Annotated in this window: 85 protein-coding genes, 1 tRNA gene, 3 pseudogenes and 2 riboswitches; of the genes and pseudogenes, 39 read left to right on the plus strand and 50 right to left on the minus strand. The window is 74.6% G+C overall.

The window, feature by feature from the left end; genetic code table 11:
- A pseudogene (locus ACGFIZ_RS11605) lies at positions 1–93 on the plus strand (phytochelatin synthase); the annotation flags it as partial.
- Positions 94–189: 96 nt separating this feature from the next.
- The gene (locus tag ACGFIZ_RS11610; RefSeq protein WP_393418277.1) at positions 190–606 is read left to right on the plus strand and encodes a YchJ family protein; all 417 of its coding nucleotides are present in this window, start codon (positions 190–192) and stop codon (positions 604–606) included.
- Positions 607–639: 33 nt separating this feature from the next.
- Here ACGFIZ_RS11610 and ACGFIZ_RS11615 read toward each other — a convergent pair whose 3' ends face one another.
- Both ACGFIZ_RS11615 and ACGFIZ_RS11620 read right to left on the minus strand, forming a co-directional pair.
- A complete protein-coding gene (locus ACGFIZ_RS11615; RefSeq protein WP_393418280.1) occupies positions 640–1,857 on the minus strand; it encodes an MFS transporter in 1,218 nt (405 codons plus the stop codon).
- 281 nt (positions 1,858–2,138) lie between these two features.
- The gene (locus ACGFIZ_RS11620) at positions 2,139–3,041 is read right to left on the minus strand and encodes an SPFH domain-containing protein (protein WP_393418282.1); all 903 of its coding nucleotides are present in this window, start codon (positions 3,039–3,041) and stop codon (positions 2,139–2,141) included.
- Positions 3,042–3,278: 237 nt separating this feature from the next.
- On the opposite strand from ACGFIZ_RS11620, the gene ACGFIZ_RS11625 reads away from it, so the two are divergent.
- The 4 genes from ACGFIZ_RS11625 (at position 3,279) to ACGFIZ_RS11640 (ending at position 7,729) form a co-directional block, all read left to right on the plus strand.
- Complete coding sequence (locus tag ACGFIZ_RS11625; protein ID WP_393418284.1) at positions 3,279–4,412, plus strand: peptidoglycan-binding protein; 1,134 nt, start codon at positions 3,279–3,281, stop codon at positions 4,410–4,412.
- Between the two features lie 450 nt (positions 4,413–4,862).
- Positions 4,863–4,974: riboswitch (SAM riboswitch) on the plus strand.
- A 247-nt stretch (positions 4,975–5,221) separates the two neighbouring features.
- Complete coding sequence (locus ACGFIZ_RS11630; protein WP_393418286.1) at positions 5,222–6,118, plus strand: ABC transporter substrate-binding protein; 897 nt, start codon at positions 5,222–5,224, stop codon at positions 6,116–6,118.
- A gap of 34 nt (positions 6,119–6,152) precedes the next feature.
- The gene (locus ACGFIZ_RS11635) at positions 6,153–6,989 is read left to right on the plus strand and encodes an amino acid ABC transporter permease (protein ID WP_393418288.1); all 837 of its coding nucleotides are present in this window, start codon (positions 6,153–6,155) and stop codon (positions 6,987–6,989) included.
- A complete protein-coding gene (locus tag ACGFIZ_RS11640) occupies positions 6,986–7,729 on the plus strand; it encodes an amino acid ABC transporter ATP-binding protein (protein WP_393418290.1) in 744 nt (247 codons plus the stop codon). The genes ACGFIZ_RS11635 and ACGFIZ_RS11640 overlap by 4 nt, the downstream gene beginning before the upstream one ends.
- Before the next feature lie 73 nt (positions 7,730–7,802).
- On the opposite strand, the gene ACGFIZ_RS11645 is transcribed toward ACGFIZ_RS11640, so the two are convergent.
- The 5 genes from ACGFIZ_RS11645 to ACGFIZ_RS11665 all read right to left on the minus strand — a co-directional run bounded on the left by ACGFIZ_RS11645 (position 7,803) and on the right by ACGFIZ_RS11665 (position 11,782).
- Positions 7,803–8,903 (minus strand): ABC transporter ATP-binding protein, encoded by a 1,101-nt coding sequence (locus ACGFIZ_RS11645; RefSeq protein ID WP_393418292.1) that lies wholly within the window; start codon positions 8,901–8,903, stop codon positions 7,803–7,805.
- Positions 8,885–9,736 carry an ABC transporter permease gene (locus tag ACGFIZ_RS11650; RefSeq protein ID WP_393418534.1) on the minus strand — a complete coding sequence of 284 codons (852 nt, stop codon included), beginning with the start codon at positions 9,734–9,736 and terminating at the stop codon, positions 8,885–8,887. Before ACGFIZ_RS11650 ends, ACGFIZ_RS11645 begins: the two co-directional genes overlap by 19 nt.
- A complete protein-coding gene (gene modA, locus ACGFIZ_RS11655; protein WP_393418294.1) occupies positions 9,733–10,509 on the minus strand; it encodes a molybdate ABC transporter substrate-binding protein in 777 nt (258 codons plus the stop codon). Before modA ends, ACGFIZ_RS11650 begins: the two co-directional genes overlap by 4 nt.
- Positions 10,506–10,925, minus strand: coding sequence for a molybdopterin-binding protein (locus tag ACGFIZ_RS11660; RefSeq protein ID WP_393418296.1), 420 nt, complete (start codon positions 10,923–10,925; stop codon positions 10,506–10,508). Before ACGFIZ_RS11660 ends, modA begins: the two co-directional genes overlap by 4 nt.
- A 95-nt stretch (positions 10,926–11,020) precedes the next feature.
- On the minus strand, positions 11,021–11,782 hold the full coding sequence (locus ACGFIZ_RS11665) for a serine/threonine protein kinase (protein ID WP_393418298.1): 762 nt from the start codon (positions 11,780–11,782) through the stop codon (positions 11,021–11,023).
- 166 nt (positions 11,783–11,948) lie between these two features.
- Here ACGFIZ_RS11665 and ACGFIZ_RS11670 point away from each other — a divergent pair, with 166 nt between their 5' ends.
- The gene (locus ACGFIZ_RS11670; protein WP_393418300.1) at positions 11,949–12,473 is read left to right on the plus strand and encodes a GNAT family N-acetyltransferase; all 525 of its coding nucleotides are present in this window, start codon (positions 11,949–11,951) and stop codon (positions 12,471–12,473) included.
- 4 nt (positions 12,474–12,477) lie between these two features.
- On the opposite strand, the gene ACGFIZ_RS11675 is transcribed toward ACGFIZ_RS11670, so the two are convergent.
- Positions 12,478–14,010: an MDR family MFS transporter gene (locus ACGFIZ_RS11675; protein ID WP_393418302.1), complete on the minus strand. Its 1,533-nt coding sequence runs from the start codon at positions 14,008–14,010 to the stop codon at positions 12,478–12,480.
- A gap of 210 nt (positions 14,011–14,220) precedes the next feature.
- Between ACGFIZ_RS11675 and ACGFIZ_RS11680 the strand changes: the two genes are divergently transcribed.
- The 9 genes from ACGFIZ_RS11680 to ACGFIZ_RS11720 all read left to right on the plus strand — a co-directional run bounded on the left by ACGFIZ_RS11680 (position 14,221) and on the right by ACGFIZ_RS11720 (position 24,983).
- Positions 14,221–15,711, plus strand: a complete 1,491-nt coding sequence (locus ACGFIZ_RS11680) for a glycerophosphodiester phosphodiesterase family protein (protein ID WP_393418304.1) — start codon at positions 14,221–14,223, stop codon at positions 15,709–15,711.
- 189 nt (positions 15,712–15,900) lie between these two features.
- Positions 15,901–17,304 carry a hypothetical protein gene (locus ACGFIZ_RS11685; protein ID WP_393418306.1) on the plus strand — a complete coding sequence of 468 codons (1,404 nt, stop codon included), beginning with the start codon at positions 15,901–15,903 and terminating at the stop codon, positions 17,302–17,304.
- A 213-nt stretch (positions 17,305–17,517) separates the two neighbouring features.
- On the plus strand, positions 17,518–18,450 hold the full coding sequence (locus ACGFIZ_RS11690; protein ID WP_393418308.1) for an STM4015 family protein: 933 nt from the start codon (positions 17,518–17,520) through the stop codon (positions 18,448–18,450).
- A 6-nt stretch (positions 18,451–18,456) separates the two neighbouring features.
- Positions 18,457–19,404 (plus strand): STM4015 family protein, encoded by a 948-nt coding sequence (locus tag ACGFIZ_RS11695; protein ID WP_393418310.1) that lies wholly within the window; start codon positions 18,457–18,459, stop codon positions 19,402–19,404.
- Between the two features lies 1 nt (position 19,405).
- Entirely contained in the window at positions 19,406–20,566 is a 1,161-nt protein-coding gene (locus ACGFIZ_RS11700; RefSeq protein ID WP_393418312.1) for an STM4014 family protein, read from the plus strand.
- Positions 20,554–21,357 (plus strand): STM4013/SEN3800 family hydrolase, encoded by an 804-nt coding sequence (locus ACGFIZ_RS11705; RefSeq protein ID WP_393418314.1) that lies wholly within the window; start codon positions 20,554–20,556, stop codon positions 21,355–21,357. The genes ACGFIZ_RS11700 and ACGFIZ_RS11705 overlap by 13 nt, the downstream gene beginning before the upstream one ends.
- Positions 21,354–22,679 carry an STM4012 family radical SAM protein gene (locus tag ACGFIZ_RS11710; RefSeq protein ID WP_393418316.1) on the plus strand — a complete coding sequence of 442 codons (1,326 nt, stop codon included), beginning with the start codon at positions 21,354–21,356 and terminating at the stop codon, positions 22,677–22,679. The genes ACGFIZ_RS11705 and ACGFIZ_RS11710 overlap by 4 nt, the downstream gene beginning before the upstream one ends.
- Positions 22,676–23,530: an STM4011 family radical SAM protein gene (locus ACGFIZ_RS11715; protein ID WP_393418318.1), complete on the plus strand. Its 855-nt coding sequence runs from the start codon at positions 22,676–22,678 to the stop codon at positions 23,528–23,530. The genes ACGFIZ_RS11710 and ACGFIZ_RS11715 overlap by 4 nt, the downstream gene beginning before the upstream one ends.
- Positions 23,531–23,720: 190 nt before the next feature.
- Positions 23,721–24,983 (plus strand): aminotransferase class I/II-fold pyridoxal phosphate-dependent enzyme, encoded by a 1,263-nt coding sequence (locus tag ACGFIZ_RS11720; RefSeq protein WP_393418320.1) that lies wholly within the window; start codon positions 23,721–23,723, stop codon positions 24,981–24,983.
- A 66-nt stretch (positions 24,984–25,049) separates the two neighbouring features.
- On the opposite strand, the gene ACGFIZ_RS11725 is transcribed toward ACGFIZ_RS11720, so the two are convergent.
- Positions 25,050–26,060 carry a histidinol-phosphate transaminase gene (locus tag ACGFIZ_RS11725; RefSeq protein ID WP_393418322.1) on the minus strand — a complete coding sequence of 337 codons (1,011 nt, stop codon included), beginning with the start codon at positions 26,058–26,060 and terminating at the stop codon, positions 25,050–25,052.
- Positions 26,061–26,265: 205 nt separating this feature from the next.
- Between ACGFIZ_RS11725 and ACGFIZ_RS11730 the strand changes: the two genes are divergently transcribed.
- Positions 26,266–27,843, plus strand: a complete 1,578-nt coding sequence (locus ACGFIZ_RS11730; protein WP_393418324.1) for an MFS transporter — start codon at positions 26,266–26,268, stop codon at positions 27,841–27,843.
- 60 nt (positions 27,844–27,903) lie between these two features.
- Here the strand turns inward: ACGFIZ_RS11730 and ACGFIZ_RS11735 are convergent, their stop codons facing one another.
- The 9 genes from ACGFIZ_RS11735 to ACGFIZ_RS11775 all read right to left on the minus strand — a co-directional run bounded on the left by ACGFIZ_RS11735 (position 27,904) and on the right by ACGFIZ_RS11775 (position 48,126).
- The gene (locus ACGFIZ_RS11735; RefSeq protein ID WP_393418326.1) at positions 27,904–29,091 is read right to left on the minus strand and encodes an FAD-dependent oxidoreductase; all 1,188 of its coding nucleotides are present in this window, start codon (positions 29,089–29,091) and stop codon (positions 27,904–27,906) included.
- Positions 29,092–29,110: 19 nt separating this feature from the next.
- Positions 29,111–29,710, minus strand: a complete 600-nt coding sequence (locus tag ACGFIZ_RS11740; protein WP_393418328.1) for a class I SAM-dependent methyltransferase — start codon at positions 29,708–29,710, stop codon at positions 29,111–29,113.
- Positions 29,710–30,444 (minus strand): thioesterase II family protein, encoded by a 735-nt coding sequence (locus ACGFIZ_RS11745; protein ID WP_393418330.1) that lies wholly within the window; start codon positions 30,442–30,444, stop codon positions 29,710–29,712. The genes ACGFIZ_RS11740 and ACGFIZ_RS11745 overlap by 1 nt, the downstream gene beginning before the upstream one ends.
- A gap of 3 nt (positions 30,445–30,447) precedes the next feature.
- Positions 30,448–31,635, minus strand: a complete 1,188-nt coding sequence (locus tag ACGFIZ_RS11750) for an acyl-CoA dehydrogenase family protein (RefSeq protein WP_393418332.1) — start codon at positions 31,633–31,635, stop codon at positions 30,448–30,450.
- Complete coding sequence (locus tag ACGFIZ_RS11755; protein ID WP_393418334.1) at positions 31,632–39,284, minus strand: amino acid adenylation domain-containing protein; 7,653 nt, start codon at positions 39,282–39,284, stop codon at positions 31,632–31,634. Before ACGFIZ_RS11755 ends, ACGFIZ_RS11750 begins: the two co-directional genes overlap by 4 nt.
- Positions 39,285–39,519: 235 nt before the next feature.
- Positions 39,520–45,690, minus strand: a complete 6,171-nt coding sequence (locus tag ACGFIZ_RS11760) for an amino acid adenylation domain-containing protein (protein ID WP_393418336.1) — start codon at positions 45,688–45,690, stop codon at positions 39,520–39,522.
- A gap of 262 nt (positions 45,691–45,952) precedes the next feature.
- Positions 45,953–46,306, minus strand: a complete 354-nt coding sequence (locus ACGFIZ_RS11765; RefSeq protein ID WP_393418338.1) for an S-adenosylmethionine decarboxylase family protein — start codon at positions 46,304–46,306, stop codon at positions 45,953–45,955.
- A gap of 474 nt (positions 46,307–46,780) precedes the next feature.
- On the minus strand, positions 46,781–47,335 hold the full coding sequence (locus tag ACGFIZ_RS11770; protein WP_393418340.1) for a GCN5 family acetyltransferase: 555 nt from the start codon (positions 47,333–47,335) through the stop codon (positions 46,781–46,783).
- On the minus strand, positions 47,332–48,126 hold the full coding sequence (locus ACGFIZ_RS11775; protein WP_393418342.1) for a GntR family transcriptional regulator: 795 nt from the start codon (positions 48,124–48,126) through the stop codon (positions 47,332–47,334). Before ACGFIZ_RS11775 ends, ACGFIZ_RS11770 begins: the two co-directional genes overlap by 4 nt.
- A 124-nt stretch (positions 48,127–48,250) precedes the next feature.
- Here ACGFIZ_RS11775 and ACGFIZ_RS11780 point away from each other — a divergent pair, with 124 nt between their 5' ends.
- The 3 genes from ACGFIZ_RS11780 to ACGFIZ_RS11790 all read left to right on the plus strand — a co-directional run bounded on the left by ACGFIZ_RS11780 (position 48,251) and on the right by ACGFIZ_RS11790 (position 49,094).
- Positions 48,251–48,460 (plus strand): hypothetical protein, encoded by a 210-nt coding sequence (locus ACGFIZ_RS11780; protein ID WP_393418344.1) that lies wholly within the window; start codon positions 48,251–48,253, stop codon positions 48,458–48,460.
- Between the two features lie 119 nt (positions 48,461–48,579).
- Positions 48,580–48,825, plus strand: a complete 246-nt coding sequence (locus tag ACGFIZ_RS11785; protein WP_393418346.1) for a hypothetical protein — start codon at positions 48,580–48,582, stop codon at positions 48,823–48,825.
- Entirely contained in the window at positions 48,822–49,094 is a 273-nt protein-coding gene (locus ACGFIZ_RS11790; protein ID WP_393418348.1) for a hypothetical protein, read from the plus strand. The genes ACGFIZ_RS11785 and ACGFIZ_RS11790 overlap by 4 nt, the downstream gene beginning before the upstream one ends.
- Here ACGFIZ_RS11790 and ACGFIZ_RS11795 read toward each other — a convergent pair.
- Positions 49,070–49,318 (minus strand): hypothetical protein, encoded by a 249-nt coding sequence (locus tag ACGFIZ_RS11795; RefSeq protein ID WP_393418350.1) that lies wholly within the window; start codon positions 49,316–49,318, stop codon positions 49,070–49,072. The two genes, ACGFIZ_RS11790 and ACGFIZ_RS11795, sit on opposite strands and share 25 nt — an antisense overlap.
- 92 nt (positions 49,319–49,410) lie before the next feature.
- On the opposite strand from ACGFIZ_RS11795, the gene ACGFIZ_RS11800 reads away from it, so the two are divergent.
- Together ACGFIZ_RS11800 and ACGFIZ_RS11805 are read left to right on the plus strand one after the other, a co-directional pair.
- The gene (locus ACGFIZ_RS11800) at positions 49,411–50,067 is read left to right on the plus strand and encodes a GNAT family N-acetyltransferase (RefSeq protein WP_393418352.1); all 657 of its coding nucleotides are present in this window, start codon (positions 49,411–49,413) and stop codon (positions 50,065–50,067) included.
- The gene (locus tag ACGFIZ_RS11805; protein ID WP_393418354.1) at positions 50,064–50,684 is read left to right on the plus strand and encodes a hypothetical protein; all 621 of its coding nucleotides are present in this window, start codon (positions 50,064–50,066) and stop codon (positions 50,682–50,684) included. The genes ACGFIZ_RS11800 and ACGFIZ_RS11805 overlap by 4 nt, the downstream gene beginning before the upstream one ends.
- 332 nt (positions 50,685–51,016) lie before the next feature.
- Here the strand turns inward: ACGFIZ_RS11805 and ACGFIZ_RS11810 are convergent.
- A pseudogene (locus ACGFIZ_RS11810) lies at positions 51,017–51,298 on the minus strand (GCN5 family acetyltransferase); the annotation flags it as partial.
- Complete coding sequence (locus ACGFIZ_RS11815) at positions 51,295–52,089, minus strand: GntR family transcriptional regulator (protein WP_393418356.1); 795 nt, start codon at positions 52,087–52,089, stop codon at positions 51,295–51,297. The pseudogene ACGFIZ_RS11810 and the gene ACGFIZ_RS11815, both read right to left, overlap by 4 nt.
- Positions 52,090–52,213: 124 nt before the next feature.
- On the opposite strand from ACGFIZ_RS11815, the gene ACGFIZ_RS11820 reads away from it, so the two are divergent.
- The 3 genes from ACGFIZ_RS11820 to ACGFIZ_RS11830 all read left to right on the plus strand — a co-directional run bounded on the left by ACGFIZ_RS11820 (position 52,214) and on the right by ACGFIZ_RS11830 (position 53,057).
- Positions 52,214–52,423: a hypothetical protein gene (locus tag ACGFIZ_RS11820; protein WP_393418344.1), complete on the plus strand. Its 210-nt coding sequence runs from the start codon at positions 52,214–52,216 to the stop codon at positions 52,421–52,423.
- A 119-nt stretch (positions 52,424–52,542) separates the two neighbouring features.
- The gene (locus ACGFIZ_RS11825; RefSeq protein ID WP_393418346.1) at positions 52,543–52,788 is read left to right on the plus strand and encodes a hypothetical protein; all 246 of its coding nucleotides are present in this window, start codon (positions 52,543–52,545) and stop codon (positions 52,786–52,788) included.
- Positions 52,785–53,057 carry a hypothetical protein gene (locus ACGFIZ_RS11830; protein WP_393418348.1) on the plus strand — a complete coding sequence of 91 codons (273 nt, stop codon included), beginning with the start codon at positions 52,785–52,787 and terminating at the stop codon, positions 53,055–53,057. The genes ACGFIZ_RS11825 and ACGFIZ_RS11830 overlap by 4 nt, the downstream gene beginning before the upstream one ends.
- On the opposite strand, the gene ACGFIZ_RS11835 is transcribed toward ACGFIZ_RS11830, so the two are convergent.
- On the minus strand, positions 53,033–53,281 hold the full coding sequence (locus ACGFIZ_RS11835; protein ID WP_393418350.1) for a hypothetical protein: 249 nt from the start codon (positions 53,279–53,281) through the stop codon (positions 53,033–53,035). The genes ACGFIZ_RS11830 and ACGFIZ_RS11835 overlap by 25 nt on opposite strands.
- Before the next feature lie 92 nt (positions 53,282–53,373).
- Here ACGFIZ_RS11835 and ACGFIZ_RS11840 point away from each other — a divergent pair, with 92 nt between their 5' ends.
- Together ACGFIZ_RS11840 and ACGFIZ_RS11845 are read left to right on the plus strand one after the other, a co-directional pair.
- Complete coding sequence (locus ACGFIZ_RS11840) at positions 53,374–54,030, plus strand: GNAT family N-acetyltransferase (RefSeq protein ID WP_393418352.1); 657 nt, start codon at positions 53,374–53,376, stop codon at positions 54,028–54,030.
- Complete coding sequence (locus tag ACGFIZ_RS11845) at positions 54,027–54,647, plus strand: hypothetical protein (RefSeq protein WP_393418354.1); 621 nt, start codon at positions 54,027–54,029, stop codon at positions 54,645–54,647. The genes ACGFIZ_RS11840 and ACGFIZ_RS11845 overlap by 4 nt, the downstream gene beginning before the upstream one ends.
- Before the next feature lie 234 nt (positions 54,648–54,881).
- Here the strand turns inward: ACGFIZ_RS11845 and ACGFIZ_RS11850 are convergent, their stop codons facing one another.
- From ACGFIZ_RS11850 to ACGFIZ_RS11865, 4 genes are all read right to left on the minus strand, one after another.
- Positions 54,882–56,096, minus strand: coding sequence for an FAD-dependent oxidoreductase (locus ACGFIZ_RS11850; protein WP_393418358.1), 1,215 nt, complete (start codon positions 56,094–56,096; stop codon positions 54,882–54,884).
- Positions 56,083–70,086, minus strand: a complete 14,004-nt coding sequence (locus tag ACGFIZ_RS11855; protein ID WP_393418360.1) for an amino acid adenylation domain-containing protein — start codon at positions 70,084–70,086, stop codon at positions 56,083–56,085. The genes ACGFIZ_RS11850 and ACGFIZ_RS11855 overlap by 14 nt, the downstream gene beginning before the upstream one ends.
- Before the next feature lie 92 nt (positions 70,087–70,178).
- Complete coding sequence (locus ACGFIZ_RS11860; protein ID WP_393418362.1) at positions 70,179–73,403, minus strand: amino acid adenylation domain-containing protein; 3,225 nt, start codon at positions 73,401–73,403, stop codon at positions 70,179–70,181.
- Positions 73,403–74,485, minus strand: coding sequence for an acyltransferase domain-containing protein (locus ACGFIZ_RS11865; protein WP_393418364.1), 1,083 nt, complete (start codon positions 74,483–74,485; stop codon positions 73,403–73,405). The genes ACGFIZ_RS11860 and ACGFIZ_RS11865 overlap by 1 nt, the downstream gene beginning before the upstream one ends.
- A 279-nt stretch (positions 74,486–74,764) precedes the next feature.
- On the opposite strand from ACGFIZ_RS11865, the gene ACGFIZ_RS11870 reads away from it, so the two are divergent.
- Positions 74,765–75,985 (plus strand): RNA-guided endonuclease InsQ/TnpB family protein, encoded by a 1,221-nt coding sequence (locus tag ACGFIZ_RS11870; RefSeq protein ID WP_393418366.1) that lies wholly within the window; start codon positions 74,765–74,767, stop codon positions 75,983–75,985.
- Between the two features lie 13 nt (positions 75,986–75,998).
- Here the strand turns inward: ACGFIZ_RS11870 and ACGFIZ_RS11875 are convergent, their stop codons facing one another.
- A complete protein-coding gene (locus tag ACGFIZ_RS11875; RefSeq protein WP_393418368.1) occupies positions 75,999–76,766 on the minus strand; it encodes a tryptophan 2,3-dioxygenase family protein in 768 nt (255 codons plus the stop codon).
- A gap of 211 nt (positions 76,767–76,977) precedes the next feature.
- Entirely contained in the window at positions 76,978–78,081 is a 1,104-nt protein-coding gene (gene alr, locus ACGFIZ_RS11880; RefSeq protein ID WP_393418370.1) for an alanine racemase, read from the minus strand.
- Between the two features lie 306 nt (positions 78,082–78,387).
- On the opposite strand from alr, the gene ACGFIZ_RS11885 reads away from it, so the two are divergent.
- The 3 genes from ACGFIZ_RS11885 (at position 78,388) to ACGFIZ_RS11895 (ending at position 80,871) form a co-directional block, all read left to right on the plus strand.
- Positions 78,388–78,636: an acyl carrier protein gene (locus tag ACGFIZ_RS11885; RefSeq protein ID WP_347670804.1), complete on the plus strand. Its 249-nt coding sequence runs from the start codon at positions 78,388–78,390 to the stop codon at positions 78,634–78,636.
- Positions 78,633–79,187: a ferritin-like domain-containing protein gene (locus ACGFIZ_RS11890; RefSeq protein WP_393418373.1), complete on the plus strand. Its 555-nt coding sequence runs from the start codon at positions 78,633–78,635 to the stop codon at positions 79,185–79,187. Before ACGFIZ_RS11885 ends, ACGFIZ_RS11890 begins: the two co-directional genes overlap by 4 nt.
- Positions 79,188–79,251: 64 nt before the next feature.
- Complete coding sequence (locus tag ACGFIZ_RS11895) at positions 79,252–80,871, plus strand: AMP-binding protein (protein WP_393418375.1); 1,620 nt, start codon at positions 79,252–79,254, stop codon at positions 80,869–80,871.
- A 229-nt stretch (positions 80,872–81,100) separates the two neighbouring features.
- Here ACGFIZ_RS11895 and ACGFIZ_RS11900 read toward each other — a convergent pair whose 3' ends face one another.
- From ACGFIZ_RS11900 to ACGFIZ_RS11910, 3 genes are read right to left on the minus strand one after another with little or no spacing between them, the layout of a single operon-like run.
- Complete coding sequence (locus ACGFIZ_RS11900) at positions 81,101–82,285, minus strand: acyl-CoA dehydrogenase family protein (RefSeq protein ID WP_393418377.1); 1,185 nt, start codon at positions 82,283–82,285, stop codon at positions 81,101–81,103.
- Entirely contained in the window at positions 82,282–83,184 is a 903-nt protein-coding gene (locus ACGFIZ_RS11905) for a branched-chain amino acid transaminase (RefSeq protein ID WP_393418379.1), read from the minus strand. The genes ACGFIZ_RS11900 and ACGFIZ_RS11905 overlap by 4 nt, the downstream gene beginning before the upstream one ends.
- The gene (locus tag ACGFIZ_RS11910; RefSeq protein WP_393418381.1) at positions 83,184–83,960 is read right to left on the minus strand and encodes a LuxR C-terminal-related transcriptional regulator; all 777 of its coding nucleotides are present in this window, start codon (positions 83,958–83,960) and stop codon (positions 83,184–83,186) included. Before ACGFIZ_RS11910 ends, ACGFIZ_RS11905 begins: the two co-directional genes overlap by 1 nt.
- A 406-nt stretch (positions 83,961–84,366) precedes the next feature.
- On the opposite strand from ACGFIZ_RS11910, the gene ACGFIZ_RS11915 reads away from it, so the two are divergent.
- Positions 84,367–85,608, plus strand: coding sequence for an alpha/beta hydrolase (locus tag ACGFIZ_RS11915; protein ID WP_393418383.1), 1,242 nt, complete (start codon positions 84,367–84,369; stop codon positions 85,606–85,608).
- A gap of 342 nt (positions 85,609–85,950) precedes the next feature.
- Here ACGFIZ_RS11915 and ACGFIZ_RS11920 read toward each other — a convergent pair whose 3' ends face one another.
- On the minus strand, positions 85,951–86,949 hold the full coding sequence (locus tag ACGFIZ_RS11920; protein ID WP_393418385.1) for a beta-ketoacyl-ACP synthase 3: 999 nt from the start codon (positions 86,947–86,949) through the stop codon (positions 85,951–85,953).
- Between the two features lie 259 nt (positions 86,950–87,208).
- On the opposite strand from ACGFIZ_RS11920, the gene kynU reads away from it, so the two are divergent.
- Both kynU and rfbB read left to right on the plus strand, forming a co-directional pair.
- Entirely contained in the window at positions 87,209–88,471 is a 1,263-nt protein-coding gene (gene kynU, locus ACGFIZ_RS11925; protein ID WP_393418387.1) for a kynureninase, read from the plus strand.
- A gap of 549 nt (positions 88,472–89,020) precedes the next feature.
- Positions 89,021–90,004 carry a dTDP-glucose 4,6-dehydratase gene (rfbB, locus tag ACGFIZ_RS11930; RefSeq protein WP_393418389.1) on the plus strand — a complete coding sequence of 328 codons (984 nt, stop codon included), beginning with the start codon at positions 89,021–89,023 and terminating at the stop codon, positions 90,002–90,004.
- A gap of 270 nt (positions 90,005–90,274) precedes the next feature.
- Here the strand turns inward: rfbB and ACGFIZ_RS11935 are convergent, their stop codons facing one another.
- Positions 90,275–91,822: an alkaline phosphatase D family protein gene (locus ACGFIZ_RS11935; RefSeq protein ID WP_393418391.1), complete on the minus strand. Its 1,548-nt coding sequence runs from the start codon at positions 91,820–91,822 to the stop codon at positions 90,275–90,277.
- Between the two features lie 421 nt (positions 91,823–92,243).
- On the opposite strand from ACGFIZ_RS11935, the gene ACGFIZ_RS11940 reads away from it, so the two are divergent.
- Both ACGFIZ_RS11940 and ACGFIZ_RS11945 read left to right on the plus strand, forming a co-directional pair.
- The gene (locus ACGFIZ_RS11940) at positions 92,244–92,939 is read left to right on the plus strand and encodes an RNA-guided endonuclease TnpB family protein (RefSeq protein WP_393418393.1); all 696 of its coding nucleotides are present in this window, start codon (positions 92,244–92,246) and stop codon (positions 92,937–92,939) included.
- Between the two features lie 47 nt (positions 92,940–92,986).
- Positions 92,987–93,142, plus strand: coding sequence for a hypothetical protein (locus ACGFIZ_RS11945; protein ID WP_393418395.1), 156 nt, complete (start codon positions 92,987–92,989; stop codon positions 93,140–93,142).
- A 7-nt stretch (positions 93,143–93,149) separates the two neighbouring features.
- On the opposite strand, the gene ACGFIZ_RS11950 is transcribed toward ACGFIZ_RS11945, so the two are convergent.
- Genes ACGFIZ_RS11950 through ACGFIZ_RS11960 form a run of 3 tightly spaced genes read right to left on the minus strand, consistent with a single transcriptional unit; the run spans position 93,150 to position 96,777 of the window.
- Positions 93,150–94,178 (minus strand): ABC transporter ATP-binding protein, encoded by a 1,029-nt coding sequence (locus ACGFIZ_RS11950; protein ID WP_393418397.1) that lies wholly within the window; start codon positions 94,176–94,178, stop codon positions 93,150–93,152.
- The gene (locus tag ACGFIZ_RS11955; RefSeq protein WP_393418536.1) at positions 94,175–95,695 is read right to left on the minus strand and encodes an ABC transporter permease; all 1,521 of its coding nucleotides are present in this window, start codon (positions 95,693–95,695) and stop codon (positions 94,175–94,177) included. Before ACGFIZ_RS11955 ends, ACGFIZ_RS11950 begins: the two co-directional genes overlap by 4 nt.
- A 59-nt stretch (positions 95,696–95,754) precedes the next feature.
- On the minus strand, positions 95,755–96,777 hold the full coding sequence (locus ACGFIZ_RS11960) for an iron ABC transporter substrate-binding protein (RefSeq protein ID WP_393418538.1): 1,023 nt from the start codon (positions 96,775–96,777) through the stop codon (positions 95,755–95,757).
- A gap of 138 nt (positions 96,778–96,915) precedes the next feature.
- On the opposite strand from ACGFIZ_RS11960, the gene ACGFIZ_RS11965 reads away from it, so the two are divergent.
- On the plus strand, positions 96,916–99,435 hold the full coding sequence (locus ACGFIZ_RS11965; protein WP_393418399.1) for an AMP-binding protein: 2,520 nt from the start codon (positions 96,916–96,918) through the stop codon (positions 99,433–99,435).
- A 15-nt stretch (positions 99,436–99,450) separates the two neighbouring features.
- On the opposite strand, the gene ACGFIZ_RS11970 is transcribed toward ACGFIZ_RS11965, so the two are convergent.
- The 7 genes and pseudogenes from ACGFIZ_RS11970 to ACGFIZ_RS12000 form a co-directional block, all read right to left on the minus strand.
- Positions 99,451–100,377 (minus strand): diacylglycerol/lipid kinase family protein, encoded by a 927-nt coding sequence (locus ACGFIZ_RS11970; RefSeq protein ID WP_393418401.1) that lies wholly within the window; start codon positions 100,375–100,377, stop codon positions 99,451–99,453.
- A 138-nt stretch (positions 100,378–100,515) separates the two neighbouring features.
- On the minus strand, positions 100,516–101,154 hold the full coding sequence (locus ACGFIZ_RS11975) for a transglycosylase family protein (protein ID WP_393418403.1): 639 nt from the start codon (positions 101,152–101,154) through the stop codon (positions 100,516–100,518).
- A 2-nt stretch (positions 101,155–101,156) separates the two neighbouring features.
- Positions 101,157–101,324, minus strand: a riboswitch (cyclic di-AMP (ydaO/yuaA leader).
- A 241-nt stretch (positions 101,325–101,565) separates the two neighbouring features.
- Positions 101,566–101,916, minus strand: a complete 351-nt coding sequence (locus ACGFIZ_RS11980) for a hypothetical protein (protein WP_393418405.1) — start codon at positions 101,914–101,916, stop codon at positions 101,566–101,568.
- 134 nt (positions 101,917–102,050) lie between these two features.
- A complete protein-coding gene (gene htpG, locus ACGFIZ_RS11985) occupies positions 102,051–103,964 on the minus strand; it encodes a molecular chaperone HtpG (protein ID WP_393418407.1) in 1,914 nt (637 codons plus the stop codon).
- A gap of 68 nt (positions 103,965–104,032) precedes the next feature.
- Positions 104,033–104,467, minus strand: a pseudogene (locus tag ACGFIZ_RS11990) (hypothetical protein); the annotation flags it as partial.
- A gap of 100 nt (positions 104,468–104,567) precedes the next feature.
- On the minus strand, positions 104,568–104,981 hold the full coding sequence (locus tag ACGFIZ_RS11995; protein WP_393418409.1) for a type II toxin-antitoxin system Phd/YefM family antitoxin: 414 nt from the start codon (positions 104,979–104,981) through the stop codon (positions 104,568–104,570).
- A 104-nt stretch (positions 104,982–105,085) separates the two neighbouring features.
- A complete protein-coding gene (locus ACGFIZ_RS12000; RefSeq protein ID WP_393418411.1) occupies positions 105,086–105,631 on the minus strand; it encodes an RNA 2'-phosphotransferase in 546 nt (181 codons plus the stop codon).
- Between the two features lie 97 nt (positions 105,632–105,728).
- Here ACGFIZ_RS12000 and smpB point away from each other — a divergent pair, with 97 nt between their 5' ends.
- Positions 105,729–106,217: an SsrA-binding protein SmpB gene (gene smpB / locus ACGFIZ_RS12005; RefSeq protein WP_393418413.1), complete on the plus strand. Its 489-nt coding sequence runs from the start codon at positions 105,729–105,731 to the stop codon at positions 106,215–106,217.
- 75 nt (positions 106,218–106,292) lie between these two features.
- Here smpB and ACGFIZ_RS12010 read toward each other — a convergent pair whose 3' ends face one another.
- The 3 genes from ACGFIZ_RS12010 to ACGFIZ_RS12020 all read right to left on the minus strand — a co-directional run bounded on the left by ACGFIZ_RS12010 (position 106,293) and on the right by ACGFIZ_RS12020 (position 108,402).
- A complete protein-coding gene (locus ACGFIZ_RS12010; RefSeq protein ID WP_393418415.1) occupies positions 106,293–107,492 on the minus strand; it encodes an RtcB family protein in 1,200 nt (399 codons plus the stop codon).
- A 31-nt stretch (positions 107,493–107,523) separates the two neighbouring features.
- Positions 107,524–107,598: transfer RNA gene (locus tag ACGFIZ_RS12015), tRNA-Gly, on the minus strand.
- A gap of 411 nt (positions 107,599–108,009) precedes the next feature.
- Entirely contained in the window at positions 108,010–108,402 is a 393-nt protein-coding gene (locus tag ACGFIZ_RS12020) for a hypothetical protein (protein ID WP_393418417.1), read from the minus strand.
- A 152-nt stretch (positions 108,403–108,554) separates the two neighbouring features.
- Between ACGFIZ_RS12020 and ACGFIZ_RS12025 the strand changes: the two genes are divergently transcribed.
- Positions 108,555–109,355: an alpha/beta hydrolase gene (locus tag ACGFIZ_RS12025; RefSeq protein ID WP_393418419.1), complete on the plus strand. Its 801-nt coding sequence runs from the start codon at positions 108,555–108,557 to the stop codon at positions 109,353–109,355.
- A 45-nt stretch (positions 109,356–109,400) separates the two neighbouring features.
- Here the strand turns inward: ACGFIZ_RS12025 and ACGFIZ_RS12030 are convergent, their stop codons facing one another.
- The 4 genes from ACGFIZ_RS12030 to ACGFIZ_RS12045 all read right to left on the minus strand — a co-directional run bounded on the left by ACGFIZ_RS12030 (position 109,401) and on the right by ACGFIZ_RS12045 (position 114,536).
- Complete coding sequence (locus tag ACGFIZ_RS12030; RefSeq protein ID WP_393418421.1) at positions 109,401–109,907, minus strand: DinB family protein; 507 nt, start codon at positions 109,905–109,907, stop codon at positions 109,401–109,403.
- 54 nt (positions 109,908–109,961) lie between these two features.
- Entirely contained in the window at positions 109,962–110,789 is an 828-nt protein-coding gene (locus tag ACGFIZ_RS12035) for a M15 family metallopeptidase (RefSeq protein WP_393418423.1), read from the minus strand.
- A gap of 77 nt (positions 110,790–110,866) precedes the next feature.
- Entirely contained in the window at positions 110,867–112,861 is a 1,995-nt protein-coding gene (locus ACGFIZ_RS12040; protein ID WP_393418425.1) for an FG-GAP-like repeat-containing protein, read from the minus strand.
- 376 nt (positions 112,862–113,237) lie between these two features.
- A complete protein-coding gene (locus ACGFIZ_RS12045; protein ID WP_393418427.1) occupies positions 113,238–114,536 on the minus strand; it encodes a D-alanyl-D-alanine carboxypeptidase family protein in 1,299 nt (432 codons plus the stop codon).
- Positions 114,537–115,343: the final 807 nt, after the last annotated feature.

Consider the following 115,343-nt stretch of genomic DNA (forward strand, 5'->3'; position numbering starts at 1 on the left):
GACTCCGCCAACCCCGACCAGGCCTCCTACCAGATGAGCGTCGACAACCTCGCCGACTGGATCGCCACCCGCGGCTACAGCGCCACCGCCTGACCCTCGGGAAAAACGCACCACGAAGGGCCCGACCCCACCACCACGGGGCCGGGCCCTTCGGCGTACCCGGGACCGGCCACCCGGCAGGATGCAGGGATGGCGAAACGACAGCGCCGCGCCGACGCGGACCCGGCCACCCGCCCCTGCCCGTGCGGGGCCAGCCAGCCGTACCCGCAGTGCTGCGGCCGGCTGCACCGCGGCGAGGCCGACGCCGCCACGGCGGAGGCGCTCATGCGGTCGCGGTTCAGCGCGTTCGCCGCCGGCGACGCCGCGTACCTGCTGCGCAGCTGGCACTCCGGCACCCGCCCGGCACGGCTGCGCCTCGACCCCGACCAGCGCTGGACCCGGCTGGAGATCCTCGGCACCGACCGCGGTGGGCTGTTCGACACCGCCGGCTCCGTCGCGTTCCGGGCCCACTACCGGCAGGGCGGCCGGCCCGGGACGCTCACCGAACACAGCCGCTTCGTCCGGGAGGACGGGCGGTGGGTCTACCTGGACGCGCAGCCGGAGTGAGCCCCGACGGCGGCGAGCCACACCGACGGCACGTCAACCCCGGGCCCGCCGGCCGACGGCGACCAGCGCCGCCACCACCAGGTACGGCACGGCGGCCCAGACGAACGCGGTCCGGTTGCCGACCGCCGTGGCCACCAGCCCGTACGCGCCGTACACCCCCACGATCGTCAGGTCGGTGCCCATCCCCGCCAGCGAGGTGACCGTGGCCCGACCCGGCCCGGTGATGCTCGCCTGCAACCGGGCGCCGGTCAGCACGGTCGCCAGTTGGAACGCCGCGAACGCCACGGCGATCAGCACGAACCCCGCCGGCCGGCCGACGCCCGCGCCGACGGCCAGCGCCGACGCGGCCAGCGCCAGCAGCCCGGCGAGGCCACGCCGGCCCCACCGCTCCCCCACCGGGGCGAGCAGCCCGCCGACGGTCACCCCGGACCAGACCAGCAGCACCAGCAGCGGCACCGTGGACTCCGCCACCCCGGACTCCCTGGCCAGCAACGGCACGTACTCGTCGACCGCGCCCCACACCGCGGTCACGACCGCCACCAGCAGCACCGCCCCGCGTACGCGGGCATCAGCCCGGACCTCGGCCAGGGCGGACCGCAGGCAGCCCCACCACCCCTGCCCCCCGGGCACGGCACACGCCCCGGGCCCGACGGGCACGTCGGCCGCGCGGTGCTCGCGGAAGCCGGTGGCCACGGCGGCGGCGAGAAGGCACGCCAGCACGCTGGCCGCCCCCACGGCCGGGTACCCACCCCAGCCGAACACCGGCCCCGCCAGCGCGATCGACGCCATGACCGCCAGCACCTCGGCGGTGCGGGCGCGGCCGATGATCCGGGCGTACCGGCCGGCCGCGCCCCCGCGCTCCAGCTCGGTGAACACGAGCGCCTCCAGGGCCCCGGTGCGCAGCGCCCCGCCCGCACCCCAGAGCACGAAGCCGGCCGCGAACGCCGGATACGACGGCAGCAGCACCCACAGCGCGAACCCCGCGCCGGCGCACAGCGGCGCGATGCACAGCAGCAGCCGGCGCGAGACGGCGTCCGCCCACGCCCCCGACGGGACCTCCAGCAGAAGACCGGCCACCGACCAGACGGCGAACAGGGAGGAGATCTGCCACACCGACAGCCCGGTGTCGCTGAACAGCAGTGCGTAGAGCGGATAGAGCAGGACGAGGTCGGACAGGAACGCGTAGCCGTACAGGGTGGCCGTCAGCCGGCGGACCGCGGTGTCGGGCGCGCGGGCGGAGATGAGAACCATCGGACCTTCCACGGGGACGTGGACCGACACCGGGGTACGCGTACCCGGCGGCCCACGGCAGCGGTCGTCAACGTCGGATCAACCTCGCCGGGTCCGTGACCGTTTCGGCCGGCGGCGCGGCACGTAACGCCACGCCGGTGTCACTTCCCCGCCGGACGGCCTCTCGTGGAGGTCGGGGCCGGTGCACGACCGTGCGGTTGGTGCGGCCCGACACGATCCGTAGCGCATCCTAGGACACTAGGTGCCAGGACTGGGCGGGCTGATGCGCCCGCCCAGTCCTCTCATCGGGCCGGTGGGCCGCCACGGTGGCCGTCGGCGCGTTCGGCCCCCGGCGCCGCGGCGGGCTCCCGCTCCGGCGTACCGGACGGGCCGGCCTCCGGTGCGGAGGCCGGCTCGTGCCCCACCGCCGCCGCACCGGACCGGCGGGCGACCACGTCGAAGAAGCGCAGCAGCTCGACCGGGAAGGGCATGACCAGGGTGCTGTTCTTCTCCGCCGCCACGTCCACCACCGTCTGCAGCAGCCGCAGCTGGTACGCCCCCGGCGTGCCCGCCATCGCCCGGGACGCGTCGGCCAACCGGCGGGACGCCTGGAACTCGCCGTCGGCGGCGATCACCCGGGCGCGGCGCTCCCGCTCGGCCTCGGCCTGCCGGGACATGGACCGCTTCATCCCCTCCGGCAGCGACACGTCCTTGACCTCGACGCGCTCGATCAGCAGACCCCACGGCTTCTCGGTCGGGGCGTCGATGACCGCCTTCAGCTCCGCGTTGATCCGGTCCCGGTCGCGCAGCAGGGTGTCCAGGTCGGCCTTGCCGATCACCGAGCGCAGCGCCGTCTGCGCCACCTGGAGCACCGCGGCCGGGTAGTCGCGCACGTTGACCAGCGCCTTCACCGGGTCGACCACCCGGTAGTAGACGACCGCGTCGACGGTCAGCGTGACGTTGTCCCGGGTGATGACGCCCTGCGCGGGCACGCCGATGACCGTCGTCTGCATGCTCACCCGCACCATCCGGTCGGCGACCGGCACGATCAGTTGCAGGCCGGGTCCGCGGACGCGGTCCAGCACCCGCCCGAAGCGGAAGACGATGCCACGCTGGTACTGCTGCACCATGCGCACGCTCAGCGACAGCAGGAGCAGCGCGAGCACGACGACGATGACCAGGCCGACGACGGCGCCCACTGCCATGTCCCCCTCGATCCCGGAGGCCCCCACCTCCCGGCGCCGCGCATACCCGCGATGCCGCCCGGCATTCGTCCCGGTCGGCGCCGGCCGGAGGCCGTCGGGCCCCACGCGGAGCACCGGCCACGAACCCAGCGACCCACCCCTGGCGTTCCGCCGGCTGTGGCAATATTCTCCACCTCAGCCTTTCCCTCTGTAGCTCCTTTTCACCCCCGGTCGTCCATCGGCCACGAAGGAGATGCCATGCACCTCGACCATTCCGAACTGGACCGCCGCACGGTGCTGCGGGCCGGGCTCGGCGCGGCCGCGGTCGCCGTCGTCGGATCGGAACTCGCGTTCCCCACCGCCGCGCGGGCCGCTTCTGATTCGGACCTCGACTGGATCATCAGCTGCGACCAGTGGGGCGCCCGCCCGCCGAAGGACCCGCTGTCGGTCAGCGCCATCCCCACCAACAAGATCATCGTGCACCACATGGCGTTCCCGAACGTCACCGACTACTCCCGCGAGCAGGCGATCAAGCTGGCCCGGGACTGCCAGAACCTGCACATGGACGGCAACGGCTGGTCGGACACCGGCCAGCACTTCACGGTCAGCCGCGGCGGGTACGTGACGGAGGGCCGCCGCGGCAGCCTGGAACGGCTGACCGCCGGCGACCGGCAGATGATCTCGGCGCACTGCCCCGGCGAGAACGGCCGGGCCATCGGTATCGAGAACGAGGGCACGTACGTCACCGAGACGCCCCCGCAGGCGCTGCTGGACTCGCTGGTGCGGCTCTGCACGACGATCTGCCGCCAGTACGGGCTGCACGCCCACGACATCTTCGGCCACTGGGACTTCCGCAACACCCTCTGCCCCGGCGCGGCGTTCTACGCGCAGTTCCCGACGCTGCGCCGGCGCGTGTTCCGCGAGCTGGGCACCGACCTCGCGGACGTGCCGGCGCGCCGCTGGCCGGACCTGTGGCGTTTCGTCAGCTCCCCCTCCGTGCGGGTGGTGCAGTACCTGCTCACCCACCGCGGCTACCCCCTGTCGGTCAGCAGCGCCTTCGACGCGGCGACCGTGGCGGCGGTGCAGGACTGGCAGGCCCGCAACGGCATCCCGGTCGACGTCGACGCCACCCTGACCACGCCGACGTGGGAAACGCTGGCGCCGGAGCTGGAGAAGGACGCCACCGGCGCCCCGGTCAGCGCCGCCCAGTTCATGCTGAACATGAAGGGCTGGGCCGACGTCGCCGTGAGCGGCCAGTTCGACTACGCCACCAAGAAGGCCGTCCAGGACCTGCAGCGGCTGCACGGCCTGGAGCCGAACGGCAAGGTCGACACGAACACCTGGTGCGCGCTCGTCGGCGGCGTCGTCCGCCCGTCGTTCCAGGCGGACTGACGCCGCGGGCGGCGGCGTGGGGGGTCACCCGCGCCGCCGCCCGCGCCGCCGCCCGCTCCGGCGGGCGACGGGCCGGGCAGGACCGGGCCCCCGGGCGGCGTCGGGCGGTCGCGCGCCGCGGGCACGCCGCCACCTGCGGGTACGCGGGGCGGTGCGGGCGATCAGCGTCCACGCGCCCCCAGCTCCAGCGGCTCGGTTACCGCGACCGTCGGCGCGGCGCTGAAGGCGCGGACGACCAGGCGCGGCGGGACCTGCTCGCGGCGGGGCGGCAGGCCGGGCTCGGCGATCCGCTGTAGCAGCAGCTCGGCGGCGCGCCGACCGCGCTCGGCGAAGCCGACGGCGAGAACGGCGCTACCGGCGGTGGACGCCGACCACCCGTCCGGTCACAGCGCGTGAGCGTGGTCATATCGGCTGGACGGGCGGCCCGGGTGCCCTGTTACTGTCGGTGCAGGTCATGAGCGCCAGCGCCAAGCCCCGGCTCGCTGGCCGGCAACCCTCCTCCGCGGTGGGGTGCCCCGGGTGAAGACCAGGCACCGGAGTGTCACCGGTGCAAGCGTGGCCTGGTCCCCAGGTCATCACCGACCCTGGAGAGCCATGTCTGCCTACCACCTCTGCCCGCCGGCCGGAGCCCCGCTCCCCCGCGTCGCGATGGTCAGGCGCCGGCACGTGGACCTGATGCGAATGTGCAGCGCCGGCTGTCGCCGCACCTCGCGCTGAGCGCCCCCTTCCGGCAACCCCTCCCGGTACGCCCACCCGGCGCCGTCCTCGGCGGCCGGCGGCGTGCCGTTTTCCCGATCCAGGAGACACCTGTGCGATTCCTTCCTGCCCTGACCAAGGTCGCCGCCCTCGGCGCCGCCGCCGTCCTCGCCGCCGGGGCGCTGACCGCCTGCGGCGACGACGCCCCGAACGCGGCGGACAACCCGTACGGCCTACTCCAGGCCGGCGTGCTGCGCACCGGCACGCTCACCGACGCCCCGCCGAACGTCTACCTGAAGGACGGCACGTTCACCGGCTTCGACAACGACCTGCTCACCGCGGTCGCGGCGAAGATCGGCCTGAGGGTGGAGTTCGTCGGCACCGACTTCTCCGCACTGCTGTCGCAGGTCAACAACCACAAGTTCGACGTCGGCAGCTCGTCGATCACCATCACCGAGGCGCGGAAGAAGACCGTCGACTTCGGCAACGGCTACGACTTCGGCTACTTCGGCCTCGACGTCCCGGCCGGCTCCTCGATCACCGGCTTCGACCAGCTCGCGGGCAAGCGGGTCGTGGTCGTGCAGGGCACCGTGCAGGACGACTACGCCACCGGGCAGAACCTGAACCCGGTGCGGGTGCCCGACTACAACGGCGCGCTCAACCAGCTCAAAGCCGGCACCGCCGACGCGTGGATCGCCCCGGCCGAGATCGGCGAGAAGACCGCCGCCGACAGCGGGGGCAAGATCAAGGTGGCGGCGAAGCAGCTCAGCCCCGCCCCGACCGCGTACGCGGTGGCCAAGGGCAACGACAAGCTGCGCGAGGTGCTCAACAAGGGCCTCGACGAGGTCATCGCCGACGGCACCTGGAGCCGGCTGCAGGCCCAGTACTACCCGGGCCGCCCGATCCCGGCCGACTTCAAGCCGGGCAGCGGCACCGTGCCGGTCCCGTCGGCGGCGACCGAGCCGTCCGGGACGGCCGCGCCGTCGGCGTCCGCCTCGGCGGCTTCCTGACGGTACGTGACGAGCGAGCGGGACGGACGGGACGATGGATCCACTGAGCACCCTGTGGGAGACGTTCTTCGACTGGGACTCGATGCGCGTGGCGCTGCCCGAGATGCTGACGGTCGGGCTGCCCAACACGCTGATCCTGGCGATCTCGGCCGCCCTGCTCGGCTCGCTGCTGGGCATGCTGCTGGCCGTGGCCGGCATCTCCCGTACCCGGTGGCTGCGCTGGCCGGCCCGGGTCTACACCGACGTCTTCCGGGGGCTGCCCGCCGCGGCGACGATCCTGCTCATCGGCGTCGGGCTGGCGCCGCTGGGCATGCAGGTGTGGGGTCCCAACCCGTACCCGCTGGGCATCCTGGCGCTGTCGCTGATCGCCGCGGCGTACATCGGGGAGATCTTCCGGTCCGGCATCCAGAGCGTGGAGGCCGCGCAGCTGGAGGGCGCCCGGGCGCTGGGCTTCTCCTGGGGCGAGGCGATGCGGCTGGTGATCATCCCGCAGGGCGTGCGCCGCGTGCTGCCGGCGTGGGTCAACCAGCTCATCGCGCTGATCAAGGACTCCAGCCTGGTCTACTTCCTGGGCCTCGTCGCCAGCCAGCGGGAGCTGTTCCGGATCGGGCAGGACCACGCGGCGAACACCGGCAACGAGTCCGCGCTGCTGCTGGCGGGCCTGTTCTACCTGGCGCTGACCGTGCCGTTGACCCACGCGGTCAACTGGATCGACCGGCGGCTGCGGCAGGGGCGCCCGGCCGAACTGTTGGGTGGGGGTGTCCCAGACGACGTCGCGGCCGACGACGACGGCGGGCTGGCGCTGGCCGGCGAGACCGCGCTGCCCGGGGAGGCCGCGGTCGGCGGCCCGGCAGGAAGGGAGCACCGATGAGCACCGTCACGAGCGCGCCGGTCAGCCTGAGCGTCCGGGACGTGCACCTCGCCTTCGGCGCCAACCGGGTGCTGCGCGGCGCGAGCCTGGACGTCGCCCGGGGCGGCACGGCCTGCGTCATCGGGCCGTCCGGCTCCGGCAAGTCCACGCTGCTGCGCACCATCAACCGGCTGCTCGAGCCCGACCGGGGCGACGTGCTGCTGGACGGGCGCAGTGTGCTGGGCGACGACCCGGACGCGCTGCGCCAGCGGGTCGGAATGGTCTTCCAGCAGTTCAACCTGTTCCCGCACATGACCGTGCTGCGCAACATCACCCTGGCGCTGCGCCGGATCAGGCGCCTCGGCGACGACGAGGCCGTGCAGGTGGCCCGCGCCCAACTGGAGCGGGTCGGGCTGGCCGGCAAGGCCGACGCCCGGCCGGCGCACCTGTCCGGCGGGCAGCAGCAGCGGGTGGCGATCGCCCGGGCGCTGGCGTTGCAGCCGCAGGTGATGCTCTTCGACGAGGCGACGTCGGCGCTCGACCCGGAGCTGGTCAAGGGCGTGCTGGGCATCATGGCCGAACTGTCGGCGGGCGGGATGACCATGGTGGTGGTGACCCACGAGATGGGCTTCGCCCGCGAGGTCGCCGACACGGTGGCGTTCATGGACGGCGGCGTGGTGCTGGAGGCCGGCGAACCCGCCGCGATCTTCGAGCGCCCCGAGCACCCGCGGCTGCGCCGCTTCCTCTCCCAGGTGCTCTGACCGTCCCTCCCGCCCGGATTCCACACGCCCGGCCGTCCCCGCGTACCGGGGGCGTCCGTGACCGCCCGGCCGGTCAGGCACGCGGCGGCGGGCCGGCCGGGTAGGCGCGGGTCTCGGCGGCCTCGACCGCCGCCCACACCGGCTGGCCCGGGACGAGGCGCAGCCGGGCGGCGGCGGTCGGGCTGACGTCGGCGGCCACCGGGAGCGGCCCGTCGAGCTGGACGCGCAGGTTGTCGCCGTGGCGCTGCACCCCGCTGACGGTGGCGGGCCAGGTGTTGCGGGCACCGCCGTCGGGCCGGGCGGGATGCAGGGCGACGGCGGCGGGCGGAAACGCGACGAAGGCGTCCCCACGCACCCGGTCGGCGGCGGTGAGGGCCAGCCCGCCGACCCGGACGGCGTGGCCGTCGGCGTGGCCGCGGTGCAGGTTCAGCCCGACGAGCCGGGCCACGTACTCGGTGCGGGGCCGCGCGGTGACGGTGGCCGCGTCGCCCTCCTGCACGACCCGGCCCTCCTCGACGATCACGAGACGGTCGGCGAGCACCAGCGCGTCGAGCGGGTCGTGGGTGACCAGCACCGCCGCGCCCGGGTGGGCGGCGAGGTGGCGGTGCAGCTCGGCGCGGGTGTCCAGCCGGGTGCGGGCGTCGAGGGCGGCGAGGGGCTCGTCGAGCAGCAGCAGGGTCGGGTCGACGGCGAGGGCGCGGGCGAGCGCGACCCGCTGGGCCTGCCCGCCGGAGAGCTGCCGGGGCCGGCGGCGGGCCTGCTCGGCGAGGCCGACCCGGCCGAGCCAGGTCAGGGCGTGGGCCCGGGCGGCCCGCCGGTCGAGACCGCGCCGGCGGGGCCCGAAGGCGACGTTGTCGAGCGCGCTCAGGTGGGGGAAGAGCAGGTAGTCCTGGAAGACGACCCCGACGGGGCGGCGCTCCGGCGGGGTCCACACCCGCCGGTCGGGCCGGTCGAGGTCGGCCCCGCCGAGGGTCAGGTGACCGGCGCTCAGCGGGTGCAGGCCTGCCAGGGCGCGCAGGGCGGTCGTCTTGCCCGCGCCGTTGGGGCCGAGCAGCGCGACCACCTCGCCGGCGTCGACGCGCAGCGGCACGTCGAGGCGGAAGGCGCCCCGGTCGGCGACCAGGTGGGCGTCCAGCAGCGGTGGGTCGGCGGCGGTCACGGGCCGGTGATCCACCGGTCGCGCAGCCCGGCGAGGATGGCCACCGAGACGGTGAGCAGGACCAGGCTGAGCACGATCGCGGCCTCCACGTCGGTCTCCAGGGCGAGGTAGACGGCCAGGGGCATGGTCTGGGTGCGGCCGGGATAGTTGCCGGCGAACGTGATGGTGGCCCCGAACTCGCCGAGGGCGCGCGCCCAGCACAGCACCGCCCCGGCCGCGACGCCGGGGGCGACGAGCGGCAGGGTGACGTGGGTGAACGTGGTCCACCGGCTGGCGCCGAGGGTGGCGGCGGCCTCCTCGTAGCGGGCGTCGGCGCCGCGCAGCGCGCCCTCGACGGCGATGACGAGGAACGGCATGGCCACGAACGCCTCGGCCAGCACCACGCCGGCGGTGGTGAACGGCAGCGTGACGCCGAGGGTGGCGTCGAGCCAGCCGCCGAGCAGCCCGCGACGGCCGAAGACCAGCAGCAGGGCCACCCCGCCGACCACGGGCGGCAGGACCAGGGGCACCGTGACCAGCGCCCGGACCAGCCGGCGGCCGGGGAACGGCACCCGGGCCAGCAGCCAGGCCAGCGGTACGCCGAGAGCGAGGCAGAGCAGCGTGGCGAAAGTGGCCGTGAGCAGGGACAGCCGCAGCGCCGCGAGCACCCCGGGGGCGGCGAGGCGCTGCGGCAGTTCCGCCCAGGGGGTGTGGGCGAGCAGTCCCAGCAGCGGCAGGACGAGGAAGGCCAGGCCGAGGCCGGCGGGGACGAACAACGCCAGCGGCACCCGCGCGCCGCGGGTGCGGCGGCCGACGCCGGCGCGCCCTTCGGGCGGCGGCGGCGCGGTCGGGCGTGCCACCGGGGTCAGGACCCGGGGGCCTGGAAGCCCGCGGCGGTGAGCGCCGCCCGCCCCCGGTCGGACAGGACGTACGCGACGAACGCCCGCGCCGCGGCGGGGTTGCCGGCGCGCCGGAGCATCACGACGGGATAGTCGTTGACGCCGCGGGCGGACTCGGGAAACTCCACGGCGTCCACCTCGGACGCGGCGGCGGTGGCGTCGGTGCGGTAGACCAGCGCGGCGTCGACCTCGCCGAGGCGCACCTTCGCCAGGGCGCCCCGGACGTCCTGTTCGAGGGTGACCGGGGTGAGCGACACCCCGGCGGCGTCGAGGGCCGTGCGGGCCGCCGCGCCGCAGGGCACCTGCTCGGCGCAGAGCGCGACCTTCACGCCGGGGCGGGCCAGGTCGGCCAGCCCGCCGACGCGCCCCGGATTGCCCTTCGGCACGGCGACGACGAGCTGGTTGCGGGCGAAGGTGGCCGGGGCGCCGTCGGCGTTCCCGGCGTCGGCGACGGTGGCCATGGTCGCCGGCGAGGCGGCGGCGAACACGTCGGCCGGGGCGCCCTGGTTGATCTGCGTGGCCAGGGCGGAGCTGCCGGCGAAGCTGAACGTGACGGTGGCGCCGGGGTGGTCGGCCTCGAACTCCTTGCCGAGCCGGGTGAACGTCTCGGTCAGCGACGCCGCCGCGAACACGGTGACCGGGCCGCGCACCCCGTCGCCGGACGCGGCCGGGCGGGGCGTATCGGCGCACCCGGCGAGGACGAGCACCAGGGCGGCAGCCAGCGAACCCCATCTCGCGGTCACGAGCCGCTCCTTCCCCGGGGGGCGGACGCGGGCCGCTCCACCACCACCGTCGTCGACTTGATCACCGCCACGGCCACCGAGCCGACCCGCAGGTCGAGGTCGTCGACCGCCTCGCGGCTCATCAGCGACACGACGCGGAACGGCCCGGCCTGGATGTCGACCTGGGCCATGACGGCGTCCTTGACCACGGCGGTGACGATGCCGCGCAGCCGGTTGCGGGCCGAGGAGAACTCGGCGTGCCCGTCGGGGGCGGCGGCCGCGGCGCGGACGAACCCGGCCAGGTCGACGCCGTCGACGACGCGGTGCCCGTGCTCGTCGCGGGCCGCGGCCAGCCGGCCGGCGTCGATCCAGCGCCGGACGGTGTCGGTGCTGACGCCGAGCAGCTCCGCCGCCTCGCCGATCCGGAACACGGTCACGCGAGCACCCTACCGGGCCGCAGGCGCGGCCCGCATCCCCCGAACCGACCAGCATCCACCCGGCCTCGGCGGGCGCGGGGCTCGCGGATGCGGCCTCAGGGCAGCAGTTCGGCCGCCGCGTGTTCCTGTTCCGCCCACGCCCGGGCCAGGGCGGCCGGGTCCGGGTACCGGTCGTCCGGGTCCGGCCGGGTCGCCTGGTCCACCACCGCCCGCTCGCCGGCGGCGCCCCGCCACCCGCCCGGCGAGTCGAGCAGGTGGTGCAGCACGCGGCCGAGCGCGAACACCGTCGTCCGGTGGTCGATCCGCGCGCCGCGCGCGAACTCCTCCGGCGCCATGTACCGGCGGGAGCCGGGCAGCCGGTCGGAGGCGAGCAGGAACGGCTGCGGCCGGTACTCGTCGAGGTCGACCAGGCGCATGCGGTGCGCGTCGAAGTCGTACAGCAGGCAGCCGTCGTAGAGGTCCACCGCGACGTACCCGGCGGCGGCGACGGCGACGTGCGCGTCGAGGACCGTCGCCAGCGCCGCCCGCGCCTCGGGCAGGGGCAGGGTCTGGAACCGGGCCAGCCCCATCCGGTCCGACCCGTGGACGGTGGCGCGGTTGAGCACGGTCCCCGCCCGCCACGGGTACACCAGGACGGGCCCGTCGGTGCCGTCGAGGACGACCTCGGGACGCACGATCGCGGCGTGCCGTACGGCGGCGTGCAGCCCGAGCGCGCGGGCCAGGGACGCGGCGGCGGCGGGCGTACGGGGCCGTTTCACGAACCACCGCCGGCCGTCCACCTGCACACCGTACGAGAGGCAGCCGGAGTCCTGGTCGCCGAAGACGACGAACGCCTCCTCGGGCTCGGGAACCCGCACCGGGCCACCCTACCCGCAAGGCCCACCCGCCCCCGCCCGGCCGCCCTCCCCCTGTTGATCAAGAGATTTGTGCCGTCCCGCCGCGCGGATCCCGACGCAGATCTCTTGATCGACGAGGGCCGTCCGGGGTGGTGGGGGCGCCCGTGGGAGCGGCTATGGTGGCGCGGTGTTGATCAGGCGGGAGACAGGCCAGGACGTCGAGGCGGTCCGGGCGGTGCACGGCGCGGCGTTCGCCGAGGCGGACGCCCCGGACGACGTACCGGTGGAGGTGGGGTTGGTCGACGCGTTGCGCGCCAGCGAGGCGTGGCTGCCCGCGCTGTCGCTGGTCGCCACCGACCCGGACGGGCAGGTCGTCGGGCACGTGGTGTGCACGCGGGGGTGGGTGGCCGGCGAGCCGGTCGCACTCGGGTTGGGGCCGCTGGGCGTACTGCCCGCGTGGCAGGGGCGCGGGGTCGGCAGCGCACTCACGCACGCCGTGCTCGGCGCGGCCGACGCGCTGGACGAGCCGCTGGTGGTGCTGCTGGGCCACCCCGACTACTACCCGCGGTTCGGGTTCCGCCCGGCGGTCGACCTCGGCGTCACCCCGCCGCAGCCCTGGGGGCCGCGATACTTCCAGGCCCGCCCGCTCACCGCCTGGCGCCCGTCGATCCGCGGCGAGTTCGCGTACGCGCAGCCGTTCAACGACCTCTGACGGGCTACTCCGTCCGGTCGAACGTCAGCGGTTCGCTGCGCCGCGGCATCAGCAGCAGGACGCCCACGCCGAGCACGGCGACCACGACCAGCGCGAGGAAGACGTGGTGCGTCGCGTCGTACAGCGAGTCGCGGACGTACTCGGCCACCGCCGGTGCCATGGTCTGCGCGCCGACCACCAGGCTGCTGGCGTCCGCGTCGGCGGGGATCCGCCCGGCGACGTCGGCGGGCGGCTCGGCGAACCGGGCGGCCAGGGTGGCGTTGGCGATCGCGCCGAACACCGCGGCGCCGACCGCGCTGCCCAGCGAGCGGCTGAACATGTTGGTGCCGGTGACCACGCCCCGGCGTTCCCACCCGACCACGGACTGCACGGCGACCAGCGTCGGACTGGCGGCGAGGCCGAGCCCGACGCCGACGACGAAGGCCCCCGCCGCGGTCATCCACAGCGGCGAGTCCGCCGCCAGCAGCGAGATCAGCGCCGTGCCGCCGATGACGAACACGCTGCCGATGAGCGCGGTGTCCCGGAAGCCGATCCGGAGGTAGACGCGCCCGGAGAGGGTGGCCGCAATCGGCCAGCCGATCGTGAGCGCCGCCAACGCGAACCCCGCCACCAGCGCGCTGGTACCGAGCACGCCCTCCGCGTAGGTCGGCAGGTACGAGCTCAACCCGATCGTCACGGCCCCGACGACCAGCGAGGCGAGGTTCCCGCCGACGAGCGTGCGGCGACGGAACACCCACAGCGGCAGCACGGGCTCGGCGGCACGACGCTCCACGAGGACGAACGCGACGAGCAGGACCGCGCCGACCGCGAAGATCGCCAGGCTCTGGACGGAGGCCCAGGGCCAGGCCACTCCCCCTTCGAGGAGCCCCAGGATGAGCAACGACAACCCGCCCGTGAGCAGGGCGGCCCCGGCGTAGTCGACCTTGTGCGTGCTGCGGGTCACCCGCTCGGAGAACTGGCGGGCCAGCACCACCGCCGCGACCGCCCCGAGCGGCACGTTGACGAAGAAGATCCACCGCCACGACAGGTAGTCGGAGAAGACCCCGCCCAGGGTGGGGCCGAGCACGGAGGCGACCGCCCAGACACTGGCCAGGTATCCCTGCACCCGGGCGCGTTCCTCGACGGTGTAGAGGTCGCCGACCATCGTCATGCTGATGGGCTGGACGGCGCCTGCGCCGACACCCTGCATGGCGCGCGCGACGATCAGTACGGGCATGCTCCAGGCGAAGCCGCACAGGACCGAGCCGAGCAGGAACATGGCGATGCCGAAGAACATCACCGGTTTGCGGCCCAGCGAGTCGGCGAACTTGCCGTACAGCGGCACGGTGACCGCCTGGGTGAGCAGATAGATCGAGAACAGCCACGGGAACTGGGAGAAGCCGCCCAGGTCACGGACGATGGAGGGCACCGCGGTGGCGATGATCGTGGCGTCGATGGCGACCAGGCCGGTACAGAGCATGATCGCGCCGAGCACGGGACCGCGCTCGGACCGCAGGCCGACCCCTGCCCGCGTGCCGGCTGCCGGTGTCGTCGCCATGCAGGCCTCACCTCCGCTGGACGGTCGAACCGGAATCGGCTCGTTCGCACCGCATCACCATTCCCCACGACGCGTCCGGCCGCGATGAGAGCCGCGTCACGAGTCCGGATGGCTCCCGCACGCCGCGGCAGCCGACCTTCACCGGATCGTCAAGAGGTGTCAACGTCCGGTACGCCCGGCGCAACCGGTCCGGCCCTAGGTTCGGCGATCATGAACCGAGCCCCTCTCAACCAGGCCGTACGCGTCGCCACCGCGCTCTCCCTTGCCGCTGCCGGTGTCGTCGCCGGAGCGGTGCTCACGAACGGCCGGCAGGCACCGGCCGCCCTTGCCGTCGCGGCCAGCGGTGTGGGTGCTCCTCCCCCGGCGCTCCTCTACGGTGGGCCGGGCAAGGGCGGCGACACGCCGGCCGAGCGCGCCTACCGTGACATCCTCGACCACGGCCCGAACGCCAAGATCCTCACCGCCGCGCACCGCGGCCAGTGGCGCGAGGCCCCGGAGAACTCCCTGCCCGCGATCGCGGCCGCCTTCGAGGACGGCGCCGAGATCGCCGAGATCGACGTACGGCTGACCAGGGACGGCGTCCCCGTACTCATGCACGACACCACCATCGACCGCACGACGAACGGAACCGGCGCGGTGGCCGACCTCACCCTCGCCCAGGTCAAGGCGCTGCGCCTGAAGCAGGGCCTCGGCGGCGCCCAGGCGACGGTCACCGACGAGCAGGTCCCGACCCTCGCCGAGGCCATGCAGGTCGCGAAGACGCGTGGTCTGGTCAATCTCGACAAGGGCTGGCCGTTCCGCGAGGAGATCTGGAAGGTGCTCGTCGAGACCGGGACGGTCCGTAACGGGCTCTACAAGAGCGCCGCGCCGGTGGCGGAGGTCCAGCAGTTCCTGGCCGGCCACGAGGGCGCGGTCTACATGCACATGGTCAGCGACGGCAATCTGACCGACGTCGCGGCGTTCGGCGGCGACCAGCCGGTCGGTTACGAGGTCACCTTCGACAGCCAGTACGACGTCGTGGCACGCAAGCCGTTCCTCGACCGGCTGGCGGCGAACAGCAGGGTCTGGCTCAACTCGATGTGGAACGGCCTGGCGGACCGCTTCACCGACGAGGCCTCGCTCGCCGATCCGCGTCGGGGCTGGGAGGGGCTGGTCGCCAGCTTCGGCGCCACCGTCATCCAGACCGACGACGTCGAGAAGCTCGAGCGGTGGCTGCAGAGCGGCGAGGGCGACCCGGTGCCGGAGGGCAGCGTGCGGGTCCAGGCCGAGGACTTCCTTCCGGGCGAGGGCGTGGGCTACCACGACGCCGACGCCGGTAACCGCGGCGGGCTGCCGATGCGTCCCGGCGAGGACGTGGACATCAGCGACGCCGACGGCAACGTGCGGGTCTCGTGGATGCGCGGCGGCGAGTGGCTGACCTACGACGTCGAGGTGCCGCGCAGCGGCCGGTACGCCGTCTCGGCACGGGTGTCCTCGCCGTACTCCCCGGCGGGCACCTACACGCTGTCGTTCGACGGGGGCCCCGAGAGCGAGCGGGTGGCGGTCCTGAACACCACGAGCCACAACAAGGAGGTGCTCCAGCCCAGTGGCGTCGTCCAGGAGCTCACGGCCGGTCACCACACCGTGCGGGTGAGTCTGCCGGCCGACGCCTACCAGAACTGGAACCTCGATTACCTCCAGCTCGCCCCGGTCCGGCCCTGAGGCGGCGGGTGACGTCCACCGCGCGAGGCCCGCAGGGGCGGGGTGCGTGCGCAGCGTGACCGGATGGATCATGCCGGGCGCGGGGGCCGGGGTGGGGTGTTCAGCGTCGACGGGCGGCGGTAGCGTTGCGCGACACCACGCCCCGCGGGGCGGTGACGCGCCGGGTCTGAGTTCTACGGAGGGTTGCGCATGTCCAACGGCGGGGAGCCGTTTCCGGTACGCACGGAGGCGAACAGGCGGCCGAGCTTCGAGCAGGCGTTGCGCGGCTACGACAAGCGGCAGGTCGACCGGTACGTCGAGCAGGCCGACGCCACCGCCGCGGCGCTGATGGCCGAGCGGGACCGGGCCCAGCACCAGTTGCGCGGCCTGACCGTCCAGTACCAGCAGTTGCAGGCGGAGGTGACCGAGCTTCGCCAGCGCCCGGCGCAGGTGGACCGGGCCTCGTTCCGCGACCTGGGGCCGATGGTCGACCAGATCCTCGCGCTGGCGGAGAAGCAGGCCGGAGTGATCACCGAGAGCGCCGCGCAGCATGCCGGTGAGCTGCAGGCGGAGGCGGAGCGGCTGCTGCTCGAGACGCGGGAGCACGCCGCGCGGGCGGTGCAGGAGCTGGATGCGGAGCTGTCGGCGCGCCGGGCGGAGCACGAGAAGGAGTACGAGGAGCGCCGGGCGGCGGCGGAGGCGCAGCTCGCGGACATCCAGGAGCTGGTGGAGCAGCTGCGGGTCGACGGCGAGGCCGCGCACGAGCACGCCCAGCAGGAGGCGAAGCGGATCAACGAGCTGACCGCGCAGCAGGTGGAGCAGGCGCAGGCCGCCGCCGAGGCGCTGACCAAGGCAGCCCGTACCCAGATCCAGCAGGAGGTGCAGGCCGCGCGCGCGCAGAGCCAGCAGGAGCTGGCCCAGTGGCGGGTCAACGTGGAGCGGGAGATCAGCGAGCGGCGAACGGCGGCCGAGCAGGAGCTCGCCGAGCACCGCGCGGCGGCCGAGCGGGACGTGGCAGGCCAGCTGACCGCCGCCGAGCAGAAGATCGCCAATCTGATCGCCGAGGCGCAGCAGTACTCGACGGAGGTGCGCAAGCGGGCCGACGAGCAGGCGAGCGCCCACCAGGAGCAGCTGACGGCCCTGCAACAGGAGATCGGCGGTCAGCGGCAGGCGCTGACGCAGCTGCACGCCGAGCTGGACGCGGCGCAGCAGCAGCTGGCGCAGGCCCGCGAGGAGGGCGCCGCGTTCGAGCACGAGGTCGGCCGCCTGCAGCAGCGCCTCGCGGAGGTCCGGCAGGAGCTGACGGTGGAGGCGAGCCGCCTGGACGCGGCGCGCACGGCGGCAGAGGAGGCCGAGCGGCACGCGAAGGACGTCCGGGCCCGGGTGCAGCGGGAGGCGAAGCGGGTGGCCGATCTCGCGGCGGCGGCGGTGATGGCCGCCGCGACGGGCGGCGGGGCGACGGCCGAGTACCCGACGGTGCAGTCGAGCCGGGAGGTGCAGCCGCCGGCGGCGGAGCCGGTGCGGGCGGAGCCGGCCGGCGAGGTGATCGTGCCGAGCGCGCCGGGCGCGGCGGACGTGCTGGGCTACCGGGTCGCCGCGGCCGAGGAGCGGTAGGGGTACGTCGTCGTGGTGCCGGGCCGCCACCGGGAGGAGTCGGTGCCGGCCTTGCGCAATTCCTACCAGACATTGATGACTGTGACTAGATATCCGGTCCCCTGGCCTTGCCGGCCACCCCGGACGTCACCCCGGACGCCCGCTGCTGATCATGTTGTCGGTGCGACCTGTTACGGTCGCGCCGCCGCTGCACCAGTCGAGCCGGAGGTTGGCGTGGTCCACTCCCATCTGTCGTCGTTCGCCGGGCTGCCCGTGCTGCCCTTCACCCCGGGGATGCCCCTGCCCGACGACCCGTCGGCGGTCGCCTGGCGGCTGGAGGTGGAGGACTTCGACGCGGAGCCCGAGGAGTTCGCGGCCCTGGTCGCGGCGCTGCGCGACGAGGTGCCGGCCGACGCCGTCCGGGCGCTGGTGATCGGCGAGTGGGGCACCGCGTACGAGAGCCCGCTGCCCGTCGACCTGCTCGTCGAGGCGGCCGGGAAGTGGACCGGGCTGCGGGCGCTGTTCCTGGCCGACCTGGTCGGCGAGCAGTGCGAGATCTCCTGGCTGACGCACGGCGACATCACGCCGTTGCTGGCCGCGTACCCGGGCCTGGAGGTGCTGTGGGTACGCGGGGCCGCCGGGCTGCGCCTCGACCCGGTCCGGCACGACCGGCTGCGGGAGCTCGGTTTCCAGTGCGGCGGCCTGCCGGGCGGGGTGGTGCGCGGGGTGTCCGGCTGCGACCTGCCGGCGCTGGAGCGCCTGGACCTGTGGTTCGGCAGGAAGGACTACGGCGGCGACGCGACCGTGGCCGACCTGGGCCGGCTGCTGGCCGGGACGGGGCTGCCCGCGCTGCGGCGGCTGGCGCTGTGCAACGCCGAGATCGCCGACGACATCGCGGCGGCGGTGGCCAGCGCACCGGTCGTCCGCCGGCTGGACGTCCTCGACCTGTCGATGGGGGTGCTCACCGACTCCGGCGCCGAGGCGCTGCTGGCCGGGCAGCCGCTGACCCACCTGCGCCGCCTCGATTTGCGCCACCACTACCTCTCCGACCAGTGGCGGGAGCGGGTGGTGGCCGCCCTGCCCGGCGTCGAGGTCGACGTGTCGGACCCGCGGACGCCGGACGAGTACAACGGCAGGCTGTACCGCTACACCCTGGTCGGGGAGTGAGCGACGATGACGTTCGGATCGCACGCCACCACGTTCGCCGGCCGTCCCGTGGTCCAGGTTCCCGCCGACGGCCCGCTGCCCATCGTGGACGGGCCCGTCGCCTGGCGGTTCGCGTACTGGGAGTTCGACGCCGGCGCCGAGGAGAAGGGGGCGGAGGGGTTCCGGGACGCCTTCGACCGGTTCGTCGAGCTGGCGGGGCCGGCGGTGGAGGCCCTCGTCGTCGGCTCCTGGGGGTACGCGGCGTTCAACACCGCCCCGATCGCACAGCTCTGTGCGGCCGCGCCGCGCCTGCCCAACCTGCGGGCGCTGTTCCTCGGCGACATCACCTTCGACGAGTGCGAGATCTCCTGGATGAAGGTGGGCGACGTCAGCCCGCTGCTGGCGGCGTACCCGGGGCTGGAGGTGCTGCGGGTGCGCGGCGGCGAGGACTTCGAGTTCTCGCCGGTCCGGCACGGGCGGCTGCGGGAGCTCACGGTGCAGAGCGGCGGCCTGGGCCGCGACTTCGTCGGCGCGGTGCTCGACTCCGAGCTGCCCGCCCTGAGCGACCTGGAGCTGTGGCTCGGCACCCCCGACTACGGCGGCGACACCACCGTGGCCGACCTGGCTCCGCTGCTGGCCGGGCAGCGGTTCCCCGCGCTGCGCCGGCTCGGGCTGCGCAACGCCGAGATCGCCGACGACCTCGCCGAGGCGCTCGCCTCGGCGCCCGTGGTCGCGCGGCTGACCCGGCTGGACCTGTCGCTGGGCACCCTCGGCGACCGCGGCGCGGCCGCCCTGGCGGGTGGGCAGCCGCTGACCCACCTGGCCATGCTGGACCTGCACCACCACTACATCTCCGCGGAGCTGGCGGCGGCGCTGCCCGGCGCGCTGCCCGGCGTCCGGGTGGACCTGTCCGAGCCGAAGGAGGCCGACGAGGACGACGGCGAGACGTACCGGTACACGGCGGTGTCCGAGTGACATGCGGCTGACCGTCGTCGGCAACCCCGACAACCGCCGCGTCGGCCTGTTCACCGAGGCCGTCCTGGCCGCCGGGCTGCCCCGGCCGGCGGTGCTGCCCTGGGCCGACGTGCTCGCCGGGGCGGCCCCGCCGCCGGCCGGCGCCCTGGTGCGCGTCGACTCCACCGGCGAGGACCCGGAGGTCGACCGGCTGCTGCGCCGGGCCGCCGCCCCGGCGCGGCACGGCGAGCTGGTCGGGCTCGCCGACGCGTACGCGGGCCTGGTCGCCGCCCTCGACCGGGTCGCCGCCGGCGGCGCGGAGCTGCTCAACCACCCGGAGGACGTCGCGGCGCTGTGCGACAAGCGGCGCTGCCACGCGCTGCTGTCGGCCGCCGGCGTGCCCGTGCCGGCCGCCCTGCCGCCCGTGCGCGGGTACGCGCAGCTGCGCGCCGCCATGGCCGAGGCCGGTTGGACTCGGGTGTTCGTGAAGCCCGCGCACGGCTCGTCGGCCGCCGGGGTGCTCGCCCTCGCGGTCGCCCCCGGCCGCATCCGGGCCGTCACCACGGTCGAGGCGACCCCGGACGGGCTGTTCAACTCGCTGCGGTTGCGCGAGTACGACGACGAGGGCGAGGTCGCCGCGATCGTCGACCGGCTGGCCCCGGACGGGCTGCACGTCGAACGGTGGCTGCCCAAGGCCGGGCTCGCCGACCGGGTCGTCGACCTGCGGGTGGTGGTGGTCGCCGGCCGTCCCACCCACGCCGTCGTCCGCGCCGCCCGGGGGCCGATGACGAACCTGCACCTCGGCAACGCCCGCGGCGACCTGGCGCAGCTACGGGCCGCGGCCGGCCCGGCGGCGTGGGCGGCGGCGATGGAGACCTGCGAGCGGGCCGCCGCGTGCTTTCCCCGCTCGCTGCACGTCGGCGTCGACCTGATGTTCCTGACCGGCTGGCGCCGGCACGCGGTGGCGGAGGTCAACGCGTTCGGGGACCTGCTGCCCGGGGTCCTCGCCGACGGCCGGGACACCTACGCCGAGCAGGTGCACGCCCTGACCAGCGGCCGGTGGCAGCGGTGGCGGGCGGCGGCAGCCCCGGTGCCGGCCGGCGCGGCGACCGCCCCGGCGGGGGCCGCGCGCCCCGGAGCCAGCCCGGCGGCCCGGCGGGAGGTGCCGGCGTGCGGAGCCTGATCGGCAGCCACGACCTGCTCCTGGTCACCCTCGACACGCTGCGCTACGACGTGGCCGCCGCACTGGCCGCGGCCGGGCGCACCCCGCGGCTCGCGCGGGCGCTGCCCGGCGGCCGGTGGGAGCGCCGCCACTCCCCCGCCAGCTTCACCTACGCCGCGCACCACGCGTTCTTCGCGGGTTTCCTGCCCACCCCGGTCGATCCCGGCCGGCACGAGCGGCTGTACGCGGCCCGGTTCCCCGGCAGCGAGACCGCGGGCAGCGACACCTGGGTGTTCGACGCCCCGGACCTGCCGACCGCCCTGGCCGACGTCGGGTACCACACGCTGTGCCTGGGCGGCGTCGGGTTCTTCAACCGGCGCAGCCCGCTCGGCGCCGTGCTGCCCGGGCTGTTCGCCGAGGCGCACTGGGAGCCGGAGTTCGGCGTCACGTCCCCCACCTGCCTGGACGCGCAGCTCGACCGGCTGGCCGAGGTGCTGCCCCGGGTCCCGGCCGGCCGGCCGCTGTTCACGTTCCTCAACGTGGCGGCGCTGCACCAGCCCAATCGGCACCACCTGCCCGGCGCGGAGAGCGACGACCTGGCCAGCCACGCCGCCGCCCTGGAGTACGTCGACGGGCGGATCGACCGGCTGTTCGCCCTGGTCACCGGGCGGGGCCGGCCCGTGTTCACGATCGTCTGCGCCGATCACGGCACCGCGTACGGGGAGGACGGCCACACCGGACACCGGATCGGCCACGACGTGGTGTGGACCGTCCCGTACGCCCACTTCATCCTGCACCCGGGGGACTGTTGACCAGCACCGACGAGGGCCTCGACGGCTCGCCGTACCAGCAGTACCTGTACGCGTACCCGCACAAGACGTCGTACCGGGCGCTGCGGCCCCGGCCGCCGCTGGCCGACCTGTGGCGGGCCGAGGCGCGCGACGCCCTGTTCCTCTACGTGCACGTGCCGTTCTGCGAGATGCGCTGCGGCTTCTGCAACCTGTTCACCCGCGCCAACGCGCCCGCCGAGCAGGTGAGCGCGTACCTGCGGCAGCTGCGCCGGCAGGCCGAGCGGGTCACCGACGCCCTCGGCGGCGACGCCGGGTACGCCCGGGCGGCGTTCGGCGGGGGCACCCCCACCCACCTGACCGCCGACGAGCTGACCGAACTGTTCGACATCGCCACGTCCACCATCGGCGCGCGACTGCCCGGCGTACCCCTGTCGGTGGAGACCTCGCCGGCCACCGCGACCCCGGACCGGCTCGCGGTGCTCGCCGCGCACGGCGCGACCCGGGTGAGCATCGGCGTGCAGAGCTTCCTCGACGCCGAGGCCCGGGCCGCCGGCCGGCCGCAGCGCCGCGCGCAGGTGGAGGCCGCGCTCGGCGCCATCCGCGACGCGCGCATCCCGGTGCTCAACGTGGACCTCATCTACGGCATCGACGGGCAGACCGCCGACACCTGGCGGCAGAGCCTGGACGCGGCCCTCGCGTGGCGGCCGGAGGAGCTGTACCTGTACCCGCTGTACGTGCGGCCGCTGACCGGGCTGGGCCGGCGGGCACACACCCGCGCCGACTGGGACGCCCAGCGGCTGGCCCTGTACGCGCAGGCGGTGGAGGTGCTCGGCGCGGCAGGGTACCGGCAGGAGTCGATGCGGCAGTTCCGCCGCGCCGACGTCCCGGCCCCGGACGGGCCGGACTACTGCTGCCAGGACGACGGCATGGTCGGGCTGGGCTGCGGCGCCCGCTCGTACACCACGTCGCTGCACTACTCGTTCGACTACGCCGTCGGCGTCAGCGAGGTGCGGGCGGTGCTCGACGACTACCTGACCCGCCCGGCCGACGACTTCCGGTACGCCGAGTTCGGGTACCACCTGGACGGGGCCGAGCAGCGCCGCCGTTGGCTGCTCAAGTCCCTGCTGCGCGCCGAGGGCGTCGACGCCGCCGCGTACGCGGCCCGGTTCGGCCGGCCGCCCGCCGACGACTTCCCCGAGCTGGGCCGGCTGGTCGACCGGGGCTGGGCCACCGCCGGCGGGCTGCGGCTCACCCCGGCCGGGCTGGCCCGCTCCGACGCGATCGGGCCGTGGCTGACCTCCGCCGCGGTGCGCGCCGCGATGACCGGGTACGTGCCGAGGTGAACCTCGCGATCCTCTACCGCGGGCCGTTGTCCAGCTGCAACTACGACTGCCCGTACTGCCCGTTCGCCAAGCGGCACGACCCGCCGGAGCTGCTGCGCGCCGACCGGGCCGCGCTGGAGCGGTTCGCCGGCTGGGTGGCGGCCACCACCGACGTCCGGCTGTCGGTGCTGTTCACCCCGTGGGGCGAGGGGCTGACCCGCCGCTGGTACCGGGACGCGATGGTGTCGCTGTCGCACCTGCCGCACGTCGGGCGGGTGGTCATCCAGACCAACCTCGCCGCCCGGGTGGACTGGCTCGCCGACGCCGACCCGGCGCGGGCCGCGCTGTGGACGACGTACCACCCGGGGCAGGTCGAACGGGACCGGTTCCTGGCGCGCTGCGCCCGCCTGACCGAGCTGGGCGTCCGGTTCTCCGTCGGCGTGGTGGGGCTGCCCGAGCACCTGGCCGAGGCGCGGGCGCTGCGCGCGGCGCTGCCGCCGCAGGTGTACCTGTGGGTGAACGCCGCCGAGGGGCGCCGCTACGACGCCGCCGAGGAGGCGACGTGGACGGAGCTGGACCCGCTGTTCGGCTACAGCGTGCGCCCGCACCTGTCGCTGGGCCGGCCCTGCCACGCCGGGGAGACCGCGATCTCCGTCCTCGGCGACGGCACGGTGCGCCGCTGCCACTTCATCGCCGAGCCCATCGGCAACCTGTACGACGGGTCGTGGCGGGCCGCGCTGCGGCCCCGGCCGTGCGGCAACGCGGTCTGCGACTGCCACATCGGGTACGTCCACCTCAAGCCGCTCGGGCTGCGCGACGTGTTCGCCGGCGGGGTGCTGGAACGCATCCCGGCCGCGTGGCCGCCCGACTGAGCCGGGCCCGGTTGCGGCCGGACGCCGCCCGCTGCGCCTCGCGGTGCCGCCGCTCCCACGGCTCGACGGCCGTGCGGCCCACAGGAGCCGGCGGCGGGCCAGCCCCGCGGGCACCTGCTCGATCGGGGTGGCCAACTGTCGTGTTGACCGGGGATCGGAAAACCGCCCTTCCCGGTGTGCCATGAGCGGTATGAGTACAGACCTCTTCGCCAAAGTACGAGCGTATGACTCGTACGCGTTCCGCCGGGAGCTGGAGGTGCGGGACCTGCTGCCCTACTTCCGGACCCTGCAGAGGCCACCCGCGGCGGTGACGGTGATGGACGGTGTACCGCGGGTGAACCTGGGCTCCAGCAACTACCTGGGGCTGTCCGGGGATCCGCGGCTGACCGAGGCGGCCAACCTGGCCGCCCAGCGGTACGGCACCTCGGTCAACGGCTCCCGGCTGATGAACGGCACCACCGAGCTGCACCTGCGGGTCGAGGCGGCGGTGGCGGACTGGTTCGGCGAGGAGGACGCCCTCGTCTTCGGCAGCGGATACACCACGAACCTCGGCGTGATCGGGGCGCTCGTCGGCGAGGGCGACGTCGCCGTCTGCGACGCCGGCGACCATGCCTCCATCCTGGACGGCGCCGCGCTGGCCCGGGGCCGGCTGCTGCCGTTCCGGCACAACCGGATGGACCGCCTGGAGACGCTGCTGCGCCGGGCCGGGCAGGGCGACGGCGGGATCCTCGTGGTCGTCGACACCGTCTACTCGATGCAGGGCGACCTGTCCGACATCGTCGGCGTCACCGGCCTGTCCCGCCGGTACGGGGCCCGCCTGCTCGTCGACGAGGCGCACGCCGTGGGGGTGCTCGGGCCGGACGGGCAGGGGGTGGCCGCGCTGGCCTGCCTGGCCGACGCGGTGGACCTGCGGATGGGCACGTTCTCCAAGGCGCTCGGCGGCGGCGGTGGCTTCGTCACCGGGCCGGCCGACGTCATCGACTTCCTGCGGGTGCACTCGCGGGCGTTCATGTTCACCGCCGCGGCCCCGCCGGCGGGGATCGGCGCGGCGCTGGCCGGGATGGAGATCGCCCGGGCGGCCGAGGGCGAGGAACGGCGGGCGCGGCTGGCCGCCAACACGGCCCGGCTGCGCGCCGCGCTCGACGAGCTGGGCTTCGCGGTCGGGCCGGTGCCGGTGTCCGCCAACGAGGTGGAGGTGCAGACCCCGATCCTGCGGGTGCCCGCGCCGGACGACCTGACCGCTGCCCGGATGTGGCGGCTGCTGTACGACCAGGGCATCTACGTCAACGTGGCGCTGTACCCGGCGGTGCCGAAGGGCCAGGCGCAGCTTCGGGTCAGCGTGATGGCCACGCACACCGAGGAGCACCTGGAGCGGGCGGTCGACGCGTTCACCGTGGTCGCCCGCAAGCTGACGCCCGAGCCCCCGGCGGACCTGCTCACCGGCCGGGCGTGAGCGGCGGGCCGGGCAGCGCCGCCCGGCCCGCCGACGCGGAACGGGCGTGGCGCGGGTCAGGTGGGCTCAGGGCCGGGACCAGGCGGTCCCGGTGGCGACCTTGAGCAGCAGATCGTTGCTCTCGGGCAGGCCGATGGTGACCCGGGCGCCCTCGCCGGGAAAGGCGTGCACCAGCAGCCCCTCCGCGCGACAGGCGGCCTCGAAGGCGTCGGTGCGCTCGCCCAGCGGCAGCCAGACGAAGTTCCCCTCGCTGGGCGGCGCGCCGACGCCGGCCTCCCGCAGCGCCCGCAGGACCCGGTCGCGTTCGGCGGCGACCTCCCGGCGGCGGGCCGCGTACTCCGGCTCGGCGGCCAGCGCCGCGATCGCCGCCGCCTGGGCCACCTCGGGCACCAGGAACGGCATGGTCACCGCGCGCAGGCCGGCGATCGGGCCGGGATGCCCGACGGCGTAGCCGACCCGCAGGCCGGCCAGCCCGTACGCCTTGGAGAAGCTGCGCAGCACCACCAGGTTCGGGTGCGCCGGCAGGGTGCGCAGCCCGTCCGCGGTGGCCGGGTCCGTGGCGAAGCCCCGGTACACCTCGTCGAGGACGACGAAGACCCGCCGGGGCACCCGGGCGAGGAAGGCGTCCAGCTCGTCCTGCCGGATGGCGGCGCCGGTGGGGTTGTTGGGGCTGCACAGGAAGACGAGCTTGGTCCGCCGGCGTACGGCCTTCGCCATGGCCTCGAGGTCGTGCGCGTGGCCGCGCAGCGGCACCCGCCGCACCGGCACGCCCATCCCCTCGGCGATCAACGGGTAGCCCTCGAAGGACCGCCAGGCGAACAGGGCCTCGCCGCGCCGGCGGCCGCGGGCCACCAGGTGCAGCATCTGCTGGATCAGCCCGGCCCCGCCGGCGCCGACCGCGACCTGCTCGACCGGTACGCGGTGGTGGGCGGCGATCGCCTCGGCGAGCGTCGTCGGATAGACCTCGGGGTACCGGTTGATCCGGGTGGACGCCTCGGCGACCGCGTCGAGGACCGCGGGCGGCGGGGGGTACGGGCTCTCGTTGGCCGCCGCCCGGTGGGTGTGCTGTTCGGACATGTCGCCTCCCTCTCCGCAAACCTATGCGCCGGCGGCGGGGCGAAAAGCGGCCGTCCGGCGCGGCCACGAGGGCGCGGCAGGGCTGCCCGGTCGGGCACCCCGGTCGGCGCGCTCGCCCTCGGCTGGCGGCGCCGGCCGTACGCTGGCAGCCTCGCCGGCCAGGGCGGATCCGCGCCGCCGCACCCGACGAGCAGGAGGCATCGCCTTGGCCGCCTCGCAGGCCCGACGCCCGCCCGCCCCGGCCACCGTCCTGGTGGTGGTCTGCCTGGCCCTGTTCATGGCGCTGCTGGACAGCACCGCGATCAGCCTGACCCTGCCGGCGATGCGGGCCGACCTGGGGGCCGACCTGACGGGGCTGGTGTGGATCGCCGACGGGTACGTGCTGGTGTTCGCGGCGCTGCTGCTCACCTCGGGCAGCCTCGGCGACCGGCTCGGCCGGGCCGAGATGTTCCTCGCCGGGCTGGCCACGTTCACGCTCGGCTCGGCGATCTGCGCGTACGCCCCGCAGCTGGAGGTGCTGGTGGCCGGCCGGATCGTGCAGGGCCTCGGGGCGGCGCTGGTGACCCCGCAGACCCTGGCGATCCTGTCGCACACCTTCCCGACGCCGAAGGATCGGGCCCGCGCGTTCGGCATCTGGTCCGGGGTGTCCGCGCTGGCGCTGCTGCTCGGTCCGGTGCTCGGCGGGCTGCTCGCCGCCCGCTGGGGATGGCAGTCGGTGTTCCTGGTGAACCTGCCGGTCGGCGCGCTGGCGCTGGTGCTGGGCGCGCGGGCGCTGCTCGGCCGGGACGGCACCGCCCGCCCGGACGGGCCGCTGCACCGGGTGGTCGACCTGCCCGGCCAGGTGCTGACGGTGCTCTGGCTCGGCACGCTGACGTTCGCGCTGGTCGAGGGCAGCCGGTTCGGCTGGGGCTCGCCGCTCATCGTCGGCCTGCTGGTGGTCTCGGTGCTCGCGCTGGCCGCCCTGCTGGTGGTGGAGCGGCGGGTGGCGCACCCGATGCTGCACCTGGAGCTGTTCCGGTCCTCGACGTTCTCCGCGAGCACCCTGGTGATCGGGTTGGTCGCGTTCGGGATGTACGCCTCGTTCTTCCTGGTGAGCCTGTTCCTGCAGCAGACGCAGGACTACACGGCGGCGGCGGCCGGCGTGCGGTTCCTGCCGGCGATGGCCACCGTGATGGTGACCGCCCCGCTGGCCGGGCTGCTCGCCGGGCGGGTCGGCTCCCGGGTGCCGGTGCTCGCCGGCACCCTGTCCATGGGCACGGCCCTGCTGCTGCTCGCCCGGGTCGACGCCGCCGACCCGTACAGCGGGTGGTGGCCGCTGCTGGTGCTGTTCGGCGCCGGCATCGGGCTGGTGATCCCGCCGGTGAACAGCGCGCTCATGGGCAGCGTGCCGGCCGAGCGGGCGGGGCTGGCGTCGGCGACCGGGGAGACCGGCCAGCAGATCGGCGCCCTGATCGGCATCGCGGTGCTCGGCGCCCTGGTCACCGACGGCTTCCGCCGGGTCGTGGCGGACGGCGCCGACAGCGCCGGGTTGACCCGGGCCGACTCGGCGGAGCTGGCCCGCCGGCTGTTCGCCGAGGACGGCGCGGCGGACACGGCGGCGAGCCCGGCCGTGACCGCGCTGGTGGACCGGGCGCTCACCTCCGGCGTCCACTGGGGGCTCACCGCGGCCGGGGTGGCCGCGCTGGTCGGCGCGGTGGTCGCGCTGCTGATCCGCGAGCCGCGCACGCCGGTCGCCTCCCCCGCGGCGGCCGCCGACGCGGAGACGGCGCCCGCGCCCCACTGAGCGGACGGCGAGCAGATGTCGCCCCTCCACGCGCGGCGGAGGGGCGACGGTCCGGTCAGGTCATGAGCGCTCGGCCGTCAGCTCCGGCGGCCGTTGGACCTCCCGCCACATCTTCGGGGCGCTGGACGCCACCACCACCTTGGCGATCTTGCCGACGACCCAGCGCAGTGCCTTGTTGCTGATCGGCTTGAACCGGTTCACCCGCAGCACGTGCTCCCGGACCCAGTGGACCCGCTCGCGGCGACGGCGTTCGTACTCGCGCAGGCCGCTGGGGACGTCGGCCGCGGTGGCCAGGCAGTCGGCGAGCACCACGCCGTCCTCGATGGCCATGCAGGCGCCCTGGCCCAGGTCGGTGGGCAGGGCGTGCGCGGCGTCGCCGAGCAGCGTCACGGGGCCCTCGCCCCAGTGGTCGAGCCACTCGTGGTAGTAGACGTCGATCCGGCTGATCGTCTCCTGCGGGGTGTCCCGGACGAAGGTCGGGGCGGGACCGCCGAGCACGTCGGCGATCTCGCGGGCCCGGGCCGGGATGCCCTGCGGGTCCTCCGTGCCGGGGGTGCGCTCGCAGGACAGCGTCCAGACCACCCGGTCGCCGCCGATCAGCCAGGCCCCGCCGCCGAAGCGGCTGTCGGGGTCGGAGAACAGGTGCACGGTGCCACGCTTGAGGCCGCAGGTGCCGGGGGCGATGCCCCGGTAGGTGGACCGTCCGGTGTAGACGGCGGGGATGCGGCCGTGCAGCTGCTCCAGGATGGTCGAGCGGATGCCGTCGGCGCCGATCAGGCCGGCGCCGGTGACGGTGCTGCCGTCGGCGAGCTTCAGGGTGACCTCGTCGCCGGCGATCTCGTACCCGGTGGCCCGCTGGCCGTACTCGATCTGCACGCCGCGGTCCAGGCAGGCCTCGCGGAGCAGGCCGATCAGGTCGCCCCGGCCGATGCCGACGGTCGGGGCGCAGCCGGGCCAGATGCTGTCGGCGGTGTTCGTCCGGAACATCACCTGCTGGCGGGAGTTGCGGCTCTCGAAGCCGAGCATCGGCTCGGCGCGCGCCAGCAGCCGCTCCCCCAGCCCCAGGGTGCGCAGGCTGGTGGTGGCGTTGCTCCAGATGGTGTGCCCGAAACCGGCGTTGGTGGTGATCTCCTCCAGCTCGCGCCGCTCGTACACCCGCACGGCGAAGCCGTGCCGGGCCAGGGCGAGCGCGGCGGTCAGGCCGCCCACGCCGGCGCCGGTGACCAGGATGGGGCGGGTCAGGTCCATGGTGTTGCTCCTCGGATGGTCAGCGGCGGGTCATCAGCAGCGTCACGGTGCGCGGCCGGGTGGGCAGGTACTCCAGCTCGAACGCGTCGCCGAAGAGCTCCTTCTCCTCGCCCGGGGCGATCATCGGCGCCATCTTCTGGCCGCCCTTGAGCTGCGTCTTGTCGCCCTGGAAGCAGAACAGCAGGACCTTGCCGCCGGGGCGGCTGAGCCGGTGGATGGCCCGGGCCACCGCCAGGCGCTCCTCCCCCTCGGTGTCGTTGAGCGCGCCGAAGTCGCAGATCAGGTCGTAGGAGTCGGCGAGCCCCGGGATCGGGCCGGCGGTGATGTCGGCCTGGGTGAACGTGCACCGGTCGGCGACGCCGGCGGACGCGGCGCGGGCCCGGGCGCGGCGCAGCGCCACCGGCGAGAAGTCGACGCCCACGACCGGGCCGAAGCCCTTGGTGGCCAGGTAGACGGCCTCGGCGCCGGTGCCGCAGCCGAGGTCCAGGGCGCGCGGAAACTCGGTCGGGGTGAGCCGGCCGGACTCGACCAGCTCGGTGAGGTGCGGACGCACCTCCTTGTCCCACGGGGCGGCGTTGAGCCGGTACAGGGTGTTGTAGAACCAGGGGCGCAGCCGCATCAGGACGTCCTTCCGTTCGTGGTCGGCGACGTCGGTTCCAGGTCCGTGGCGATCCCCTTGAGCACCGTCGCCTGCTCGTCGTTGAGGAAGAAGTGCTGGCCCGGGAGGACCCGCACGTCGCAGGGGGCGGAGGTCAGCGCCGACCAGTCCGGCAGGGTGTCCGGCGGGGCCTCCGGGTCGTCCGCGCCGCCGTAGACGGTCAGCGGGCAGGTCATCCGGGGGCCGGGCCGGTACCGGTACGTGTCGGCGGCCTCGAAGTCGGCGCGCAGGACGGGGGTCACCAGGTTCAGCAGCTCCTCGTTGGCGAGCACCTCCTCCGGCGTGCCGGCCAGCTCGCGCAGCCGCTCCTTGAACTCGGGCTCGGGCAGCTGGTAGTCGTACTGGGCCAGCGGGTGGGGCAGCTGCGGGGCGCGCTGACCGGAGACGAACAGGTGGGTGGCGGGCCGGCCGTGCAGGTGCTCCAGCCGGCGGGCCAACTCGAACGCGACCAGCGCGCCGAGGCTGTGGCCGAAGATGGCGTACGGCCGGTCGATGCGGGCCAGCAGGATGCCCATGACGTCCGCGGTGATGGCGTCGACGCTGGTCAGCGGCGTGTCGACGATCCGGGCGCCCCGGCCGGCGTACTCGACCGGCACCACCTCGATCGAATCGGGCAGCTCCCGCTGCCAGCGGCCGTAGATGCGCATCGCGGAGCCGCCGGCGTACGGCAGGCAGAAGAGCAGGGTCCTGGCCACCGCTCAGCCCTCCGTCGGGCCGGCGGCCCGGCCGTGGGTGGCGGCTATCGTGCGGAACTGCATGTTGGAGGTCCCCTCGTAGATCTTGCCGACTTTGGCGTCCCGGTAGAACTTCTCCACCCCGTGCTCGGGGACGAAGCCGTTGGCGCCGAGCGTCTCCACTGCCAGGGCGGCGGCCCGCTCGGCCACCTCCGAGGCGACGTACTTGGCCATGGCGGTGGCGCGCAGCCGCTGCGCCGGCGTGCCGCCGTGCTGCAGCAGCCGGGTGGTGTCGTAGAGCAGGGCCCGCGCGGCCTGGAGTTCGGCGGCGAGGCGGGCCAGCGGGAACGCCACCCCCTGGAACCCGGCGATCGGCTGGCCGAACTGCTCGCGGCGGGCCGCGTACCCGGTGGCCGCGTCGAGCACGCCGTCGGCCAGGCCGACGAGCTGGGCGGCGATGCCGACCTTGCCGACGTTGAGCGTCTCCACCGCCAGCAGCTCACCGCCGCCGGGGCGGCCGAGCACGTCGCGCCTGCCCAGCCGCACCCCGTCGAAGACGACGTCGCAGGTGGAGCTGGCCTTGATGCCCATCTTCGCGATCGGCGGCCCGACGGTCAGGCCGGGGGTGTCCCGGTCGACCAGGAACGCGGTCAGGCCCGCGTCGGCGAGCCGGGCGAAGACGATGAACAGGCCGGCCTCCGCGGCGCTGCTGATCCACCGCTTCGCCCCGTTGAGGACGTACCCGCCGCCGTCGGCGACGGCCGTGGTGCGGCTGGCGAAGGCGTCGCTGCCGGCCTCGGGCTCGCTGATGGCGTACGCGCCGACGGTGCCGTTGGCCAGCCGGGGCAGGTGCCGGCGGCGGGCGTCGCCGTCGCCGTGGTGCAGCAGCGCGCTGGCGACCAGGGCGTTCTGCACGTCGACGAGGACGGCCACGGCCGGGTCGACGCGGGCGATCTCCTCGATGGTGAGCACGGTGGCGAACAGGTCCCGCCCCCCGCCGCCGTACACCTCGGGGACCTCCACCCCCATCAGCCCGGCGGCGAAGAGCTCCCGGACCAGGTCGGGGTCGATCCGGGCGGCCTCGTCCATGGCGCGGACGCGGGGCGCGACGGCCTCGGCGGCGAACCCGCGGACGGTGTCGCGCCACTTGGCGTCCTCCGGCGGCAGCCAGGTCACCGGCTGCGGCACCCCCGGGTCGGTGGCGATGGTCATCGGGGTGCCTCCTCGGTGTCGGCGTCGGCCGCCGGCCCGCCGGCGCGCGCGGACCGGGTCACGGCGGTGAGGAAGGCCGCGAGGTCGTCGCGGCCGAGCCCGGCGAGCGGGAAGTCGCTCGGGCTGACCGCGCCGGCGCCCGGCCGGGCGCAGTGCTCGGCCAACTCGTCCAGCGCGGCGGTCAGCGCCTCGGCCAGGTTGTCCAGGGTGGCGACGTCGGCCGGGCCGGCGGCCGGGGCGGACAGCTCGACCGCCAGCTCGCCGGCGGCGAGGTGCCCGGTGACCAGCAGCCGGCGCCCCGTCCCGTCGTACGCCCGCGGCGCCCCCGCGGCCTCCCCGGCCGCTCCCGGTGCCCCGTTGAGGTCGCCGAGGTGCCGCACCAGCAGCTGCGCGGCGCCCCTCGCGTCCGTCCGGGTCGCGGCGGTTCGCGCGGCGGCCCTGTGATGGTCCTTCACGGCCGGGATCAGCTCCGCCAGGTCCGCCGGGAGGTCCAGGGTCAGCGGGGCGACCGTGGCGTACGGGCCGACCGCGCCCGTGACGTCGAGGTCGCCGACCCCGTCGGCGCGCAGGTCGTGCTCTACGTCCACGGTGGCCCGGTCGGCGCCGGTGGCGCGCAGCGCGGCGGCGAGCGCGGCGAGCACCACCTCGTCGGCGGCCAGCCGGTACGCCCGCGACGCCGCGTCGAGCAGCGCCGCCGCCCGGGTGGCCGGCACCCGCACCTCCCGCCGGTACGCGGGCGCGCCCGGCACGGCGGGACCGAGCGGAAGCGGCGCGCTGTCGGCGTCGCCGCCCGGGATGGCCTCGTCGGCGCCCTGTGGAGCTGCCCCGTTCGCGCTACCGGCGGCGACGGGCGTGCCGTCGTCGGCAGTAGCCGTGCCGCCGGACTCGGCGGTGGCGGCCGGACCGGCGTCGGCGGCGGCCAGGCGTTCGGCCCAGCGGCCCAGCGGCACCGGCGCGGCGGGCAGCTCCGGGTCGGCGCCGTCGGCGGCGGTGTCCAGGGCGCGACGTAGGTCGGCGTAGAGCGGCGGCCAGGAGCGGGCGTCGACGGCGAGGTCGGCGACCAGCCAGACGAGGCGGCGCTGCCCCTCGCCGAGGTCGAACAGGGCGGCCCGGGTCAGCGGCCCGCCGACCGCGTCCAGTTCGTCCCGGATGTCCGCGACCATCTGGGCGCGGGCGGTCTCCCGCCGGGCCTCCGGCAGCGGCGCCAGGTCGATCAGCGGCACGTACGGCTCGTCCTCGACGCCGACGCGCTGCCGCCAGCCGTCCGCGCCGGGCACCAACCGCAGCCGCAGCGCGGGGTGCGCGGCGAGCAGGGCGGCCAGCACCCGGCCGGCGGCGTCGGAGTCGACGCCGGCGGGCACCGGCAGGTCGAGCACCTGCACGCCCAGCGGACGGGACGGCCCGTCCGGGCCGACGAGCGCCGCCTGCCACGGGGTGAGCGGGAAGGTGCCGCCCGTGGCGTCCCGCCCGGCGGCGGTGGCGCGGGCGGCGGCGACCGCGGCGAGCTCGGCGACGACCTGGTGGGCGAACAGGTCGGCGGGGGTGATCTCGATGCCCTCGGCGGTGGCCCGGCCGACGATCTGGATGCCGGTGATGGAGTCGCCGCCGACGGCGAAGAAGTTGTCGAACGGTCCCACGTCGGGCTGTCCCAGCACCTCGCCGATCAGCCGGGCCAGCAGCAGCGCGGTCGGGCCGGCCTCGCCGGTCGGGGCCTGCTCGCCGGCCAGCCGGGCCGGGTCGGGCAGGGCTGACCGGTCCACCTTGCCGTTGGCCGACAGGGGCAGCCGGTCCAGGGCCAGCACGAACTGCGGCACCATGTACGAGGGCAGCGTCTGGGCCGCCTCCTCGCGTACCGCCTCGACGAGGGCGTCCCGGTCGGCGTCCGGGTCGGCGGGCACCACGTACGCGACCAGCCGCCGGTGGTGCCGGTCGCCGGGGGCGGCGGCCACGGCCGCGGCGACGCCGGGGTGGCGGGCCAGGGCGGCCTCGATCTCACCCAGCTCAATCCGGTAGCCGCCGATCTTGACCTGGAAGTCCTCCCGGCCGAGGAACTCGATCGTGCCGTCGGGCCGCCACCGGCCCAGGTCGCCGGTGCGGTACAACCGCTCCCCGGTGACCGGGTGGGTGACGAACCGGGCGATCGTCTTCTCCTCGTCGCGCCAGTACCCGTCGGCCAGGCCCACGCCGCCGATGAACAGCTCGCCGGTCACCCAGACCGGGCACTCCTGCCAGCGGTCGTTGAGCACGTGGAAGCTCTGGTTGCGCATGGCCCGCCCGTACGGGATGGACTCCCAGGACGGGTCCACCTCGCCGATCTCGTGGCAGATCGACCAGATCGACGCCTCGGTGGCGCCGCCGAGGCTGACCGGCAGGCAGGACGGGGCCAGCTCGCGCAGCCTGCCGGGCAGGTCGACGGGGATCCAGTCGCCGGACATCAGGAACAGCCGCAGCGAGTCCAGCGCACCCGCCGGGCCGTGGCCGGCGACGTGGTCGGCGAGCATCTGGGCCAGCGCCGGCACGGAGTTCCAGACGGTGACCCGGTGCGCGGTGACCAGGTCCACCCAGTGGCCCGGGTCGCGGTTGCTGCCGTGCCTCGGCAGCACCAGCCGGCCGCCGGCGCCGAGCAGCCCGAACACGTCATAGACGGACAGGTCGAAGCTGAGCGAGGACAGGCCGAGCGCGGCGTCGTCCGGGCCGATCGACCAGCGCTGCGTCACGTCGTCGATCGTGTTGCGGGCGGCCCGGTGGCGGATCATCACGCCCTTCGGCGTGCCGGTCGAGCCGGAGGTGAAGATGACGTACGCCAGGTCGTCGGGGCCGGCGACCGGCTCCAGCGGCCTGTCGCTACCCCGCTTGAGTGTGGCGTCGAGGTCGACGACCAGCTCGGTGACCCCCTCCGGCCAACTGCGCCGCGGGCCGCCGGCCCGGGCCAGCACCGCCCGGCAGCCACCGAAGGTGACCAGGTGGTCCTGCCGCTCCTCCGGCAGGTCCGGGTCGACCGGCAGGTACGCCGCGCCGGAGAGCAGCACGCCGAGCGCGGCGGCGATCTGGCTGGCCGACTTGTCCACCGCGACGGCGACCAGCTCACCCGGTTGCACCCCGAGTTCGCGCAGCTGCCGGCCGATGGCGCAGGCGTGCCGGTAGAGCTGGCCGTAGGTGACGGTGCCCTCGGCCGAGACCACCGCGGGCCGCTTCGGATCGCGTACCGCCCACTCCACCAGCGGGCCGTGCAGCAGGCCCTCGGCCGCCGGGCCGGCGGTGTCGTTGGCCGCCGCGACCAGTTCGAGCTGGGCGGCCGGGCGCAGGTCGCCCGGGTCCCGGGTCCAGGCGGACTCGTCCCCGGAGAGGGCGGTGGTGAGCCGGCTGAACGCGGCGAAGATCTCGTCGAGCACCCCGTCGGGGAACAGCTGGCGCACGCCGTGCCAGCTCATCCGCACCCCGTCGGCGGTCTCCAGCAGCGCGAAGTCGAGCCACACCTGCGGGGTCTGGGCGACCTCGTGGACCATGTCGCCGAGCCAGCCGAACCAGGTCTCGTCGCCCGGCTCGCTCTCCTGCACGACGGTGCTGGTGAACACGACCGGCATGACCGCGCCGGCGGCGCCGCCGCGGGCCCGGGCCATCTCGCGCAGCACCTCGACGCCGCTGACGTAACGGTTCTCCAGGTCCTGCCAGCTCTGCTCCTGCAGGTGCCGGGCCAGCCGCTCGACGCTGCCGGCCGCGACCAGGTCGACCGGGAGCAGGTCGAACGAGGCGAACTCGCCGACCAGGTCGCTGACGTGCGGGTGCACCGGCAGCCGGTTGGTGACGGTCATGTTGACGGTGAACCGGCCCGAGCGGCACCAGGCGCCGAGGGCGTACGCGTAGACGGCGAGCAGCACCGACGACGGCGTGAGCCCGTACGCCCCGGCACGGTCGGTGATCCGCTTCCAGGTGGCCTTGTCCAGCTCCAGGTCGAAGGAGATCGGCTCGGGGCGGGTGACCGCGGCCGGCGCGACCGCCAGGGGCAGGTCGGGCCGGGGCGGCAGCTCGGCGATGCGCTCCCGCCAGTACTCCAGGGAGCGCTGGTGCAGCGGGCTGCCGCGCAGCTCCTCGGTCGCCAGCACGTAGTCGCGGTAGGACAGGTCGAGCGGGGCGAGGCCGCCGATGCCCTGGTGGATGCGCCGCCAGTCGCGCGAGACCAGGCGGATGCTGCCGATGTCGGCGATCATCAGGTCGAAGCCGAGGTGCAGCCGGGTCCGGCCGCCGGGCAGCAGGGTGGCCCGCACGTCCCACAGCGGCCACACGTCCACGGGGCGCATCTGGTGGGACAGGGTGTCGCGCAGCTCGGCGAGGACCCGCTCGACCTCGTCGGCGGGGCGGTCGCGCAGGTCGGTGGCCTCGATGACGTACGGGCCGGGGTCGGGCAGGATGCGCTGGCGGCCGTCGTCGCCGACGACGGCGCGGAGCATGCCGTGCCGGCGGATCACCTCCCGCCAGCTCTCGGTGAGCGCGGCGAGGTCGACCTCGCCGGTCTCGACCTCCCAGTAGACGTGCGCGGCGACGTTGCCACCCTCGACGCTGCCGAGCCGGCCCAGCCACTGCGCCTGCTGGATCTCGGCCAGCGGGAACGGCTCGTGCAGGTGCTGCGGGTCGGGGTCGGCCAGCGGCAGGCCGGGGTCCGGTTCGTCGGCGTCCTCCTCGCCGGTGCGGGCGGCGGCCACGAGGGCCGCCACCCCGGCGACGGTGGGGGAAGCGAGCATCTCGCGCAGCCCGATGCGGACGCCGAACGCCTCGTTGACCCGGGCCACCACGCGGGTGGCGAGCAGGGAGTGCCCGCCGAGCTCGACGAAGTTGTCGTCCACGCCGACCGGGGCCACCCCGAGCAGGTCCTGCCAGATGGCGGCGACGAGGCGTTCCCGGTCGTCGCGGGGGGCGACGTACGGGGTCTGCACGTTCGGCCGCCCGTCCAGCGCGGCGGCGGAGTCGGCGGTGGGCTCGTCGGCGCCGCCCAGACCGGCGAGGTCCAGGGTGCCGGCGCCCGCGCCGGCGTCCGGGGTGATCCAGTAGCGGCGGCGCTGGAACGGGTAGCCGGGCAGGGACACCCGCCGGCGGGGCCCGCCCTGCACCGCCTTCAGGTCGACGTCGACGCCGGCCGCCCAGAGCCGGGCGAGCAGCGTCGCGCCCGGGTGCGGCCCGGCCGGCGGGTCGCCGGGCGCGGGCAGGCTGGCCAGCACGGTGGCCTCGCGGCTGACCTGCCGGGCCAGGGTGCCGAGCGTCTTTCCGGGGCCGACCTCCAGCAGCACCGCGTCGGGGCCGGCGACCAGGGCGACGGCCGCGCCGAAGCGGACCGTGTCGCGGACGTGCCCGGCCCAGTACGCCGGGTCGGCGGCGTCCCGGTCGGTGATCCAGTCGCCCGTGCGGTTGGACACGAAGGGGACGGTGGGCGCGGCGAACCGGGTGCCGGCCAGCTCGGCGGCGAACGGTTCGAGGACCGGTTCCATCATCGCGGAGTGGAACGCGTGCGAGGTGTGCAGCCGCCGGTGCTGCACCCCGCGCTCGGCGAGGACGCGTTCCAGGGCGGCGACATCGTCGTGGGGGCCGGAGACCACGCACAGCTCGGGGGCGTTCGCGGCGGCCAGGGACAGCGCCGGGGTGAGCACCTCGCGGGCGTCGTCCTCGCCGAGGGCGACCGACAGCATCGCGCCGGACGGCATGGCGGCCATGAGCCGGCCCCGGGTGGCGACGATCCGGGCCGCGTCGGCCCGGTCGAGGACGCCGGCGAGGCAGGCGGCGGTGATCTCGCCGACGCTGTGGCCGATCATCGCGTCGGGGGCGACGCCGAGGCTGCGCAGCAGCGCGGCGGTGGCGTACTCGACGGCGAACAGGGCCGGCTGGGCCAGGTCGGTGGACTCCAGCCGGCGGGCCGCCTCGTCCGGGTCGCCGCCCTCAGGGAAGAGGACGGTGCGCAGGTCCAGGCCCAGGTGCGGGGCGAGGTCGTCCGCCACCGCGTCGAGGGCCTCCCGGAACGCCGGCTCGGTGGCGTACAGGTCGGCTCCCATGCCCGGGTACTGGCTGCCCTGGCCGGGGAAGAGGAAGACCAGCCGGGGCCGGTCGACGGCGGTGCCGGTGACCGTGCGGGCCGGGTCGGCCAGCGCGGCGGCGGCCTCGGCGGCGTCGGCGGCGACCACGGTGCGGCGGTGCCGGGCCGCGGCCCGGCCGCGGTGCAGCGTCCAGGCGACGTCGGGCAGCGGCGGGGCGTCCGGCTCGGCCAGCGCCGCCGCGAGCGCGGCACCCGCCGCGTCCAGCGCCTCCGGGGTACGCGCCGACAGGGTGATCACCTGCGCGGCGCGCGCCGGCGCCGGCAGCGGCGCGGGCGCCGGGGCCTCCTCCAGGACGACGTGGGCGTTGGTGCCGCCCATGCCGAACGAGCTGACGCCGATGCGGCGCGGGGAGTCGGTGGCCGTCCACTCGCGCAGCTCGGTGTTGACGGCGAACGGGGAGGCGTCGAAGTCGATCTCGGGGTTGGGCTTGTCGAAGTGCAGGCTGGGCACCAACTCCCGGTGCTTGAGCTGGAGCACCGCCTTGATCAGGCCGGTCACCCCGGCGGCGACGTCGAGGTGCCCGACGTTCGACTTGACCGATCCCAGGGCGATCCCGCCGCGGGTCCTCACCCGGGAGGCGAAGACCTTGTTCAGCGCGGTGACCTCGATCGGGTCGCCCAGCGGGGTGCCGGTGCCGTGCGCCTCGACCGCGCCGACGGTGGCCGGGTCGACCCCGGCGATGCCGAGGGCGGTGGCGACCGCGCGGGCCTGACCGTCCACGCCGGGGGCGGTGTAGCCGACCTTCGCCGAGCCGTCGTTGGTGACCGCGGTGCCGCGGATGACGGCCTCGACGTGGTCGCCGTCGGCGAGGGCGTCCTCCAGCCGCTTGAGCACCACCACGCCGACGCCGCTGCCGAACACAGTGCCGGTGGCGGAGGCGTCGAACGGCCGGCAGTGCCCGTCCCGGGAGAAGATCAGCCCCTCCTCCCACAGGTAGCCGCTGGGCTGGGGCAGCCGGACCGCCGACGCGCCGGCGAGGGCGACGTCGCACTCGCCCTCCAGCAGCGCCTGCACGGCGGTGTGCACCGCGACCAGCGACGACGAGCAGGCCGTCTGCACGGCCACCGCCGGCCCGCCCAGGCCGAGCTTGAAGCTGACCCGGTTGGGCAGGTAGTCCTTGTCGTTGGTGATCAGCAGTTCGAGGGTCTCGCCGATGGTGCCGGCGACCCGCCCGGCGAGCACGTTGTTCAGCAGGTACGTCGACAGGGCGCTGCCGGCGTACACGCCGACGGTGCCGTCGATCGCGCCGGGGGCGTACCCGGCGTCCTCCAGGGCGTGCCAGGAGCACTCCAGGAACAGCCGCTGCTGCGGGTCGATCAGCGCCGCCTCGCGGGCGTGGTAGCCGAAGAACGCCGCGTCGAACTCCTCGATCCCGGCGAGCACCGAGGCCGCCCGCACGTACCGGGGGTCCGCGAGGGTCTCCGCCGGGACGCCCCCGGCGCGCAGCGTCTCGTCGTCCCAGTACGTGATGGACTCGACGCCGGCGCGCAGGTTGCGCCAGAAGGCACCGATGTCGGGGGCGCCGGGGAACCGCCCGGCCATCCCGACGATGGCGATGTCGTTACTCATCGGGTCGGCCTTTCGTTCGCGACTGCGGGGCTCCGCTCCGCTGCACTCCTCGCGCTCACCGGTGCCCGCCTTTCGTTCGCGACTGCGGGGCTCCGCTTCGCTGCACTCCTCGCGCTCACCGGTGCCCGCCTTTCGTTCGCGACTGCGGGGCTCCGCTTCGCTGCACTCCTCGCGCTCACCGGTGCCCGCCTTTCGTTCGCGACTGCGGGGCTCCGCTTCGCTGCACTCCTCGCGCTCACCGGACCGCCTCCGTGTCGCGGCCCGCGCGGCGGCCACGGCGGGCGGCGGCCCGGCGGAACGCCTCGTCGACCGCGTCGTCCTCGCTCCCGCCGCCGTCCAGGCCGGCGGCGAGCTGCCGGATCGTCGGGTGCTCGAACATGTGCATCAGCGGGAACGTGCGCTCCAGCGCGGCGCACAGCTCGCGGTAGATCTTCACGATCGTCACCGAGTCGGCGCCGAGGTCGAAGAACCGGTCGTCGACGCCGATCCGGTCGACACCGAGGACCCGCTGGAACACCTCGGTGGCGGTGCGCTCCACGTCGGACGCCGGCGCGGCGTACGCCGCCGCCCGGTCGCGGCCCGCCTCTGCGGCGTCGGCGAGCTTCTCCAGGGCGGCCCGGTCGACCTTGCCGCGGGCGGTCAACGGCAGCCGGTCCAGAGTGACCACGCTGGCCGGGACCATGTAGTGCGGCAGGGCCGCCGCGGCGTGGGCGCGCAGCCGCTCGGCCAGCGGAACGCCGCCGGCCGCCCGGGGCGTCGGATCGAGGACGCCGCCGAGCAGGGCGTGCAGCAGCCGGTCGTCGGGGGCCAGGGCGAGCAGGTCGCGTACGGGCTCCTCGTCGGCGATCAGGCCGAGCTGGCACAGGCCGAGCTGGAGCCCGGGCGCCGTCTCGTCGAGCAGCTGGCTCATCTCGCCGGCCTCCAGGAGGCTGAAGTGCAGCGCCCGGGTGCCGTAGAGGGGCTCGATCGCCGACATCCGGGCGACGAGGAAGATGCCGAACGCGCTGCCCTCGAAGGTCGGCTGGTTGGTGGAGACGTGCACCGCCCGGTCCAGCTCGGCGTCGGGGCGTACCGGGACCAGCCGGTGGGCCACCGGGTCGTGGTAGTAGCTGCCGCCGGCCAGGCCCTCGACCCGGCCGGGCCGCACGTGCACGTACGTCTGCACGGGGTAGAGCGCGCCGGCCGAGGCGTACCGGTACTTGGGCAGCACGTCGCCGTCGCGGCTGCGCAGGCACTCCAGCAGCCGGGCCAGGTCGGCCAGCGGCACCGGCCGGTCGGCGAAGGTCCGCCGGCTGGCCCGGCGCGCCCACAGCGCGTCGGCCTCCGCGTCGTCGAGGGTGGCCGGCAGGTCGACCGGGGTGCCCGTGAGGTCGGTGCGCAGGCTTCGGCGGGCCAGGGTGAACTCGGCCCGGCGCACCGGGTCGGCCTCCACGTCGCCGAGCACCTTCTTCTCGGCCACCTTCGGGTCCAGGTCGGTACCGGCGGGGCCGCCCGCACCCGGCGCGCCGGAGCCGGCGGCCGCGCCCGCCTCGGGCACCACGAAGGCGACCAGGCGGCGGCGCTGCCGGTCCGGGCCGGCCGCCAGCACGGCGGCCTCCCGGACCTCCGGGTGCCGGCCCAGGGTGGCCTCGACCTCGCCCAGCTCGATCCGGAAACCGCCGATCTTCACCTGGAAGTCGTCGCGGCCGAGGATCTGCAGGAGGCCGTCGGGCAGCCAGCGGCCCAGGTCGCCGGAGCGGTACAGCCGCTCCCCCGTCTCCGGGTGGGTGACGAAGGAGGCGGCGGTCAGCTCCGGGTCCCGCCAGTACCCGTCGGCGACGCCGTCGCCGCCGATGTACATCTCGCCCGGCACGCCGACCGGGCAGGGCTGCATGCGATCGTTGAGCACGTGGATGCGGTGGTTGGCCAGCGGCCGGCCGTACGGGATGGACTCCCAGGTCGGGTCGACGGCGTCCACGTCGTACGCGACACACCAGATGGCGGTCTCGGTGGGGCCGCCGGAGGCGACGAACCGCACGTCGGGGGCGAGCGCGCGGACCCGCTCCGGCAGGGTCACCGGGATCCAGTCCCCGGAGAGCCACATCAGCCGCAGCCCGGCCAGCCCCGGGTGGCCGCCGTCCGGCTCGGCCTGCTCGACGAGCATCTGGGCCAGCGCCGGCACCGAGTTCCAGGTGGTGACCCGGTGGGCCGCCATCAGCTCCAGCCAGCGGGCCGGGTCGCGGGTGGCGCCCGGCTCGGGCAGCACGAGGGTGGCCCCGGCGCCGAGCACCCCGAACACGTCCCACACCGACAGGTCGAAGCTGAGCGCGGACAGGCCGAGGGCGACGTCGTCCGGGCCGACCGCGCAGCGCTCGCGGACCTGGGCGATCGTGGTGAGGGTGGCCCGGTGAGACAGCATGACACCCTTCGGGGTGCCGGTGGAGCCGGAGGTGAACAGCACGTACGCCAGGTCCTCCGGCCGCTGCGCGGGCTTCAGGGGCGCCACGTCGCCGTCGGGGTCGGCGGCGGCGTCGACCGGCACCACCCGTACGCCCTCGGGCCAGTCGTCCCGGTTCGGGCCGCCGGCGCGGACCAGCACGACGCCCACCTCGGCGCGGCGCAGCTGGTGGTCCTGACGGGCGGGCGGCAGGTCCGGGTCGATCGGCAGGTACGCCGCGCCGGCCAGCTGCACGGCGAGCGCGCCGACGATCTGCGCGGCGCTCTTGTCGGCGGCCACCGCCACGAGCTGGTTGGGGCGTACGCCGTCGGCGCGCAGCGCCGAGCCCAGCGCGGTGGCCCGCCGCCACAGCTGCCCGTACGTCAGGGTGGCGTCGGCGGCGACCACGGCGGCGCGCTCCGGGCCGGCGGCGGCCCGCCGGCCGATCGCGGTGAACAGCAGCTCGTCGGGGATCTCCGTGGTGTCGGCGTTCGCGGCGGCGATCAGCTCCCGCTGCGCGGCCGGCAGCGGCGCCAGCGCGCCGGGCATCCACGCCTCGTCGCCGTCGGCGAGCCGCTCCAGCAGCTCGGTGTACGCGGCGAACAGGTCGTCGAGCATGTCGTCGGGGAACAGGTCCTCGACCACGTCCCAGTGGTACGACAGCGCGCCGTGGTCCTCGTACACCTGGTGGTCGAAGAGCACCTGCGGGGTCTGCGAGATCACCGAGACGGTCTCGCCGAGCCAGGCGGAGCCGAGCGCGCCCTGCCCGCCCTCCTGGTCCCGGCCCTGCTCCCGGGCGCTGGCGAAGACGACGGTGGCGAAGGTGCCCGGCGGCACGCCGCGCTGGCGGCTCAGCTCGCGCATCACCTCCACCCCGGAGAAGTACCGGTGCTCCAGGTCCTGCCAGAGCTGGCGCTGGATGCGCTCGGCCAGCCCGCCGAGCCCGTCGCGCGGGGTGACGTCGATCTCCAGCAGGGTGACCGCGGTGAAGTCGCCGATGATGTCGTCGATGCGCGGGTGCAGCGGCATCCGGTTGAACAGCGGCACGTTGACCGTGAACCGGCCGGTGCGGCTGTACCGGCCGAGCACCTCGGAGAACGCGGCGAGCTGCACCACCGACGGGGTGACCCCGCGCGTGGCGGCGCGGGCGCGCAGCCGGGCCCACCGGTCGGCGTCCAGCAGGCGCGAGCGGCGGCGCCGGCGGCGCCGGTCGGCGTCGGCGCCGGCCACCAGCGGCAGCTCCGGGCCGGGCGGCAGGTCCGCGATGCGGGCGAGCCAGTAGTCGCGGGAGCGCCGGTACGCCTCGGACTCGGTGACCTGGTCCAGGGCGAGCACGTAGTCGCGGAAGGACACCGGCAGCGGGTCGGGGTGCGCCTTGGGGTCGGCGTAGTGGTCGCCCCATTCGAGGAAGAACAGCCGGACGCTGGCCACGTCCGCGACGAGCAGGTCGAGGCTGACGTGGACGCGGGTGGTGCCGCCGGGCAGCCGGCTGGCCCGCACCTCGAACATCGGGAAGTGGTCCATCGGCAGGACCTGGTGGCTCAGCTCGTCGCGGGTCTTGGCGAGCTGGGCCTCCCGCTCGGCCGGGTCCACGTCGGACAGGTCGGCGAAGGCGATCTCCACCGGGGGCACCTGGTCGGCGGGGAGGATCTGCTGGGTGCCGTCGGCGCGGACCACCGCGCGCAGCATCTCCTGCCGGGCGACGAGCTGGTTGAGGGCGCGGGCGAGCCGGGGCACGTCCAGGTCGGCGGCGTCGATCTCCACGTAGATGTGGATGGACACCTCGCCGAGGTCGTAGCCGGCGCTGCGACCGACGAAATAGGCGTGCTGCTGCTCGGTGAGCGGGAACGGCTCGTGCCGGTGCTGCGGGTCGGCGACGACGGGCCGCCAGGCGATGTCCCGGCCGCCCGGCGCGGCGTCGAGCTGGCTGGTGACCACGCCGGCGAGGCCGGCCACCGTGCCGCGCATGAACTCGGCGATCGGGATGCCCACGCCGAGGTCGCGTTCCAGGTCGCGGCGCAGCTCGATGGCGCGCAGCGACTCCAGGCCCAGCCCGGCCAGCGGCAGGTCCAGCGACACCTTGTCGGCGGTGGTGCCGAGCATCCCGGCGAGGCGGCGGCGCAGCTCGGCGACGAGCACCGGGGCGCGCAGCGCCTCGTCGAGGGCGAGCAGCATGTCCCGCATCGGGGCGGCGGCGGGCTGCGGGCCGGCCGGGGCGGGCGCCGGGCGGCCGGCGGTGGCCAGCGGCTTCAGCTCCCCGGCGACGTACCGGTCGCGGCAGGCGCCGCGCTGCACCTTGCCGCTGACGGTCTTGGCGACCCCCTCCGGGCCGACGAGCAGCACCTCGTACGCCTCGACCTCGTGCTCGCCGGTGATCGCCGCGCGCAGCCGGCGGGCCAGGTCGTCGAGGTCCACCCCGTCGGTGTCGGGGATGGACTGCACGACGACGAGTCGCTCCTCGCCCTCGGTGTCGACGGCGAACGCCGCCGCCGGGGCGCCCTTGAGCGCCGGGTGCACCCGCTCGCAGGTCATCTCGACGTCCTGCGGGTACAGGTTGCGACCCCGGATGATGATCATTTCCTTGAGCCGGCCGCAGAGCACCAGCTCACCGGCGTGCCGGAAGCCCAGGTCGCCCGTACGCAGGAACGGGCCGGTGCCGTCGGCCAGCCGCGCGCCGAAGGTCTCCGCCGACAGCTCGGGGCGCTGCCAGTAGCCCTGGCAGACCACCTCGCCGCGCACCCACAGCTCGCCGACCCGGTCGTCGTCGACCGGGGTGCGGGTCGCCGGGTCGACCACCAGGATCTCGCAGTGCGGCCCGTACGGGCCCACCCCGACCAGGGTGAGGGCGCGGTCGTCGCCGTCGGTGGTGACCACCACTCGGCCCTGCTCCAGCTCGGCGGCGTCGACGCGCAGGATCAGCGGCTCCGGATCGCCGTGCCGGCCGGTGAGGAACAGCATCGCCTCGGTCATGCCGAAGCCCGGCGACATGGTCTCGGGACGGAAGCCGTACGGGGCGAACTCCGCGCAGAACCGGCGGACGGTCTCCGCCCGGACCCGCTCGGCGGCGTTGAAGGTGGTGTGCCAGCCGGAGAGGTCCAGGCCGGTGCGCCGCTCGGCGGGCACCTGGGCGAGGCAGCGTTCGAAGGCGAAGTTCGGGGCGCAGCCGTAGATCGGGCCGGGGGTGTCGGAGATGGCGCGCAGCCAGCGCAGCGGGTCGGCGACGAAGTCCTCCGGGGTGAGGAACACCGCCCGACCGCCGAGGTACTGGGCCAGCAGCAGGTGCCCGGCCACCCCGAGGGCGTGGTACGGGGAGATCCAGCTGACCACGTTCGCCCCGGCCGGCAGCCCGGCGAGGGCCACCGTCTGGGCGATCTGGTGCAGCAGGTTGCGGTGGCTGACCATGACGCCCTTGGGCGCGCCGGTGGAGCCGGACGTGTATTGCAGCAGCGCCAGGTCGTCGCCGGTCAGCTCGGGCGGGGTCCAGCCGTCGGCGGCGGCCTCGTCGACCCGGTCGACGGCGAACCACGGCACGTCGGCGCCGAGCCGCTCGCGCAGCTCACCGAGCCGGTCGACCAGCTCGGCGCTGGTCACCACGGCGGTCACCTCGGCGTTGCCGGCGATCTGCACCGCCCGCTCGGTGCGCGGGTCACCCGCCCCGTCCACCGGCGGCGGGCAGGCGACGGCGACGGCGCCGGCGTACATCACCCCGGTGAGGCCGACCAGGAAGTCCAGGCCCGGGGCCAGCAGCACCAGCACCCGCCCGGCCGGGGCGAGGTGCGGGGCGATGGTGGCCGCGAGGGCGGCGGAGCGCCGGTCGTACTCCGCGCGGGTGAGCTCGCTCGTGACGCCGCGCCCGTCGGACGTGTCCGTGCCGGCGGGGAAGGTCAGATGCGCGAAGGCGACCGCCCCGGGATCCCGCGCGGCGTTGTCCCGCAGGATGTCGAGCAGGGTGGTCGCCTGGATGCCGTCGTCGAGGGCACGGTCGGTCATGCGCGCTCCTGGCTGAAGTCGGTCGGGCCGGCGAGGTCCCGCCGGCACCGCGCCGAGTTCGACGACGGTGAGCGCGTCGCGCCGGAGCACCGGTGGTGATCTCGCGGGGTTCCCCCCACCGTGCCAACGCCCGCGCTGCCGGTCCGCCCTCCAACGGGCCGTCCGCCTGGGCACTCCCCGGCCCGCCCGCACCTCCCACCCCCGCCGGGGTACCCGGTCGGGCACCCGGGAGCGATGCGAAAGGCCCCCTGCCGTGGGCGGGTTACGAGGCGAGCGCAGCGGGCAAGGCCAGGCGTGGGACCCGCCCGGCGAGCGCGACGTCGCCACCGAGAAGGTCAAGGATCGGCCGGACCGCGCGGTCCGGGTCGCTGTCCGCGCGGCAGGTGAACACGTCGATGTGTGCCAATGCGAACTCCGGCCAGGTGGACACGATGATGTGCGACTCGGCGAGGATCAGCACGCAGGTGGCGCCGTGCGGCTGGAACGGCTCGATCAACTCTGACCGGGCGCTGTTGCCGAGCAGCCGACACGTCTCTCGCATCGCGATCATGATCTGCTCCGGGCCGACCGCAGTGACCCCGGCGCAGTTCGTCACGTCGTAGACAGCGTGGATCACGGGGCCTCGATTCAGGCGGCGCGGTGCGCGGGACGGACGGCGGGGTGCTCTGCCAGCAAGGCGGCGAAGTAGTCGACGGTGTAGGCGCGGTGGAGACGCCGCGGATCGGCGGCCCACCGGCATACCTCGGTCCACAGCGTGTCGAGGACCTGTTCGCCGTGGTCGGCCAGGAGGACGTCGAGGTTCAGGAACAGCTCCGGCTACGTTCTCCAGCGTCCACCCCCGCCCGAGGCGGGCGCGGCGTAGCGGCGACGGCTCTTGTGAGGTTGCCTGACGACGAGCGATGACGCCCACCTCCCAGTCGTCGACGACCGAGCACCGCTAATTAGAGACGTTGCACCGTCAGCTCGCGGGTTGGCGACTCGGTCGTGACCTTGTCGCAGATGCTCTCGTCACCCAATCCATACTGGAGCCATCGACGGCCGCTGTGGGGTTCCCCGCCCCGGCGGGTGTGTCGTGGCCCCGATAGCACGGTCAGACCGCCTCGGTCTTGAGCCGAGTGCTGGTGTACGGCTGGGACGGCCGTTGGAAGCAAGCGCCGGACACCCGCGACTCTATGGTGCGCACGTGGCGGAAGCTCTGCCCGCGGTAATAGTCGTGCAGCCGCGGATTGGTGGTCCAGGCGTCCAACCGCAGCCACGTCAAGCCGGCCTCATACGCCCGGCCGCCGGCCCAGTCCAGCATCTCCCCGCCGAGGTTCGAGCCGGCGTAGCGCAGCGGAATCATCATCTTCGCCGCGTAGAGCGCGTCGGCCGGGTCGTCCTCTGGATACCACAACGCTTCGGGATCCCTGTCCGGTTTCCACAGGTTGTCGACGTCCACGTACGCCGTCAGCGTGATCGTGGCAATCGGGTCGTCGCCGTCCCACACCATCCACGTCTGCCCGGCGGAGACAGTCGACGCGACCGCGGAACGGGGGAGCGGGATGGACCACTGGTCCTCACCCCTAGCGGCGAGCCAGGCGACCCGCTCACGGCGCCAGCTCATGATGACGTCGACATCGCTCAACCGGGCAGGCGTGATGATCATGTTGGTTCTTCCTCCGGCCTGAACCTGGCGATGACGCTCGCGTCGCCGTGGGTGCTGACGATCCGGTTTCGGTCGCCGGCGAACGGGGTGACGGACACCCGCACCGGACGGTCCGAGGTGTAGCCGGTGCGGATGTAGTGCAGCACCGGGGTGCCGGGCGGCAGCCGCAGCATCGACGCTTCCTCGGGCGTGGGCATGCGCGCCACGTATTCGTCGTAGTAGCCGACCTGCGCGTACCCGCGCTCGGCGAGCAGCCGGGTCGTGCCCTGCGGCATGTCCCTCGGCGACAGCAGTTCCGGGACCGTCTCAGCCAGGTCCATCGGGTAGTAGGTGTCCTGCACCGACGACGGTTGGCCGTTGACGAACCGGACGCACCGGCGCAGCACCGCCGCCGACTCGGGCTCCACGTGCAGGCGTTCCGCGAGGTCCGCAGGGAGTACCTCGATGGTCAGCCGGAACTCCTGCGAGGACTCGTAGCCCTGCTGTGCCACCTCGGACCGCCAGGCGTCGGTCTCCGACGTCGGGCCCGGCATCTCCGCCCGGTGAGCGTGGAAGGTCAGGGTGACCTTGCTGCGGACGATCATTCCGCCGCTGCGCCCCGGCATCCTCTCCACCAGGCCCTCGTTGATCAGCAGGCCCGTAGCGTCACGGACGGTATTGCGAGAGACGCCGTACTGGCCTTGCAGCTGAGTCTCTGTCGGAAGCCGGTCGCCCACGCGCAACTCTCCCGAGACGATCCGACCTCGGAGTGCGTCTGCGATCTGGCGGCACTTCGGCTGCGCCACGCTCACACCCTTCCTGATTTCGTCCCAACCAATCTAACGGGGAGGGCTTGACTGTGTCCCACAGCACTGCAATGGTTGGTATGAATCCAACGTTACCTAACGTTTGGTCTAGCTCACCAGGGAGCGAAGCGTGGACGAGGCCGGCGAGCTGGCCCGCGACATGGAGCGCGTGAACCGGGCACTCGGGTACGCGCGCGTCTTCCTGGCCGGCCTCGACCAAGCCGACGGCGCGCGAGAACTGCGGGAAGCCATGAACTCGCCGCTCCGCACGCTCGTCGAGCAGGCCGAGGTGTCAGCAGCCCGGGTGACGACTTACCTGCGGGAGCGGTCCCGCACATAGGCCGGGTGCAGGGCTCCCCACGTGTCCCCCCAGGCGCACAGGCCCTGCACCCCCGACAGGGGTACGCGGCCAGCGCCGGGGAGGGCCTGGCCGCGTACCCCAACCCAAGGAGGTGACATGTGGCCCGCAAGAAGTGGTTCCTTCCCGGTAACGACGACACGCCATACAAGCCGTTCGGGATCGACTGCGAAGGGGCGGCGACGCTCTACGGCCACCACGGCGGCTGGAACGGGGCCGCCACTCTCGGCCTCGATGACACGTCAGTCGCAGCGGAGCGGAACCGCGCCGTGTGGGAATACCTGAACCAGCAGCCCACGGACGCCGAGCCGTCATGGCTCTGGCCGTTCGGAAGGCGGCGGCCATGAGCAGCCCTCCCCCGGTCAACGTGGCACCCGGCACGCTGCTTCGGCTCGACCCGGACGACTGGTCCTTCGGGCGCGACCTCACCCCCGGCACCCGGGTCGACATCGTGGTCGTTCGGCTCCGTACCGACCTCGCTCACGTCAACGATGACGCAATGTGGGTGGTGGGCCATCTACCGCAGTGCTCGTACTCCCACATCGACGAGCACCCACCCTGCATGGAAGTGCGCGTCAAGGTCGCCGCGCTTCAACGACACACCTCCACGCCGTGACACGGCTCGACGAAGGCGTCCGACCCGTCGACTTGTTCGACGCGGCCCGCCGCACTGCGCTTCAGCACGCCGGCAACGGCAAGTGCTTCAACTGCCAGGACACCACATGCCGCCAGCAGGAATGGGCCCTGGATGAACTCCAGCGCCACCCTGGCGGTCGCCAGCTGCTTCAGCAACTTGATGAACTCCCCGCCCCAACAGCCGACTCGGTCCAGGAAGGCCACCCGCAGTGACCACACCCCTGAGCACAGCAACAACCCACGCCATGCCGTTCGTAGAGACGCGGCCCCAACCGACGTCGGCGCGCCGACCCGGCATGGCCCCCGCCCGGCCCATGCTGACAGTCCGCCGGGCCACCCGTGATAACGCCGGGCCGCTCATCGCGCTATTGGCCGAAGCGTTCCTCCAAGGGCCCGTTGGTGAATGGCTCGTCCCCAACATCAGAGAACGCCGTGTCGTCTACCACCGGTACTTCAAGGTCGTCCTGCACCACGCGCAGCGGCACGGCTACGTGGACACCACCGACAACCTGGCGGGAGTGGCGATCTGGTACAGCCGCACCGAAGCGCCGGTCGCCGCGCCGAGCTACCAGTACGAACTGATGAACGCGACTGGCAAGTACGCGCCGAGGTTCCTGCTACTCGACGCGCTATTCGAGGCACACCGACCTCGCATTCCGCACGACTACCTCGCGTACGTCGCTGTCGATCCCGACCGACAGAGCTGCGGCATCGGTTCGGTGCTGCTCGGCAGCGCACACTGGAGGCTCGACGCGCGGAACCGGCCAGCATACCTGGAGGCCAGCAACGAACGCAACCGGGACCTGTACGCCCGCCTCGGCTACCACCCAGGACCGCCCCTGAACCTGCCCAACGCTGGCCCGCCGATCTGGCGCATGTGGCGCGGCCAGCCCAACGGCGGCGTATCCGCGCAGTTCCCTCCCGCCGAGCTGATGCACCGACGGCCGCTGTGAAAGGTCCTGCCCTGTCCACGCCCATCCGGCCAGCGACGCCCAGCGACGTCGCGTCGGTTACCCAGCTCCTGATCAACGCCTTGGCCAACGACCCGGTCGCCGAGTGGCTGGTGCCCGACCCCGCCGAGCGCACCTCGGTCCTCTGGCGCATGCTCGCTCTCGACGTCGATCACACCGTCGAGACCGGGCGCGTCGACCTGGCGGTGAACATGTCCGCGGTCGCCGCGTGGCGGCGCCATGACCCGGACGTGCAGCGTTGGGTTCCCACCGTTCACCATCTGAAGGCATTCGCGGGCAGGTCGTCGCCCCGCTTCGCCGCGCTACAGGTCGCCGTCGACAGCTACAGGTCCTCGGCGCCGCACTACTGGCTGTCCTGGTTCGCCGTGCACCCCGACGTGCGGGGACGCGGGATGTTGCGCGAGATGCTGCGCCGGTACCACGAGGTGGTCGACGAAGCCGAATATCCGAGCTACGCGGTCGTGACGACCGAAGCAGCGCGGGACATGCTTCAGCGGCACGGCTATTACCCGGCCCTGCCGCTGCATCTGCCGAGCGGGCCGCGGCTGTGGCCGCTGGCCCGCAACGGCCGCCCCACCCGGGGCGCCAGCGCAAGTTGACGCACCTTCCGATGACGTCCGTCGCCTCCCTCCGGCGACGGGCGCGGGGCCCGGAAGGAGTGGCCGCCGTCAGGTCCCGACGCGGGTACCAACGACCCGAGGTCACCCTTCCAAGCCTTCGCACAGCCCTTGTCGGTCGATCGAGAGCCTCCCGTCGCCCGCCGGCTCCCCTGACCATTGGCAGCTGACCTGCAAAGGTGCCCGCCTTTCCCGGCGTCGACAGGGGGCCTCGCCTCAGGAGCGGGCGGGGGTGGGGTGGGCGGTCAACTCCGGGGGCTGCTGCATCTGCTGCCACATCTTCTTCTCGGCCATCGCGAGGTAGAGGCGGGTCAGTCGGCCGGGTCGTCCTCTGGATACCACAACGCTTCGGGATCCCTGTCCGGTTTCCACAGGTTGTCGACGTCCACGTACGCCGTCAGCGTGATCGTGGCAATCGGGTCGTCGCCGTCCCACACCATCCACGTCTGCCCGGCGGAGACAGTCGACGCGACCGCGGAACGGGGGAGCGGGATGGACCACTGGTCCTCACCCCTAGCGGCGAGCCAGGCGACCCGCTCACGGCGCCAGCTCATGATGACGTCGACATCGCTCAACCGGGCAGGCGTGATGATCATGTTGGTTCTTCCTCCGGCCTGAACCTGGCGATGACGCTCGCGTCGCCGTGGGTGCTGACGATCCGGTTTCGGTCGCCGGCGAACGGGGTGACGGACACCCGCACCGGACGGTCCGAGGTGTAGCCGGTGCGGATGTAGTGCAGCACCGGGGTGCCGGGCGGCAGCCGCAGCATCGACGCTTCCTCGGGCGTGGGCATGCGCGCCACGTATTCGTCGTAGTAGCCGACCTGCGCGTACCCGCGCTCGGCGAGCAGCCGGGTCGTGCCCTGCGGAATGTCCCTCGGCGACAGCAGTTCCGGGACCTTCTCAGCCAGGTCCATCGGGTAGTAGGTGTCCTGCACCGACGACGGTTGGCCGTTGACGAACCGGACGCACCGGCGCAGCACCGCCGCCGACTCGGGCTCCACGTGCAGGCGTTCCGCGAGGTCCGCAGGGAGTACCTCGATGGTCAGCCGGAACTCCTGCGAGGACTCGTAGCCCTGCTGTGCCACCTCGGACCGCCAGGCGTCGGTCTCCGACGTCGGGCCCGGCATCTCCGCCCGGTGAGCGTGGAAGGTCAGGGTGACCTTGCTGCGGACGATCATTCCGCCGCTGCGCCCCGGCATCCTCTCCACCAGGCCCTCGTTGATCAGCAGGCCCGTAGCGTCACGGACGGTATTGCGAGAGACGCCGTACTGGCCTTGCAGCTGAGTCTCTGTCGGAAGCCGGTCGCCCACGCGCAACTCTCCCGAGACGATCCGACCTCGGAGTGCGTCTGCGATCTGGCGGCACTTCGGCTGCGCCACGCTCACACCCTTCCTGATTTCGTCCCAACCAATCTAACGGGGAGGGCTTGACTGTGTCCCACAGCACTGCAATGGTTGGTATGAATCCAACGTTACCTAACGTTTGGTCTAGCTCACCAGGGAGCGAAGCGTGGACGAGGCCGGCGAGCTGGCCCGCGACATGGAGCGCGTGAACCGGGCACTCGGGTACGCGCGCGTCTTCCTGGCCGGCCTCGACCAAGCCGACGGCGCGCGAGAACTGCGGGAAGCCATGAACTCGCCGCTCCGCACGCTCGTCGAGCAGGCCGAGGTGTCAGCAGCCCGGGTGACGACTTACCTGCGGGAGCGGTCCCGCACATAGGCCGGGTGCAGGGCTCCCCACGTGTCCCCCCAGGCGCACAGGCCCTGCACCCCCGACAGGGGTACGCGGCCAGCGCCGGGGAGGGCCTGGCCGCGTACCCCAACCCAAGGAGGTGACATGTGGCCCGCAAGAAGTGGTTCCTTCCCGGTAACGACGACACGCCATACAAGCCGTTCGGGATCGACTGCGAAGGGGCGGCGACGCTCTACGGCCACCACGGCGGCTGGAACGGGGCCGCCACTCTCGGCCTCGATGACACGTCAGTCGCAGCGGAGCGGAACCGCGCCGTGTGGGAATACCTGAACCAGCAGCCCACGGACGCCGAGCCGTCATGGCTCTGGCCGTTCGGAAGGCGGCGGCCATGAGCAGCCCTCCCCCGGTCAACGTGGCACCCGGCACGCTGCTTCGGCTCGACCCGGACGACTGGTCCTTCGGGCGCGACCTCACCCCCGGCACCCGGGTCGACATCGTGGTCGTTCGGCTCCGTACCGACCTCGCTCACGTCAACGATGACGCAATGTGGGTGGTGGGCCATCTACCGCAGTGCTCGTACTCCCACATCGACGAGCACCCACCCTGCATGGAAGTGCGCGTCAAGGTCGCCGCGCTTCAACGACACACCTCCACGCCGTGACACGGCTCGACGAAGGCGTCCGACCCGTCGACTTGTTCGACGCGGCCCGCCGCACTGCGCTTCAGCACGCCGGCAACGGCAAGTGCTTCAACTGCCAGGACACCACATGCCGCCAGCAGGAATGGGCCCTGGATGAACTCCAGCGCCACCCTGGCGGTCGCCAGCTGCTTCAGCAACTTGATGAACTCCCCGCCCCAACAGCCGACTCGGTCCAGGAAGGCCACCCGCAGTGACCACACCCCTGAGCACAGCAACAACCCACGCCATGCCGTTCGTAGAGACGCGGCCCCAACCGACGTCGGCGCGCCGACCCGGCATGGCCCCCGCCCGGCCCATGCTGACAGTCCGCCGGGCCACCCGTGATAACGCCGGGCCGCTCATCGCGCTATTGGCCGAAGCGTTCCTCCAAGGGCCCGTTGGTGAATGGCTCGTCCCCAACATCAGAGAACGCCGTGTCGTCTACCACCGGTACTTCAAGGTCGTCCTGCACCACGCGCAGCGGCACGGCTACGTGGACACCACCGACAACCTGGCGGGAGTGGCGATCTGGTACAGCCGCACCGAAGCGCCGGTCGCCGCGCCGAGCTACCAGTACGAACTGATGAACGCGACTGGCAAGTACGCGCCGAGGTTCCTGCTACTCGACGCGCTATTCGAGGCACACCGACCTCGCATTCCGCACGACTACCTCGCGTACGTCGCTGTCGATCCCGACCGACAGAGCTGCGGCATCGGTTCGGTGCTGCTCGGCAGCGCACACTGGAGGCTCGACGCGCGGAACCGGCCAGCATACCTGGAGGCCAGCAACGAACGCAACCGGGACCTGTACGCCCGCCTCGGCTACCACCCAGGACCGCCCCTGAACCTGCCCAACGCTGGCCCGCCGATCTGGCGCATGTGGCGCGGCCAGCCCAACGGCGGCGTATCCGCGCAGTTCCCTCCCGCCGAGCTGATGCACCGACGGCCGCTGTGAAAGGTCCTGCCCTGTCCACGCCCATCCGGCCAGCGACGCCCAGCGACGTCGCGTCGGTTACCCAGCTCCTGATCAACGCCTTGGCCAACGACCCGGTCGCCGAGTGGCTGGTGCCCGACCCCGCCGAGCGCACCTCGGTCCTCTGGCGCATGCTCGCTCTCGACGTCGATCACACCGTCGAGACCGGGCGCGTCGACCTGGCGGTGAACATGTCCGCGGTCGCCGCGTGGCGGCGCCATGACCCGGACGTGCAGCGTTGGGTTCCCACCGTTCACCATCTGAAGGCATTCGCGGGCAGGTCGTCGCCCCGCTTCGCCGCGCTCCAGGTCGCCGTCGACAGCTACAGGTCCTCGGCGCCGCACTACTGGCTGTCGTGGTTCGCCGTGCACCCCGACGTGAGGGGACGCGGGATGTTGCGCGAGATGCTGCGCCGGTACCACGAGGTGGTCGACGAAGCCGAATATCCGAGCTACGCGGTCGTGACGACCGAAGCAGCGCGGGACATGCTTCAGCGGCACGGCTATTACCCGGCCCTGCCGCTGCATCTGCCGAGCGGGCCGCGGCTGTGGCCGCTGGCCCGCAACGGCCGCCCCACCCGGGGCGCCAGCGCAAGTTGACGCACCTTCCGATGACGTCCGTCGCCTCCCTCCGGCGACGGGCGCGGGGCCCGGAAGGAGTGGCCGCCGTCAGGTCCCGACGCGGGTACCAACGACCCGAGGTCACCCTTCCAAGCCTTCGCACAGCCCTTGTCGGTCGATCGAGAGCCTCCCGTCGCCCGCCGGCTCCCCTGACCATTGGCAGCTGACCTGCAAAGGTGCCCGCCTTTCCCGGCGTCGACAGGGGGCCTCGCCTCAGGAGCGGGCGGGGGTGGGGTGGGCGGTCAACTCCGGGGGCTGCTGCATCTGCTGCCACATCTTCTTCTCGGCCATCGCGAGGTAGAGGCGGGTCAGCTTGCCCATGGCCCAGCGGGCCAGCGCCGTACGCGGCTCCGCGGCCGTGGCGACCTGGACGGACTGCTGGCGCACCCACCGGACCCGGTCGTACCGGCGGCGCTCGTACGCCCGCAGCGCGGCGGCGACCCCGTCGGGGTGGGACAGGTCGCCGGCGGCGAGGGCGTCGGCGAGCACCACCGCGTCCTCCACGGCCTGGCAGGCGCCCTGCCCGAGGTCGTTGGGCATCGCGTGCGCGGCGTCGCCGAGCAGGGTGACCACGCCGTCGCCCCAGTCCTCGTGCCACTCGTGGTACCAGACGTCGGTGCGGATGATCGCCTCGGCGGGGGTGCGGGCCACCCGGTCGCGCAGCACCGCCGGCAGCACCCGGGCGAGTTTCACCGCGTGCTCGTGCTCCCGGCCCGGCTGCTCCCGCTCGCCGGCGGGCGCCTTCCAGGACAGCGTCCAGGCCGCCCGGTCCCCGCCGATCGGGTAGACGCCGCCGCCGACGCGGGTCTCCTCGTCGTGGAACAGCAGCGGCACCTCGGGCACGAGGCCCTGGGCGCCCGCGCACACCCCCCGGTACGTGGTCCGGCCCAGGTAGACGCCGGGCACCTCGCCGCGCAGCTGGGTGAGCACGGCGGAGCGGACGCCGTCGGCGCCGACCAGCGCCGCCCCGGCCACCGTGTCGTCGTCCAGCAGCACCTCGACGCCGTCGCCGGCGTTCCGGTAGCCGGTGACCCGGCGGCCGTGGTGCACCGGCACGCCCCGCTCGGCGCACGCCTCCAGCAGGATCGCCGCGAGGTCCATCCGGCCGATCGACAGCGACGGCAGCGCGTCCGGCCAGATGTACGGGTGGGTGCGCATGCTGAACCGCAGCCGCCCCCGCGAGTCGTGGTTGCGGATCTCCACCACCCGCTCGGCGGCGGCCAGCAGCCGGTCGCCGAGGCCCAGCCAGCCCAGCGGGGTGGAGGCGTTGCTCCACAGGGTCAGGCCGCTGCCCGGGGCGGTGCGGATCTCCTCGGCGGTGCGCCGCTCGTACACCTCGACGGGCAGGCCGTGGCGGGCGAGGGCGAGGGCGGCGGTGAGGCCGCCGATCCCCGCCCCGGCGACGATGATCGGCCTACTCGGATGCATCGGTGCTCCCTTCCTGGGGGTGGTCCGTGCCGCCGCCAGGCGGAGCCGGGATGAACCCGTCGGCGACCAGCGCGTCGAGGTAGCGGCCCAACAGGGCGGTGTCCACCCGGGGCGGCGGCAGCGCGCCGCCGAGCAACTCCCGGGTGTTCCGGTCGTCGAAGATCGGCTCGCCGGGGCCGGTCACCCGGCCCTCGGCCAGCGGGGCGTACATGGCCAGCACCGGGCCGAGCAGCTCGTCGCCGTTCCGCGCGGCCTCGCCGACGGCGGCGTACCACTCGTCGAGCGACGCCCGGCGCACCGGCCAGCCCCGGTCGGTGAGGGCGTCGGCCAGCCGCACGAGGGGCACCTTCTCGTCGAGGGCGAAGTGGAAGGTGCGCCCGAGGGCGTCACGGCGGCGGGCCAGGCCGGTGATGACCGCGGCGAGGTGGTCGACGGGTACGAGGTCGGTGGCCAGCCCGGTGTCGGGCACCAGGCCGGTGCGCACGCAGGCCCGGATCACCTGGCTGACCAGGTCGTCGGTGCGCCAGGTGCCGGTGCGGCTGTCGCCGCCGATGCGGCCCGGCCGGTACACGGCGACCGGGACGCCCCGGGCCCGGGCCAGCTCCACCACCTGCTCGGCCACCCACTTGCTGTGGTTGTAGCCGGTGTCGGTGGACGGCGGCGGGGCGTCCGGCAGGGTGTCCTCGCGCAGCACCAGGCCGGTGGCGTCGGCGGGGCCGTCGCCGCCGGTCGGGGCGAGCCCGCCGAACACCGACATGGTGGACACGTAGTGGACCGGCAGCGGCCGGTCCAGGGTGGCCAGCCGCAGGATCTCGATCGTGCCGGCCACGTTGCCGTCGCGCAGCATCGCGTACGGGCGCAGGAAGTGCACCACCGCGCCGCAGTGGTAGATCTCGTCGACCTCGCGGGCCAACGCGGCGAAGCGGTCCGGGGCGAGGCCGAGCCGGGGCGAGGCCAGGTCGCCGGGCAGCGCCCGGAACCGGTCGGCCCACTCGGGACGCCAGCAGCGGTAGCGGCGCAGCTGCTCCTCCAGCCGCTGCTGGGCATCCGCCTCGTCGCGGCCCCGCACCAGGCAGAGCACGGTCGCGCCGGCCTCGGCGAGCTGCCGGGCCAGGTACGCCCCGAGGAACCCGGTGGCCCCGGTGAGCAGCACCGTGCCGGGGCGGTCGACCACGCGCACCTCGCCGACCGGCCGGACGTCGTCGGGCAGCGCGATGTCGGCGCGCAGCGCGGCGGCGTGCTCGGCCTCGGCGACGGCGGTGTCCACGCTGCCCTGCTCGTCGAGCAGGTCGGCGAGGGCGCCGATCCGGGACCGCTCGAACAGCACCCGGACGGGCAGGTCGACGCCCCACAGCCGGCGGATGGTGGCGTGCAGCCGGGCGGCGAGCAGGGAGTGCCCGCCGATGGCGAAGAAGTCGTCGTCGAGGCCGACGCGCTCCACGCCGAGCGCCTCGGCGACCAGCCGGGTCAGCCGCCGCTCGGTCGGGGTGCGCGGCGGGACGTACCCGGTGCCGCCGACCGGGCCGGCCGGGGCGGGCAGCGCCTTGCGGTCGACCTTGGCGTTGGGGGTCAGCGGCAGGGCGGGCAGCGCCACCACGGCCGCCGGGACCATGTAGTGCGGCAGCCGCTCGGCCACGGCGGCCCGGGCGACGCGGACCAGCTCGTCCTCGTCGCCGGCCCCCTCCGCGGGGACGACGTAGCCGACGAGACGCTTGTCGCCGGGGCGGTCCTCGCGGACCACCGCGACCGCCTCGGCGACGCCGGGGGCGGCGCGCAGCGCGGCGGCGATCTCGCCCAGCTCGATGCGGAAGCCGCGCAGCTTCACCTGGTCGTCGGTGCGCCCGAGGAACTCCAGGTTCCCGTCGGGCAGGTACCGGACCAGGTCGCCGGTGCGGTACAGCCGCTCCCCCGTCACCGGGTGCCGGGCGAACGCCGTCTCGGTCAGCTCGGGCCGGTGCAGGTAGCCGCGGGCCAGCCCGGGGCCGCCGATGTACAGCTCGCCGGGCGCGCCGATGGGCCGGGGCCGCAGCCGCTCGTCGAGCACCCGCACCACCGTGTTGACCACGGGCCGCCCGATCGGGGGGTGCCCGCCGCCGACGATCTCGTCGGTAACCGTGGCGTACACGGTGGTCTCGGTGGGGCCGTACCCGATGAGGAACCGCTTGCGGCCGCCCCACCGCTCGGCGACCTCGGCCGGGCAGTCCTCGCCGCCGGAGCCGAGCAGCTCCAGGGTGGGCACGTGCTCCGGGGAGAGGTGGGCCAGCAGCGACGGCGTCATGAAGGCAAAGGTGATCCGCTGCCGGTTGATCAGGTTGACGATCTCCACCCCGCCGGCCAGGTCCTTCGGCTGCGGCACCACCAGTGGCACGCCGTTCAGCAGGGACAGCACCATCTCCAGGACGGAGACGTCGAAGCTGAACGGGGCGAACTGGAGCACCCGGCTGCCGGCGTGCAGCCCGGCGAGGTAGCGGGTCAGCCACAGGTTCGTCACCGACCGGTGCTCGACGGCCACGCCCTTCGGGGTGCCGGTGGAGCCGGAGGTGTAGATGACGTACGCCAGGTCGTCCGGGCCGCTGCGCCGGGGCGGGTCGGTGGCGGGCAGGCCGGCCAGGTCGGGGTCGTCGAAGGTGACGACGGTGGCGTCGACGTCGGTGAGCCGGTCGGTCAGGGCCGCCTGGGTGAGCAGCACCTTCGCCCCCGAGTCGGTGATCATGAACGCGACCCGGTCGGCCGGGTAGCCGGGGTCGATCGGCACGTACGCGCCGCCGGCCTTGAGCACGGCCAGGACCGCGACGACCATCTCGACGCTGCGCTCGGTGAGCACCCCGACCAGCGCGTCGGCGGCGACGCCGAGGTCGATCAGCCGGTGGGCGAGCCGGTTGGCGCGGGCGTTCAGGTCGGCGTACGTCACCGTGTCGTCGCCGAACAGCACGGCCGGGCGGTCCGGGGTGGCGGCCACCTGGCGGGTGAACAGCTCCGGCCACGTCGCGTCGGGCAGTTCCCGTTCCGGGCCCCGGCCCCACGCGTCGAGCTGCGCGGCCTCCTCCGCCGGCAGGTCCGGCAGGGCGGACACCGACCGGTCCGGGTCGTCGGCGATCTCGGCGAGCAGCATGGCCAGGTGCGCCAGCATCCGGTCCACGGTGGCCGGGGCGAACAGGTCGGCGTCGTACTCGGCGAGCAGCCGCCAGCCACCGGCGTCGGTGGGCACCATCGTCACGGTCAGGTCGGTCTTGGCGGTGCCCGGGTCGAACGGCAGCGGCTCGGCGCGCACCCCGGCGAACTCCCGGTCGGCGGCGGCGACCCGGTCGACCAGGGCGAAGCCGACCTGCGCGACGGGGGTGCGGGACAGGTCCCGGGTCAGGCCGAGCCGCTCGAGCAGCACGTCGAACGGCACGTCGGCGCGGGCGTACGCGGCCAGGCAGGTCTCGCGGACCCGGTTGAGCAGCTCGGCCACGCGCGGCTGACCAGCGAGGTCGGCGCGCAGCACCAGGGTGTTGGCGAAGAAGCCGACGACGTTCTCGGTCTCCGGCCGGTCCCGGCCCGACACCGGCACGGCGACGCCGAAGTCGGCCTGCCCGGCGTACCGGGACAGCGTCAGCTGGTACGCGGCCAGCGCGACCATGAACGCGGTGGCGTCGTGCCGCCGCGCGACGCCGGTGAGCCGGTCGACCACGGCCGCGGGTACCTCCGCCTCCCGCTGGCCGCCGCGGTGGCCCCGGGTGGCCGGGCGGACCCGGTCGGTGGGCAGGTCCAGCACGGGCAGCCCGGCCAGCCGCTCGGTCCACCAGCTCAGGTCCTCGTCGTGTCCGCCGGCGGCGAGGCGGTCCCGCTGCCAGGCCGCCACATCGGCGTACTGGACGGCCGGCGGCGGCAGGTCCACAGGGGTGCCGGCGACCCGGGCCCGGTACGCGGCCACCAGGTCCCGGACGACGACCTGGGTGGACCACTGGTCGCCGACGGCGTGGTGCAGGGCCAGCAGCAGGTGGTGCTCGTCGGCGTCGACCCGGACCAGGGTGGCCCGCACCAGCGGCGCGGTGGCCAGGTCGAACGGGGCGGTGAGCCGGTCCCGGGTGAGCGCGGCGACGGCCGCCACGTCGCCGGCCAGGTCGACCCGCTCCACCGGCACGGTCAGCTCGGGGTGGACCCGCTGCGCCGGCTCGCCGTCGACCACCTCGAAGCTGGTGCGCAGCGCCTCGTGCCGGGCCACCACGTCGGCGAACGCGGCGGCCAGCGCGTCGGCGTCCAGCGGGCCGCGCAGCCGCACCGCGCTGCCGATCACGTACGCCCCGGCGCTGTCCGGGTCGAGCTGGTGCAGCAGCCAGAGCCGGCGCTGCGCCGGGGCGGCCGGCAGCAGCCCGCCGTCGCGGGGCACCGCCGGGATCGCGTCGGCCCCGACCTGGGCCGCGTCGTGCGACCCGGGGACCGCGTCATCGCCGTCGCGCTCGCGGCGGATCCGCTCGGCGAGCCCGGCGACGGTGGGCCGGTCGAACAGGTCCCGCACCCCGGCGTCGACGCCGAGCGCGGCGCGGGTGCGGCTCATCGCCCGGGTGGCCAGCAGGGAGTGCCCGCCGAGGTCGAAGAAGTTGTCGTGCACGCCGACGGCGTCGACCTCGAGCACCTGCCGCCAGATGTCGGCGACGGCCTGTTCCAGCTCGTCGCGCGGGGCGACGTGACCGGCGGTGTCGCCGCCGTGCCGGGGCTGGGGCAGCGCCCGCACGTCGAGCTTGCCGTTGGCGGTGCGGGGCAGCACGTCGAGCAGGGTGAGGCTGGCCGGCACCAGGTACTCCGGCAGCAGCCGGCGGGCGTGCACGCGCAGCTCGGCGGGGGCGGCGCCGGGGCGGGGCACCACGTACCCGGCCAGCTCGGTGTCGTCGGCGCGGCCGGCCCGGGCCACCACCACGACGTCGGCGACGTCCGGGTGTTCCCGCAGCACGGCCTCCACCTCGCCCGGCTCGACCCGGAACCCGCGGATCTTCACCTGGGCGTCGGTGCGGCCGAGGAAGTCCAGGTTCCCGTCGGGCAGCCAGCGGGCCAGGTCGCCGGTGCGGTACAGCGTCCCGCCGGGGCCGGCGTACGGGCTGGCGACGAAGCGCTCGGCGGTCAGCTCGGGGCGGCCGGAGTAGCCGAGGGACACACCCGGGCCGCCGATGGCGACCTCGCCGTGGGCGCCGAGCGGCACCGGCCGCCGGTCGGCGTCGAGGAGCACGATCCGCAGGTCGGGCAGGGGCCGGCCGACCAGGCGCCGGCCCGGGTCGGCCAGCTCGGCGGCGCGGACGACGTGGAACGTGGCGTGCACGGTGGTCTCGGTGGTGCCGTACATGTTGATCAGTTCGGGGCGGGCGTCGCCGTACCGGTCGAACCAGCCGGCGAGGATCCGCACGTCGAGGGCCTCGCCGGCGAAGACGACGTAGCGCAGCGAATCGAGGCGGTCCCCGGCGGCGGCGTCGGCCGCGGCGAGCTGGCGGAACGCGGTGGGCGTCTGGCTGAGCACGGTGACCCGGTGCCGGGCCAGCAGCGCCCGCAGCTCGGCCGGTTCCCGGCCGGCCAGGTACGGCACGACGACGACCCGGGCGCCGGTGAGCCACGCGCCCCACATCTCGAACACCGACACGTCGAAGGCGACGGAGTGGAACATGCTCCACACGTCGTCCGGGGTGAACCGGAACCGGGTGGCCGAGCCGGTGACCAGGCGGACGACGTTGCGGTGGGTGACCATGACGCCCTTGGGCCGGCCGGTGGAGCCGGAGGTGTAGATCAGGTACGCCACGTCGTCCGGCCCGGCCGGCTCGGCGTCGTCGGCCGGCGCGGCCCCGCCGGCGACATCGGCCGGGGCCAGGACCGGGCCGGTGAAGCCGTCGAGGGGGCCCGCCGCGACCAGCGCCCGCACGCCCGCGTCGTCGAGGACGTAGCGCATCCGGTCGGCCGGCCAGCTCGGGTCCAGCGGCACGTAGGCGGCGCCGGCCTCCAGCACGCCGAGCACCGCGACCAGCAGGTCGAGGGTGCGGTCGAGGTGGATGCCGACCCGGTCGCCCCTGGTCACCCCGGCCGCGCGCAGCCGCGCCGCCAGGCCGGTCGCCCGGTCCAGGAGCTGCGCGTACGTGAGGCGGTCGGCGCCGCACTCGGCGGCCACCGCGTCCGGGGTGCGCCGGGCCTGCTCCCGGAACCGGGCGGTGAGCCCGGGGGTCTCGGGCTGCGGGGCCTGCCCGACCCACTCGCCGAGCAGCAGCCGCTCCTCGTCGGCGGTGAGCGGGGCGAGGTCGGCCACCGGGCGGGCCGGGTCGCCGGCCAGCTCCTCCAGGACCAGCCGGAACTGGGCGGCCATCCGGTCCACGGTGGCGGCGTCGAACAGCTCGGCGTCGTACTCGACGCGCAGCCGCAGGTCGCCGTCCGGGTCGGGCACCAGCATGATCGACAGGTCGAACTGGGCGGTGCCGGGACGCAGGTCGACCGGGGCGACCTCGACCGTCCCCATGGCGCGGGCCGCGGCCGGGGTGTTCTGCACCGCGAACAGCACGCTGAACAGCGGCGTCTGCGCCCGGTCGCGCACCGGCCGCTGCTCCTCGACGAGCTGGTCGAACGGGACGTCGGCGTGGGCGTACGCGTCCAGGCAGGTGGCGCGCGCCCGGTCCAGCAGCTCCCCGACCGTCGGCGCGCCGGTGAGGTCGGCGCGCAGCACCAGGTTGTTGACGAAGAACCCGACCAGCGGTTCCAGCTCGGTGCGGGGCCGCCCGGCGACGGGCGAGCCGACGGCGAAGTCCCGCTGGCCGCTGTACCGGGCGAGGGTCAGCTGGCAGGCGGCCAGCCCGACCATGAACAGGGTGGCGGAGCGGCGCCGCCCGGCCTCGGTGACCCGGCGGACGACGTCGGCGGGGATACGGTCCCAGCGCAGGTCGCCGCGCCAGGCGCGGGTCGCCGGGCGGGGCCGGTCGGTGGGCAGTTCCAGGGCCGGCAGGTCGGCCAGCCGGTCCCGCCAGTACGCCAGCTGCGCCGCCGCGGGCGGGCTGGCCGTCCACTGCCGCTGCCAGGCGGCGTAGTCGCCGTACTGCACGCCCAGCGCGGGCAGCGCCTCGCCGCCGGCGCCGGTCACCGCGGCGTACGCGGCGACCAGGTCGCGGGCCAGGATCTGCACCGACCAGCGGTCGCAGATGGCGTGGTGCAGGGCCAGGTGCAGGACGTGCTCGTCGGCGGCGAGCCGGACGAGGGTGGCCCGCAGCAGCGGCGCGGTCCGCAGGTCGAACGGGACGCCGGAGAGTTCGGTGAGGGTGTCGTCGAGCGCGCCGGGGTCGGCCAGCTCCACCCGCTCCAGCGGCACGACGGCGGCGGGCGAGACCACCTGCACCGGTTCCCCGTCGGCCTCGTGGAACGAGGTGCGCAGCGTCTCGTGCCGGGCCACCACGGCGTTCAGCGCGGCGTGCAGCGCGTCCGGGTCGAGGGGGCCGGTGAGCCGGACGGCGCTGTCCACCGTGTACGCCCCGGCGCCGGCCGGGTCCAGCTGGGCGAGGAACCACAGCCGGCGCTGGCCGGAGGACGCCGGCAGCACGTACCGGCCGGCGAGGTCGCCGCCGACCTGCGGCATCCGGAACTGCGCGGGGATCGGCGGCAGCGCGGCGGGCTCGGCGGCCGGCGCGGCGGCCCCGGCACCGGCGTCCGGCGCGGTCGTGCCGGCGCCGGCGGGCAGGGCGGCGGCGAGGCCGGCGACGGTCGGGGTGGCGAAGACGGCCCGGACCGGCAGGTCCACGTCGAGGGCGTCGCGGATGCGGGACACCACCCGGGTGGCGAGCAGGGAGTGCCCGCCGAGGGCGAAGAAGTCGTCGTCGCGGCCGACCCGGTCCAGCGCGAGCACGTCGGCGAAGATGGCGGCCAGCCGCTCCTCGGCCGCCCCGCGCGGGGCGTCGTACGCGCCGATGTCCGGCCGCAGGCCGTCCGGGGCGGGCAGCTTCGCCCGGTCGACCTTGTTGCGGTTGGCGGTCAGCGGCAGCGCGTCGAGCAGCACCAGGGCCGAGGGCACCATGTAGTCGGGCAGCCGTTCGCGGCACGCGGCGTGCAGCTGGCCCGCGAGGGCGGGCCGGTCGACGGCGTCGGGGTGGTGCAGGTCGGCGTAGCCGACGAGGCGCTGGTCGCCGGGGTTGTCCTCGCGGACGACCACCACCGCGTCGCGGACCTGCGGGTTGGCCCGCAGCACCGACTCGATCTCGCCCAGCTCGATGCGGTGCCCGCGCACCTTCACCTGGAAGTCGACCCGGCCCAGGAACTCCAGCCAGCCGTCGGCCCGCCAGCGGACCACGTCGCCGGTGCGGTACACCCGCGCGCCGGGCACCTCGGGGTGCGCCACGAACCGCTGCGCGGTCAGCTCCTCCCGGTCCCAGTACCCGGACGCCACCCCGGCGCCGCCGATCAACAGCTCGCCGGGCACCCCGATCGGCACCCGCCGGCCCGCGTCGTCCACCACGAGCAGCTCGGTGTTCGCCACCGGGCCGCCCAGCGGCAGCGGGTCCTCGCCGCCGACGACCCGGTACACCGTCGACCACACCGTGGTCTCGGTCGGCCCGTACAGGTGCCAGACGTCCGCGCCGGCGCCGTACAGCCAGTGCGCCAGGTCGGCGGGGACGCGCTCCGCGCCGGCCAGGGCGGTGAACCCGGCGGGCGGGCGCCAGCCGGCCTGCTGGAGCAGGCGCCAGGTGGTCGGGGTGCCCTGGAGGTAGGTGACGCCGCTGCGGGCCAGCCGCTCGGCCAGCCGCTCGCCGTCGACGACGGTGGCGTGCGGGATCATCTCGATCCGCGCGCCGACCACCAGCGGCAGGTAGACGTCGAGCACCGGCATGTCGCAGGACAGCGTGTTGGCGGCGCCGACCACGGCCGCGGGCCGCATCCCGGGCCGGTTGGCCATGGTGAGCAGGAGGTTCACCACCGGCCGGTGCGGCAGCACCACGCCCTTGGGGCGGCCGGTGGAGCCGGAGGTGTAGATCAGGTACGCGGTGTCGTCCGGGCCGGTGCGCTCGGGCAGCGGCTCGGCGGGGTGGGCGGCGACGGCGGGGCGGTCGGCGTCCAGCCGGACCACGGTGACCGCCTCGGGCAGTTCGGGCAGCAGGTCGACCAGCCCGGCCTGGGTGAGCACCACCGACGCGCCCGAGTCGGCCAGGATGAACGCCACCCGCTCGGCGGGGAAGTCCACGTCGACCGGCACGTACGCGGCCCCGGCGCGGAGCACGCCGAGCAGCGCGACGAGCACGTCGCAGCAGCGCTCGGCGAACAGGGCGACCCGGTCGCCGCGGGTCACGCCGGCCGCGCGCAGGTGCCGGGCGAGCTGCCAGGCCTGGGCGTCGAGCTCGGCGTACGTCAGGGAGCCGGTCTCGTCGGCGACGGCGACCCGCTCGGCGAACTCGGCGAACCGGGCGGTGACGTACGCGTCGAGGCTGGCCTCCGGCACGGCCGGGCGGGCGCCGGTGCCCCACCGGTTGAGCCGGGCCCGCTCCTCGGTGGGCAGCACGGGCAGCGCGGACAGCGACCGGTCGGCGTCGGCGGCGAACGCGTCGAGGACGAGCCGGTAGTGGGCGAGCAGCCGGTCCACGGTGCCGGCGTCGAACAGGTCGGTGTTGTACTCGGCGACCACCGTCTGCGCGACGGTGTCGACCCCGGCGGGGAAGACGGTGAACGTCAGGTCGTACTTGGCGGCGGTCTCCGGGGCGCGCAGCGGCGTGGCGTCGACGTCGCCGAGGCGCAGCGACGGCGCCGGCAGGTGCGCGGCGATGAACATGACCTGGAACAGCGGGCTGTGCGCGAGGTCCCGGTCGGGGCGCAGCCGCTCGACGAGGCGCTCGAACGGCACGTCCGCGTTGGCGTACGCGTCGAGGCAGGTGTCGCGGACCCGGTCGACCAGCTCGCCCACGGTGGGGTCGCCGGCCAGGTCGGTGCGCAGCACCAGGTTGTTGGTGAAGTAGCCGATCAACGGCTCCAGCTCGGGGCGGTACCGGCCGGAGATCGGCGAGCCGACCGGCACGTCGACGGTGCGGGCGTACCGGGACAGGGTGAGCGCGTACCCGGCGAGCAGGGCCATGAACAGGGTGCCGCCGCGGCCGGCCGCGAGGGCGTCGAGGCGGGCCACGAGGTCGGCGGGCAGCTCGGCGGTGCGGGTGGCGCCCCGGTACGTCTGCACGGCCGGGCGGGGCCGGTCGGTCGGCAGGTCCAGCACCGGCAGGTCGGCGAGCTGGCGGCGCCAGTGGTCGAGCTGCCGCCGCTCGGCCGGGCCGTCGGCCCAGCGCTGCTGGGCGACGGCGTAGTCGCCGTACTGGACGGGCAGCTCGGGCAGCTGCGGCTCGCCGCCGGCGGCCAGGGCGGCGTACGCGGCGGACAGCTCGGTGGTCAGCGCCTCGACGGCCAGCCGGTCGCCGACGGCGTGGTGCAGGGTGACCAGCAGCGCCGCGTCGTCGGCGCCGAGGGTGGCCAGGACGACCCGCAGCAGCGGCGGGGCGGCCAGGTCGAACGGGCGGGTGGCGGCGTCGCGGAGCAGGCCGGCCAGGGCCGCGTCCGGGTCGCCGGCGTTGGTCAGGTCCACCTCGGACAGCGGGGTGGGGACGGCCGGGTGGATCACCTGCTCGGGTTCGCCGTCGACGGCGGCGAACCCGGTGCGCAGCGTCTCGTGCCGGCGCACCACCAGGTCGACGGCGGCGCGCAGGGCGGCCGCGTCGAGCCGGCCGTGCAGCCGCAGCCCGCCGTACAGGTGGTAGGCGGCGGCGGTGTCCGGCTCGAACTGGGCGAGGAACCAGACCCGGCGCTGCTGGAACGAGGCGGGCAGCCGGACCCGGCCGTCGGGGTCGGGCCGGCGCGGCGCGGCGGCCAGCTCCGGGCTGCCGGACGGGCCGCCGAGGTTCAGCACGGCGGCGAGCCGGGCGACGGTGGGCTGGGCGAACACGGCCCGCACCGGCACCTCGCCGCCCAGCTCGGCGGCGATCCGGCCGACCAGGCCGGTGGCGAGCAGGGAGTGCCCGCCGAGGGCGAAGAAGTCGTCGTCGCGGCCGACCCGGTCCAGCCCCAGCACGTCGGCGAAGATCGCGGCGAGCCGCTCCTCGGCCGCCCCGCGCGGGGCCTCGTACGCGCCGGCGCGGCGGGCCGGGTCGGGGGCGGGCAGGGCCCGCCGGTCGACCTTGCCGTTGCCGGTGAGCGGCAGCGCGGGCAGCTGCACCAGCGTGGCCGGCACCATGTACTCGGGCAGCCGGTCGCGGCAGGCGGCGCGCAGCTCGTCGGGGTCGGCGTCGCCGACGTGGTACGCCACGAGGCGCTGGTCGCCGGGGGTGTCCTCGCGGACGACCACCACCGCGTCGCGGACCTGTGGGTGCGCCCGCAGCACCGACTCGATCTCGCCCAGCTCGATGCGGTGTCCGCGCACCTTCACCTGGAAGTCCGCCCGGCCCAGGTACTCCAGCGAGCCGTCGGCCCGCCAGCGCGCCACGTCACCGGTGCGGTACACCCGCGCGCCCGGCGTCTCCGGGTGCGCCACGAACCGCTGCGCGGTCAGCTCGTCGCGGCGCCAGTAGCCCGACGCCACCCCGGCGCCGCCGATCCACAGCTCGCCCGGCACGCCGATCGGGGCCCGCCGGCCCGCGCCGTCGACGACCAGCAGCTCCGTGTTCGCCACCGGGCCGCCCAGCGGCACGGGGTTCTCGTCGCCGGTGACCCGGTGCACGGTGGACCATACCGTCGTCTCGGTCGGCCCGTACAGGTTCCACACGGGCGCGCCGGTGGCCGCGAGGGCGCCGGCCAGGTCCGGCGGGAACGCCTCGCCGCCGCACCAGACGGCGAGGTCGGGGCCGGGGCGCCAGCCGGCGGCCAGCAGCAGCCGCCAGGTGGCCGGGGTGGCCTGCACGACGGTCGCCCCGGCGGCGGCCAGGTGCGCGGCGAGCCGGGGGCCGTCGGCGGCGACGTCGCGGGGCACCACGTCGACCCGTCCGCCGACGGTCAGCGGGCCGAACAGCTCCAGGGCGGCGATGTCGAACGAGAGCGTGGTGACCGCGCACAGCACGCTGTCAGGCCCGAGGCCGGGCCGCTCGGCCATCGTGGCCAGCAGGTTGCCCAGGGCCCGGTGCGGCACGGCGACGCCCTTCGGGGTGCCCGTGGAGCCGGAGGTGTAGATGACGTACGCGAGGTCGTCGGGGCCGGGCCTGGCCGGCCACGCGTCGGCGGCGGGCAGGTCGCCGTCGACGCGCAGCACCGCCACGTCGCCGGGCAGCGCGTCGGCGGTGGCCGCGTCGGCGAGCACCAGCGCGGCCCCGGAGTCGGTGAGGACGAAGCGGACCCGCTCGGCGGGCAGCGCGACGTCGATCGGCAGGTACGCGGCCCCGGCGCCGAGCACGCCGAGCAGCGCGGCGGGCAGGTCGGCGTCCCGGTCCACGGCCACGCCGACGAGCTGCCCGGGGCGTACGCCGGCGGCGTGCAGCGCGGCGGCGACCCGCTGCGCCCGGGCGACCAGGTCGGCGTAGCTGAGCCGGCCGGAGGCGCCGCTGACCGCGGTGCGGCCCGGGTCGGCGGCGGCCCGGGCGGCGACCAGGGCGGGCAGGGTGTCGGCGGGCGCCTCCCGGGTCGGGCCGCGGCCCCACTCGACGAGCTGGTCGCGTTCGGCGTCGGCGAGCAGCGGCAGCTCCGACAGCGGCCGGCCGGGGGCGGCGACCGCCGCGTCGAGCACCAGCCGCAGGTGGTCCAGCAGCCGGCGGGCGGTGGCCGGGTCGAACAGCGCGGCGTTGTGCTCGACGGTGACGGTCAGCGCGCCGTCGGCGCGCGGCACGCAGGTGACGAACAGGTCGAACTTGGCGGTGCCCGGGTCCACCCGGAACAGCTCGGCGGTGATGCCGGTGGCCCGCAGGGCGGGCAGCGGCACGTTGCCGAAGACGAACATCACCGAGAACAGCGGGCTGCGGGCCAGGTCGCGGTCGGGGCGCAGCCGCTCCACGACCCGCTCGAACGGCACGTCGCCGTTGGCGTACGCGTCGAGGCAGGTGTCGCGGACCCGGCCGAGCAGGTCGGCGAAGCCGGGGTCGGCGCTCGCGTCGACGCGCAGCACGAGGTTGTTGACGAAGAAGCCGACCAGGTGCTCCAGCTCCGGCGCGCGTCGCCCGGCGACGGGGGTGCCGACGGCGAGGTCCTCCTGGCCGGAGTGCCGGGCCAGCACGGCGGAGAACGCGGTGAGCACCGTCATGAACAGCGTGGCCTGGTGCTCGCGGCCCAGCCGGTCCAGCGCCGTGACCAGCTCGGCGGGCAGCACCGCGTCGACGGTGGCGCCCTCGAAGGTCTGCGCGGCCGGGCGGGGCCGGTCGGTGGGCAGCTCCAGCGGCGGCAGCCCCGCCAGCCGCCGCTCCCAGTACGCGAGCTGGCCGGACTCCTCCTCGCCGCCGACCCACTCCCGCTGCCAGGCGGCGAAGTCGCCGTACTGCACGGGCAGCTCGGGCAGCGTCGCCTCGACCCCGGCCACCGCGGCGTCGTAGCAGGCCAGCAGCTCCCGGACGAACACCGCGCCGGACCACTGGTCGTAGACGGCGTGGTGGAACGCGACGACGAGCACGTGGTCGTCCGGGCCGAGGCGGTACAGCACCACCCGGAACAGCGGCGGCGACGTCAGGTCGAACGGCCGACGCAGCAGCTCCCTGATGTCGTCGGCCAGCTCGGCGTGCACCGCGTCGGTGTCCGCGCCGGCCGGGACCCGGCCGGTGGCGTCGACCTCCTGCACCGGCACCGTCAGCTCGGTGGCGACGGCCTGCACGGGCTCGCCGTCGACCAGCACCAGGCCGGTGCGCAGCGTCTCGTGCCGGCGCACCATCGCGGCGACGGCGGCGCGCAGGGCCGCGACGTCCAGCCCCCCGGCGATCCGCAGCGCGCCGTGCTCGGTGTACGAGGTGGCGCTGGCCGGTTCGAGCATGTCGAGGAACCAGAGCCGGCGCTGCCCGTACGAGGTCGGCAGCAGGTACGCCTCCCGGGTGCGGACCGGGTTGTCATCGACGCTCATTGGCGCGGGCACCTCTCTGTGGCGGCACGAATCTTGCGAGGGCGGGACGGGGTCGACCCGCCGGGCAGGGGGAACCCGGCGGGCCGACGGATTCAGACCCGCTGCGCCACCCGCGCCTGGCGGGCGATCACCGGCGGGGCGGCGGCCGGGCGGCGGCTCAGCTCGTCGATCGCGCCGGCCAGCCGCTCCAGCACCGGGTGGTCGAAGATCGCGCGGACGGGCACCTCGACGCCGAGCGCGTCGCGCAGCTTGAACACCACCCGGGTGGCCAGCAGGGAGTGCCCGCCGAGGGCGAAGAAGTCGTCGTACACGCCGGCCTTCTCCACGCCCAGCATCTCCCGCCAGGCGGCGGCGACCGCCTCCTCGGTGGGGGTGCGCGGGGCGACGTACTCCCGGTCCAGGTCGGGCCGGGCCCCGTCGAAGCCGGGCAGGGCGGCCCGGTCGGTCTTGCCGTTCGGGGTGAGCGGGAACCGGTCCAGGGTGACCAGGTGGGCGGGGACCATGTACTCCGGCAGCACCGCGCGCAGGCCGGCGGTCACGTCGGCGTCGCGCACCGTCGCGCCGTCGGCCGGCACCAGGTACGCCACCAGCCGGGTGTCCCCGGCGATCTCCCGGGGCAGCACCACCGCGTCGGCGATCTCCGGCCGCTCCCGCAGCACCGCCTCGACCTCGCCCGGCTCGACCCGGAAGCCGCGGATCTTCACCTGCTGGTCGGCGCGGCCGAGGAACTCCAGCTCCCCGTCGTCGGTCCACCGGGCCAGGTCGCCGGAGCGGTACATCCGCTGCTCGCCCTCGCCGGCGTACAGGTCGGGCAGGAAGCGCTGGGCGGTCAGCTCGGGCAGGTTGCGGTAGCCGAGGGTGACCCCGGCGCCCGCGACGTAGATCTCGCCCCGCACCCCCGGCGGCACCGGCATGCCCCGCGCGTCGAGCAGGTAGATGCGCAGGTCGGGCAGGGGCCGGCCGACGTTGCTGCGGACCGGGCCGCCGACGTCGGCGCGGGTGATCTCCCGGTACGTCGAGTGCACCGTGGTCTCGGTGATGCCGTACATGTTGACCAGCCGGGGCTGCTCGTCGCCGTACCGGTCGAACCAGGGAGCCAGCACCGGGGTGTCCAGGTACTCGCCGGCGAAGATGACGTAGCGCAGCGGCAGCCGGGGCGCGCCGTCGGTCAGCGCCGGCGCCATGAACTGGCGGAACGCCGACGGGGTCTGGCTGAACACGGTGACCCGCTCGGCGGCGAGCAGCGCCAGCAGCGCCTCCGGGTCGCGGATCGTCTCGTGCGGCACGACCAGCAGCCGGGCGCCGGTGGAGAACGCGCCCCACATCTCGAACACCGACACGTCGAAGGCGTACGAGTGGACCATGCTCCACGCGTCGTCGGCGGTCAGGTCCATCAGGGTGGCCGCCCCGGCGACGAGGCGGGCCACGTTCGCGTGGCTGACCAGCACGCCCTTGGGGTGGCCGGTGGAGCCGGAGGTGTAGATCAGGTAGGCCACGTCGTCCGGGCCGGGGCCGTCGGCCGGCGCCTCGGCCGGCCGGGCGGCGATCGCCTCGGCGGCGGTGTCGAGGTTGACCACGGTGCCGGCGAACCCGGGCGCGGCGTCGCCCACCGCGTCGTGCGTGACGAGGGCGGTGACGTCGGCGTCGGCAAGGATCCAGCGCATCCGCTCGGCCGGGTGCCCCAGGTCCAGCGGCACGTACGCGGCCCCGGCGGTGAGCACGCCGAGCACCCCGACGACGGTGTCGAGGGACCGCTGCAGGCACAGGCCGACCCGGTCGCCGGGCCGTACGCCGACCGCGCGCAGGTGCTGGGCGAGCCGGTTGGCGCGCGCGGCCAGCTCGGCGTAGCTGAGCGTCTGCCCGGCGTAGGTGAGCGCGGGGGCGGCGGGGGCGGCGGACGCCGCGCGGGCGAACAGCTCGGGCAGGGCCGCGACGGGCTGCGGCTCGGTGGAGTTCCACTCCAGCAGCACCTCCCGCCACTGCTCGGTGGGCATGACGTCCATGTCGCCCAGCCGCAGGCCGGGGTACAGGGTCATGTTGGTCAGCGTGGCGGAGAACTGGTCGACCAGCCGGCGCACGGCGGACTCGGTGAACCGGGTCTGGTCGTACACCATCCGGGGCACCGGCATCGCCTCGCCCGGCATCACGATCATCGTGATCGGGAAGTGCGGGCGGCCGTCGTAGGTGGACTCGACCAGCTCCACCTGGTGCAGCGCCATCTCCGGCACCGGCACGTTCTCGAAGGCCAGGTCCAGCTCGAACAGCGGCCGGTTGCCCGGCAGGTCGGCCAGCCCACGCAGGTCGGTCAGGGAGATGTCGGCGTGCTCGCGGGCCTGGGCCATGTCGTTCTGCAGCTCGCGCAGCCAGTCGATCAGGTGGGCGTCGTCGCGGACCCGGGCGCGCACCGGCATGGTGGCCAGCATCGGCCCCATGATCCGCTCGGCGCCGGTCAGCGTGGCGGGCCGCTGGGTGCCGGTGGAGCCGGCGACGACGTCCTCGCGGCCGAGGTGCCGGCTCAGCACGATCATCCAGGCGCCCTGCATGAGGGTGTTGAGGGTCAGCCCGTGCTCGCGGCCGAACGCGGTCAGCGCCGGGATCTGCTCCAGCAGCTCCGGGGTGGGCAGGACGGCGTGGGTGGGCTCGCCGGCGGGCAGCGGCTCGGCCGGCGCGGGGCCGAGCTCCAGGGCGTCCGGCGAGGTGTGACCGGCCAGGTACCCCCGCCAGAAGTCCTCCGTCGCCGACCGGTCCTGCCGGGCCCACCACGACAGGTACGCCCGGTACGGCCGGGCCGGCGGCAGGTCCGCGCTGCCGCCGGTGGCGTACGCGTTGTACAGGGCGGTCAGCTCGGCGAACGCCAGCCCGAACGACCAGCCGTCCATCAGCAGGTGGGAGAAGCTCCAGAAGAACTCCCACTCCTCGTCGGCGAAGCGGATCAGCTTGCCGCGCATCAGCGGGGCGACCGCGTAGTCGAAGCCGGTCATCCGGTCGTCGAGGGCGAACGCGTCGTACCGCTCGCGCTGGGCGTCCGGGTCGGCGTCGCGCCAGTCCAGCACCTCGATGGGGAACGGCACGTCCCGGCGGACCACCTGCAGCGCCTTGTCGACGCCCTCCCAGTGGAAGCTGGTGCGCAGCACCGCGTGCCGGTCCACGATGGTCTGCCACGCCCGCTGGTACGCGGCCACGTCGAGCGGGCCGCGCATCCGCATGGTGACCTGCTCCAGGTAGATGCCGCTGCCCGGCGAGTACAGGTTGTGGAACAGCAGCCCCTCCTGGATCGGGGACAGCTCGTAGACGTCCTCGATGCCCTCGTGCTCCATCAGTCGCTCCTCCCGGGCCGGGGCGTGCCGGCTCGCGTGTCGTTCGTCGGGTCAGGTCGGTCCCGGCCCGGCGCGGCGGCCGGGGCGTCGTGGCCGTCGGGCAGGGCGGCGAGCACGGTGGCCGGGCCGTCGCCGTCGGGGCCGTCGGGCAGGGCGGGCAGCACCGGTACGCCGGGGGTGGTCTGCCGGAGCAGGGCGGCGAGCGTGGCCCCCGGCCCCACCTCCACCAGCCGGTCGTCGCCGGCGAGCTGCCGGGCCGCCTCGGCGAACCGCACCGGCTGGCGCAGCTGTCGCAGCCAGTGGTCGGGGTCCCCGGCCTCGTCGGCGCTGACCGGCCGGCCGCTGACCGTGCTCAGCCAGCGGATCGCCGGCGGTCGCAGGGCGGCGCCGGCCAGGGCGGCGGCCACCTCGCCGAGCCGGGGGGTCACCTGGTCCGGGTGCGCCGCGACGGGTGCCGCCGGCCGGTGGCAGGTCACGTAGAGCTGGGCGAGCGTCCGCTCCAATCGCCGCAGCTCCGGCTCCGGCCCGGCGACCACGCAGGACTCGGGCGTGTCGAGGGCGACGAGGCGGACCTCGGGGGCCAACTGGGCGGCGACGTCGGCGTAGGGCAGCCCGACGGCGAGGGTGGCGGTGGGCGGCAGGTCGGCGTGCAGCCGGCCGTGGGCGGCCACCAGGCGCAGCGCGTCGGCCGGGTCGAGCACCCCGGCCACGCAGGCGGCGGTGACCTCCCCGACGCCGTACCCGAGGACCGCGTCGGGGGTCAGGCCGCGGTCGGCGAGCAGCCGGGTCAGCGCGTACTCGAGGACGAACAGCGCGGGGTCGGCCAGCCCGGCGGGGACGTCCCCGGTCGCGGGGCCGAGCAGCACCTCGCGGGTTCCGTCGGCGAGCGGGCCGTCCAGGGCGGCGAGGGCGGCGTCGACCTCGGCCCGGACCACCGGTTCGGCGTGGTACGCGGCGCGGCCCATCCCGGGCCGGGCGGCGGCCCGTCCGGGCAGCAGGAACACCAGACGGCTCCGTCCCGCGCCGCTGGTGACGGCGCGAGGGCTGGCGGGCCGGACGATGGTCCGCGGCGTCTGCGTCATCGGGTCCCCTCTCCGCCGTGCCCGGCGCGGCGCCGGCCGGCGGGTCGCCCTGCCTCGATCACGTTGCCAACCGGGTCCCGGTGCGACCGCCCTCGGACGGAGACTCCGCCCGGGCACCTCCCGGCCCGACCCGGCGGCGGTGCCCGAACGGCTACCCGGCCGGCGGGCCCGACCGGGGGCGGCGGCCGGGTCGTTCACCGGATCACCGCCAGGATGCCCCGCCCTTCAGGGCGGGGAGGAAAGGCGGACGTGCCGTCAGCCATGACTGTCCTTTCTGGTATGACTGGTTTTGTGCGGACGGCGTACAGGTGTCGGGTGTACCCGACCCCGGAGCAGGCGGTGGTGCTGAACCGCACGTTCGGCTGCGTCAGGGTGGTGTGGAACCGCACTCTCGCCGCCCGTCACGCCCGCTGGCACACCGAACGGAAGTCCACCTCCTACGCGGAGACGGATCGGGCGCTGACCGAGATGAAAAAGCAGCCCGACCTGGCGTTCCTGGGTGAGGTGTCGTCGGTGCCGTTGCAGCAGACCCTGCGCCACCAGCACACCGCCATGACCGCCTTTTTCCAGAAGCGCGCCCGGTATCCGCGCTACAAGTCCCGCCACGGCCGCCAGTCCGCCTCCTACACCCGGTCGGCCTTCCGAATGCGTAACGGCAATCTGACGTTGGGAAAAACACCCGGTGTGCTGCGGTTTGTGTGGTCGTGGCCCGACGTCGACCCGGCCGGGTTGGATCCGACGATGGTGACGGTGTCGCGTGACCCGGACGGCCGCTGGTTCGTCACCTTCGCCGTCGACATCGCCACACCCACCCCACCCGAACCGCCGGGCGAGGTGGTGGGCGTCGACCTCGGCCTGACCGACTTTGCGGTGCTGTCCACCGGCGAACGCATCTCCCATCCCCGGCACATGGAGCGCCGCGAACGCCGACTCAAGCGGTACCAGCGGATGATGGCCCGAAAACAGAAGGGCTCCGCCAACCGCGCCAAAGCCAGACGGAAAGTGGCGCGCGCGCATTCGCGAGTGCGTGACGCCCGCCGGGACTTCCTCCACCAGCAGTCCACGACCCTGGTACGCCGGTTCGCCGCCATCGCCGTAGAGGACCTGGCGGTGGCGAACATGGTCCGCAACCGGTCCCTGGCCAAGGCGATCTCCCGCACCGGCTGGGGCGAGTTCCGCACCCTGCTCACCTACAAGGCCCACCGCGACGGCCGCGCCTTCGCCGTCGTGGACCGCTGGTATCCGTCGTCGAAAACCTGCTCGACGTGCGGGCACCTGCTCGCCACACTCTCCCTCGGCACACGCCACTGGCGGTGTCCGGGGTGCGGCACCCGGCATGACCGGGACGTAAACGCCGCCAAGAACATCGCCGTCGCGGCCGGGCTGGTCGAGACACAAAACGCCTGCGGAGCGGACGTCAGACACGAAGGAACTCCTTCCGTGCTGTCTGCGGTGAACCAGGAACCCCAACCCGCGAGGGTCGGAATCCCACGCCTCTAGGCGGGGGAGGATGTCAAAGCCGGGTCCGGATCTCCCACAGCTCCGGGAAGAACCGTTCGTCGCGGCGGGACCGCAGGTACTCCACGCCGCTCGACCCGCCCGTCCCCGGCTTGTGGCCGATGAGCCGCTCGACGGCCAGGGCGTGCCGCATCCGCCACGCCGCCCAGGCCTCGTCGTGGTCGAGCAGCGCCTCCGCGACCGCCAGCAGGTCGCTGTCGGGCCGGCCGCTGCGCAGCAGCCGGACCGGGTCGCCGACCCCGCGGCGGCGCAGCAACACCCGGTACGCCTCGGCGAGGCTCGGCTCGCACAGCCGGCGTTCCAGCCGGGCGGCGTCGGCGCTGCCCGGCGGGGCGACGCCGGCGTGTCCCCGGCCGCGCAGGCCCGACAGGTACTCGATCTCCCGGTACCGGATGGACTGGAATCCGCTGGCGGTGCCCAGGTGGGGGCGCAGGCTGGCGAACCCGGCCGGGCTGATCGTGGTCAGCGTGTCGAGCTGGGTCACCAGCAGCCGGTCCACCCCGGCCACCCGGCGCAGCTGGTACAGCGCGTCCGGCACCGCCCCGGCGAACAGGTCGTCGCGGGCGGCCTCCAACTCGTGCAGGATCAGCTCGAACCAGATCTCGAACGCCTGGTGCACCAGGACGAAGAACCGCCCGTCGGGGTGGTCCGGCACCTGCTGGGTCGCCGCCAGCAGCGCGTCGAGGTGCAGGAATGAGCCGTACTCGACGGCGGGGGACGCCACCATGGTCGACTCGACGCCGTGCTCCTGGTGTGTCGTCATCGCCGCTCGCCCCTCCGCCCGGTCGGCGCGCTGGTCGCCACCGACGCTCGCGGGTGAAATCTCCCAGCGGCGCGGCGGCCCCGGAATCCACCAACGCCCACGACGATCGGGGGCGGTCCGGGCCGCCCGGTCGACCGGCCCGATCGGGCGGGCAGCGTCGCCGTCGGCCGGGCACCCGCCCCCGCGACCGACCGGCGTCGCGCCGCCGCGGTCAGCGGTAGAACCGGCGGACCCGGGGCCCGACCCGGGTGAGCAGTTCGTTGGGGATGGTGTCGGCCGCCGCCGCCCAGTCGGCGAGGGTCGGCTCCCCGGCGGTGCCCGGCCCGAACAGCACCACCGGGTCGCCGGCGACGACCGGGGCGTCCGGCACGTCCACCACGAACTGGTCCATGCAGACCCGGCCGCTGATCCGCCGCCGCCGGCCGGCCAGCAGCACCCGGGCCCGGTTGCCCGCCGCCCGTGGCACACCGTCGGCGTACCCGGCGGCGACCAGGGCGAGGGTGGTCTCCCGGGTGGTGACGTACTCGTGCCCGTAGGAGACCGGAGTGCCGGCGGGCACCCGGCGGGCCAGCACCACCGGGGCGCGCAGGGTCATCGCCGGCACCAGCTCGACCGGCGGCGGCCCCGGCAGCGGGTTGATCCCGTACACGGCGATGCCGGGGCGGATCAGGTCGTACGTCGCCGCCGGCACGGCCAGCGCGGCGGCGGAGTTGGCCAGGTGCCGCAGCCGCGGGGTGAGCCCGTGCGCGGCGGCCACCTCCAGTGCCTCGTCGAACGCCGTGAGCTGCCGCGCGACGGACGGGTGCCCGGGCCGGTCGGCGTTGGCCAGGTGGCTCCACACCCCGACGACGTCCAACTCGTCCCCGGCGGCCTTGCCGGCGGCGAGCACCAGCTCCGGCCAGCGGGCCGTGGTGGCGCCGGCCCGCGCGGCGCCGGTGTCGACCTTGAGGTGGGCCCGGGCCGACCGGCCGGTGCGCCGGGCGGCGGCGACCAGCTCGTCGAGCACCCAGCGATCGGAGACGGACACGTCGACGTCGCCGCGCACGGCCGGGGCGAGGTCCTCGCCGGGGCGGGGCAGCCAGCACAGCACCGGGGCGGTGATCCCGGCCGAGCGCAACGCCAGCGCCTCCGGCAGGTACGCCACGCCGAGCCAGGTGGCGCCGCCGGCGAGGGCGGCCCGGGCGGCCGGGACCAGGCCGTGGCCGTACCCGTCGGCCTTGACCACGGCCATGACCTCGACGGCGCGCAGCCGGCGCAGCGCGGAGACGTTGTGCGCGATGGCCGCCAGATCGATCTCCGCTTCGCACCCGACCATGCGGCGAGTCTGGCCGCCGGGGCCGGGGGACGCAGTGCCTGATCGGGCCGTCCGGTGTGGGGCTCCGCGCGACCGGTGGCGGCGCGGCGCGGCCGCGGGACGGCCGGGCTGGCGACGGCACGATCCGGTACCCCGACCGGGCCTGGTCGGGTACTCCGACCGCGACGGTCGACCGGCGGCGGCGAAGTGGGTCCCTGTTCCGGGGGCACGGCCGCCTCCGGGCGGCTCTAGCGTCCCTGGCGCGGCCCGCACGACTTGAACAAGGCGGGACGCCGACAGGTATCCACGGACCGGTGGGAGCGTGCGATGGACGAACAACAGGCGGTGGAGCTGGTCACCCGGTTGGTGGCCAGGGGCCGGGGGGTGGACGTGCGCACCCTGACCCCCGAGACGAGCCTGGTCGACGACCTCGGGTTCGACTCCCTCGACGCCTCGGAGCTGCTCGCCGCCCTGCACACCGAGACCGGCGCCCACGTGCCCCTGTCCGACCTGTCCGACCTGCGCACGATCGGCGACATCGGCCGTGCGCTGACCAAGCAGGAGGTCACCCCGTGATCACCGCCACCGGCCGGCACATCGACCCCGAGGACCCGGTCTGGATCCTCAACCAGTACCGCGCGGCGGAGGTGCACGGCGCCGGCGCGATCATGCGCATGGCCCGGCTCGCCGACACCGCCCAGCTGCGCAGCGACCTGTCCCGGCACCTGCGGGACGAGGCCGTGCACGCCTGGCTGTGGACCCGGGCGATCGAGGACTTCGGCGGCGAGGTGGTGGACGTCGCCCAGCCGTACCAGGCCCGGCTCTCCGCCCACTTCGGCATCCCGAAGACGCTGACCGACATGCTGGCGCTGACGCTGGTCTCGGAGCGGCGCGGTCTGTCGGAGTACGAGCTGCACGTGGGCCAGGAGGACCTGCCCCAGGCGATCCGGCGCCCGCTGCGGGCGATCATCCGGGACGAGGCGTGGCACGTGTCGTACATCGAGGACGCGCTGAAGGAGAAGGCCCGGGAGTCCCGCGGGGTCTACGACATCATCGAGCGGGCCGAGCAGGCCGACGTGCACGCCGTGGCCGAGCTGGAGGCCGAGGCGGCGTCCGCCGACCGGTGACCCCGCCTCCGGCGGTGGCGACCCGCTTCGCCCTCGCCGCCTTCCCGCCGTAACCCGACGACGATTGGCGACGACCGTGACCCAGCTCGACCTGTCCCCCGCCGTCACCTGGCCCGCCGGGTACGCCACGGATCCCGGCCTGTCCCTCGAAGAGGTCGTCCGGCCGTACGGGTCGGCGGCGGAGGTGGCCTTCCTCGGCGCCGACGGCGCCCGGGACGCGGCCAGCTACGACGTGCTGGCCCGGCGGATCGCCACCGCCGCACACCGGCTGCGGGCGGCCGGTGTGCGGCCGGGCGACCCGGTGGCGGTGACCCTCACCAACGACCTGCCGACGGTGACCGCCGCGCTCGGCGTGTGGGCGGCGGGCGGCACGCTCGTCTCGCTGCCCCCGCCGCCGCGGCGGGGCGGGGAGGTGCACGCCCAGCGCTTCGGCGCCGTGCTCGACGCGATGGACTGCCGGCTGCACCTGACCGACGCGCCCGACACGCCGCCGCTGACCGACCGGATGCGGGCCGTGCCGGTCGCCGCCGTGCAGGGCGAGGAGCGGGTGCCCGACCCGGAGCCGGCGATTCCCGACATCGCGCTGGTGCAGTTCACCTCGGGCAGCCTCGGCACGCCGAAGGGCGTGGCGGTACGCGGGGACATCTTCGCCGGGCACATCAAGATGATCAGCCGGTGCTTCGACCTGGACTCGGCCCGCGACCGGGTGGTTACCTGGCTGCCGCTGTACCACGACCTCGGCTTCGTCTGCTTCTTCAGCTCGGCGTTCTACGCCCGGACCGCCCAGACCCACAGCAACCCCAAGTCGTTCGTGCTGGACCCGGCGAGCTGGCTGACCATGCTGGCGCGGGAGCGGGCCACGGTCAGCGGCGCCCCGAACTTCGGCTTCCGGCTCGCGTCCCGGATGCCGTACCCGGAGGGGCTGGACCTGTCCCGGATGAAGTGCTGCCTGAACGCCGCCGAGCGGGTGCTCTGGTCCGACGTGGTGGACTTCCACCGGGTGGCCGGGCCGCTCGGCTTCCCGTGGGAGGCGATCATGCCGGCGTACGGGCTGGCGGAGGGGACGGTCGGGGTCTCCTGCGCCCCGCACGACCGGGGCCCCGTACGCGGCCCGGACGGGCACGTCTCGCTCGGTCCGCCGCTGCCCGGCAACCGGTACACCGTCTCCGAGTCCGGCAGCCTCCTGCTGGGCGGGAACTGGCTGTTCGAGGGCTACTGGACGGCGGAGGGCTTCAAGCCCCGCGACCCGGGCCCGTTCGACACCGACGACGCGGCGTTCCTGCACGACGGCGAGCTGTACGTCATCGGCCGCCGCGCGGACGTGGCGTCGGTGTCCGGGCACAACGTGTTCGCCGAGGACGTCGAGGCGGCGGCGCTGGCCGCGGGCGGGCCGCTGCTGCTGGGCTGCGCCGCCTTCAAGCACCGCGGCGAGGGCGGCGGCGGGGAGCGCTTCGGGCTGGTGCTGGAGATCTCCCCACGGACCAAGAGCGCCGCGCCGGAGGTGGCCCGCGCGGCCCGCCGGGCGGTCACCGAGGCGCTCGGCACCCGGGTCGCCCCGGTCCTGGTGGTGCAGCAGGGGGCGATCCCACGGACCACCTCGGGCAAGCCGCGCCGGCCGGTGCTGCGCGAGATGGTGCTCAACGGCGAGCTGCCGCCGCGCCGAGTCCTGGCCGAACTCCCCTGACCGCCCCACCCCACCTCCCCCACTCCCGCCCCCCGCCGGCCCGCCACTCCGGTCGATCAAGAGGTTTGCGTCAACGTCGACGCCGTGGACGACGCAAAGCTCTTGATCGACGAGGACCGGCCCGGCGACGTGCAGGGCACGGGGCCGGGCGGCGGGGGTGGGGCGTGGACGTGGCGTGGGACGGGTGGGGTGGGGGGCGACTCGGTGGTCGCCCCCCCCCCGGGCGGACTCACGGGTGGGGCGTGTCGGCGGCGGTCAGCCGCTCCAGCTCGGCGTCGAAGCGGGGATCCGGCCGCAGCAGCCGGCTCGCGACCAGCTCGGTCAGCACCTCGTCGGCGCCGCCGCCGATGCGGGCCAGCCGCACGTCGCGCCACCAGCCCTCGAGTGGGTAGTTCGTGGTGTAGCCACGGGCGCCGAAGACCTGGAGGCAGTCGTCGGTCACACGTTCCACGATGTCGCACACGACCAGCTTGAGCGCGGCGACCTCGTGGGCGAACCCCTCGCCGGCCGTGCCCCGGGCGACGGTGTCGCGCAGCGCGGCGCCGGCGACGCCGAGCCGCGCGCGGGCGTGGGCCAGCCGGTGCCGGACGGCCTGCTTGTCCAGCAGCGGGCCGTCGCCGACGATCCGCCGGCGGGCGTGCGCGGCGGCCAGTCCCAGCGCCATCCGGCCGGCGGTCAGCAGCTGCGCGCAGATCGAGAGGCGCTCGAACTGCAACAGCCGGCTGGCGTACGCCAGGCCCATGCCGGGGGCGCCGAGCAGCGCGTGCGGCGGCAGCAGCGTGTCGAAGGTGACCTCGCCGACGTCGCAGGAGCGCAGGCCGGCGGTGTCGAAGAAACCCTCGACACGGACGCCCGGGCTGTCCAGGGGGACCAGGAACAGGGCCAGGTCGCGGGGTCCGCTTCCGGCCACCCGGGCCACGGCCAACAGGTGGGTCGCGGCGCCCAGGTTCGACACGTACCGCTTGTGGCCGACCAGCCGCCAACCCTCCGGCTCCTGCGTGGCGGTGCTGCGGATGCCGGCGAGGTCCGACCCGCCCTGCGGTTCGGTGGCGCCGAAACAGCCGACGGCCCGGCCGCCGAACGCGTCGTCCAGCAGTTCCCGCTGGGCGGCGTCGGCACCCAGCCAGCTCAGCGCGCCGATGAACACCTCGCTGTGGCCCATCGCGGCCAGCGCCAGCCCGCTGTCGAACTCGCTGAGCTCCTCGGCCATGGCGACCAGCCGGGGCAGCCCGCCGGTCGCACCGGGCGCCCACCGCTCGCGGAAGACGCCGTGCGCGGCGAGGGTGGTGAGCACCTCCCGGGGGAGGTGCCCGTCCACCGCCCAGCCGCGCCGCCGCTGCGGGTCGACGTCCGCGAGCGCGCCGCGGACGAGCCCCCGGTAGTCGAGGTCGGTGGCCGTGGCCGGCACGGTCATCCCACCAGCTCCCGCCATTCGGCGTGGGCGGTGTTGCGCCCGGTGTTCAGATCGGCGTACCGGGCCGCGAGCTGCTGGGTCACCGGACCCACCTTGCCGCTGCCGACGGTCCGGCCGTCGACGTTGAGCACCGGCACGATGCCGGCCGCCGTGCCGGTGAGGAAGCACTCGTCGGCGTGGTAGAGGTCGGTGCGGACGAGCACGTCGGTGCGGGTCGGAATGCCGTCCTCCCCGGCGATGGTGAGGACGGTGTCGCGGACCACGCCCTCCAGGGCGCCGGAGGCGAGGGTCGGGGTGCGCAGCTCACCGTCGCGCACGACGAAGATGTTGTGCGCGTAACCGTCGGTCACGTGGCCCTCGGTGTTGAGCATGATGGCCTCGTCGTACCCGCTGGTCAGCGCCTCCTGCAGGGCCAGGTAGGAGTTCAGGTACTGGCCGGTCGCCTTCGCGGCCGGAGGCAGCACGTGCGACGGCATGCGCTGGAAGCTGGACACCTTGGCCTTCACGCCGTGGTCCTTGGAGCCCCCGACGAGCGGGCCGTTGGAGGAGGCGATGATGGCCACCCGGTACGGGGCGGTGAGCGGGTTCGGCCCGTGACCGAGGAACACGATGGGCCGCAGGTACGAGTCGGTGAGGCCGTTGGCCCGGATCACCGCCCGGCACCCCTCGGCGAGGTCGTCCACGGTGTAGGGCAGAGGGACCATGTAGGTGGCCGCGGAGCGGGCCAGCCGGCGCAGGTGGTCGGTGAGGCGGAAGAGGGCCGGGCCCTGCGGGGTGCCGTGGCAGCGGATCCCCTCGAAGAAGCCGATCCCGTAGTGCAGGCCGTGCGAGCTGACGTGCACGTGCGCGTCGTCCCAGTCGACCAGGGACCCGTCCAGCCACACCTTGGCGTCGGTCATCACGCTCTCCCTCCGTTGCCCCACTGCTGCTGCTCCGGCGCGGACGCGATGCGGCGACGGAGGTTGACCACTGCGGGGTCCGGGGGCTGCACCGTCTCCTCGGCCAGCAGGCCGTGGTTCAGGGCGACGGTGACCGCCACCGTCCGGTTGGGACAGTTGAGTTTGGCCAGAACGTTGCCGACGTGCCGCTTCGCGCCGTGCTCGGAGATGCCGAGCCGCCGGGCGATCTGCTTGTTGCTGAGCCCTTCGGCCAAGAGCTTAAGAGCCTGCCGTTCCCGCGGCGTGAGCATGAAAGGCGGGTCCGAACGGGGCTTGCCAGCGGTACGCAGCTCGTCGAGAATGCGCCGCGCCAGGGAGCCGGGGATGGGCATCTCCCCGTGGCGCAGCTTGTGCAGGCTGTCGGCCAGGACCGTGCGGTTCAGGCCCGGCTCCAGCAGGAACCCGTCGACCGACAGCGCGGCGACCTCCGGCAGCAGGGCGTCCTCCGGCTGGCGGAGCAGGAACAGCGAGGACGTGCCGGTACGCGCGGCGGCGGCCAGGACCGCGTCGGTGCCGCCGGGCGGGCCGTCCGCGGAGACGATCAGGACCTGGTAGTCGCCTGTCTCCAGCAGTCTGGTGGTGGCGAGCGGGTCGCCGCCGGGCTGCACAGTGGTCACCATCGGCAGGTCGGCCAGCATCTGGCTGAGTCCGCACCGGGTCAGCTCGTTCTCGATGGCCACCAGGACCGCGAGCCCCGCGGTGGCCGACGGGCGTGGGCTGACGCTCACGTCATGCATGTCTCTTCCTCCCCAGGGCCCAGGGTGGGCCCCTGCGCACGCCCGAGCGTGCGGAGCCCGCGGCCGGTGTGGCCGGGGGGGCCTCGACGCCCGTTTGGAAATGGCACATGAGCTTGTGGCTCGGCCAGCCGGATAAGCAGATATCCGAACTGGTCGATCATTCCTGACGGGGATGTTAACGGTCCATGGCTCTCGACACCACAAAAGTGGAGTGACTACCAAGAGTAGGGTTGGCGGCCGACCGGGGTCGACCCTGCGTTGACGTCGTCAAATACGACGCGTGGCCCCTCCAGACCATTGTGACTTTGCCTGGGCAACCCGGCGTGAAACGATGCCGGGCGTGACGACATTCCCTCGGGCAAGGCGGGCCGTCATGACCGTTCTGCGCATTGGCGGTGCATTAGCATTGCTTGTTGTCGCAATCGGAGTCGGCTGGTCCACCGTGATCGGGGTGGCCCAGGTCAGCGACCGACCCGCCGTCTTCCTCGCGGCCGGGCTCGCGGCCTACGGAGCCGTGCTGGCGGCGGGCGGCTGGCTGCTCACGCGGCGACTGTCCACCCGCGCGGCCACCCGGGCCCGGATCGTGGGGGCCGCCGCGTCGGCGGCGCTGGTCCTGGTCCCCACGGCCTGGGCGCTGATCGCGCCGAACGCCCCGCGCGCCGTGCCGGACCCGGCCGGGCTGCGACACTGGGCGCTTCCCGACGGCACCCGACTCGCCGCGCTGCTGGTGCCGGCCCGGCCCCGGGCGACCGGGGACCCGATCGTCTTTCTGCACGGCGGCCCCGGGGTGGCGGACATGGACCACGACGCGCCGGTGCTGGGCAAACTCGCCGACACCGGCCGGGACGTCTGGCTCTACGACCAGCTCGGCACGGGCCGCTCCAGCCGGCTGGCCGACCCGTCCGGCTACTCCCTGGAACGGGACGTCGCCGACCTGGAGCAGGTCCGCCGCCGCATCGGCGCGGACCGGATCGTGCTGATCGGGCACTCGTACGGGGCGACGCTGGCCGCCAACTACCTGGCACGACACCCGGCGCGGGTCTCCCGGGTGGTCTTCTCCTCGCCGGGGCGCCTGGTGCCGCAGGTGGGCGACGTCAGCGGCACGGGCATGATCGGCCGCCTCGACACCCGGCAGCAGCTCGCCGTGTTCGGCAGTATCCTGTCCCCGCGGGCCATGCTGACCTGGAACCTGGTCAGGGCCAATCCCCGGGCGGCCCACGCGCTCTCCGGCGACGACGAGATGGACGCCCGGTTCGCCACCCTGTACCGGCAGTCCGCGCCCGGCCTGGTCTGCGCCGACCGCCCCACCCCGCCGACCCCCGCCCGACCCGGGTTCTACGCCAACCAGGTGCCGCTCGCCAGCACCCGCCAGGCGGACGACATCCGCCCGACCCTGGCCGGGCTGCGGGTCCCCGCGCTGATCCTCAAGGGTGCCTGCGACTACCTGCCGTGGTCGTTCGCCACCGACTACCGGCGCAGCGTGCCCGGCAGCCAGCTGATCTTCTTCGACCGCGCCGGGCACCAGACCTACGTCGAGCAGGAGGCCGAGTTCCTGGCGGTGGTCCGCGCCTTCCTCACCGGCGCCCCGAGCCCGGTGCCGCCGTGGCGGGGCGCCGAGCCGCCGTCGAACTACCAGGGCGTCCGCTGACGAGGGCGGGCCGGCGAGTCCGCAGTCCGGCGCGGTTCACGGCACACCCGGGTCGCCAATCGCCAACAAGGTTTCATATGCGGGCGGCATGAACCACGTCGGCCGTGGCGCGCACCGAGAGAGCCCTTTCCGGCGCAACCACTACCGTCCGTAATTTTCTTCAGTTGCCTGGCTGGCGACTTTTCCCTCTTCGCGGAATGCCTGGCGGCAATAACTGGGGCGACCGGGCGTGCGATTAGTAACCAAGCGTCGCGCAACATGAAGATTATTGGGTCGACAAACGTTCGCGTCCCGGGTCGCCGACCCGGTCGCAAATCTCACCACGAAGACCAAAACGGGCGTTCAGGGCAGTCGAACCACCTGGCCGGCGTACAGCAGGCCGGCGCCGAACCCGAGCAGCAGCGCGAGGTCGCCGCTGACCTCCGGGGCGCGGCTGACCAGCCGGTCCAGCGCCATCGGCACCGACGCGGCGGCGGTGTTGCCCAACTCCGCGACGTCCCGGGCCACCAGCACCGACGGCGGCAGCGCGAGCCCGTCCACCAGCGCGTCGGTGATCCGCATGTTGGCCTGGTGCGGTACGAACGCCGCCAGCTCGTCGACCCCGATCCCCGCCGCGGCCAGCGCGGCCTCGGCCACCTTGCGCATCCGGGTCACCGCCCAGCGGAACACCGTCGGCCCCTCCAGCTGCAGGTACGGGAACTGCGCATCCGGATCGTGCAGGTCCGACCAGGGGCGGGGTTGCGCGATCGCGGAGCCGCGCTCACTCTCCGAACCCCAGACCACGGGCGAGATCCCCGACACGGCGGAACGGGCCACGACCACCGCGCCGGCCCCGTCGCCGAACAGGAACGCCGAGCCCCGGTCGTGGGGGTCGATGATGTCGCTCATCCGCTCGACGCCCACGACCAGCACGTGCTCCGCCGACCCCGCACACACCATGTCCCGCGCCAGGTTGAGCGCGTAGCAGAAGCCGGCGCACCCGGCGTTCACGTCGAACGCGGCCGCGACGTCCGCGCCGGGGCCGAGCAGTTCGGCGATGCGGGTCGCCACCGCCGGCGCCTGACGCAGGTGGCTCATCGTGGTGGCGATGACGCAGTCGACCCGCTCGACAGGCACACCCCCGGCCGCGAGGGCCTTCGTGCCGGCCGCGTGCCCCATCACGGCGAGGCTCTCCTCGGGCCCGGCGAAGCGGCGGAGCCGGATGCCGGAGCGGCGTTCGATCCACTCCTCGCTCGAGTCGATGCCGGCGCACACGTCCCGGTTGGTCACCACCCGCTCGGGCAGGTACCCGCCGATCCCCACGATCGCCGCGTGCGGCGCCCCGTCCAGCGGCACGTCCATCAGCTCCCTCCGCCTCCCACCGGGGCCGAACGGATGACACCCGGCATCGCCCGCACGGCTCCGCGGCGACTGTATGAACGTTCAAAGGCGCGCCGGCACGGCCGATCGGGCACCCCGAGCGGACACCCCCACCCGGCGGCTGCCCGGGCGACCCTCCCGCTGGTCGGGACCGGATACGCGCACGGACCGGTCGGCGGGGCCGACCGGCTACGGTGGGCCGCCGTTCGCTGCGGTAGACCTCGGGGGAAGGGAGCGGCAGATGCGCGACGACTTCCCGCGGTACCTGGCCAAGGAGCTGGATGCCGCCGATCCGCTGGCGGACCTGCGCGACCGGTTCGTGATCGGCGACGACGACCTCGTCTACCTCGACGGCAACTCGCTGGGGCGGCTGCCGGCGGCCACCCCGGCGCACCTGGACCGGCTGGTCCGCGAGGGGTGGGGCGAGGGGCTCGTCCGCTCCTGGCCGACGTGGATCGAGTGGGCCCGCCGCCTCGGCGACCGGCTCGCCACGCACGCGCTCGGCGCCCGCCCCGGCGAGGTCGTGGTGTCCGACTCGACCTCGGTGAACCTGTACAAGCTCGCCGCCGCCGCGCTGGACGCCGCAGGCGAGCGCCGTACCGTCCTGGTCGACGCCGAGGACTTCCCCACCGACCGGTACCTCCTGCAGGGGCTTGCGCAGGCCCGCGGGTTGACCCTGCGGATGCTCCGCTCCGACCTCGACGAGGGGCTGCGGCTGCACGAGCTGCGGTCCGCGCTGGACACCGACGTGGCGCTGGTGGTGCTCTCCGCGGTCTCCTACCGGTCCGGGGCGCTGCTGGACATGGCGGCCGTCGACGCCGCCGCCCGCGAGGTCGGCGCCGTCGTCCTGTGGGACCTCTGCCACGCCGTCGGGGCGGTGCCGGTCGAGCTGGAGGCCAGCGGCGCCGACCTCGCCGTCGGCTGCACCTACAAGTATCTCAACGGCGGCCCCGGCGCCCCGGCCTTCCTGTACGTGCGGCGGGAGCTGCAGTCCCGGCTGCGCCAGCCGATCCAGGGCTGGTTCGGCCAGCGCGACCAGTTCCTGATGGGGGCCGACTACGACCCCGCTCCCGGGGTGGACCGGTTCCTGGTCGGCACCCCGCCGATCCTGTCGCTGGCCGCGCTCGACCCGGCCCTGGACGTCCTCGCCGAGGCCGGCATCGCCCGGGTACGCGCGAAGGGCCGCCGCCTCGGCGAGCTGATCGTCACGCTGGCCGACGCCTGGCTCACCCCGTACGGCTTCCGGCTGGCCTCGCCCCGCGACCCGGGGCGGCGCGGCAGCCACGTCTCGCTGCACCACCCTGAGGCGCTGCGGATCTCCCGGGCGCTGGCCACCGAGGCGCGGGTGGTGGGCGACTACCGCACCCCCGACCGGCTGCGGCTGGGCCCGGCGCCCCTGTACACCCGGTACGTCGACGTCTGGGACGCCATGGACCGGCTGCGTGACCTCGCCGAGCGGCGCGCCTGGGAGCACGTGCCGGGCGAGCCCTCCCGGGTGACCTGAGCCGGGCGCCGGACGGGGTGGTGGTCGTCGGCGCGGGAAGTGTCGCCCCAGCCGACTCGCCGGGGCCGCAATTCCCGATGAAGTCGCCCGTATCCGGAGGGCACGAGAAGCACCGGCCGTCGCCCGGGGCGCGCCTTTTCTCGATGATCTGACGGCAAATGGGATGAGCATGCGCCGAAAGCGACAACCCGGCCTGCCGGCGGTTTCCCCGACAGCGCCGAGAAAGCGCGCTCCACGCCGATTCCGCGGGCACGACCCGCTGCGGCGGGACACCGACGACAACCGGAAGTAATCCCGGCGACCGGGAGCATTCGGTAAAGGGGATCGTTGCCGCCGGAAATCGGATGTGCCCGGATCCGACCACCACCCGCCTTCGGCACCGGCGGAGGCGGATAGCCTGCCTGAAGGAGATCGCCCTCCGCCGCGGGTCGGTCGACGCCGGGTCCTGCCACCGGACGGGCTCCGCCCCGGCCGACTCCCCGGACGGCCGATGGCTGACGGACGTGGCCGCCGAGCACCACGACGGCCCGCGGAGAACGGGAGCACGACGTGCGCACCTTGGTCACCGGCGGCGCCGGTTTCGTTGGCAGCAACTTCGTCCGGCGGCTCCTGCAGGGCGCCTACCCGGCCCTCGCGGGCGAGGTCGTGGTGCTCGACAAGCTGACGTACGCCGGCAACCTCGCCAACCTGGCGCCGGTGGTCGCCGACCCCGCGCTCCGTTTCGTGCGCGGCGACGTCGGCGACCCGGCGGTGGTGCGCGGGGCCATGGCCGGCGTGCGCACGGTGGTCCACTTCGCGGCCGAGTCCCACGTCGACCGCTCCATCCGCGATGCGGCGGACTTCGTACGGACCAACGTGCTGGGCACGCAGGTGCTGTTGCAGGCCGCCCTGGACGCCGGGGTGGACCGGTTCGTGCACGTCTCCACCGACGAGGTGTACGGCTCGATCGAGAGCGGGTCGTGGACCGAGGAGTCCCCGCTGGCGCCGAACTCGCCGTACGCGGCGTCCAAGGCGGCGTCGGACCTGCTGGTGGGGGCCTACCACCGCACCCACGGGCTGCACGCGTGCGTCACGCGGGCGTCCAACACCTACGGCCCGTACCAGTATCCGGAGAAGCTCATCCCGCTGTTCGTGACCAACCTCCTCGACGGGCTCAGCGTGCCGCTCTACGGCGACGGCGGGAACGTGCGGGACTGGCTGCACGTGGACGACCACTGCCGCGGGATCGCCCTGGTGGCGGAGCGGGGCAGGGCGGGCGAGGTCTACCACGTCGCCGGCGGCACCGAACTGGACAACAGGTCGCTGACCCGGGCCCTGCTCGACATCCTCGGCGCGGACGAGTCCATGGTCCGGCACGTTCCGGACCGCGAGGGCCACGACCGCCGGTACTCGCTGGACTTCCGCAAGGCCGCCGGGGAACTGGGCTACCGACCCTCGGTACGGCTGGCGGACGGGCTGGCGGAGACCGTGCGCTGGTACCGCGAATTCCGGCACTGGTGGGCACCCCTGAAAGGGGCGGCCCCCGTCGGCTGACCGGAATTACGCCCGCCGGCCGGAGTCCGATTCCGCGGCCCGGAGAGCGCCTTTCCGACTGCCGACGTCCCGTCACCGAAACGGCACCGGTGAAACCCGCCGGAATTGCTGCCGCCACTGTTTCCGACGGCGACCGGTCACCGGTCGTGTCGCAAAGACAACGGCGTCGACGAGGACCACGACGGGGCCCGGGAGGAAGCGATTTGCTGCCGTTTCGGGACGGTCGACATTTGGTGCGGCAATTGCGCGGCGACCGGCGCCGCGCGCCGCTCAGGCCGCGTCGATCTGGACGCCCGGCCGCCCGTTCTCCACCACGAAACTGGCCCGGGTGGACACGGGCGCGCCCGGCTCGGTGACGTACGGCACCACACGGTAGTCGGTGCGGAACCGGTCGTGGTCGAGCAGGCAGCGCACGTACCCGCGCCGTCCGTTGTAGAACCTCATGTGCGGGTTGCTGGCGAGCCACTCCCTGCCCCGGGTGTCCATCTCGGCCCCGTTGCCGCCCGAGGTGATCGACGTACCGAGGAACTCGACGCCGACGGTGCGGGAGGACTGGTCGTCGAAGTTCTGCTTGAGGTCGGAGACCATGCTGCAGTGGGCGTCGCCCGTGACCACCACCATGTTCTGCACGCCACGCTCGACCACGCCGTCGAACAGGCGCTGCCGGGCCGCCGCGTAGCCGTTCCAGTTGTCGTTCCCCAACTGCTTGCCGGGGCCCGGGTCCCGGTCGGCCTCGGTCATCACGGTCTGGTTGCCGAGCACGTTCCACCGCGCCCGCGAGGCGCTCAGGCCGTCGAGCAGCCACTGCTCCTGCGCGGTGCCGAGCATGGTGCGCGACGGGTCGTCCATCCCCGTGGGCACCTGGTCCGACCGGTACTGCCGGCCGTCGAGGATGTCGAACTGGGCGAGGTTGCCGTAGCGCAGCCGCCGGTACAGGCGCATGTCCGGCCCCTGCGGGATACTGGCCCGGCGCAGCGGCATGTGCTCGTAGTACACCTGGTACGCCTGCGCGCGGCGCAGGAGGAAGCTCTCCTCCGACTGCTTGGCGTCCTCGGAGGTCCCGTCGGCGTAGTTGTTCTCCACCTCGTGGTCGTCCCAGGTGACCGCCCACGGGAACCGGGCGTGCGCGAGTTGCAGGTCCGGGTCGGTCTTGTACTGGGCGTGCCGGATGCGGTAGTCGGCCAGCGAGAAGATCTCGGTGGCGGGCAGGTGCGGGCGGCCGATCGCGCTGGTGCCCGGTCCCTCGTAGATGTAGTCGCCGAGGTGCAGGACGAGGTCGAGGTCCTCCTCGGCCAGGTGGCGGTAGGCGGTGAAGTGCCCGGCCGGCAGGTTCTGGCAGGACACGAAGGCGAAGGCGAGCTGCCGCGGGTCGGCGCCGTACGCGGGCGCGGTGCGGGTCCGTCCGACCGGGCTCAGGTACCGGCCCACCCGGAACCGGTAGAAGTACTCGCGGTCGGGGCGCAGGCCGGTGACCTCGACGTGCACCGAGTGGCCCAACTCCGGGGTGGCGTGCGCCGCGCCGGCCCGGACCACCTCGCTGAACCGCTCGTCCTCGGCGACCTGCCAGTTCACCTCCACGACCCGGGGCGGCATGCCGCCGGACCCGTCGACCGCGAGCGGGTCGGGAGCCAGGCGGGTCCACAGGACGACACCGTCCGGCAGCGGGTCGCCGGAGGCGACGCCCAGGGTGAACGGCTCGTCGACGAGCGCCGGATCGGCCCACGCCGGTGCGGCCGAGAAGCCGGCGATGGCGGCGGCGAGCCCGGCTCCGGCGGCACCGGTCAGTCCGAGGAATGCTCGCCGGTGGAGTGTGGTCATCAGACGGTCCCTTCAGCAGTACGGGAAGACCACACCGATTCTTGGGACCGAGGTTGCGCGCCGATGGCGACGCGATGGCCCGCGGCGGTCGGGACCGCGCACATCAGGCCCCGGGGTGCGGGGTTCCCGCAGGCAGTGGGCCGCCCGCCGAATCCCGCGACTCGGCCTCGACCGTCCTGCCCCGTCGATACAGTGGCGGGCGAAACCCCCGCCGGCACGATCGGTCGAGCCGTGGAGCGAGCCGGCCGCCGCGCCCGCACGCCCAGAGAGGTGGTCCCGTCATGGCCACGAACCGGGACATCGTCACTCGCGCCTTCGCGGACTGGTCCGCCGGCACCGGCGCCATCTCCGACATCTTCGCCCCCGACATGCGGTGGGAGGTGGTCGGGCACTCGGTGGTCGCCGGTCCACCGGTGAGTGGGTGCCGAACCCGCGCCACCTGCACCGTGCGCAGCGGGTCCTGCGGAGGCTGGGTCGTGGCCTGTCCCGCAAGGCAGGCCCGGACCGGCGCGCCGGAGCACGGCCGTCGAAGCGGTGGCAACGAGCGCGGGCCCGACTCGCTCGCGTGCACGCCCGGGTGGCGAACCTGCGCCGCGACGGGCTGCACAAGCTCACCACACGGCTGGCCCGTGAGCACGGCACGATCGTGGTCGAGGACCTGAATGTGTCCGGGATGCTGACCAACCGGCGTCTGGCCCGGCACATCGCCGACGCCGGGTTCGCCGAACTGCGCCGACAACTCACCTACAAGACCGGCTGGAACGGGGGTCGGCTGATCGTGGCCGACCGCTGGTATCCGTCCTCGAAGACCTGCTCGGGTTGCGGCACGGTGAAAACCAAGCTGGCCCTGGCCGAGCGTACCTACACCTGCGCCACCTGCGGCCTGGTTCTGGACCGGGATCTGAACGCCGCACGCAACCTCGCCGCGCTCGCGCGTGAGGCTGTCGACGCCCGGAGTGGCCGGGAGTCGCCAAACGGACGTGGAGCCGACCGTAAGACCCCGCTCGCGGGGCAGGTGGCCGTGAAACGTCAACCCGGCACCGCCCCAGCGGGTCAGACCGGGACCGTCCCACCGCAAGGCAGGACTACCAATCACACGCTCACCAGAGCGCACTGATAGGTAACGGGATCTACGAGGACGTCGAGGCGAACAGGGTGATCACCGTGTTCGACGGCAGGGGCGTCACCGTCGCCGGCACCCCGTACGAGAACACCTACGCCTGGTTCCTGACCCTCCGGGACGGCAAGGTGGTCGACGGCATGGCCTTCTTCGACAGCGTCGCGTTCGACGAGCTCTGGAAGATCCCGCCGGCCGGCTGACCAGGCCTCATCCGGCGTACGCCCGGACCTGCCCCCGCACCGTGACGGCGACCTGGGCGCCCGCGGCCAGGCCGCTGCCCTCGTCGAGGGTCCGCGCGGTCAGCAGGGTGCCGTCGTCGAGGCGCAGCGTGGTCAGCGCGTCGTGCCCGTGGAAGTCCTGCCGCACCACCGTGGCCGGCGCCCCGCCGGACGGGGCGAGCCGGATCTGCTCCGGCCGGACGAGGACGGTCGCCGCGCCCCCGGCGGCGGAACCGCGCAGCGGCAGCCGGCCCAGCGGGGTGACCGCCACGTCGTCGTCGACAGTGGCCGGCAGCAGCACCGCGTCGCCCACGAACCGGGCGACCCACGGGTCGGCCGGGTCCCGGTAGACCTCGGCGGGCGTCCCGCACTGCACGATCACCCCGGCGTCCATGACCGCGACGGCGTCCGCCATGGACAGTGCCTCGCCCTGGTCGTGGGTGACCAGCACGCCGGTGGCGCCGTCGGCGCGCAGCGCCTGCCGCACGTCGGCCCGCAGTTCGGCGCGCAGCTTCGCGTCCAGGGCGCTGAACGGCTCGTCCAGCAGCACCAGCGGCGGCCGGGGCGCCAGCGCGCGGGCCACCGCGACCCGCTGCTGCTGGCCGCCGGAGAGCTGGTGCGGCATCCGCGCGCCATACCCGGCGAGGCCCACCAGGTCGAGCACCTCCTCGACCCGGCCGGAGCGGCGGGCCGCCCGGTCCAGCCCGTAGCCGACGTTGTCGGCGACGGACAGGTGCGGGAACAGCGCGCCCTCCTGCGGTACGACGGCGACGCGGCGGCGGTGCGCCGGGACGTGCACGCGGTCCCCGACGACCGCCCGGCCGGCGACGGTGACGGCGCCCCGGTCGGCCCGCTCGAACCCGGCGACGCAGCGCAGCAGGGTGGTCTTGCCGCAGCCCGACGGGCCCAGCACCGCCAGCAGCGCGCCGCGGCGCACGTCCAGGTCGACGCCGGCGAGGGCGGGCACCGTCCCGTACGACTTGGCCAGGCCGGCCACCGTCAGCATGCTCTCGGTCATCGGGTGCCTCCGGGGTCGGTGAGTCCGGTGCGGGCCGCGAGCAGCCAGGTGGGCACGGCGGCGAGCGCGACGAGGATGGCCGCGTACGGGGCTGCGGCGGCGTACGCGGCGGTGGAGGTGTGCGTCCACAGCTCCGTGGCCAGGGTCTCCATGCCGGTGGGCCGCAGCAGCAGCGTGGCCGGGAGCTCCTTCATGCAGGTGAGGAACGTCAGCGCCGCCCCGGCGCCGATGCCGGGCAGGGTCAGCGGCAGGGTGACGGTGCGGAACACCGCGAACGGTCCCCGGCCCAGCGATCGGGCCGCCTCCTCCACGGCGGGCGGGCTCTGCGCGGCGGCGGAGGTGACCGCGCCGACCGCGAGGGGCAGGAACAGCGTCGCGTACGCCAGCGCGAGCAGCCACCGGCTCTGGTAGAGCGGGTACGCGACGTTGACGGCGAAGAAGACCAGGGACAGGCCGATCACCACGCCGGGCAGGGCGTGCGCGACGTAGGTGAGCCGTTCCAGCAGGGTGGCCACCGGGCCGGGGGCGCGGGCGGCGAGCAGCCCCAGCGGCAGGGCCAGCAGCATGGTGAACCCCGCGCCGGCCAGCGAGGCCGACAGCGACCCGCCGGCGGCCGCCGCGATCTCGGCGAGGGAGCCGGGGCGGGACACCCCGGCGGCGAGCCAGCGGGCCAGCCCGGCGGCCGGCACGCCGAGGGCCAGCGCGTCGACGGCGAGCAGGGCGGCCACGGCCGGCCACCGCCACCGGCCCAGCGCCAGCCGCACGGGCGGCCGGACGGTGGTGCTGGCGTACCGGGCGTCGCGGGTGCGGGTGGTCAGCTCGGCGCCGATCAGCAGCACCGTGAGGACGACCAGGACGGTGGAGAGCACCAGCGCGCCGGTGCGGTCGAAGCCGAGGTTGAACGCGGTGAAGATGGCCCGGGTGAAGGTGTCGACCTGGACGAGGGAGACCGCGCCGAAGTCGGCGAGCACGTACAGGGCGACCAGCAGCGCGCCCGCGGCGACGGCCGGCCGGACCTGGCGCAGGGTCACCCCGAACAGGGTGGCCCAGGGGCCGCGGCCCAGTGACCGGGACACCTCCTCCTGCCCGGGGTCGGCGCGGGTGAGCGCGGCGACGGTCGGCAGGAAGACGTACGGGTAGGAGCAGACGGTGAGCAGCAGCGCCGCCGCCCAGAAGCCGGCGAACCCGTCCACGGTGGCGATCCAGGCGAACCCGGCGACGTACGTGGGCACGGCCAGCGGCAGGGCCGCGAGGACGCCGAACGCGCGCCGGCCGGGCAGGTCGGTGCGGGCGACGAGGAACGCGGCGCCGACGCCGAGCACGGTGCACGCGGCGGTGACGACGGCGGCCAGGGCGAGGCTGCGGCCGGCGAGCACGGCGACCCGGTCGGTGAACAGCTCGTCGGCGATCCGGTCCCAGCCGGCCTCGCCGGCCCGTACGCCCAGGTAGACCAGGGGCAGCAGGGCGACCGCGACGGCGGCGGCCGACGCGGCGGTCAGGCCGGGTCGGGGCAGGATACGGCGCGGTGACCGCCGGGCCGGCGTGCCGGCCCGGCGGTCACCGGCGAGGACGCCGTTCAGGCCAGCCCCGTTTCCTTGATCATGGCGACCGTCGCGTCGAGCGTGTCGAGGTCGTTCAGGTCGATCTTCGGCGCCTCGAGCGTGGCGAGCTGCGGCAGGCCGGGCGCGGCCGGGACGCCGGCGGCCAGCGGGTACTCGAACGTCTGGGTGGCGAAGTAGGTCTGCGCCTCGGTGCCGAGCAGGTAGTCGACCAGGGCGCGGGCGTCCGGGTCGGAGCCGGCCCGCTTGAGCAGGCCGACGCCGGCCGCGTTGACCAGCCCGCCGGTGTCGCCGTCGGGGAAGAAGTGCAGCCGCGCCTTGAGCGTCGTGGGGTCGCCGCCGCGCTCCTTGGCCAGCTCGTAGACGTAGTAGTGGTTGACCAGGCCGACCGCGATCTTGCCGGCGTCGATATCGGCGACGATCTGGACGTTGTTCTCGCGGATCTGCGGCTCGTTGGCCTTGAGCCCGGTCAGGAACTCCTTCGCCCTGGCGTCGCCGTGCTGCACCCGCAGCGCGGTGACGAACGCCTGGAACGAGCCGTTGGTGGGGGCGACGCCGATCCTGCCCTTCCACCGGGGGTCGGTCACCTCGAACACCGACGTGGGCAGCTGGTCCTGGGTGACCTGGTCGGTGTTGTAGGCGAGCACCCGGGACCGGCCGCTGACGCCGACCCACTGCCCGCCGCTGGCCCGGTACGCCGCGGGTACCCGGTCCAGCACCTCCTGCGGCAGGGTGGCGAGCCGGCCGGCCTTGGTGACGGCGCCGAGCGCGCCCGCGTCCTGGGCGAAGAAGGCGTCGGCGGGGCTGCGGTCGCCCTCCTCCAGCAGCTGGGCCGCCATCTGGGCGGTGGTGCCATAGCGGACGTCCAGCTTGATCCCGGAGGACTTCTCGAACTTCTCCAGCACCGGCTTGACCAGGGCCTCGCTACGGCCACTGTAGATCGTCAGCCGCTTGTCGTTCGGCTTGCCCGGGTCGCCGCCGTCGTCGCCGCCACCGCAGGCGGTCAGGGAGAGGAGGCCGGCCAGGGTGGCGGCCAGCATGACACTCAGACGCTTCTGCACAGGTAAGGCTTACCTTAGCTATCGACTCCGCGCAAGTCCGTTCCGCCGACCAGGCCGGCTGTGACTCGTCCGACCCGGGCTTCCCGAGTGAGGTGAGCCTGCCCTAACCTGTGCGCCATGCGCGTGCTCCCCGCCGTCGAGGCGGTGCCGTTCGCCGCCGCCCTGGGCGGCCACGGCGACCGCCCCGCCGTGATCACCGCGGACGCCCGGCTCAGCTACCAGGACCTGGCCGGCCGCGTCGCCGACCTCGCCGCCCGCCTCGGCCCGCACCGGCGGCTGGTCCTGCTCGCCGGCGCCAACCGCCTCGACGAGCTGGTCGGCTACCTCGCCGCCCTCACGGGTGGACACCCCCTGCTGCTGGCGCCCGGCGACAACGCCGCGGCGACCGACGCGCTGATCCGGTCGTACGACCCGGACGTGGTGCTGCGCCGCGTCGGCGGGACGCTGGTGGTCGACGAGCGCCACCCGGCCAGCCGGCACGAGCTGCACCCCGACCTGGCCCTGCTGCTGAGCACCTCCGGCTCGACCGGCTCGCCGAAGCTCGTCCGGCTGTCCCGGTCGAACCTCCAGGCCAACGCCGAGGCCATCGCCGGCTACCTGGGCATCCGCGACACCGACCGGGCCGCCACCACCCTGCCGCTGCACTACTGCTACGGGCTGTCGGTGGTCAACAGCCACCTGCTGCGCGGGGCCGCGCTCGTGCTCACCGACCTGTCCGTGGCCGACCGCCGGTTCTGGGAACTGTTCCGCGCGGCCCGGGGCACCGCCCTGGCCGGCGTGCCGTACACCTTCGAGCTGCTGGACCGGGTGGGCTTCGCCGAGATGCGCCTGCCCCACCTGCGCTACGTCACGCAGGCCGGCGGACGGCTCGACCCCGAGCGGGTGACCCGGTACGCCGCCCTCGGCCGCCGGCGCGGCTGGGACCTGTACGTCATGTACGGCCAGACGGAGGCCACGGCCCGGATGGCGTACCTGCCGCCGCGTCTGGCGGCCACCCGCCCGGAGGCGATCGGCGTCCCGGTGCCCGGCGGCTCGTTCCGGCTGCGCCCCCTGCCCGACCGGCCGGAGCCGGACACCGGCGAGCTGGTCTACACCGGGCCGAACGTGATGCTCGGCTACGCCGACGGTCCCGCCGACCTGGCCCTCGGCCGCACCGTCGACGAGCTGCGCACCGGCGACGTGGCCCGCCGCGCCCCCGACGGCCTGTGGGAGATCGTGGGACGCGTCGGCGGGTTCGCCAAGGTCTTCGGGCTGCGCGTCGACCTGGCGCGGGTCGAGGAGCGGCTGCGCGCGGCCGGCGTGTCGGCGTACTGCGCGGGCACCGACCGGGAGCTGGTCGTGGCGGCACAGGCCCCGGCCGAGGCCGACCGTGTCCGGCGGCTCGCCGCCGCGGCGGCCGGCCTGCCGGCGCGGGCGGTGCGGGTGCACATGCTGGCCGAACTGCCCCGACTCGGCAACGGCAAGCCCGACCGGACCGCCCTGCTCGCGCTTCCCGCCGACCCGCCGGACGCCGCCGGGGCCGACCTGTGCCGGCTGTACGAGCGGGTACTGGACGTGACCGAGGTCACCCCGGACGACAGCTTCGTCTCCCTCGGCGGCGACTCCCTGTCGTACGTGGAGATGTCCGTCCGGCTGGAGGAGGCCCTGGGCGGGCTGCCCGCCGACTGGCACACCACCGCCATCCGGGACCTGCGCCCGCCCGCGCCGGAGGCGCCCCGCCGCCGCACCGCCGTGCTGGAGACGAGCGTGGCGCTGCGGGCGGCGGCCATCGTCGCGATCGTCGGGTCGCACATCCCGCTGTTCACCGTCAAGGGCGGCGCCCATCTCCTGCTCGCGGTCGCCGGGTTCAACTTCGCCCGGTTCCAGCTGACCGACGCGCCCCGCCGGGACCGGCTGCGCGCGGCCGGTCGCGGGATCGCCCGGGTGGTGCTGCCGGCGGTGCTCTGGATCGCCGCGGCCGGCGCGGTCACCGGGGACTACGGGCTGACCAACGTCCTGCTGCTCAACAGCGTCCTCGGGCCGCACGACGGGGCCACCGAGTGGCAGTTCTGGTTCGTCGAGGCGCTGGTGTACATCCTGCTCGCCGCGGTCGCGCTGCTGGCCGTGCCCGCGGTGGACCGGCTGGAGCGGCGGCTGCCGTTCGCGCTGCCGCTCACCCTCGCCGCGCTCGGCCTCGTCACCCGGTACGACCTGCCGGGGCTGGCCGACCGCGGCCACGTCCCGTCCGCCGTCGTGGTGTTCTGGCTGTTCGCCCTCGGCTGGGCGGCGGCCCGCGCCGACACGACCGCCCGGCGCGTCGTGGTCACCGCCGCCGCCCTGCTCACGGTGCCCGGGTTCTTCGGTCAGCCCGCGCGGGAGGCGCTGGTCGTGGCCGGGTTCGCGCTGCTGGTCTGGGTGCCCCGGCTGCCGAGCCGGCGGGTGGTCAACCGGGCGGCGGCGCTGCTGGCCGGCAGCTCGCTGTACGTCTACCTCACCCACTGGCAGGTGATGCCGCTGGTCGCCCCGTGGTCGCGGTGGGCGGCGCTGGTCGCGTCCCTGGCCGTGGGGATCGGCTGCGCGGCGCTCGCCCGGCTGGCCGCGCGGCGGCTGCCGGCGGTGGTACGCCGCGCCCGGGCGCGCGCCGCGGCCCTCGGGTGAGCCGGGCTCCGACCGTCAGTCGTCGGGGCAGCAGACCGTCAGCGCCCCGGGCCGCACCCTGACCTTCAGCCGTTTCGTCTCCGCCCGCGCCCCGCCGTCCAGCTCGTACGTCCGCGGCGCGGCGAACCGTACGGTGATCTTCCGGCCCCGGGTGATCCGCACGAACGGCGACTCGTCCGAGCGGCCGGCGGCCATCCGCCCGAGCGTCCGCGCCCAGTCCACCGCGCCGGCCGCCGTGGCCACCCCGACCTCCAGCGCGCCGTCGTCGGGACGGGCGTCGTCGAACGCGGGAATGCCCCCGGTGATCGTGCCGACGTTGCCGAACAGCACGCAGCTCGCCTCGCCGTCGAACCAGTCGGCCCCGTCCACCCGGACCCGGGTGCGGACCAGCTCACCGCGGACGTGCCGCAGCCCCGTCCACACGTACGCCAGGCGGCCCAGCCGGCCCTTGAGCCGGCGGTCGGCCTCGCCGATCAGCTCGCCGTCGAAGCCGGCGCCGGCCATCACCGCGAAGTGCTCGCCGTTGAGCCGGCCCAGGTCGAGCCGGCGCCGCCGGCCGCTGAGGCCCACCCGCACCGCTTCAGGCAGGTCGGCCGGGACGCCCACGTTGGTGGCGAAGAGGTTCGCCGTCCCGGCGGGCAGGATCGCCATCGGCACCCCGGTGCCGGCGAGGGCGTCGGCGCAGCGCTGCACCATGCCGTCGCCGCCCCACACGAAGACCAGCCCGGCGCCCCTGTCGAGCGCCTTGCGGACCTTCTTCGGCGCCTTGCGGCTCTTGGGCACCTCGTACCAGAGCAGGTCGTCGACGCCGGCGCCGGCCAGCGTGGCGCGCAACTCGTCGAGGCCGCCGCCGAGGGTCTTCTTCCGGTGGGCGACCACCGCGACGGTGCCGACGCGGCCCGGGGCGGCCTCGTCGGGCCTGGTCCTGGTGCTGGTGCTCATGCCCGCCGGTGTTACCCAGCCGGCCCGGAGTCCACGCGTCCCCGACCCCGGACCCTGGGACGGGAGCGCCCGGCCGGAGGACCGGCCGGGCGCTTCGGTGTGCCGGGTCGCCGGGCCGCATCGGCCGACGACCGTGCGTCAGAGGCTGAGCCGCTGGCCGGGGAAGATCAGGTCGGGCTGGTCGCCCACCACCCGCTCGTTCCTCTGCCACAGCGCGCGCCAGCCGCCCCGGACGCCCTTGGCCTGCGCGATCTCCGACAGGGTGTCCCCCGACCGCACCACGTAGGTCCGGCCGCCGCCGGTGGCCGGGGCGCTCCTCGTGGTGTCCCGCCTGCTCCGCGACGCCGGCGTCTCGGTACGCGAGGACCGCTCCTTCCTCGGGGCGGCCTTCGTCTCCGACTTCGGGCGGTACGTCTTGGTCGAGCCGCCCTTCCTGCCGCAGGTCGGCCACGCCCCGATGCCCTGGCCCCTGAGCACCTTCTCGGCGATGCGGATCTGCTCGCCGCGGGTCGCCAGGTCGGCGCGTGCGGCGTACTTCCTGCCGCCGTAGCCGGCCCAGGTGCCCTGCGAGAACTGCAGGCCCCCGTAGTAGCCGTTGCCGGTGTTGATGTGCCAGTTGCCGCCGGACTCGCACTGGGCGATGGCGTCCCAGTTGACCGCGGCCTGGGCCGGGGCGGCGGGCCCGAACAGGGCGACGGCCCCGGCGACGGCGCCCGCGGCGACGGCGGCACGGCGAGCGGTCACCCGACGATGGCGGGCGAGGTATTCAGTTGCCATGGTGATCCTCCACGCCGACGAGGTGAGCTGTCGGGTTCGGGCCGAGGAGCCCGGCCGCCGGTGGCGGCTTCACCCCGAGGTGACGGTGCACCGAGGAACGTTGGGTCCCCCGCTCCTGCCCTGAGGACAAGGTGCCGACGGCCGGCGGCAGGATTAGGCGTTACCGACCGTGGTGTCCACGTTCGTGGACCCGACCGACGTTAGGCACCATCCGCGACGGCCGCCCACCTCTTGTCGCCTTCGTCACCCGCTCGGGCGACGGGCTCCACAGTCGATTTGCGCCGCCGCGCCGGACGTGCATGGCGCCCGATGGACCGACTCCGACCCGGCCCTCCCCCACACAGGGCGGTCACGCATCGTGAGTTCCGTCCGATCCCGCCCATCGCCGACGCGGGCCATCCCCCACTCAGGTCAGTGCGGCGGGCGCTGGCCCAGCCCGCGCGCGGCGACGTCGGCCGTGCAGCTCAACTCCCCGGGAGCGAGCTGGACGCGGCTCGGCCGCCACACCTCCACCCGCTCACCGTCGACGCGGGCCAGCAGGCAGTCGTACTGGCTGCCGCGCAGCGCCACTCCGACGACCCCGCCCGCCGCCGTGACCTGCTGCGCGAACAGCGGGTCGAGGTCCATTCCGGCCAGCGCCGCGCGGACGCCCTGCTCCGTGGGCGCGGCGTGGCCGGACAGGGCGCGCCGCAGCTCGTCCTCGGCCGACGCGGGGATGTCCACCGGCCGGACGGCCAGCGGCGGGCCCTCCGGACAGGACACCTCATCGCCACAGGAGGCACACCCGGCCTGGTGGACCTTCGGTGTCGAAATCAGCGGTCGTGAGAGGGGCCCGCACGGCAGAACCGGCCGGCGCCTTCGTGGCGCCGGCCGGCTCGTACCTGTCCTCCGCCGCCCTAGAGGGTGCGGGCCAGCCGGTCGGCCAGGATCCTGGTGAACCGGGACGGGTCGGCCAGCTCGCCGCCCTCGGCGAGCAGCGCCATGCCGTACAGCAGCTCGGCGGTGTCGGCGAGCGCGTCGGACTCGGCGCCCTGCTCGTGGGCCGTGCGCAGCCCCTCCACCAGCGGGTGCCCCGGGTTCAGCTCCAGGATCCGCTTGACCTGCGGCACCTCGTGCCCCATCGCCCGGTACATCTTCTCCAGCGTCGGGGTGATGTCGTGCGCGTCCCCGACCACGCAGGCCGGCGAGGTGGTCAACCGGGTGGAGAGCCGGACCTCCTTGACGCTGTCGCGGAGCTTCTCCGTCATCCAGGTCAGCAGGTCGGCGTACTCCTGGCGCTGCTGCTCGCGGGCGGACTCCGCCTCCTTCTTCTCCTCCTCGGTGTCCAGGTCGACCTGGCCCTTGGCGATCGAGCGCAGCGGCTTGCCGTCGAACTGGCCGACGCGGTCGACCCAGACCTCGTCCACCGGGTCGGTGAGGATCAGCACCTCGTAGCCCCTGGCTCGGAACGCCTCCATGTGCGGCGAGTTCTCGATCATCGACCGGGACTCACCGGTCATGTAGTAGATGTCGCTCTGGCCGTCCTTCATCCGCTCGACGTAGTCGCGCAGGCCGGTCAGCTGCTCCGGGTCGTGGGTGGAGGCGACGGAGACGACGTCGAGGATCGCCTCGGTGTTGTCCGGGTCGTCGAGCAGGCCCTCCTTCAGGGCGGGGCCGAACTCCGACCAGAAGGTGCGGTAGCGCTCGGCGTGCTCGGTCTTCATCTCCTTGACCGTGGCGAGGATCTTCTTCACCAGCCGGCGGCGGACCGCCCTGATCTGGCGGTCCTGCTGGAGGATCTCGCGGGAGATGTTGAGCGACAAGTCGTGCGCGTCGACGACGCCCTTGACGAAGCGCAGGTAGTTGGGCATCAGCGCGTCGCAGTCGTCCATGATGAACACGCGCTTGACGTAGAGCTGCACGCCGCGGCGGGCCTGCGGGGCGAACAGGTCGACCGGGGCGTGCGACGGCAGGAACAGCAGCGCCTCGTACTCGAAGGTCCCCTCGCCCTTCATGTGGATGGTCTCGAGGGGGTCGGCCCAGTCGTGGCTGACGTGCTTGTAGAACTCCTTGTACTCGGCCTCGTCGACCTCGCTGCGCGGGCGGGCCCACAGCGCCTTCATCGAGTTCAGCGTCTGCACCTCGCGGGTGACCTCGTCGCCGGCGCCCTTGCGCTCGACGGTCATCCGGATCGGCCAGGCGATGAAGTCCGAGTACCGCTTGACGATCTCGCGGATCTTCCACTCGGCCGTGTAGTCGTACAGGTGGTCGTCGCTGTCCTCGGGCTTGAGGTGCACCGTGACGGCGGTGCCCTGCGGGGCGTCGTCGACGGTCTCCACGCTGTACGTGCCCTCGCCGGTGGACTCCCACCGGGTGCCCTCGCTCTGCCCGGCGCGGCGGGTCAGCAGCGTGACCCTGTCGGCGACCATGAACGTGGCGTAGAAACCGACGCCGAACTGCCCGATCAGGTCGGCGGACGCGGCCGAGTCCTGGGACTCGCGCAGCTTGGCCAGCAGCTCGGCGGTGCCCGACTTGGCGATGGTGCCGATCAGCCGGACGACGTCGTCGCGGGACATGCCGATGCCGTTGTCCCGGACGGTGAGCGTGCGGGCGTCGCGGTCGACCTCGATCTCGACGTGCAGGTCGGAGACGTCGGCTGCGAGATCCTTGTCGACCAGGGACTCCAGGCGCAGCTTGTCCAACGCGTCGGACGCGTTGGAGATCAGTTCGCGCAGAAAGACATCCTTGTTCGAGTAGATCGAATGGACCATCAGCTGGAGCAGTTGGCGGGCCTCCGCCTGGAACTCCAACGTCTCGATCCGGTTGCTCACACCGACCCCCTTCTGGGAAGTAATCGACCCTTCGCGCACAGGATACGAGCCGTCGCTGCCCGGGCGTCCGACGGCCGGTCGCTGTAGGCGTTCGGCCGGCCGTTTGCCTCCAGCGAGACGACCGCGTCCTCCCACGCCAGCCAGGCGTTCGCGGCCCGGTGCCGCACCTCGGCGTCGGGGTGCCCCAGCAGCCGCGCGTACGCGGCGAGGAGGTCCCATCGCGGTCGGCCTCCGGCACCGCGTCGCGGAACCGCTGCCACTGCTCGGGGAAGAACCGGCCGACGCCCCGGTACAGCCAGTCGATCTCGGTGCACGATCCGGTAGCGGGTGGGGTCGAAGAGCCGCCGGATGCCCATACCGGAGCCGGCGCCGGGGCCGCCGTGCACGACGAGCGCCGGAGTCCCGTCCGGGTTGCCGGACACCGCCCAGTACACATGGTTGTCGTCGCCCACGTCGAGCATCCCCTGGTCGTACGGCTCGATCGGCGGGTAGCTGGCCTGCACGGTGTCCTCCCCGGTCCCCGCCCTGGACCGAGCGGGCGGGCGATGTTAACGGAGGACGGGGCCGAGGCGGAACCGCAATAACGCGACGCTCGCGGCGGGATCAGTCGCGCAGCAGGTCGGCGTGGGCGGCGCGGAGCCGGGCCAGGGCCGGGTCGCTGCCGGGGGTCACCCGACGGTCGAGTTCGGCCCAGACCTCGGCGAGCGCCGCGGTCACCGCCCGCAGCTCGGCGGCGTGCCGCCGGCTGCTCTGCCGGTGCAGCTCGTCGAGGCGGCGGGCCCAGCCGGCGGTGACCGCGGCGAGGCGGTCGGTGTCGGCGCGGGCCTGGGCCGCCGTCCGGGCGGCGGGGGCGGGCACGATCGCGGCGATCGGGCGCGGGTCGCCGTCGCGGGTGACCAGCGTGACCGTGTCGGTGAGCTCGGCCATCGCGACGAGCTGGGTCAGCCGGGTGCGGGCCTCGCGCAGCGGCAGGGCACGCGGCGGGGTGGGCTCGTGGGCCAGTGCGGGAGCAGCCATGCGTCCATGCTGGACGCCGGGTACGACAAGAAACCTCCCCACCTGCCACGCCGGTGGCCCTCCAGGCTACTTTCGATCCGCCTGTCGGGTTTTTCGGCGGGCGCCTACCCGTCGGGGGTGAGGTAGGCGGGGGGCACCTCGCCGGTGAGCCACACGCCGTTGGCGCTGCGGTAGAAGACGTGGCCGGCGCGGGACATCGCCGCCGCGTCGACGGTGAGGAGCACGACCGGGCCGCCCCGGCGCGCACCGACCCGGTAGGCGGTGTCGACGTCCGGCGACAGGTGCACGTGGTGCCGCCCGCCCCGGTTCAGGCCGGTCGCCCGGATCGAGTCCAGCGCCGCGGCGCCGGTGCCGTGGTAGAGCCGGTCGGGTGGGGACTGCGGGGCCAGGCCGAGGTCGACGGGGATGGTGTGCCCCTGGTTGGCCCGGATCCGCTCGATCCCGTCGGGGCCGCGCCGCACCGCGAAGCGCTGCTTGTCGTTGCCGGCCACCACGGCGTCCAGGTCGGCCCGGTCGATCCGCATCGCGGCGAGGAGGTCGCCAACCGGGACCCAGCCGGCCCCGTCCGGGGTCAGCCCGATCCGGTACGGCTCGTGGCGCAGCGCCCGGGACATCCGCTTGCTCAGGCGGACCATCTCTCGCTGATCCATCCCGGCATTGTGGCCGCCAGGGCCCCGCACCGCACCCGGGTTAATCTTCAGGACGCCGCCCACCCCGGCAACGCGCCACCACCACGAAAGGCCGATCGTGCCCAGGGAGACCGGACGCACCCTCGTCGCGTCGAACCGGAAGGCCCGCCACGACTACAGCATCCTCAAGACGTACGAGGCGGGGCTGGTGCTCGCCGGCACGGAGGTGAAGTCGCTGCGCGCCGGCCGGGTCTCGCTGGTGGACGCCTTCGCCCAGGAACGCGACGGCGAGTTGCTGCTGTACGGCCTGCACATCGCCGAGTACGGCTTCGGCACCTGGACCAACCACCAGCCCCGCCGCACCCGCAAGCTGCTGCTGCGCCGCGTCGAGATCGACCGGATCCTGGACCGGATGCGCGAGGGCGGGTTGACTCTCGTCCCGCTGTCGATGTACTTCGCCAACGGGTGGGCCAAGGTCGAGCTGGGCCTGGCCAAGGGCCGCAAGTCGTACGACAAGCGCCAGGCGATCGCCGAGCGCGACGCCAACCGGGAGATCGCCCGGGAGCTGGGCCGCCGCCTCAAGGGCGCCCGCGCCCGGCGCCCCTGAGCACCCCCGACGCCGGGCCGGACCAGGGGCGGCGGCCACGCGGCCGGCGTCCCAGGGTGGGGCGCCGGCCGGTGCTCAGCCCTTCACGCAGACCACCTGCTTGAGGTGGGCGACCACCTCGACCAGGTCCTCCTGCTGGGCCATCACCTCCGTGATGTCCTTGTACGCGCCGGGGATCTCGTCGACCACGCCGGCGTCCTTGCGGCACTCCACCCCGGCCGTCTGCCGCACCAGGTCCTCGGTGCTGAACGTCCGCTTCGCCTGCCCGCGCGACATCCGCCGCCCGGCCCCGTGCGACGCCGAGCAGTACGCGTCCGGGTTCCCCTTGCCGCGCACGATGTACGAGCCCGTGCCCATCGATCCCGGGATGATGCCCAGGTCGCCGGCGCCCGCCCGGATGACGCCCTTGCGGGTGACCAGCACGTCCACCCCGCCGTACGTCTCCTCGGCCACGTAGTTGTGGTGGCAGCTGATCGGCTCGTCGAAGCCCACCTGCGGGAAACGGTCCCGGACCACGCCGCTGAGCAGGGCCAGCATCACCGCGCGGTTGCGCCGCGCGTACTCCTGGGCCCACCACAGGTCCCGGCGGTACGCCTCCATCTCCGGCGTGCCGGCGAGGAACACCGCGAGGTCCCGGTCGGGCAGGTCGGCGTTGTGCGGCAGCCGCCGGGCGATGCCGATGTGCCGCTCGGCCAACTCCTTGCCGATGTTGCGCGACCCGGAGTGCAGCATCAGCCAGACCCGCCCGGCGTCGGGGCCGCCCTGCTCCAGGCAGACCTCGATGAAGTGGTTGCCCCCGCCGAGGGTGCCCAGCTGCTGCTGGGCGCGCGTCTCCAGCTGCGCCACCCGCTTGTCGAGGGTGCCGAAGCGCCGCCAGAAGTCGTCCCAGCCGCGCTGCTCCAGTCCCCGGACCCGGCGCGGGTCGACCGCGTCGTCGTGCTTGGCGAAGCCGACCGGGATCGCCGCCTCGATCGCGGCGCGCAGCGGGGCGAGGTCGTCGGGCAGGTCGTCGGCGGTGAGCGAGGTGCGCACGGCCGACATCCCGCAGCCGATGTCCACGCCGACGGCGGCCGGGGAGACCGCCTGCCGCATCGCGATCACCGAGCCGACCGTGGCGCCCTTGCCGAAGTGGACGTCCGGCATGACGGCAACGCCCTCCACCCACGGCAGCGCGCCGATGTTGCGCAGCTGCTGAGCCGCCTGCGGCTCGATGCCGTACGGGTCGGTCCAGACCCGTACGGGCGCGCGGGTGCCGGGCAGGGAGGTGAATACCATCGTCGTCTCTCCTTGGTTGGTTTTCCTGCGGAGCGGTTGGCCGGATTCGAACCGGCGATCTTCACCGTGGCGGGGTGACGCGCTGCCCAGGCTGCGCTACAACCGCGGGATCGTCCCTGAGGGACGCCAGGTGAGGGTTTCCACCGCCGAGGGCCGGTGGACGAGAAAGCCGCCCGGCCCCGGTCGGGTCGGACGGCTGCGTGGGGCGTGGGGCGCTATCCGCGCCGCCACCCCGGTCGCCGCCGGCCCCGGGCTGGTGTGCCGGCGCGCAACCGGTCACCGCCGCGCGGCGTGGGCCGCTGGGCCTGGGTACGGATGCGTTGCGCCACGGCGACCTCCTCCGGCTCGTGCGTTCGGCGTTGCCCGTTCACGGTAGGCCAGGGCCGCGGTGGCCACAATTGATATCGCCGGCGCCGGGTCGGGGCCGGCGGGAACCGCCGCGACGGGCCCACCTCGCTGCCGGCGGAAGCTGCCGCGAACGGGCCCACCACTCGGCGGGCCCGGTGAGGACGTACCGTCAGGCCGTTTCGGCGACCGGGTCGGCGCTGACGTGGTCGACGAAGCGGAACCGGGCGGTGAGGTCGGCCAGGGACGTCCCGTCGCGCCACGCGGCGGCCACCCGCACGACCTGGTCCAGGTCGATCGTGTCCCCGCAGGCCCTGGTCCCGCCGTCGGTCGCCAGGTCGACCATGAAGTACCGGGCCTGGGAGCCCAGCCTGACCGTGACCGTCCCCCGCTCGGAGGTCAGCCAGGCGCAGGTGAAGCGGCCGCGGCCCTGTTCGGGGGCGCTGATCCGGCCCGCGTCGAGCTGGAGCCGGGTGGCCGTGAGGGCCAGCGCGGACGCGAGCCCGCCCAGCTCGACCAGGTCGGGGTAGAGGCGCACACCCAGCGCCGTCGACACGTCGCTCACCACTGACTCCCACTTCTCTGTGACAGCTCCAGCAGCCTGGACGTTACAGGCTGGTAAACCGATGATCTACCCTCTTGGACGTCCCGGCCGAAGTTCCTCCGGCCGCCGGGGACGGCGGCGGGGCCGGGGGCGTCCGCGTAGCATCGGCGCTCATGGCGTTGATCCGGTGCGACTTCCACTCCGAGGCGCTGGGCATGGGCACCTCGATGACCGTGCTCCTGCCCGAGCGGGGCGGCTCCCAGATCGGGCTGGCCGCCAGTGCGCCCGCCGGCGCCCCGCCCGTGCTGTATCTCCTGCACGGGCTCAGCGACGACGACACGATCTGGACCCGGCGCACGTCGATCGAGCGGTACGTCGCGCCGCTGGGGCTGGCCGTGGTGATGCCGCAGGCCGGGCGGAGTTTCTACGCCGACGAGGCGAACGGCAACCGGTACTGGACGTTCCTCAGCGCCGAACTGCCCGAGGTGTGCCGGTCGTTCTTCCGGCTCTCCGAGCGCCGGGAGGACACCTTCGTCGCGGGGCTGTCCATGGGCGGGTACGGGGCGGTGAAGTGGGCGCTGCGGGCGCCTGGCCGGTTCGCGGCGGCGGCCAGCCTGTCCGGGGCGCTGGACGTCGCCCGGCGGCGGGACCATCCCACCAGCCCGGTAAATCCGGCGGTGTGGCGCACGGCGTTCGGCGACCGGCAGGTGCCCGGCAGCGACGACGACACCATGGCGCTGCTGGAGCGCGCCGGCGACGACCTGCCCGCCCTGTACGTCGCCTGCGGCACCGAGGACTTCCTGTTCGACGACAACACCCGGTTCGTCGAGACGGCGCGACGGCGCGGGGTGCCGCTGACCGTGGACTTCTCCCCCGGCGGGCACGACTGGGCGTACTGGGACGCGAAGATCCGCGACGTGCTGGCGTGGCTGCCGCTGCGTACCCGCGAGGGGGCGGCCCCCGGCGCGGCGTGACCGGCCGACCCGCCGGCGGGGACGGGCCCGCCGGCCGGAAACTGCTCAGGCGCCGACGGTGCCGTCGATGGCCTCCCGGAGGAAGTCGGCGTGACCGTTGTGCCGGGCGTACTCGTGGATCATGTGCAGCATGACCAGGCGCAGCGACACGTCCTCGCCCCAGCGGGGCTGGTGACCGAGGACGTCCAGCGACTCGGCCTCCCGCTCGATGCGCCGGGCGTGCTCGACCTCGCGCCGCCACGCCTCGAACGCCTCGGCGGCGCTGGCCGACGAGACGTCGTACGCCTCCTGGAAGTCGCCGCGGTCCGACCAGACCAGCGGCACGTCCTCCCGGTTGATCGCCCGCCGGAACCAGGCGCGCTCCACCTCGGCCATGTGCCGGACCAGGCCGAGCAGGCTCAGCGTCGACGGCGGCGACGACCGGCGGCGCAGTTCCTCGTCGGTGAGGCCCTCGCACTTCATGGCCAGGGTGGCGCGGTGGAAGTCGAGGAAGGCGCGCAGCATCCCGCGCTCGTCGGCGATCAGGGGCGGGGCGGGGCGTTGCGTGGTCATGACCTGCGACCCTAGCCACCGGCCGGGCCCCGGATGACAGCGCGCCACGGGCGATCACAGCGCGGAACGCGCCACGGGGAAGTCGAAGTACCGGTCCGGGTAGGGCTCGGCATCGTAGCGGTAGTGCCACCACTCGCGGGGATAGTTGGTGAACCCACCGTCGGTCATCAGCCGCCGCAGCAGTTCCCGGTTGGTCCGGGCCGCGCCGGTGACCCGCGGGTCGGCGGTGTGCGCGAGCGGGTCGAAGCAGTCGAAGCCCGTACCCATGTCGACGCCGTTGTCGGGGAAGCGCCGGCCGGGCGGCGCGGTGCAGGCGACCAGGGGCTCGCCCGGGCCGTACGGGCGTTGGGACGGCGGCGGGTCGGGGACCAGGGTCAGGTCCAGGGTGCTGCCCCGGCTGTGCGCGGTGGGGGCGCCGACGTACCCGTCGTCGAACAGTTTCGCCTTGGCGACATGCGGGTAGAACTCGGCCTTCATCCGCTGTTCGTCGGGCTGCCCCGCCCAGGTCACGAAGTCGGCCACGGCCCGCTGGGGGCGGTAGCAGTCGTACACCTTCAGCCGGTGCCCGGCGGCCCGGGCGGCCCGCTGCACCCGGCTCAGCGCCTCGGCGGCGGGCCGGGTGAGCACGCACAGGGGCTCGGCGTACCCGGCGATCGGCCGGCCGACGAAGTTGTGGGCCGTGGCGTACCGGATGTCGGAGACGATCGTGGGATCAACGTCGGACAGGACGACGAAGCCGGCCGGCGCGCGCGACTCGGCGGGCGTCGGGGGCGGCGCGGGGGCCGGCCCGGGCGGCGCCGGGCAGGCCGCCAGCGGCACGGCGGCGGCGACGGCCAGGGCGGCCCACCACCCCGGCCGGCCCGGCCGCCGCCGCTGCCCCATCCACCCTGTGTAGCAGGGTTCGCCCCGGTACGCGCCGGAGCCGGCCTACCCGGCTCCGGCACGTACCGCCTCCGGCGTCAGCGCTGCGGGATCACGACCAGACCCGCGCGGTAGTCGGCGACGACGAGGTCGGGGCGTCCGTCGCCGGTCACGTCCCCGGCGGCCATGGCCCGGTGGTCGCGGCTGCCCGGGGCGGGGATGTCGGTGAACCGGTCGATGCCGAACCAGCCCTCGGGGCGCTGCCGCAGCTGGCTGATCGTCTCCCAGCCGGCGTGCAGCACCAGCACGTCGCGCCGGCCGTCGCCGTCCATGTCCGCCAGCATCACCTGGGCGGGGATGTCGTACAGCGGGTAGACGACCGGTGCGGCGAGCCCGCCGCCCGGCTGCTGCGCGTGCACCGACAGGCGGGAGGTGGGGCGGTTGCCGCCGGAGGTGACGACCAGGTCGTCGAGGCCGTCGCCGGTGGCGTCGTCCACCGCGATCCCGTTGACGTCGTTGTACCCGTCGCCGGCCAGTTCGACACGCCAGCCGGGCTGGTAGCCGCCGGTGTCGGTCTGCGCGTACACGGCCACGCTCCACGGGCCCTCCCGGCTGATCACGTCCGGGCGGCCGTCGCCGGTGACCTCGCCGACCTCGACCTGCTTGCTGACCACCGCCGCGACCGGCGTCGGGGCGCCGAACGTGCGGTCGGCCCGGCCGTGGACCACGGCGACGCCGGTGAGGCCGGCCACCACGAGGTCCGCCCGGGAGTCGCCGTCCATATCGGCCAGCCGCACGTCGCCCCTGAGGGAGTCGCCGCCCCCGGCGACGGCGACCGGCACCGGCCCGGTCAGGGTTCCGCCGGCGGAGAAGAACACATCCAGCCCGCCGCGGGTGGTGACGGCCACGTCGGTCGCCCCGTCGCCGTCGACGTCGCCGGTGGCGATGCGCATCGTGGCCGCCGGGGCGCCGTTGGTGGCCAGCAGCTGCGGCTCGGCGAGGGTGCCGTCGGACTGCTGGGCGAAGACCCACAGCTTGAAGTCGGTCGCCGGGGCGCCCGTGCCGAACACCTGGGTCGTCATGAGGACGTCGGCCCGGCCGTCGCCGGTCACGTCAGCGACGGCGCTGGCCGTCGGCCAGGACTCCAGGCCGGCGGCGTGCACCTGGATGCCGCCGAACGCGGCCGGCTCGGCGACCCGCGGCACCACGGTGTGCGTCACCGGCGCCGGGCTGCTGGAGCCCAGGCCGCGGCCGGGATCGCCGGAGTAGTCGACGCTGACGTGACCGGCCTCGGCCGCCCACTGCCGCTCGGCGAGGCCGTCGGAGACCGACTGGGCGCCGAACCGGACCTCGTCGCGGTAGAAGGTGACATCGCCGAAGGCCCGCACGCCGGCGGTGCCGGTGGTCACCCGGGCGGTGAGCAGCACCCACTGGCCGGTCTCGGTGGTGCCCGGGCTGACCCGCAGACTGACCACGGTCGGCTGGCCGGTGAGCACCGGCAGCGGGCGGGACGTGCCGCTGGAGACGCCGTCGGTGGCCCGGATCCAGTAGGTGTAGCCGGTCGCGTCGGTCACGGACCGGTCGACGAAGGACGAGCCGGCGGTGGCGCCCACCAGCTGCTCGCCGGAGCCGTCCCGGGCGCCGCGGCGGATCTCGTACGAGGTGGCCCCGGCCACCGTGGCCCAGGCCAGCTCGACCCGGTCCGGGTACGCCGTGTGCCGCAGGTCGCCCGGGGGCGCCAGGGCGGCCGGAAGCACCGCCGGGTCGGAGTTGCCGGAGACCTTGCCGCTGGCGCGGCTGCGGACCACGTACGAGTAGGCGACCCCCACCCCGACGGTGTCGTCGCTCCACTCCAACTGGTTCGTGGTGCCCAGCAGGCTGTACGCCCCGTCGGGGGCGGCGGCCCGCAGCACGTCGTAGCTGACGAGCACGCCGGCGGACTGCCAGCTCACCCGGGCCTTGCCCGTGCCCACCCAGGCCGCGGTCACCCCGGTGGGCGGCCGCAGCGCCGCGGCCACCGCCGGGGCCGCGCCCAGGGCGACCAGCAGCAGCGCCGGAAGGCTCAGTAACAGGAATCGTCGTAGCGCCGCCATCGCGCTCGCTCCCCCATGTGTCGGGCGCGCCGCCCGTACCGCGGCCCGGGCACGGGCGGCGCGGCGGCGCGCTGCTTCCCCGCGTTGAGCGCCGTTCCCGGCCCGCCCGTTACGTCCGCCCCGGCCCGCCGCTCCATCGTGGACGGTGCGACGGGCCGGGGGCGGACGGCCCGGCGGTCAGTGCCGGCGGTCAGTGCCGGCGGTCGGCCTCGGCGATCGAACGGCACGTAACTAACAGAGCAGCATCAGGGCAGCGATTCACCTGCCGCCTGAAGACGGCAGCCCTCTCGCCTCAAATCCGTAGATGTCGACGCCGGGCGAGACCCAGGTGGGATGCACTGGTGGAGAAGGGGCTGGCGGCGGGGCGTCCGGCCCGTCAGGTCCGGCGCTGACGCCGGCGGAGCAGCAGGGCCACCAGCCCCACCGCCGCGACGGCGGCCACCGCGACGGCGACCAGCGGCCAGGCCTCGGACAGGCCGGCCGCGCGGACGTCGTGGGCGGCCACGGCCCGGGGCTGCCGGGCGGCGGCCGAGGCGGACGCCGGGGCCGGGTCCGCGGCCGTTTCCCCCGGCTCGACGAGCCGCCCCACCGCGGCGTCCCGCGGCAGCGAGAAGGCCCAGTCCAGCAGCGCCGCCCCCTGCTCCCAGCCGCGTATGGGCCGGGGCTCGGCGCCGAGCAGGGTGACCACCAGCCGCCGGCCGTCGCGCTGGGCGGCGCCGACGTACGTGTGCCGGGCGTAGTCGGTGAAGCCGGTCTTGCCGCCGAGGGCGCCCGGGTAGCGGTAGATGAGCTGGTTCTCGTTCTGGATCTGGAAGCCCTTCCGCCGCAGGGCGGGCTGGGCGGGGATCTGGGTCCGCTCGGTGAGCGCGTACCGGCGGAAGGTCGGGTTCGCGAAGCAGGCCCGGGCGATCAGCGCCAGGTCGTACGCGCTGGTGAACTGGCCGGGAGCGTCCAGGCCCGACGGGGTCACCGCGCGGGTCTGCAGGGCACCGAGGTGCCGTGCCTGCTCGTTCATCGCCCGGACCCCGGCGGCCGCCCCGTCCGCGCCGCCGATGAGGCGGGCCAGCACGTTGGCCGCCTCGTTGCCGGACTGCAGCAGCAGCCCCAGGAAGACGGTCTCGACGGTGTACCGGCCGCCCTCGACAAGGCCGACGGCGGAGCTGCCCGGAGCGATCTTCAGATCCTCGCGGGTCACCGTCACCACCTGCTTCGGGTCCAGCCTCGGCAGCGCGGTGGCGGTCAGCAGCAGCTTCTGCACGCTGGCCGGCGTGGCGTACTCGTGCGGGCCGCAGCCGCCGAGCACCGCGCCGGTGTCGAGGTCGGCGACCAGCCAGGAGGTCGCGGTGACCGCCGGCGGGGCGGGCGCGCCGGCCGGCACGACCAGGCCCGGGGTGGCCAGTGCGGCGCCGCCCACGGCCTGGTGCTCGGGCACCGACGGCGGCGGCGTCGGCCGCGGGGAGCGCTGCACCTTCGGTGCCTTCGCCTTCGGGCAGGGCAGCGTGGCGGCGGCCGCCCGGGCACCGGGGACACCCGGGACGGCCACGCCCGGCGCGACGGCGGCCGGCCCCGGTACGGCGGCGCCCGCGCCGGCGCGGGCGGGTGCGGCGGCGGCCGGCACGGCCGGCCCGGCGGCGAGTACGACGGCGGCCGTTGCGACCAGCATCGGAACCCTCATGGCCAGCCACCCTAACGGGCATGATCGGCGGGAGCCGACACCGGCGCGGCCGTCTCTCGCCGCCGGCGCGGGTGATGATCGCATGGGGCAGGTCAGTACGCCGGGATCCGCGCGCACGTGAGCGAACGCCCATAGAATCTGCGGCACGGACGGCGGCGGACCCGTCACGACGGATGGCGGCTGGAGTGGATCATCCACCGAGGACCGGTTCCTGGATCGCTGGCGCCCGGTCCGGGGGCGCACGTTCGAGCTGCTGGGCTGGCTGACCGACCGGGAGCTGGGGCACTCTCCCGCCTCGACGGTGGGCCACCGGTGGCGACAGTTCCGGCATCTCGGCCGGATCGAGTGCAACTACGCGAGCGCCCTCACCTCCAAGGAGATGCGGTTCGGAGCGCCCGAGATCACCGCGGACGGGTCGTCGAAGGCCGACCTGTTGGCGTATCTGGCGCGGGTGGACAGCGATCTGCTCGTGCCGGCGGTCGAGGCGTCGGGCCGGACGGACACCGTGGCAGCAGCCCGTCGATGTTCTCCGCCGTGCACAACGCGACGTAGTTGCGGATCTGCTGGACCGACAGGTCGGCCGCCCGGGCCAGGTCGACCGCCCGCAACCGCCGCGCGCGCCCGCTCACGACGTTCCCCGTACCGGTTGCCCCTCCGTTTGAGACTTTCCCGCCCGTTCCGGGCCGGGCCGGGCGTGGCAGCTCAACGAAAGTCTCCACCGGGCGGCGAATGAGACAATTGAAGCGGCCAGGCCCTGGACAGCACAAACCGGGCGGGTTTCGCCTGTCCTCGAATCGCGTGAAGGGT

The organism is Micromonospora sp. NPDC048830, from assembly GCF_043198215.1.
GTDB lineage: Bacteria > Actinomycetota > Actinomycetes > Mycobacteriales > Micromonosporaceae > Micromonospora.

Excerpts from the sequence above, each read along its gene's own strand:
- ACGFIZ_RS11910 (WP_393418381.1), bottom strand. The coding sequence starts at position 83,960 with ATGCATGACGTGAGCGTCAGCCCACGCCCGTCGGCCACCGCGGGGCTC.
- ACGFIZ_RS12030 (WP_393418421.1), bottom strand. The coding sequence starts at position 109,907 with ATGACCACGCAACGCCCCGCCCCGCCCCTGATCGCCGACGAGCGCGGG.
- ACGFIZ_RS11885 (WP_347670804.1), top strand. The coding sequence starts at position 78,388 with ATGGACGAACAACAGGCGGTGGAGCTGGTCACCCGGTTGGTGGCCAGG.
- alr (WP_393418370.1), bottom strand. The coding sequence starts at position 78,081 with ATGGTCGGGTGCGAAGCGGAGATCGATCTGGCGGCCATCGCGCACAAC.
- ACGFIZ_RS11685 (WP_393418306.1), top strand. The coding sequence starts at position 15,901 with ATGTCCAACGGCGGGGAGCCGTTTCCGGTACGCACGGAGGCGAACAGG.
- ACGFIZ_RS11800 (WP_393418352.1), top strand. The coding sequence starts at position 49,411 with ATGGCCCCCGCCCGGCCCATGCTGACAGTCCGCCGGGCCACCCGTGAT.
- ACGFIZ_RS11850 (WP_393418358.1), bottom strand. The coding sequence starts at position 56,096 with ATGCATCCGAGTAGGCCGATCATCGTCGCCGGGGCGGGGATCGGCGGC.
- ACGFIZ_RS11935 (WP_393418391.1), bottom strand. The coding sequence starts at position 91,822 with ATGACCACACTCCACCGGCGAGCATTCCTCGGACTGACCGGTGCCGCC.
- ACGFIZ_RS11735 (WP_393418326.1), bottom strand. The coding sequence starts at position 29,091 with ATGGACCTGACCCGCCCCATCCTGGTCACCGGCGCCGGCGTGGGCGGC.
- ACGFIZ_RS11635 (WP_393418288.1), top strand. The coding sequence starts at position 6,153 with ATGGATCCACTGAGCACCCTGTGGGAGACGTTCTTCGACTGGGACTCG.
- ACGFIZ_RS11860 (WP_393418362.1), bottom strand. The coding sequence starts at position 73,403 with ATGGAGCACGAGGGCATCGAGGACGTCTACGAGCTGTCCCCGATCCAG.
- ACGFIZ_RS11950 (WP_393418397.1), bottom strand. The coding sequence starts at position 94,178 with ATGACCGAGAGCATGCTGACGGTGGCCGGCCTGGCCAAGTCGTACGGG.
- ACGFIZ_RS11720 (WP_393418320.1), top strand. The coding sequence starts at position 23,721 with ATGAGTACAGACCTCTTCGCCAAAGTACGAGCGTATGACTCGTACGCG.
- ACGFIZ_RS12010 (WP_393418415.1), bottom strand. The coding sequence starts at position 107,492 with ATGGTATTCACCTCCCTGCCCGGCACCCGCGCGCCCGTACGGGTCTGG.
- ACGFIZ_RS11625 (WP_393418284.1), top strand. The coding sequence starts at position 3,279 with ATGCACCTCGACCATTCCGAACTGGACCGCCGCACGGTGCTGCGGGCC.
- ACGFIZ_RS11840 (WP_393418352.1), top strand. The coding sequence starts at position 53,374 with ATGGCCCCCGCCCGGCCCATGCTGACAGTCCGCCGGGCCACCCGTGAT.
- ACGFIZ_RS11995 (WP_393418409.1), bottom strand. The coding sequence starts at position 104,981 with ATGGCTGCTCCCGCACTGGCCCACGAGCCCACCCCGCCGCGTGCCCTG.
- ACGFIZ_RS11725 (WP_393418322.1), bottom strand. The coding sequence starts at position 26,060 with ATGTCCGAACAGCACACCCACCGGGCGGCGGCCAACGAGAGCCCGTAC.
- ACGFIZ_RS11610 (WP_393418277.1), top strand. The coding sequence starts at position 190 with ATGGCGAAACGACAGCGCCGCGCCGACGCGGACCCGGCCACCCGCCCC.
- ACGFIZ_RS11700 (WP_393418312.1), top strand. The coding sequence starts at position 19,406 with ATGCGGCTGACCGTCGTCGGCAACCCCGACAACCGCCGCGTCGGCCTG.
- ACGFIZ_RS11680 (WP_393418304.1), top strand. The coding sequence starts at position 14,221 with ATGAACCGAGCCCCTCTCAACCAGGCCGTACGCGTCGCCACCGCGCTC.
- ACGFIZ_RS11975 (WP_393418403.1), bottom strand. The coding sequence starts at position 101,154 with ATGGCAACTGAATACCTCGCCCGCCATCGTCGGGTGACCGCTCGCCGT.
- ACGFIZ_RS11770 (WP_393418340.1), bottom strand. The coding sequence starts at position 47,335 with ATGATCATCACGCCTGCCCGGTTGAGCGATGTCGACGTCATCATGAGC.
- ACGFIZ_RS11615 (WP_393418280.1), bottom strand. The coding sequence starts at position 1,857 with ATGGTTCTCATCTCCGCCCGCGCGCCCGACACCGCGGTCCGCCGGCTG.
- ACGFIZ_RS11875 (WP_393418368.1), bottom strand. The coding sequence starts at position 76,766 with ATGACGACACACCAGGAGCACGGCGTCGAGTCGACCATGGTGGCGTCC.
- ACGFIZ_RS11970 (WP_393418401.1), bottom strand. The coding sequence starts at position 100,377 with ATGAGCACCAGCACCAGGACCAGGCCCGACGAGGCCGCCCCGGGCCGC.
- ACGFIZ_RS11905 (WP_393418379.1), bottom strand. The coding sequence starts at position 83,184 with ATGACCGACGCCAAGGTGTGGCTGGACGGGTCCCTGGTCGACTGGGAC.
- ACGFIZ_RS11830 (WP_393418348.1), top strand. The coding sequence starts at position 52,785 with ATGAGCAGCCCTCCCCCGGTCAACGTGGCACCCGGCACGCTGCTTCGG.
- ACGFIZ_RS11760 (WP_393418336.1), bottom strand. The coding sequence starts at position 45,690 with ATGACCGACCGTGCCCTCGACGACGGCATCCAGGCGACCACCCTGCTC.
- ACGFIZ_RS12045 (WP_393418427.1), bottom strand. The coding sequence starts at position 114,536 with ATGAGGGTTCCGATGCTGGTCGCAACGGCCGCCGTCGTACTCGCCGCC.
- ACGFIZ_RS11960 (WP_393418538.1), bottom strand. The coding sequence starts at position 96,777 with ATGCTGGCCGCCACCCTGGCCGGCCTCCTCTCCCTGACCGCCTGCGGT.
- ACGFIZ_RS11750 (WP_393418332.1), bottom strand. The coding sequence starts at position 31,635 with ATGACCATCGCCACCGACCCGGGGGTGCCGCAGCCGGTGACCTGGCTG.
- kynU (WP_393418387.1), top strand. The coding sequence starts at position 87,209 with ATGCGCGACGACTTCCCGCGGTACCTGGCCAAGGAGCTGGATGCCGCC.
- ACGFIZ_RS12000 (WP_393418411.1), bottom strand. The coding sequence starts at position 105,631 with ATGGATCAGCGAGAGATGGTCCGCCTGAGCAAGCGGATGTCCCGGGCG.
- ACGFIZ_RS11790 (WP_393418348.1), top strand. The coding sequence starts at position 48,822 with ATGAGCAGCCCTCCCCCGGTCAACGTGGCACCCGGCACGCTGCTTCGG.
- ACGFIZ_RS11620 (WP_393418282.1), bottom strand. The coding sequence starts at position 3,041 with ATGGCAGTGGGCGCCGTCGTCGGCCTGGTCATCGTCGTCGTGCTCGCG.
- ACGFIZ_RS11900 (WP_393418377.1), bottom strand. The coding sequence starts at position 82,285 with ATGACCGTGCCGGCCACGGCCACCGACCTCGACTACCGGGGGCTCGTC.
- ACGFIZ_RS11965 (WP_393418399.1), top strand. The coding sequence starts at position 96,916 with ATGCGCGTGCTCCCCGCCGTCGAGGCGGTGCCGTTCGCCGCCGCCCTG.
- ACGFIZ_RS11755 (WP_393418334.1), bottom strand. The coding sequence starts at position 39,284 with ATGAGTAACGACATCGCCATCGTCGGGATGGCCGGGCGGTTCCCCGGC.
- ACGFIZ_RS11870 (WP_393418366.1), top strand. The coding sequence starts at position 74,765 with ATGACTGGTTTTGTGCGGACGGCGTACAGGTGTCGGGTGTACCCGACC.
- ACGFIZ_RS11920 (WP_393418385.1), bottom strand. The coding sequence starts at position 86,949 with ATGGACGTGCCGCTGGACGGGGCGCCGCACGCGGCGATCGTGGGGATC.
- ACGFIZ_RS11740 (WP_393418328.1), bottom strand. The coding sequence starts at position 29,710 with ATGCGGCTGCGCCCCTGGTTCTACAACACCCTGTACCGGCTCAACGCC.
- ACGFIZ_RS11855 (WP_393418360.1), bottom strand. The coding sequence starts at position 70,086 with ATGAGCGTCGATGACAACCCGGTCCGCACCCGGGAGGCGTACCTGCTG.
- ACGFIZ_RS11865 (WP_393418364.1), bottom strand. The coding sequence starts at position 74,485 with ATGACGCAGACGCCGCGGACCATCGTCCGGCCCGCCAGCCCTCGCGCC.
- ACGFIZ_RS12035 (WP_393418423.1), bottom strand. The coding sequence starts at position 110,789 with ATGGGGCAGCGGCGGCGGCCGGGCCGGCCGGGGTGGTGGGCCGCCCTG.
- ACGFIZ_RS12040 (WP_393418425.1), bottom strand. The coding sequence starts at position 112,861 with ATGGCGGCGCTACGACGATTCCTGTTACTGAGCCTTCCGGCGCTGCTG.
- ACGFIZ_RS11695 (WP_393418310.1), top strand. The coding sequence starts at position 18,457 with ATGACGTTCGGATCGCACGCCACCACGTTCGCCGGCCGTCCCGTGGTC.
- ACGFIZ_RS11675 (WP_393418302.1), bottom strand. The coding sequence starts at position 14,010 with ATGGCGACGACACCGGCAGCCGGCACGCGGGCAGGGGTCGGCCTGCGG.
- ACGFIZ_RS12025 (WP_393418419.1), top strand. The coding sequence starts at position 108,555 with ATGGCGTTGATCCGGTGCGACTTCCACTCCGAGGCGCTGGGCATGGGC.
- ACGFIZ_RS11640 (WP_393418290.1), top strand. The coding sequence starts at position 6,986 with ATGAGCACCGTCACGAGCGCGCCGGTCAGCCTGAGCGTCCGGGACGTG.